The organism is Serratia sp. TMDUHS_CL (assembly GCF_037137105.1).
Taxonomy (GTDB): Bacteria; Pseudomonadota; Gammaproteobacteria; order Enterobacterales; family Enterobacteriaceae; genus Serratia; species Serratia nevei.
Window position 1 is genome coordinate 1 of sequence record NZ_JBBBDV010000004.1, and the last position, 113257, is coordinate 113257.

109 protein-coding genes, 4 tRNA genes and 3 pseudogenes (1 of these 116 cut by a window edge) are annotated in these 113257 nt (G+C 58.7%); 50 read left to right on the forward strand and 66 right to left on the reverse strand.

Annotated features, from left to right (window positions below; all coding sequences use genetic code 11):
- Window positions 1–92 precede the first annotated feature (92 nt).
- Window positions 93–470: pseudogene (locus WCL58_RS09860) on the reverse strand (aldo/keto reductase); the annotation flags it as partial.
- Between the two features lie 118 nt (window positions 471–588).
- Here WCL58_RS09860 and WCL58_RS09865 point away from each other — a divergent pair.
- The 4 genes from WCL58_RS09865 to WCL58_RS09880 all read left to right on the forward strand — a co-directional run bounded on the left by WCL58_RS09865 (window position 589) and on the right by WCL58_RS09880 (window position 1944).
- Complete coding sequence (locus WCL58_RS09865; RefSeq protein ID WP_060422294.1) at window positions 589–1533, forward strand: LysR family transcriptional regulator; 945 nt, start codon at window positions 589–591, stop codon at window positions 1531–1533.
- 72 nt (window positions 1534–1605) lie between these two features.
- Window positions 1606–1692, forward strand: a tRNA-Leu gene (locus WCL58_RS09870).
- A 36-nt stretch (window positions 1693–1728) separates the two neighbouring features.
- A tRNA-Leu gene (locus WCL58_RS09875) sits at window positions 1729–1815 on the forward strand.
- Window positions 1816–1857: 42 nt separating this feature from the next.
- Window positions 1858–1944: transfer RNA gene (locus tag WCL58_RS09880), tRNA-Leu, on the forward strand.
- Between the two features lie 88 nt (window positions 1945–2032).
- Here the strand turns inward: WCL58_RS09880 and WCL58_RS09885 are convergent.
- On the reverse strand, window positions 2033–2317 hold the full coding sequence (locus tag WCL58_RS09885; protein ID WP_048233751.1) for a DUF1435 domain-containing protein: 285 nt from the start codon (window positions 2315–2317) through the stop codon (window positions 2033–2035).
- A 260-nt stretch (window positions 2318–2577) separates the two neighbouring features.
- On the opposite strand from WCL58_RS09885, the gene WCL58_RS09890 reads away from it, so the two are divergent.
- A complete protein-coding gene (locus WCL58_RS09890; protein ID WP_060440803.1) occupies window positions 2578–3663 on the forward strand; it encodes a GGDEF domain-containing protein in 1086 nt (361 codons plus the stop codon).
- 8 nt (window positions 3664–3671) lie between these two features.
- Here the strand turns inward: WCL58_RS09890 and WCL58_RS09895 are convergent, their stop codons facing one another.
- On the reverse strand, window positions 3672–4583 hold the full coding sequence (locus WCL58_RS09895) for a LysR substrate-binding domain-containing protein (protein WP_201965390.1): 912 nt from the start codon (window positions 4581–4583) through the stop codon (window positions 3672–3674).
- Between the two features lie 108 nt (window positions 4584–4691).
- Here WCL58_RS09895 and WCL58_RS09900 point away from each other — a divergent pair, with 108 nt between their 5' ends.
- A complete protein-coding gene (locus tag WCL58_RS09900) occupies window positions 4692–5894 on the forward strand; it encodes an MFS transporter (protein WP_060422274.1) in 1203 nt (400 codons plus the stop codon).
- A gap of 1 nt (window position 5895) precedes the next feature.
- Here the strand turns inward: WCL58_RS09900 and fucP are convergent, their stop codons facing one another.
- From fucP to WCL58_RS09935, 7 genes are read right to left on the reverse strand one after another with little or no spacing between them, the layout of a single operon-like run.
- Complete coding sequence (gene fucP, locus WCL58_RS09905) at window positions 5896–7125, reverse strand: L-fucose:H+ symporter permease (protein ID WP_033641777.1); 1230 nt, start codon at window positions 7123–7125, stop codon at window positions 5896–5898.
- Window positions 7126–7165: 40 nt separating this feature from the next.
- Window positions 7166–7525, reverse strand: a complete 360-nt coding sequence (locus tag WCL58_RS09910; RefSeq protein ID WP_015376547.1) for an L-rhamnose mutarotase — start codon at window positions 7523–7525, stop codon at window positions 7166–7168.
- Window positions 7522–8298, reverse strand: coding sequence for an SDR family oxidoreductase (locus tag WCL58_RS09915; protein WP_033636997.1), 777 nt, complete (start codon window positions 8296–8298; stop codon window positions 7522–7524). The genes WCL58_RS09910 and WCL58_RS09915 overlap by 4 nt, the downstream gene beginning before the upstream one ends.
- Window positions 8276–9139 (reverse strand): amidohydrolase family protein, encoded by an 864-nt coding sequence (locus WCL58_RS09920; RefSeq protein WP_060422262.1) that lies wholly within the window; start codon window positions 9137–9139, stop codon window positions 8276–8278. Before WCL58_RS09920 ends, WCL58_RS09915 begins: the two co-directional genes overlap by 23 nt.
- Before the next feature lie 14 nt (window positions 9140–9153).
- Window positions 9154–10431: an L-fuconate dehydratase gene (locus WCL58_RS09925; protein ID WP_102985481.1), complete on the reverse strand. Its 1278-nt coding sequence runs from the start codon at window positions 10429–10431 to the stop codon at window positions 9154–9156.
- 14 nt (window positions 10432–10445) lie between these two features.
- Window positions 10446–11291 (reverse strand): fumarylacetoacetate hydrolase family protein, encoded by an 846-nt coding sequence (locus WCL58_RS09930; protein WP_336851052.1) that lies wholly within the window; start codon window positions 11289–11291, stop codon window positions 10446–10448.
- 25 nt (window positions 11292–11316) lie between these two features.
- Window positions 11317–12057 carry an SDR family oxidoreductase gene (locus WCL58_RS09935; protein WP_336851054.1) on the reverse strand — a complete coding sequence of 247 codons (741 nt, stop codon included), beginning with the start codon at window positions 12055–12057 and terminating at the stop codon, window positions 11317–11319.
- A gap of 235 nt (window positions 12058–12292) precedes the next feature.
- Between WCL58_RS09935 and WCL58_RS09940 the strand changes: the two genes are divergently transcribed.
- Together WCL58_RS09940 and ampH are read left to right on the forward strand one after the other, a co-directional pair.
- A complete protein-coding gene (locus tag WCL58_RS09940; RefSeq protein ID WP_025305190.1) occupies window positions 12293–13051 on the forward strand; it encodes a FadR/GntR family transcriptional regulator in 759 nt (252 codons plus the stop codon).
- A 126-nt stretch (window positions 13052–13177) separates the two neighbouring features.
- The gene (gene ampH / locus WCL58_RS09945) at window positions 13178–14320 is read left to right on the forward strand and encodes a D-alanyl-D-alanine-carboxypeptidase/endopeptidase AmpH (protein ID WP_060422247.1); all 1143 of its coding nucleotides are present in this window, start codon (window positions 13178–13180) and stop codon (window positions 14318–14320) included.
- Window positions 14321–14353: 33 nt separating this feature from the next.
- Here the strand turns inward: ampH and hpaC are convergent, their stop codons facing one another.
- The 11 genes from hpaC to WCL58_RS10000 all read right to left on the reverse strand — a co-directional run bounded on the left by hpaC (window position 14354) and on the right by WCL58_RS10000 (window position 25013).
- Window positions 14354–14869 (reverse strand): 4-hydroxyphenylacetate 3-monooxygenase, reductase component, encoded by a 516-nt coding sequence (gene hpaC / locus WCL58_RS09950; RefSeq protein ID WP_033636989.1) that lies wholly within the window; start codon window positions 14867–14869, stop codon window positions 14354–14356.
- A gap of 16 nt (window positions 14870–14885) precedes the next feature.
- Window positions 14886–16448 carry a 4-hydroxyphenylacetate 3-monooxygenase, oxygenase component gene (gene hpaB / locus WCL58_RS09955; RefSeq protein WP_102985483.1) on the reverse strand — a complete coding sequence of 521 codons (1563 nt, stop codon included), beginning with the start codon at window positions 16446–16448 and terminating at the stop codon, window positions 14886–14888.
- Between the two features lie 178 nt (window positions 16449–16626).
- Window positions 16627–17523 carry a 4-hydroxyphenylacetate catabolism regulatory protein HpaA gene (hpaA, locus tag WCL58_RS09960; RefSeq protein ID WP_060422240.1) on the reverse strand — a complete coding sequence of 299 codons (897 nt, stop codon included), beginning with the start codon at window positions 17521–17523 and terminating at the stop codon, window positions 16627–16629.
- 34 nt (window positions 17524–17557) lie between these two features.
- Window positions 17558–18928, reverse strand: a complete 1371-nt coding sequence (gene hpaX / locus WCL58_RS09965) for a 4-hydroxyphenylacetate permease (protein WP_087762954.1) — start codon at window positions 18926–18928, stop codon at window positions 17558–17560.
- Window positions 18929–18931: 3 nt separating this feature from the next.
- The gene (hpaI, locus tag WCL58_RS09970) at window positions 18932–19726 is read right to left on the reverse strand and encodes a 4-hydroxy-2-oxoheptanedioate aldolase (RefSeq protein WP_049235379.1); all 795 of its coding nucleotides are present in this window, start codon (window positions 19724–19726) and stop codon (window positions 18932–18934) included.
- Between the two features lie 76 nt (window positions 19727–19802).
- Entirely contained in the window at window positions 19803–20606 is an 804-nt protein-coding gene (gene hpaH, locus WCL58_RS09975) for a 2-oxo-hept-4-ene-1,7-dioate hydratase (protein ID WP_336851057.1), read from the reverse strand.
- 14 nt (window positions 20607–20620) lie between these two features.
- The gene (locus WCL58_RS09980; protein ID WP_004933172.1) at window positions 20621–21007 is read right to left on the reverse strand and encodes a 5-carboxymethyl-2-hydroxymuconate Delta-isomerase; all 387 of its coding nucleotides are present in this window, start codon (window positions 21005–21007) and stop codon (window positions 20621–20623) included.
- Window positions 21008–21057: 50 nt separating this feature from the next.
- On the reverse strand, window positions 21058–22131 hold the full coding sequence (hpaD, locus tag WCL58_RS09985) for a 3,4-dihydroxyphenylacetate 2,3-dioxygenase (RefSeq protein ID WP_087762955.1): 1074 nt from the start codon (window positions 22129–22131) through the stop codon (window positions 21058–21060).
- A 37-nt stretch (window positions 22132–22168) separates the two neighbouring features.
- The gene (gene hpaE, locus WCL58_RS09990; RefSeq protein WP_033636981.1) at window positions 22169–23623 is read right to left on the reverse strand and encodes a 5-carboxymethyl-2-hydroxymuconate semialdehyde dehydrogenase; all 1455 of its coding nucleotides are present in this window, start codon (window positions 23621–23623) and stop codon (window positions 22169–22171) included.
- Complete coding sequence (locus tag WCL58_RS09995) at window positions 23620–24384, reverse strand: fumarylacetoacetate hydrolase family protein (RefSeq protein WP_049272369.1); 765 nt, start codon at window positions 24382–24384, stop codon at window positions 23620–23622. The genes hpaE and WCL58_RS09995 overlap by 4 nt, the downstream gene beginning before the upstream one ends.
- Window positions 24381–25013 carry a fumarylacetoacetate hydrolase family protein gene (locus WCL58_RS10000; RefSeq protein ID WP_087762957.1) on the reverse strand — a complete coding sequence of 211 codons (633 nt, stop codon included), beginning with the start codon at window positions 25011–25013 and terminating at the stop codon, window positions 24381–24383. The genes WCL58_RS09995 and WCL58_RS10000 overlap by 4 nt, the downstream gene beginning before the upstream one ends.
- Before the next feature lie 327 nt (window positions 25014–25340).
- On the opposite strand from WCL58_RS10000, the gene hpaR reads away from it, so the two are divergent.
- Complete coding sequence (gene hpaR / locus WCL58_RS10005) at window positions 25341–25793, forward strand: homoprotocatechuate degradation operon regulator HpaR (RefSeq protein ID WP_033636978.1); 453 nt, start codon at window positions 25341–25343, stop codon at window positions 25791–25793.
- A 126-nt stretch (window positions 25794–25919) separates the two neighbouring features.
- On the opposite strand, the gene WCL58_RS10010 is transcribed toward hpaR, so the two are convergent.
- The 5 genes from WCL58_RS10010 to WCL58_RS10030 all read right to left on the reverse strand — a co-directional run bounded on the left by WCL58_RS10010 (window position 25920) and on the right by WCL58_RS10030 (window position 31790).
- The gene (locus WCL58_RS10010; protein ID WP_141957903.1) at window positions 25920–26483 is read right to left on the reverse strand and encodes a LuxR C-terminal-related transcriptional regulator; all 564 of its coding nucleotides are present in this window, start codon (window positions 26481–26483) and stop codon (window positions 25920–25922) included.
- A 14-nt stretch (window positions 26484–26497) separates the two neighbouring features.
- Window positions 26498–27661 carry a CfaE/CblD family pilus tip adhesin gene (locus tag WCL58_RS10015; RefSeq protein WP_180548096.1) on the reverse strand — a complete coding sequence of 388 codons (1164 nt, stop codon included), beginning with the start codon at window positions 27659–27661 and terminating at the stop codon, window positions 26498–26500.
- Window positions 27645–30383 (reverse strand): TcfC E-set like domain-containing protein, encoded by a 2739-nt coding sequence (locus WCL58_RS10020; RefSeq protein ID WP_336851061.1) that lies wholly within the window; start codon window positions 30381–30383, stop codon window positions 27645–27647. The genes WCL58_RS10015 and WCL58_RS10020 overlap by 17 nt, the downstream gene beginning before the upstream one ends.
- An 80-nt stretch (window positions 30384–30463) precedes the next feature.
- Window positions 30464–30970 (reverse strand): CS1 type fimbrial major subunit, encoded by a 507-nt coding sequence (locus WCL58_RS10025; protein WP_015376530.1) that lies wholly within the window; start codon window positions 30968–30970, stop codon window positions 30464–30466.
- 76 nt (window positions 30971–31046) lie between these two features.
- The gene (locus WCL58_RS10030) at window positions 31047–31790 is read right to left on the reverse strand and encodes a fimbrial protein (protein ID WP_228011766.1); all 744 of its coding nucleotides are present in this window, start codon (window positions 31788–31790) and stop codon (window positions 31047–31049) included.
- Between the two features lie 323 nt (window positions 31791–32113).
- Here WCL58_RS10030 and WCL58_RS10035 point away from each other — a divergent pair, with 323 nt between their 5' ends.
- Window positions 32114–32878 (forward strand): winged helix-turn-helix domain-containing protein, encoded by a 765-nt coding sequence (locus WCL58_RS10035; protein WP_141957897.1) that lies wholly within the window; start codon window positions 32114–32116, stop codon window positions 32876–32878.
- On the forward strand, window positions 32875–33351 hold the full coding sequence (locus WCL58_RS10040) for a hypothetical protein (protein ID WP_141957895.1): 477 nt from the start codon (window positions 32875–32877) through the stop codon (window positions 33349–33351). Before WCL58_RS10035 ends, WCL58_RS10040 begins: the two co-directional genes overlap by 4 nt.
- A gap of 171 nt (window positions 33352–33522) precedes the next feature.
- Here WCL58_RS10040 and WCL58_RS10045 read toward each other — a convergent pair whose 3' ends face one another.
- From WCL58_RS10045 to WCL58_RS10075, 7 genes are all read right to left on the reverse strand, one after another.
- The gene (locus WCL58_RS10045) at window positions 33523–34311 is read right to left on the reverse strand and encodes an SDR family oxidoreductase (RefSeq protein ID WP_336851063.1); all 789 of its coding nucleotides are present in this window, start codon (window positions 34309–34311) and stop codon (window positions 33523–33525) included.
- Between the two features lie 4 nt (window positions 34312–34315).
- Window positions 34316–35113, reverse strand: coding sequence for a molybdenum cofactor biosynthesis F family protein (locus WCL58_RS10050; protein WP_004933186.1), 798 nt, complete (start codon window positions 35111–35113; stop codon window positions 34316–34318).
- Window positions 35114–35124: 11 nt separating this feature from the next.
- Entirely contained in the window at window positions 35125–35907 is a 783-nt protein-coding gene (locus WCL58_RS10055) for an SDR family NAD(P)-dependent oxidoreductase (RefSeq protein WP_070915046.1), read from the reverse strand.
- On the reverse strand, window positions 35900–36490 hold the full coding sequence (locus WCL58_RS10060) for a DUF3156 family protein (protein WP_194571115.1): 591 nt from the start codon (window positions 36488–36490) through the stop codon (window positions 35900–35902). The genes WCL58_RS10055 and WCL58_RS10060 overlap by 8 nt, the downstream gene beginning before the upstream one ends.
- The gene (locus WCL58_RS10065) at window positions 36465–37958 is read right to left on the reverse strand and encodes an APC family permease (protein ID WP_033648536.1); all 1494 of its coding nucleotides are present in this window, start codon (window positions 37956–37958) and stop codon (window positions 36465–36467) included. Before WCL58_RS10065 ends, WCL58_RS10060 begins: the two co-directional genes overlap by 26 nt.
- A gap of 129 nt (window positions 37959–38087) precedes the next feature.
- Window positions 38088–39272 carry an anaerobic sulfatase maturase gene (locus WCL58_RS10070; RefSeq protein ID WP_049194547.1) on the reverse strand — a complete coding sequence of 395 codons (1185 nt, stop codon included), beginning with the start codon at window positions 39270–39272 and terminating at the stop codon, window positions 38088–38090.
- Entirely contained in the window at window positions 39269–40981 is a 1713-nt protein-coding gene (locus tag WCL58_RS10075; protein ID WP_180548092.1) for an arylsulfatase, read from the reverse strand. Before WCL58_RS10075 ends, WCL58_RS10070 begins: the two co-directional genes overlap by 4 nt.
- 482 nt (window positions 40982–41463) lie before the next feature.
- On the opposite strand from WCL58_RS10075, the gene WCL58_RS10080 reads away from it, so the two are divergent.
- The 4 genes from WCL58_RS10080 to WCL58_RS10095 all read left to right on the forward strand — a co-directional run bounded on the left by WCL58_RS10080 (window position 41464) and on the right by WCL58_RS10095 (window position 45449).
- A complete protein-coding gene (locus WCL58_RS10080) occupies window positions 41464–42111 on the forward strand; it encodes a helix-turn-helix transcriptional regulator (protein WP_038878402.1) in 648 nt (215 codons plus the stop codon).
- A 139-nt stretch (window positions 42112–42250) separates the two neighbouring features.
- A complete protein-coding gene (locus WCL58_RS10085; protein WP_049235384.1) occupies window positions 42251–43438 on the forward strand; it encodes an MFS transporter in 1188 nt (395 codons plus the stop codon).
- Entirely contained in the window at window positions 43435–44547 is a 1113-nt protein-coding gene (locus WCL58_RS10090; RefSeq protein ID WP_100396022.1) for a class II histone deacetylase, read from the forward strand. Before WCL58_RS10085 ends, WCL58_RS10090 begins: the two co-directional genes overlap by 4 nt.
- A 95-nt stretch (window positions 44548–44642) precedes the next feature.
- Window positions 44643–45449, forward strand: coding sequence for an alpha/beta hydrolase (locus tag WCL58_RS10095; RefSeq protein WP_149570987.1), 807 nt, complete (start codon window positions 44643–44645; stop codon window positions 45447–45449).
- A gap of 39 nt (window positions 45450–45488) precedes the next feature.
- On the opposite strand, the gene WCL58_RS10100 is transcribed toward WCL58_RS10095, so the two are convergent.
- The 3 genes from WCL58_RS10100 to WCL58_RS10110 all read right to left on the reverse strand — a co-directional run bounded on the left by WCL58_RS10100 (window position 45489) and on the right by WCL58_RS10110 (window position 48034).
- Window positions 45489–45854, reverse strand: a complete 366-nt coding sequence (locus tag WCL58_RS10100) for a cupin domain-containing protein (protein ID WP_019454941.1) — start codon at window positions 45852–45854, stop codon at window positions 45489–45491.
- Window positions 45855–45872: 18 nt separating this feature from the next.
- A complete protein-coding gene (locus tag WCL58_RS10105) occupies window positions 45873–47174 on the reverse strand; it encodes an NAD(P)/FAD-dependent oxidoreductase (protein ID WP_033636959.1) in 1302 nt (433 codons plus the stop codon).
- 101 nt (window positions 47175–47275) lie between these two features.
- Window positions 47276–48034 carry a helix-turn-helix transcriptional regulator gene (locus WCL58_RS10110; RefSeq protein WP_197813719.1) on the reverse strand — a complete coding sequence of 253 codons (759 nt, stop codon included), beginning with the start codon at window positions 48032–48034 and terminating at the stop codon, window positions 47276–47278.
- 229 nt (window positions 48035–48263) lie between these two features.
- Here WCL58_RS10110 and WCL58_RS10115 point away from each other — a divergent pair, with 229 nt between their 5' ends.
- Entirely contained in the window at window positions 48264–49391 is a 1128-nt protein-coding gene (locus WCL58_RS10115; protein WP_142109222.1) for an iron-containing alcohol dehydrogenase, read from the forward strand.
- Between the two features lie 266 nt (window positions 49392–49657).
- Here the strand turns inward: WCL58_RS10115 and WCL58_RS10120 are convergent, their stop codons facing one another.
- Window positions 49658–50401, reverse strand: coding sequence for a metallophosphoesterase (locus WCL58_RS10120; RefSeq protein WP_087762965.1), 744 nt, complete (start codon window positions 50399–50401; stop codon window positions 49658–49660).
- Between the two features lie 96 nt (window positions 50402–50497).
- Between WCL58_RS10120 and WCL58_RS10125 the strand changes: the two genes are divergently transcribed.
- Both WCL58_RS10125 and WCL58_RS10130 read left to right on the forward strand, forming a co-directional pair.
- Window positions 50498–51520, forward strand: coding sequence for a type IV toxin-antitoxin system AbiEi family antitoxin (locus WCL58_RS10125; RefSeq protein ID WP_060440823.1), 1023 nt, complete (start codon window positions 50498–50500; stop codon window positions 51518–51520).
- Window positions 51474–52298 (forward strand): nucleotidyl transferase AbiEii/AbiGii toxin family protein, encoded by an 825-nt coding sequence (locus tag WCL58_RS10130; RefSeq protein ID WP_060440824.1) that lies wholly within the window; start codon window positions 51474–51476, stop codon window positions 52296–52298. Before WCL58_RS10125 ends, WCL58_RS10130 begins: the two co-directional genes overlap by 47 nt.
- 3 nt (window positions 52299–52301) lie before the next feature.
- Here WCL58_RS10130 and WCL58_RS10135 read toward each other — a convergent pair whose 3' ends face one another.
- The gene (locus WCL58_RS10135) at window positions 52302–53231 is read right to left on the reverse strand and encodes a LysR family transcriptional regulator (RefSeq protein WP_060440825.1); all 930 of its coding nucleotides are present in this window, start codon (window positions 53229–53231) and stop codon (window positions 52302–52304) included.
- A gap of 135 nt (window positions 53232–53366) precedes the next feature.
- Between WCL58_RS10135 and WCL58_RS10140 the strand changes: the two genes are divergently transcribed.
- The 4 genes from WCL58_RS10140 to WCL58_RS10155 all read left to right on the forward strand — a co-directional run bounded on the left by WCL58_RS10140 (window position 53367) and on the right by WCL58_RS10155 (window position 58842).
- The gene (locus tag WCL58_RS10140) at window positions 53367–54707 is read left to right on the forward strand and encodes an aspartate aminotransferase family protein (protein ID WP_047729079.1); all 1341 of its coding nucleotides are present in this window, start codon (window positions 53367–53369) and stop codon (window positions 54705–54707) included.
- Window positions 54708–54717: 10 nt separating this feature from the next.
- Entirely contained in the window at window positions 54718–56226 is a 1509-nt protein-coding gene (locus WCL58_RS10145) for a CoA-acylating methylmalonate-semialdehyde dehydrogenase (RefSeq protein ID WP_336851066.1), read from the forward strand.
- Between the two features lie 127 nt (window positions 56227–56353).
- A complete protein-coding gene (locus WCL58_RS10150; protein ID WP_159318913.1) occupies window positions 56354–57730 on the forward strand; it encodes an APC family permease in 1377 nt (458 codons plus the stop codon).
- Between the two features lie 2 nt (window positions 57731–57732).
- Window positions 57733–58842: a DmpA family aminopeptidase gene (locus WCL58_RS10155; protein WP_102985498.1), complete on the forward strand. Its 1110-nt coding sequence runs from the start codon at window positions 57733–57735 to the stop codon at window positions 58840–58842.
- A 37-nt stretch (window positions 58843–58879) separates the two neighbouring features.
- On the opposite strand, the gene WCL58_RS10160 is transcribed toward WCL58_RS10155, so the two are convergent.
- Genes WCL58_RS10160 through WCL58_RS10180 form a run of 5 tightly spaced genes read right to left on the reverse strand, consistent with a single transcriptional unit; the run spans window position 58880 to window position 64258 of the window.
- The gene (locus WCL58_RS10160; RefSeq protein ID WP_197802278.1) at window positions 58880–60130 is read right to left on the reverse strand and encodes a phospholipase D-like domain-containing protein; all 1251 of its coding nucleotides are present in this window, start codon (window positions 60128–60130) and stop codon (window positions 58880–58882) included.
- Entirely contained in the window at window positions 60123–60773 is a 651-nt protein-coding gene (locus WCL58_RS10165) for a MotA/TolQ/ExbB proton channel family protein (protein WP_019454931.1), read from the reverse strand. The genes WCL58_RS10160 and WCL58_RS10165 overlap by 8 nt, the downstream gene beginning before the upstream one ends.
- Before the next feature lie 46 nt (window positions 60774–60819).
- On the reverse strand, window positions 60820–63063 hold the full coding sequence (locus tag WCL58_RS10170; RefSeq protein WP_308344925.1) for a TonB-dependent receptor family protein: 2244 nt from the start codon (window positions 63061–63063) through the stop codon (window positions 60820–60822).
- A 39-nt stretch (window positions 63064–63102) separates the two neighbouring features.
- The gene (locus tag WCL58_RS10175; protein WP_070915062.1) at window positions 63103–63849 is read right to left on the reverse strand and encodes an energy transducer TonB family protein; all 747 of its coding nucleotides are present in this window, start codon (window positions 63847–63849) and stop codon (window positions 63103–63105) included.
- Window position 63850: 1 nt separating this feature from the next.
- The gene (locus WCL58_RS10180; RefSeq protein ID WP_038878355.1) at window positions 63851–64258 is read right to left on the reverse strand and encodes an ExbD/TolR family protein; all 408 of its coding nucleotides are present in this window, start codon (window positions 64256–64258) and stop codon (window positions 63851–63853) included.
- Between the two features lie 529 nt (window positions 64259–64787).
- Here WCL58_RS10180 and WCL58_RS10185 point away from each other — a divergent pair.
- Window positions 64788–65090, forward strand: a complete 303-nt coding sequence (locus WCL58_RS10185) for a DUF5862 family protein (protein WP_004933246.1) — start codon at window positions 64788–64790, stop codon at window positions 65088–65090.
- 38 nt (window positions 65091–65128) lie between these two features.
- Here the strand turns inward: WCL58_RS10185 and idi are convergent, their stop codons facing one another.
- From idi to WCL58_RS10205, 4 genes are read right to left on the reverse strand one after another with little or no spacing between them, the layout of a single operon-like run.
- Window positions 65129–65722, reverse strand: a complete 594-nt coding sequence (gene idi / locus WCL58_RS10190) for an isopentenyl-diphosphate Delta-isomerase (RefSeq protein ID WP_084827889.1) — start codon at window positions 65720–65722, stop codon at window positions 65129–65131.
- A 42-nt stretch (window positions 65723–65764) separates the two neighbouring features.
- Window positions 65765–65992 (reverse strand): non-oxidative hydroxyarylic acid decarboxylases subunit D, encoded by a 228-nt coding sequence (locus WCL58_RS10195; protein WP_072265380.1) that lies wholly within the window; start codon window positions 65990–65992, stop codon window positions 65765–65767.
- Window positions 65993–66001: 9 nt separating this feature from the next.
- Window positions 66002–67429: a non-oxidative hydroxyarylic acid decarboxylases subunit C gene (locus tag WCL58_RS10200; RefSeq protein WP_084826895.1), complete on the reverse strand. Its 1428-nt coding sequence runs from the start codon at window positions 67427–67429 to the stop codon at window positions 66002–66004.
- Window positions 67430–67431: 2 nt separating this feature from the next.
- Complete coding sequence (locus WCL58_RS10205) at window positions 67432–68019, reverse strand: non-oxidative hydroxyarylic acid decarboxylases subunit B (protein ID WP_197809046.1); 588 nt, start codon at window positions 68017–68019, stop codon at window positions 67432–67434.
- Between the two features lie 183 nt (window positions 68020–68202).
- Here WCL58_RS10205 and WCL58_RS10210 point away from each other — a divergent pair, with 183 nt between their 5' ends.
- Entirely contained in the window at window positions 68203–68619 is a 417-nt protein-coding gene (locus WCL58_RS10210) for a MarR family winged helix-turn-helix transcriptional regulator (protein ID WP_060422158.1), read from the forward strand.
- A 92-nt stretch (window positions 68620–68711) separates the two neighbouring features.
- On the opposite strand, the gene WCL58_RS10215 is transcribed toward WCL58_RS10210, so the two are convergent.
- The 3 genes from WCL58_RS10215 to WCL58_RS10225 form a co-directional block, all read right to left on the reverse strand.
- On the reverse strand, window positions 68712–69632 hold the full coding sequence (locus WCL58_RS10215; RefSeq protein ID WP_038878352.1) for a L,D-transpeptidase family protein: 921 nt from the start codon (window positions 69630–69632) through the stop codon (window positions 68712–68714).
- A 233-nt stretch (window positions 69633–69865) separates the two neighbouring features.
- Window positions 69866–70741 (reverse strand): helix-turn-helix domain-containing protein, encoded by an 876-nt coding sequence (locus tag WCL58_RS10220; protein ID WP_336851071.1) that lies wholly within the window; start codon window positions 70739–70741, stop codon window positions 69866–69868.
- Window positions 70742–70751: 10 nt separating this feature from the next.
- Window positions 70752–71129 (reverse strand): hypothetical protein, encoded by a 378-nt coding sequence (locus WCL58_RS10225; RefSeq protein WP_049202336.1) that lies wholly within the window; start codon window positions 71127–71129, stop codon window positions 70752–70754.
- A gap of 120 nt (window positions 71130–71249) precedes the next feature.
- Between WCL58_RS10225 and WCL58_RS10230 the strand changes: the two genes are divergently transcribed.
- Window positions 71250–72071, forward strand: a complete 822-nt coding sequence (locus tag WCL58_RS10230) for an AraC family transcriptional regulator (RefSeq protein WP_019453262.1) — start codon at window positions 71250–71252, stop codon at window positions 72069–72071.
- Window positions 72072–72097: 26 nt separating this feature from the next.
- Here the strand turns inward: WCL58_RS10230 and WCL58_RS10235 are convergent, their stop codons facing one another.
- The 8 genes from WCL58_RS10235 to WCL58_RS10270 all read right to left on the reverse strand — a co-directional run bounded on the left by WCL58_RS10235 (window position 72098) and on the right by WCL58_RS10270 (window position 79327).
- A complete protein-coding gene (locus WCL58_RS10235; protein ID WP_038878347.1) occupies window positions 72098–73234 on the reverse strand; it encodes a porin in 1137 nt (378 codons plus the stop codon).
- A gap of 118 nt (window positions 73235–73352) precedes the next feature.
- Window positions 73353–73619, reverse strand: a complete 267-nt coding sequence (locus WCL58_RS10240) for a hypothetical protein (RefSeq protein WP_159318907.1) — start codon at window positions 73617–73619, stop codon at window positions 73353–73355.
- Window positions 73604–74374 (reverse strand): 3-hydroxybutyrate dehydrogenase, encoded by a 771-nt coding sequence (locus tag WCL58_RS10245; RefSeq protein ID WP_049202335.1) that lies wholly within the window; start codon window positions 74372–74374, stop codon window positions 73604–73606. Before WCL58_RS10245 ends, WCL58_RS10240 begins: the two co-directional genes overlap by 16 nt.
- Before the next feature lie 12 nt (window positions 74375–74386).
- Window positions 74387–75778 (reverse strand): GntP family permease, encoded by a 1392-nt coding sequence (locus WCL58_RS10250; protein ID WP_033651392.1) that lies wholly within the window; start codon window positions 75776–75778, stop codon window positions 74387–74389.
- 45 nt (window positions 75779–75823) lie between these two features.
- On the reverse strand, window positions 75824–76747 hold the full coding sequence (locus WCL58_RS10255) for a 3-hydroxyacyl-CoA dehydrogenase family protein (protein WP_060422138.1): 924 nt from the start codon (window positions 76745–76747) through the stop codon (window positions 75824–75826).
- 18 nt (window positions 76748–76765) lie between these two features.
- Window positions 76766–77950: an acetyl-CoA C-acetyltransferase gene (locus tag WCL58_RS10260; RefSeq protein ID WP_336851074.1), complete on the reverse strand. Its 1185-nt coding sequence runs from the start codon at window positions 77948–77950 to the stop codon at window positions 76766–76768.
- A gap of 13 nt (window positions 77951–77963) precedes the next feature.
- Window positions 77964–78617, reverse strand: a complete 654-nt coding sequence (locus WCL58_RS10265; protein ID WP_025305151.1) for a CoA transferase subunit B — start codon at window positions 78615–78617, stop codon at window positions 77964–77966.
- Window positions 78618–78628: 11 nt separating this feature from the next.
- Entirely contained in the window at window positions 78629–79327 is a 699-nt protein-coding gene (locus WCL58_RS10270; RefSeq protein ID WP_049212496.1) for a CoA transferase subunit A, read from the reverse strand.
- A gap of 168 nt (window positions 79328–79495) precedes the next feature.
- Between WCL58_RS10270 and WCL58_RS10275 the strand changes: the two genes are divergently transcribed.
- The 5 genes from WCL58_RS10275 to WCL58_RS10295 all read left to right on the forward strand — a co-directional run bounded on the left by WCL58_RS10275 (window position 79496) and on the right by WCL58_RS10295 (window position 82666).
- On the forward strand, window positions 79496–80395 hold the full coding sequence (locus WCL58_RS10275; protein ID WP_197786105.1) for a LysR substrate-binding domain-containing protein: 900 nt from the start codon (window positions 79496–79498) through the stop codon (window positions 80393–80395).
- Window positions 80396–80503: 108 nt separating this feature from the next.
- On the forward strand, window positions 80504–81508 hold the full coding sequence (locus tag WCL58_RS10280) for a hypothetical protein (RefSeq protein ID WP_102985507.1): 1005 nt from the start codon (window positions 80504–80506) through the stop codon (window positions 81506–81508).
- Entirely contained in the window at window positions 81508–81897 is a 390-nt protein-coding gene (locus WCL58_RS10285; protein ID WP_084826902.1) for a hypothetical protein, read from the forward strand. Before WCL58_RS10280 ends, WCL58_RS10285 begins: the two co-directional genes overlap by 1 nt.
- Window positions 81898–81924: 27 nt before the next feature.
- Window positions 81925–82317 carry a hypothetical protein gene (locus WCL58_RS10290; RefSeq protein WP_336851078.1) on the forward strand — a complete coding sequence of 131 codons (393 nt, stop codon included), beginning with the start codon at window positions 81925–81927 and terminating at the stop codon, window positions 82315–82317.
- Window positions 82318–82330: 13 nt separating this feature from the next.
- On the forward strand, window positions 82331–82666 hold the full coding sequence (locus WCL58_RS10295) for a hypothetical protein (RefSeq protein ID WP_236553286.1): 336 nt from the start codon (window positions 82331–82333) through the stop codon (window positions 82664–82666).
- A 49-nt stretch (window positions 82667–82715) separates the two neighbouring features.
- Here WCL58_RS10295 and WCL58_RS10300 read toward each other — a convergent pair whose 3' ends face one another.
- The gene (locus WCL58_RS10300; protein WP_213873199.1) at window positions 82716–83033 is read right to left on the reverse strand and encodes a hypothetical protein; all 318 of its coding nucleotides are present in this window, start codon (window positions 83031–83033) and stop codon (window positions 82716–82718) included.
- A 245-nt stretch (window positions 83034–83278) separates the two neighbouring features.
- Between WCL58_RS10300 and WCL58_RS10305 the strand changes: the two genes are divergently transcribed.
- The 12 genes from WCL58_RS10305 (at window position 83279) to yjiA (ending at window position 96848) form a co-directional block, all read left to right on the forward strand.
- On the forward strand, window positions 83279–84649 hold the full coding sequence (locus WCL58_RS10305) for a glutamine synthetase family protein (protein WP_336851081.1): 1371 nt from the start codon (window positions 83279–83281) through the stop codon (window positions 84647–84649).
- Window positions 84650–84678: 29 nt separating this feature from the next.
- The gene (locus WCL58_RS10310) at window positions 84679–85089 is read left to right on the forward strand and encodes a GNAT family N-acetyltransferase (RefSeq protein WP_336851082.1); all 411 of its coding nucleotides are present in this window, start codon (window positions 84679–84681) and stop codon (window positions 85087–85089) included.
- Window positions 85090–85102: 13 nt separating this feature from the next.
- The gene (locus WCL58_RS10315) at window positions 85103–85792 is read left to right on the forward strand and encodes a trehalose-6-phosphate synthase (RefSeq protein ID WP_087762978.1); all 690 of its coding nucleotides are present in this window, start codon (window positions 85103–85105) and stop codon (window positions 85790–85792) included.
- A gap of 594 nt (window positions 85793–86386) precedes the next feature.
- Window positions 86387–87997 carry an ABC transporter permease gene (locus WCL58_RS10320; RefSeq protein WP_336851083.1) on the forward strand — a complete coding sequence of 537 codons (1611 nt, stop codon included), beginning with the start codon at window positions 86387–86389 and terminating at the stop codon, window positions 87995–87997.
- Between the two features lie 15 nt (window positions 87998–88012).
- Window positions 88013–88804 (forward strand): ABC transporter ATP-binding protein, encoded by a 792-nt coding sequence (locus WCL58_RS10325; RefSeq protein WP_336851084.1) that lies wholly within the window; start codon window positions 88013–88015, stop codon window positions 88802–88804.
- A gap of 32 nt (window positions 88805–88836) precedes the next feature.
- On the forward strand, window positions 88837–89919 hold the full coding sequence (locus tag WCL58_RS10330) for a porin (RefSeq protein WP_089186799.1): 1083 nt from the start codon (window positions 88837–88839) through the stop codon (window positions 89917–89919).
- A gap of 585 nt (window positions 89920–90504) precedes the next feature.
- Complete coding sequence (locus WCL58_RS10335; protein WP_084826908.1) at window positions 90505–91284, forward strand: ABC transporter ATP-binding protein; 780 nt, start codon at window positions 90505–90507, stop codon at window positions 91282–91284.
- Window positions 91285–91396: 112 nt separating this feature from the next.
- Complete coding sequence (locus WCL58_RS10340; RefSeq protein WP_019453282.1) at window positions 91397–92089, forward strand: MgtC/SapB family protein; 693 nt, start codon at window positions 91397–91399, stop codon at window positions 92087–92089.
- A 27-nt stretch (window positions 92090–92116) separates the two neighbouring features.
- The gene (locus WCL58_RS10345; RefSeq protein ID WP_049194504.1) at window positions 92117–93001 is read left to right on the forward strand and encodes a LysR family transcriptional regulator; all 885 of its coding nucleotides are present in this window, start codon (window positions 92117–92119) and stop codon (window positions 92999–93001) included.
- A 261-nt stretch (window positions 93002–93262) separates the two neighbouring features.
- A complete protein-coding gene (locus WCL58_RS10350; RefSeq protein ID WP_060443706.1) occupies window positions 93263–95443 on the forward strand; it encodes a carbon starvation CstA family protein in 2181 nt (726 codons plus the stop codon).
- 217 nt (window positions 95444–95660) lie between these two features.
- Entirely contained in the window at window positions 95661–95864 is a 204-nt protein-coding gene (locus tag WCL58_RS10355) for a YbdD/YjiX family protein (protein ID WP_004953088.1), read from the forward strand.
- Window positions 95865–95885: 21 nt separating this feature from the next.
- Window positions 95886–96848, forward strand: coding sequence for a GTPase (gene yjiA, locus WCL58_RS10360; protein WP_336851086.1), 963 nt, complete (start codon window positions 95886–95888; stop codon window positions 96846–96848).
- 52 nt (window positions 96849–96900) lie between these two features.
- Here yjiA and WCL58_RS10365 read toward each other — a convergent pair whose 3' ends face one another.
- Window positions 96901–97320: a putative T6SS immunity periplasmic lipoprotein gene (locus WCL58_RS10365; protein WP_180548070.1), complete on the reverse strand. Its 420-nt coding sequence runs from the start codon at window positions 97318–97320 to the stop codon at window positions 96901–96903.
- Between the two features lie 2 nt (window positions 97321–97322).
- On the reverse strand, window positions 97323–97880 hold the full coding sequence (locus WCL58_RS10370; protein ID WP_089186796.1) for a type IV secretion protein Rhs: 558 nt from the start codon (window positions 97878–97880) through the stop codon (window positions 97323–97325).
- A 555-nt stretch (window positions 97881–98435) separates the two neighbouring features.
- On the opposite strand from WCL58_RS10370, the gene WCL58_RS10375 reads away from it, so the two are divergent.
- From WCL58_RS10375 to WCL58_RS10405, 7 genes and pseudogenes are all read left to right on the forward strand, one after another.
- Window positions 98436–98744 carry a hypothetical protein gene (locus WCL58_RS10375; protein ID WP_060422066.1) on the forward strand — a complete coding sequence of 103 codons (309 nt, stop codon included), beginning with the start codon at window positions 98436–98438 and terminating at the stop codon, window positions 98742–98744.
- A 223-nt stretch (window positions 98745–98967) separates the two neighbouring features.
- Window positions 98968–100092: an HNH endonuclease gene (locus tag WCL58_RS10380; RefSeq protein WP_336851089.1), complete on the forward strand. Its 1125-nt coding sequence runs from the start codon at window positions 98968–98970 to the stop codon at window positions 100090–100092.
- Window positions 100093–100129: 37 nt separating this feature from the next.
- Window positions 100130–100491, forward strand: a pseudogene (locus WCL58_RS10385) (integrase core domain-containing protein); the annotation flags it as partial.
- A gap of 958 nt (window positions 100492–101449) precedes the next feature.
- Complete coding sequence (locus WCL58_RS10390; RefSeq protein WP_336851090.1) at window positions 101450–104044, forward strand: sensor histidine kinase; 2595 nt, start codon at window positions 101450–101452, stop codon at window positions 104042–104044.
- A 20-nt stretch (window positions 104045–104064) separates the two neighbouring features.
- Window positions 104065–104718, forward strand: coding sequence for a response regulator (locus WCL58_RS10395; RefSeq protein WP_099783224.1), 654 nt, complete (start codon window positions 104065–104067; stop codon window positions 104716–104718).
- Window positions 104696–105295, forward strand: a complete 600-nt coding sequence (locus tag WCL58_RS10400; RefSeq protein WP_336851092.1) for an HNH endonuclease — start codon at window positions 104696–104698, stop codon at window positions 105293–105295. The genes WCL58_RS10395 and WCL58_RS10400 overlap by 23 nt, the downstream gene beginning before the upstream one ends.
- A 5-nt stretch (window positions 105296–105300) precedes the next feature.
- On the forward strand, window positions 105301–106887 hold the full coding sequence (locus WCL58_RS10405; RefSeq protein WP_336851093.1) for an Eco57I restriction-modification methylase domain-containing protein: 1587 nt from the start codon (window positions 105301–105303) through the stop codon (window positions 106885–106887).
- Between the two features lie 196 nt (window positions 106888–107083).
- Here WCL58_RS10405 and WCL58_RS10410 read toward each other — a convergent pair.
- The 5 genes and pseudogenes from WCL58_RS10410 to lptF form a co-directional block, all read right to left on the reverse strand.
- Window positions 107084–108312: pseudogene (locus WCL58_RS10410) on the reverse strand (tyrosine-type recombinase/integrase).
- Window positions 108313–108511: 199 nt separating this feature from the next.
- Window positions 108512–108596, reverse strand: a tRNA-Leu gene (locus WCL58_RS10415).
- 1060 nt (window positions 108597–109656) lie between these two features.
- Window positions 109657–110373, reverse strand: coding sequence for a LuxR family transcriptional regulator (locus WCL58_RS10420; RefSeq protein ID WP_336851094.1), 717 nt, complete (start codon window positions 110371–110373; stop codon window positions 109657–109659).
- A 135-nt stretch (window positions 110374–110508) separates the two neighbouring features.
- Entirely contained in the window at window positions 110509–111579 is a 1071-nt protein-coding gene (gene lptG / locus WCL58_RS10425) for an LPS export ABC transporter permease LptG (RefSeq protein WP_019453290.1), read from the reverse strand.
- Window positions 111579–112673 carry an LPS export ABC transporter permease LptF gene (lptF, locus tag WCL58_RS10430; protein ID WP_019453291.1) on the reverse strand — a complete coding sequence of 365 codons (1095 nt, stop codon included), beginning with the start codon at window positions 112671–112673 and terminating at the stop codon, window positions 111579–111581. Before lptF ends, lptG begins: the two co-directional genes overlap by 1 nt.
- A 282-nt stretch (window positions 112674–112955) precedes the next feature.
- Between lptF and pepA the strand changes: the two genes are divergently transcribed.
- Window positions 112956–113257, forward strand: partial view of a leucyl aminopeptidase gene (gene pepA / locus WCL58_RS10435; RefSeq protein WP_033636874.1) — the beginning only. It continues 1210 nt past the right edge of the window; 302 of the gene's 1512 nt are visible here — the first part of the coding sequence; it begins with the start codon at window positions 112956–112958; the stop codon falls past the right edge of the window.

Genomic DNA, 113257 nt, shown 5'->3' on the forward strand with positions numbered 1-113257 from the left:
AGCGCCGGACAGCCACGGACATAAAACCCTATCAATGCATTGTTATTTAATATTTTTTTGGATTATTGCGGACGTTACAGGAAGAGGGGGTGGTGCCGATAATAAAGATCGATCTCCTCTACGCCCAAGCGCCGCAGGCTGCCTTCCACCGAGCGCCGGATATACTCGGGCCGGCTGCTGACGCCGCGCGCCGAAGGATCCGCCGGATCGCGCAGGATGCCGAACTTGGTAGCCAGGAACACCTGTTGCCGTTTGCCCTTGATCGCTTCCCCCACCAACTCTTCGTTGGTGTGCGGACCATACATGTCGGCGGTGTCGAGCAGCGTGACGCCCAGCTCCAGCGCCCGGTGCAGCGTGGCGATGGCCTCCTGCCGATCGGCGCCGGTAGAGTAGAAGTCGCTCATGCCCATGCATCCCAGCCCCAGGGCGGAGACGACGGGACCGTGGGAACCCAGTTTACGTTGTTGCATTGTGCAGCCCTCATGCGATGAACGGATAACGCAGCAAAGTCTGGTTGTTTACGCTACAAAGATAAATAATGCAGATCGCACATCACTGTTCAAAAATCACCAACAATCCGGAGTGGACATGGATCAGGTTCAAGCCATGCGCATTTTTACCCGCATCGTCGAACTGGGCAGCTTCAGTCGGGCGGCCGAGCGCCTGCAGCTGCCGCGCGCCACGGTCAGCAACGCGCTGAAACGGCTGGAGCAGCGGCTGGGCGTGCGCCTGCTGATCCGCACCACCCGCCAGGTACAGGTGACCAGCGAAGGCAGCCTTTACTATCAACGCTGCGTACAGCTGCTGGGGGCGCTTGAGGAAGCGGACACGCTGTTCAGCCACCATAAGCTGCAGCCGTCCGGCAAAGTGCGCATCGATATGCCCCATTCGCTGGCGCGCCAGATCGTCATTCCGGCGCTGGGCGACTTTTACCGGCGCTATCCCGACATCACGCTGGCGCTGGGTGCCAACGACACCCACGTCGATCTGTTGCGCGAAGGCGTAGACTGCGTGCTGCGCGCCTGGGAAACCGAAGACGACAGCCTGGTGGCGCGGCGCATCGCCCAGCTGCCGCAGATCACCTGCGCTTCCCCCGCTTACCTGCAGGCCAGCGGCACGCCGCTCGACATCGATAGCCTGGCGCCGCACCGCGCGGTAGGGTATTTTTCCCTGGCCAGCAACCGCGATTATCCGCTGGAATTCTGCCGAGGCGGCAAGGTGGAACTGCGCGAACTCCCTGCCCGGCTGAGCGTCAGCGGCGCCGACGCTTACATCGCCGGCGCGCGTGCCGGCATGGGGTTGATTCAGGCGGCGCGCTATTCACTTGCTCCCTGGCTGGAACGGGGCGAACTGGTGGAAGTGTTGGCGGACACGCCGCCTCCGCCGATGCCGATTTACATCATGTATCCGCCCGGCCGTTTCCTGGCGCCACGGGTCAGGGTGTTGATTGATTGGCTGATTTGGCTGTTTGACCAGCAGAAAAGCGGCGATATGGCTGTTTTTCCAGCAAACGCCCGCAAAGCGGGGAAATAACTGTTGACGTGCCCGCCAAAATCTCTAGAATTCGCCTCCGTGGTAACGTTACTCCGGTAATGTTTCTGGTACGCGAAGGTGGCGGAATTGGTAGACGCGCTAGCTTCAGGTGTTAGTGTCCTTACGGACGTGAGGGTTCAAGTCCCTCTCTTCGCACCAAATAACCACATGATTTATATTGCACTCAGCATCGATGCGAAGGTGGCGGAATTGGTAGACGCGCTAGCTTCAGGTGTTAGTGTTCTTACGGACGTGAGGGTTCAAGTCCCTCTCTTCGCACCAAGCTGGCGACGTAATATAAATCAAAGCAACAACATCGACTGTGCGAAGGTGGCGGAATTGGTAGACGCGCTAGCTTCAGGTGTTAGTGTCCTTACGGACGTGAGGGTTCAAGTCCCTCTCTTCGCACCAATTGATGATCTCTCCGGTAGTTCCTTCGAAAAAATCCCAACGCATTGATGATAAACACGCCTAAGCGTGGTTTTGCCGTTTCCGGCGTTTACGCGAAGCTGAAGTTGAGGCTGATTGCCGCCAGGCCGCCCGCCAGCGCCATGCAGGAAGGCAGCAGCAGATAGTGACGCAGCCGGCTGTTGAACAGCATCACCAGCGTCGCCAGCATCGCTATCACAATCAGGGTGCGCAGCTGCATCATATTCAGATCGATCAAGGCCAGCAGCGGCATCAGCGCGCACGGCAGCAAAACGCCCCAGGCGCTGGCCAGGCGATCGCCGAGGCACCAGCTGACGCCCCACAGTCCACACGCGGCAATCATGGCGGTGAGCATGATAACCCCCTTTAAGTGATAATGATAACCAATATCATATAACACTTTTTTGGCCGCCGCATCATTTTCACTGCGGTGACCAAACCCAGATGACACCAGCATGAAAAAATGATAATTTGACATAAGAAAATTCCTAGTCCTGTTTGCATGATAATAATCACAATCATCAACCATGCAACTTCCGTGGATATTTCGCGCCGAGGGAATGCTTCTCAACCTTAATTATTCGACAGAACGACTTTGCAAAGAGTGACCTCCGTATGAACGCCCGTTCTTATCAGGAATTACTGAACAGCAAGCAGCGCCTGGCATTATTTCTTTTTCTGGTGATGAATGCCGCCTCTTCCGTATTTACGTTATTGTTCCCTTTTAGGGATACGCCCTCATTTACCCTACCTTTATTATGTATACCGCTATTTTGTCTGGCGGCGGCGCTATTCTCCCTGCAAACGCCGCGGAAATACCTGTGCAAACTCAACCTGTTCGCCAGCGTGCTCGGCCTGCTGTGGGCCGCCCATATTTACGTTAAAAGTCAATATTGCCTACCGAATAACCAAGATTTTTTATTAATTAGTTTGTTCAGCATCTTTTTTATCAGCGCTATTTCTCTGACGGATAACTTTACCGCCTTTTGTTTACACGCCGTGCCTTCCGCAATGGTGATCCTGGCTTTAGACGGTATGCATAATACCCTGCGGATATTATTCACCACGCTATTACCTATTATCGCTTTCTCCATCCACCACCTGATGTTGAAACGCAGTGAAATCTTTACCCACGCGCTGGTGGCCAACCTGTATAACGAACGGGACAAATTCAATAATTTAAGCATGCTCGATCCCCTGACCGGTCTTTATAACCGCCGCGGGCTGGAGAATAAGATCAACATGCTGCTGGAACCGCAAACCGGCCGCCACTACGTGCTGCTGCTGGATATCGACCACTTCAAGGTCTACAACGACAGCTACGGCCACGCGATGGGCGACCGGGCGCTGGTGCAGGTGGCGATCGCCATCCGCGATGCGGTACGTTCACGCGACATCGTGGTGCGCTACGGCGGGGAAGAGTTTTTGGTGCTGCTGACCAACGTGCACGAAGGCTACGCGGCGCAGCTGGCCGAACGGGTGCGCCAACGGGTGGCGGAACTGAACATCCCACACGGCGCCAGCCCGCAGCACAGCGGCACGCTGACGCTCAGCGCCGGCATCTCCGCGCTGGAAAAGCTGGACGTCGAGTCGGCGATCGGCGCGGCCGACGCCGCGCTCTATCTGGCGAAGCACAGCGGCCGCAACAATATCCAGCTGGCGCAAAACGTCCAGCCCGCCCTGCTGCAGCCGCAGGAGTAACAGGTTCGCTAATCGACTTCCCAAATCGCCCTGCCCTGCCAGCGCCGTTCGATCGCCGCCAGAAACAGTTTCACCTTGGGGGAGAGATGGCGTCGGCTGGGATAGACGGCGCAGATCGGCGGCCCCGGGCGACAATAGCGCTCCAGCACCGGCACCAGCGTGCCGGCCGCAATCTGCTCGCCGACCAGAAACGCCCCCACCTGGCACAGGCCGGCTCCGGCGACGGCCGTATCCCGCAAGGCTTCGACGTTGTTGAAACGCATCCGGCCACGCACCGGCTGTTCGTGCAGTTGGCCGTTGACCAAATAGCGCCAGGGCGCCGGCAGTCCCTGATGGCTGAAGACCAGCGTCTCGTGATCGCCCAACGCCTCCGGTTTTGCAGGCGTACCGTGCCGCGCCAGATAATCCGGCGCCGCGCAGGTGATCAGGCGATGCGGCGCGAGCACCCGCCGCACCAGCCGGCTGTCGTCGCTGCCGCCAACGCGGACAGCCACGTCGATGCCGTCGCGCACCAGATCGCTGTAATCGTCGGAGAAGCTGACGTCGGCGTCCACCTCCGGCCACTGCGCCAAAAACTCCCGCAGAATCGGCAGGATATGCAATCGCCCCAACGAGACCGGCAGATCCAGCCGCAGCCGCCCGCGCGGCGTTTGCCGCCGCGTATTCAGCGCCGTTTCCGCCTCTTCGGCCTGCGACAGGATGCGCTGCGCATACTCGTAAAACACCGCGCCGTCTTCGGTCAGGCTGACGCTGCGCGTGGTGCGCTGCAGCAGCCGAGTGGCCAATCGCTCCTCCAATCGGTTCACGCATTTGCCCGCCGCCGATCGGGAAATGCCCAGTCTCTCGGCCGCCAGCGTGAAGCTGCGGGCGTCGGCGACGCGAATGAACACCAGCAGGTCGGTCAGGTTATCCAACGGCATAGACGGTAAATTAGCCACGATTTATCCCCAATGTTGCGCATTCAGGCCAGTTTATCAGCCATTTTGGCGCGGATACACTGAGGCTCTTCATCTGTTGGGAGAGTCATTATGAGTGCCTTACACGCCGGCGGCGGCGCAAAACCCTGGCTGGCGACTTTCGCTATCGCCCTGTCCACCTTTACCGTCGTCACGGCAGAAATGCTGCCCGTCGGGCTGCTGACTCCGATCGTCAGCACCTTGAACGCATCGATAGGCCGCGCCGGGCTGCTGATTTCCCTGCCCGCCCTGTTTGCCGCGCTGTTCGCCCCGCTGGTGGTGCTGGGTGCCCGGCGCACGGATCGCCGCAGCCTGCTGATCGCCTTTCTACTGCTGCTGCTCGCCGCCAACCTGCTGGCCGCCGCCGCCACCTCCATGGCGCTGCTGTTTGCTGCGCGCATCCTGCTGGGCTTTTGCATCGGCGGCATCTGGGCCATCGCGGGTGGGTTGGCGGAACGTCTGGTGCCGCCGACTTCCGTCGGATTGGCGCTGTCCGTCATCTTCGGCGGCGTAGCGGCGGCCTCGGTGTTCGGCGTGCCGCTCGGCGTATTCCTCGGCGAAGCGCTGGGCTGGCGCATGGCGTTTCTGGCCGTCGCCGTCCTGGCGGCGCTGACCCTGCTCCTGCTGCTGTGCGTGCTGCCGCCGCTACCGGTCACGCAGGCGATAAGCTGGCGGTCGTTCACCGTGCAGCGCGCGAATCGTCGGCTGATGACCGGGCTGCTGCTGACGTTTCTGCTGGTCGCCGGCCACTTTATGGCTTACACCTTTGTCCGCCCGCTGCTGCAGACGGTCGCCGGCATCGAGGGCCGCTGGGTGGGTCCGCTACTGTTCGCCTACGGCGCCGCCGGTATCATCGGGAATTTCATCGCCGGCCAGGCCGCCGCCAAACGGCTGCGCCGCACCCTGGCGCTGATCGCCCTCGGGCTGGCGCTCGCCGTCCTGCTGCTGCCGCTGCTGGGCCACGCGCCGCTGAGCGGCAGCGCCTTCCTCCTGCTGTGGGGCATCGCCTACGGCGGCGTTTCCGTTTCGCTGATGGCATGGATGCTCAAGGCGGCCCCCGACGCGGTCGAGGTCGCCTCTTCACTGTATATCGCGCTGTTTAATCTGGCGATTTCCTGCGGTTCACTGGCGGGCGGGCTGGTGGTGGATGCAGGGGGATTGACGCTAAACGGCGTGCTGTCCGGCATCGTGCTGCTGCTGGCGTTGGCGATCCTGATGCGAACCCGCCCACAGGCGCTGACAACGGCGGCGAATGCCGATTCGCCGCCGGGTTAAATCAGGCGCGGCGCTGCCGCAGGCCGTAAACCAGCACCACCGCGAAGCACAGCAGCGGCAGCAGATAAGAGAGCGCGGTGCTGTAACGATCGGCCAGCGCCCCCATAAAGTACGGCATGATGGCGCCGCCGACGATCGCCATGATCATAAAGGAGCTGGCGCGCTTGGTGTGTTTACCCAGGTTTTTCACCCCCAGGGCGAAAATGGTCGGGAACATGATCGACATAAAGAAGAATACCGCGATCAGCGCCACTACCGACACGCCGTCAACGCTCAGCATCACTACGCCGCACAGCGCGATGTTGATCAGCGCATAGGCCGCCAACAGCGTCGCCGGCTTGACTCGCCCCATCAACCAGGTGCTGAAGAAACGCCCGACCATAAAGCAGATCATGGCGATCGACAGCAGGTAAGAGGCGCTCTGGTTAGACACTTCGCGCCAGTGTTCGGTGGCATAGTTGATGAAGAACGCCCCTACGCCCACCTGCGCCGCCACGTAAAAGAACTGCGTGATAACCCCGCCGACGAAATGCGGATGCTGCCACAATCCCTGCGCTATCACGCCGTGTACCGGTTTTTCCTCTTCGCGGATCGCCGGCAGCCGGGTGCGGCTGAACAACAGCGCGATCAGCAGCACCAGCACGGCGATCGCCACATAGGTCATCTTCACCGCGCTCTGATCGCCGCCGCCGGCGGACTGGCTGGCGGAGAAGAACAGCGTGCCGCCGATCAACGGGCCGATAAATTGCCCGAGGCCGTTGAACGACTGGGCCAGGTTGAGCCGCCGTTCGGCGCCCTGCGCGTCGCCCAGCACCGTGGCGTACGGGTTGGCGGCCGTTTCCAGGCAGCCCAAACCGCTGGCGATAACGAACAGCGCGAACAGGAACACGCCGAAGCTGTTGGCCGACGCCGCCGGCACGAACAGCAGCGCCCCCAGCGCATACAGACACAGCCCGACCAGAATGCCCGCCTTATAGCCCTTGCGGTCCATAAAGTATCCGGCGGGCAGCGCCACCAGGAAATAGGCGCCGAAATAGGCCGCCTGCAACAAACCCGACTGCGCCTTGGTAACGTGCAACGTCTCCTGAAAATGTTTGTTTAATACGTCCAGCAGGCCATAGGACAGCCCCCACATGAAGAACAGGCTGGTGACCAGGATAAAGGCCCAGCGCAGATTGGCGGTCACGGCGACGCCCGGCTGCGCGGAGGCCGCACTTTTTTCAGCAAGCATGGTGATACCCTCGTATCGTCTGGCGATGATGATGTTGGCGTTATTGCTGTTGCAGAGAAAATATCCGCGCCATTTCCACCCATTTTTCGCCCTGCGGCGTCCAGGGGGTGGCGGCCTGGTAGTGCCACATCAGCGCTTCCCATCGCTGTACTTCGGGGTTGTTCAGGCTGGCGGCGTCAAAACGCGCGGCGTCGAAATCGGCGCTGACCTCCACGATCATGAACAGCCGGGTGCCCAACCGGTAAATCTCCATGTCCAGAATGCCGTGCTCGCGCAAATGCGCGGCGATGCCCGGCCAGATGCGCTGATGATGCTGCTGGTACTCCGCAATCAGCGCCGGTGAGTCAATCAGATCGAGCGCCTGGCAGAAACGGCGCCGCCCTGCCGCCGCGCCGCTCACGTCAGCGCCCGATCGAGATGCAGGTAGCCGCCGTCCACCGACAGCCATTGCCCGGTGGTATGCGACGACCGCGACGACAATAGGAACGCCACGGTGTCGGCGATCTCCTGCGGCGTGGTCATGCGCTGCCCGAGCGGAATGCGCGCGGTGATTTTCGCCATCTGCCGCTGCGGCTCGGCGAAGGTGTTGAGCCAGCGCTGGTACTGCGGGGTGATCACCTCCGCCGGCACCACCGCGTTCACCCGCACGCCGTCATGGCGCAGCGACACCGCCCATTCGCGCGTCAGCGCCAGCACCGCGCCCTTGGCGGCGGTATAGCCGCTGGTGCCACCCTGGCCGCTGAGCGCGGTCTTGGAGGCGATGTTGACGATGGCGCCCCGGCTCTCCTGCAGCGCCGCCTGGCACAGGTGCGCCATCAGGTAGTAATGCACCAGGTTCTTTTCCAGCGAGCCGACGAACGCTTCGCGCCCCGCCTCCAGCCCGACGCCGTCGTTGACCCCGGCGTTATTCACCAGCCCGTCGATGCGGCCGAAGGCCGCCAGCGTCTGGCTGACCGCGCGGCGGCAGGCCGCCTCGTCGCACAGTTCGGTGAGGATCACCTCGGTGCGCGGCTGCAGCCGCTGCAAATCGGCCAGCAGCGCCGCCTCCGGCGCGGCGTTGGTGACCAGCACCGGGATCGCGCCTTCTTCGGCCAGCACATGAGCAATCGCCGCGCCGATGCCGGCACCGCCGCCGGTGACCAGCACCACCTTATCTTGCAGATACAGATCCATAACCAGACTCCGTTAAACCGTAAATTCGCCAGGCGGTGTCGCCCCAAATCGCCGCCTGCTCGGCGGCCCCCAGCGTCGACAGCGCCCGTTCGCACAGTTGCACCACCTGGCGGTAGTCGCCGGCCAGCAGGCACACCGGCCAGTCGGAGCCGAACATCAGCCGCTGCGGGCCGAACGCCTCCAGCGCAGCGTCGAAGAACGGCAGCAGTTCTTCCGCCCGCCACCGGCCACCCGGCGCCTCGGTGATCAGCCCCGACAGCTTGCAGACCACGTGCGGCAGCGCCGCCAGCGGCCGGATTTGCTGCGCCCAGTGCCGCGCGCCGCGCGCGATGTCCGGCTTGCCGAGATGATCCAACACCAGCCAGTGTTCATCGTGGCAGGCGGCGAACGCCGCCGCGGCCGCCAGATGCCGGTGCGTCACCAGGATCTCGTACACATACCCGGCGCGCTGCAGCGTTTGCATGCCGCGTTCCACCTCCGGCCGCGCCAGCCAGGCCGCCGGATCCGCTTCGTCCTGCACCTGATGACGCACCCCGCGCAGCGCGCTGTAAGGCCGCAAGGCCTCCAGACGCTGCGCCAGCTGCGGCGCGGCGATGTCCAGCCAGCCCACCACGCCGCATATGCCCTCGCCCTGCTCAGCCAGCGCCAGCAGGGCCAGCGTCTCTTCCTCGCTGGGGCGCGCCTGCACCGCCAGCGCGCCGTCGAAACCCTGTTCCTGCAACAGCGGCCGCAGCCGGGGCGGATCGAAATCCTGCCGCAGCACGCTCATTCGCTCGTCGATCCACGGGTAGTGCTGGGGGTGATAGCGCCAGTAGTGCTGGTGAGCGTCGATGCGCGGCATGCGATCCTCCCGCCTCACCCGCGGAACCGATACTGCGCGATCGACGACGGATGCATCTCGATCGAATAGCCGGGACGGCTCGGCGGCATGTAGGCCGCGCCTTTGATCACGCAGGGATCGATAAAGTGTTCATGCAAATGATCGACATACTCGATCACCCGGCCTTCGTGGGTGCCGGCAATGCACAGGTAGTCGATCATCGACAGGTGCTGCACGTACTCGCACAGCCCGACGCCGCCGGCGTGCGGGCAGACCGGCAGCTGGTATTTGGCCGCCATCAGCATCACCGCCAGCACTTCGTTGACGCCGCCGAGGCGGCAGGCGTCGATCTGTACCACGTCTACCGCGCCGCGCATGATGAATTGCTTGAACATGATGCGGTTCTGGCACATCTCACCGGTGGCCACCTTGACCGGCGCCACCCCTTCGCGGATGCGGCGGTGGCCTTCCACGTCGTCCGGGCTGGTCGGCTCTTCGATAAACCAGGGTTTGGCGAACGCCAGATGCTTCACCCACGGAATGGCTTCGTCCACCTCCCACACCTGGTTGGCGTCGATCATCAGCCGGCGATCCGGGCCGATCACCTCGCGGGCGATGCGCACCCGGCGGATGTCGTCTTCCAGATCGCGCCCGACCTTCAGCTTCAGGTAGGAGAAACCGGCGTCGACCGCTTCCTGGCACAGGCGGCGCAGCTTGTCGTCCGGATACCCCAGCCAGCCGGCGGAGGTGGTGTAGCAGGGATAGCCTTCCTGCAGCAGCCGCGCCAGGCGCTGCTCTTTGCCCTCGGCCCGCTGCTTGAGCAACGCCAGCGCCTCCTGCGGCGTGATGCAGTCGGTGATGTAACGGAAGTCGATGCAGCGCACCAGCTCCTCCGGCGTCATCTCCGCCACCAGCCGCCACACCGGCTTGCCGACCGATTTGGCCCACAGATCCCACACTGCGTTGACCACCGCGCCGGTCGCCAGGTGGATAGCGCCTTTGTCCGGCCCGATCCAGCGCAGCTGGCTGTCGCTGGTGAAGCGCCGCCAGAAGGCGCCCATGTCGGCGGCGATATCCTCCAGCCGCTCGCCGACGATCTGATGCTCCAGCGCGCGGATCGCCGCGCAGCAGATCTCGTTGCCGCGGCCGATGGTGAACGTCAGCCCGTGGCCGCTGAGATCCGCGCGATCGGTCTCCAGGATCACGTAGGCGGCGGAATAGTCGGGATCCGGATTCATGGCGTCGGATCCGTCCAGCCCCAGCGACGTGGGGAAACGAATGTCTTCAACCCGCAGTGCGGTAATGGTGGTCATGGCGGCGCTCCCGGTTAGGCCTGTACGGTTTGCTGGCGCTGTTCGCCCAGCCCTTCGATGCCCAGACGCATCGTCTGGCCCGCCCGCAGATAGATAGGCTGCGGTTTCTGCCCCATCCCGACGCCCGGCGGCGTGCCGGTGGAGATCACATCGCCCGGCTGCAGGCTCATGAAGCGGCTGAGGTAGCTGACGATCTGCGGAATGCGGAAGATCATGGTGCTGGTGTTGCCGTCCTGATAGCGCTTGCCGTCCACCTCCAGCCACAGGTTCAGGCTGTGCGGATCGGCGATCTCGTCGGCGGTCACCAGCCAGGGGCCGATCGGCCCGAAGGTGTCGCAGCCTTTGCCCTTGTCCCAGGTGCCGCCGCGCTCAATTTGATATTCGCGTTCTGAGACGTCGTTGATCACGCAGTAGCCGGCGACGTGGCGCATCGCGTCTGCTTCGCTGATGTAGCGTCCGCCCTGGCCGATCACCACGCCCAGCTCCACTTCCCAGTCGGTTTTCTGCGAGCCGCGCGGGATCTCCACCCGATCGTGGGGGCCGATCACCGCGCTGGTCCATTTGTTGAACACCACCGGTTCCTCAGGAATGGCGGCACCGGTCTCTGCCGCGTGATCGGCGTAGTTCAGGCCGATGCAGATAAACTTGCCGATGCCGCCGACGCAGGCGCCGAGGCGCGGCTGCCCTTCGACCAGCGGCAGCGTGGCACTGTCCAGCGCGCGCAGTTTGGCGAGCGACGCCGGCAATAACGCGTCGCCCCCCACGTCGGCGATATGCTGCGACAAATCGCGCAGGCGGCCTTGCGCATCCAACATGCCGGGGCGCTCTTGCCCAGGTTGCCCGTAACGTAAAAGTTTCATGCCTTCCTCTCTCAAAAATGGCGGCTCAGTTGCTCCAGCCGCCGTCGATGATCTGCACCGTGCCGGTGGTGTATGAACTGGCGTCAGAAGCCAGATACAGCGCCAATTGGGCGATTTCCTCGGTGGTGCCGATGCGCCCGATCGGCTGACGGGCGACGAACGCCTGATACACCTCTTGCTCGCTGCGCCCCTGCTCGCGCGCCTGCTCGGCAATACGCTGGCGCAGCGACGGCGACTCCACCGTGCCGGGGCAGATGGCGTTGCAGCGGATGCCCTGCGTGACGTAGTCCGCCGCCACCGAGCGCGTCAGGCCGATCACCGCCGCCTTGCTGGCGCTGTAAGCGAAGCGGTTCGGCACCCCTTTCACGCTCGAGGCCACCGAGGACATGTTGATGATCGAGCCTTTGCCGCGCGCCAACATGCCCGGCAGGAAGGCACGGATCATGCGGAACATCGCGGTGACGTTGAGATCGAGCGCGAACGCCCACTGATCTTCGCTGCAATCGAGGATCGATCCGCTGTGCACCACGCCGGCGCAGTTGAACAGCACGTCGATCGGGCCGATCGCTTCCGCCGCCGCCGCGATGGCGGCCGGATCGGTGACGTTTAGCGTCAGCGCGCGGATCCCGGCAGAGCCCTGCAGGCGCTCGAGGTTGATGTCGCTGGCGATCACTTCGGCGCTGGCGGCGGCGAACAGCCTGGCGGTGGTAAAACCGATCCCTTGCCCGGCGGCGGTGATCAGTACGCGTTTCCCGGTTAAATCCATCTTGACTCCTCGGCCTAAAGGTCTAATGGTCAGGCCACTAAGGGCGGTTAAAGGTCAGGCCTCTAACATGACAAAAGACGCTTTACGCGTTATCGTTGGGGGAAGAAGTTAATAAAACAGCCTTGAAACCGCATTTCAATTAACCATTTTTTTACACTTGAATAACGATTACTCAAGCGCCTTGTCGCATAATTGTGCGCCAAATCACTGAACGCCGAATCGTCAAAGGTCAAAAATGCCGATTACCCGACTGGAAAACCCAAGAATTTACAGACAGATAGCTGACCAGCTCAAACGTCTTATCGAAAATAACGAATTTCCGCCGGGCAGCCGCCTGCCCTCGGAGCGGGATCTCGCCCAGCAGTTGCAGGTCAGCCGCGCGTCGGTGCGCGAGGCGCTTATCGCGCTGGAAGTGATCGGCCTGGTGGACGTCAAGGTCGGTAACGGGGTGATCGTGCGCTCGCCAACGCCGCTGGCGCCGTCGCAGGAGCCGGTGATGGCCCAGGCCGGCCGCAACCAGTGGGCGGAGATCGACGACGAACTGAACATCGAGCTGGATTTCAACGCCGAGCTGCCGCCGTTTTCTCTGCTGCAAACCCGTCTGCTGATCGAACCGGAGACCGCCGCGCTGGCCGCGCGCCACGCCACCGACGAAGAGCTGGCGGGCATCCGCGCCGCCTACGAGCAGAACTGCCGCGATAACCGCGCCGGTTCCGCCACCCACCCCGGCGATCGGCTGTTCCACATCCGCATCGCCCAGGCCAGCGGCAACCCGGCCTATGCGTTCATCATCGGCCACCTGCTCGGCCACCGTTACGGCAGCATGTTCCGCGTGCTGCAACGCCACTATACGCCGGACGACATGCCGCACCGTTCCGAACTGGAACACCGGGCGATCCTGGCGGCGATCGAAGCGCGCGACGTGCGCGGCGCCCGCAAGGCGATGAAGGCGCACCTCGATGAAGTGATCGCCATTTTCGCCCGCGCGCAGTAGGCCGCCGGCGGTGAAAAAATTTTATCGCCACCGCTCTTTTTTCTACATGCAGCCGGGGCCCGGGCGCATTACACTGGGCGACGGATAAGCCCTTTCCCCGCTGCATTGTTAAATGGATAACGACCGTTGAAGAACTCTGTCTCCGCTTTATTGCTGGCGCTGGGCCTGTGCGCCGCGCCGCTGGCCGTGCAGGCCGCGCCTCCGCAGCTGGCTTCGCAAATCGTCGACCAGTATGCCGAACATATTTTCTACAACAGCGGCGCCACCGGCATGGCGCTGGTGGTGATCGACGGCAATCAGGTGGTTAACCGCAGCTTTGGCGATACCAAACCCGGCAACAACCTGCGCCCGCGCCCGGATTCGCTGATCCGCATCGCTTCGATCACCAAGCTGATGACCAGCGAAGTGATGGTGAAAATGGCGGCGGCAGGCCAGGTCAAACTGACCGACCCGCTGCGCAAGTATGCCCCCAAAGGCGCCTATGTGCCGGCTTACAACGCCGGGCAGCCGATCACCCTGCTGAACCTGGCGACGCACACCAGCTCGCTGCCGCGCGAGCAGCCGGGCAAGAAGCCGCCGAAAACGCCGGTGTTCACCTGGCCGACCAAGGCTCAGCGCTGGCAGTGGCTGGCCCATGCCAACGTCACGGTACCGCCGGGCGTACGCGCCGCCTACTCCAACCTGGCGTATGACCTGCTGGCCGATGCGCTGTCGCGCGCCGCGGGCAAGCCTTACAACGCGCTGCTGAAAGAGAAAATCACCGCGCCGCTCGGCATGGTCGACACCACGCTGACGCCGAGCCCCGAGCAGTGCTCGCGCCTGATGGTGGCGGCGGCCGGCCCGAGCGCCTGCCGCGACACCACCGCCGCGGCCGGCAGCGGCGGCGTCTACTCCACCCCGCGCGACATGCAGCGCTGGATGCAACAATTCCTCTCCTCCAGCGCCAGCGGTCCGCGCAAAGCCACCGCCGCCAGCGAGCAAACCATGTACTTCCAGCGTCACGATCTGGTGTCGCTGAAGGGCATGGACGTGCCGGGGCAAGCGGATGCGCTGGGGTTGGGTTGGGTGTATATGGCGCCGAAGGACGGGCTGCCGGGCATCATTCAGAAGACCGGCGGCGGCGGCGGGTTCATTACCTACATGGCGATGATCCCGGCGAAAAACGTCGGGGTGTTCGTGGTGGTGACCCGCTCGGAGCTGAGCAAATTCACCAACATGAGCGATCCGGTCAACCGCCTGGTGAGCGATCTGGCGGCTAACAAGAGTTGAAACGCGGGGCGCAGCAGGCTGCGCCCCAACGCCTCAGGCCGGCACCGCCATCGGGTGGATCACCGAATGGAAATTGCGCTTGAAGTAGATCAGCCCGTTGCCGGCTTCGCTCAGCGCGATCTGCTTGATCTGCACCAGGTACATCTGGTGGGTGCCGATGCTCTGGATCTGCTCGATCTCCCCTTCCAGGCTGGCCAGGGTATTGCGCAGCACCGGCTGCCCCAGCGCACCGAGCTGCCACTCTTCCAGCCGGAAGCGATCTTCCATGCTGACGCCGGTCATGCCGGCGAAGTGGCGCGCCATCAGCTCCTGCTCGTGGTTGAGCACGTTGACGCACAGCCTGCGGTTTTCCTGAAACACCGGGTTCATCGCGCTGTTGCGGTTGATGCACACCAGCAGCGTCGGCGGCGTATCGGTTACCGAGCACACCGCCGTGGCGGTGATGCCGCAGCGCCCCGCCGGGCCGTCGGTGGTGACGATATTCACCGCCGCCGACAGGCTGGCCATGGCGTCGCGAAAGCGCAGGCGCTGTTCATTTTCCTGAGACATACCACCTCCTCCTGAATTACTTCAGCAGATTATCCAACTGATTAATATCGTCATTGTTCCGCAGGTGCGGCACCTTCCAGCCGTGCTGATCGTAATCAGCCAGGCACTTGTCGACCATCTGCATCATGCGATCCATGTTGCCGGATCCCTGCGCGTGACGCAGGCACTGCAGGCGGATTTCATCCTGGCTGCCGGCGTAGTTGATCTCATACAGCTCGTGGCGGCCGCCGAATTCGCTGCCGATCGCATCCCACATCAGCTTGAGGATCTTGATGCGTTCGACGTGATCCATGCCGTCCGATCCACGCACGTAGCGCGCCAGGTACTTGTCGATCTCCGGGTTGTTCATGTCGCGCACGCTGGACGGCAGGTAGATCAGGCCGCTGGTGACGTTCTTCTCGATGATGTGTTTCACCTTGGTGTAGGCCATCGGCGCCATCACGCGGTAGGTCTGCAGCGCGGCGGAATCCGGCAGGTAGGCGCCGTTTTCCCATTTTGTGGCTTCGGCACACATCGCGTCGCTCAGCGACCAGAACAGGTTGCGCCAGGCCACCACTTCGCCCAGATCGGCCTGCACGCCGCGGAACTCCAGCACGCCGGTACACGAGAGGCTCTTTTGCAGCAGCGCGGTGATAAAGTCCATCTTCACCGCCAGGCGCACGCAGGCCTGCAGCGGGAACAGCCGGGCGAAACCGCCCTGGGTGCTCCAGCGGCGGCAGCGATCGAAATCGCGGTAGATCAGCACGTTTTCCCACGGGATCAGCACATGATCCATGATCAAGATCGCGTCGTTCTCATCGAAGCGGCTGGTGAGCGGGTAGTCGAACGGCGATCCGGTGGCGCCGGCCACCAGCTCGTAGGAGGCGCGCGAAATCAGCTTCACCCCTTCGGCGTCCATCGGCGCCACGAACATCAGCGCGAAGTCCGGGTTATCGCCCATCACCTGCGCCGAACCGAAGCCGATGAAGTTGTAGTGGGTCAACGCCGAGTTGGTGGCCACCACTTTGGCACCACTGACCACGATGCCGGCGTCGGTCTCTTTCTCCACCTGAATGTAGACGTCCTTCACCTCGTTGACCGGCTTGTGGCGGTCGATCGGCGGGTTGACGATGGCGTGGTTGAAATAGAGCCCGGTTTCCTGAATGCGTTTGTACCAGTGGCGCGCGTTGTCGGCAAACTGGCCGTAGAACTCCGGATAAGCGCCCAGCGCGCAGCCGAAGGCCGCCTTGTAGTCCGGCGTACGCCCCATCCAGCCGTAGCTTTGGCGCGACCAGTCGGCGATGGCATCGCGCTGCTGGCGCATCTCTTCCGGGCTGCGGGCGTAGCGGAAGAATTTGTGGGTATAGCCACCGTTGCCGGTGTCGGTGTTCCAGCACAGGCGATCCTGGCTGGCCGGATCGTGCAGCGCGTCGTACAGCTGGCCGACTGACGCCGCCGCGTTGCGGAACGCCGGATGGGTGGTGACGTCTTTCACGCGCTCGCCGTAAATGTAGATTTCGCGGTTGTCCTGCAAACTTTTCAGGTATTCGGCGCCGGTGAACGGGCGTTTGCTGTCGGCACGAAAGTCTTCTGGTTTCATCGGGTCTTCCTCGTCATCGGCATTTTTCAGGCCGTGGATCCGGCCATTTGTTAAAATAATGTTTTCTTTTGGTTGCTTAATTGAAGCTGCCAAAGCCGGTTTCGAGAAGAGACTTTTGCGGCAATCGCCGGTACTTTTCAGGTCAGTTTGCCGCTTTCGCGGCAAACTGTGATCGCGGTTACGAAAGGGCGTGTTGTGCCGCGCGGTAGGTCGAGGGGGAACAGCCTTCCAGCCGATTGAAAAAACGGGCGAAATAGGCCGGATCCTTGAAGCCGAGGCTGTAGGCGGTTTCATGCACCGTACAGGCGCTGAACAGCAGCATGCGTTTGGCCTCGCGCAGCAGCCGATCGAAGATCAGCCGCTTGGGCGGCCGGTTGGCGAAGCGCCGGCACAGATCGTTGAGCCGCGATTCGGTCACCCCCAGCGCCTGCGCATACTCCGGCACCGGCAGGTGCTCGCGAAAACGCTCGTCCACCATCTTGTTGAACCGCTGAAACAGCTGCAGTTCGCCACGCACGCCGCTGTTGGCGCTGTCTTCCAGCGCGGTGTTGCGCAGCAGCAGCGTGAACACCGCCTGCGCCAGCAGCGCCAGCGTCTGTTCGCGCCCGGCCAGGTTCTGCCCGAACTCGCGGCGGATCAGCGCCCAGTAGTGGCTGAGCGCCGTCAGCTCCTGCGGCGCGTCGGCCAGCGACAGGCAGATGCCCGGCATGTCCAGCGCCAGGTTGCTGCCGGGATACAGATGCTCCAACAGCGGCCAAATCAGCTCCTGGCGCACCGTCAGCACATGGCCGTCGCTGTCCGGTTCGGTGAAGAACGCATGCGGCACCGACGGCGGCGTGAGGATGAACAGCGGCGCCTGCACCGAATAGTGCTGATCGTCAAGCTGCAGCTCTATCTTGCCGGTCTCCAGGAAATGCACCTGGAAGAAGCAGTCGTGCCAATGCACCTGCATGTCGCGGCCGAAGAACGCCGCCAGCCCGGCGAAGGTTTCGTAGTGCACCTCGTCGGCGGCGTAGCGCGCGTCATACTCTTTGCAAATATCGATGTTGGCGATAAAGCCGGTACTTTTCCGCACCTCATGACCTCCTGCAATCATGCCCACTTGCGCATCAAGGCGTCGCTCTCGGGCGCGAATCCTTCATCGGAATGCGCCACACCAGCACGGCGCCGACGATCAACAGCGCCGAGACGAAATACAGCCCGGAGTTAAAGCTGCCGGTCAGATCCTTGAACCAGCCGATCAACAGCGGGCTGAGCGCCGATCCGATGTTGCCGGTGGCGTTGATCACCGCGATCCCCACCGCGCGCGCTTCCAGACTGATCGACTGATCCGGCGTGGTCCAGAAGATCGCCATGGCGGTAAAGGAGCCGACCGAGGCCATCACGATCCCGAGCAACTGGATCAGGCTGTGATCGGTGGCGGACGCCAGCAGCCAGCCGGCGGCGGCGAACAGGTACGGCAGCGCGGTGTGGTGCTTGCGCTCCTGCAGCCTGTCGGATCGTTTGCTCCACCACACCATGCCGGCGATGGTGCAGATCTGCGGGATCGCCGCCAAAATGCCGATCGTCACGTTGCTGCTGCCCTGGTTGAAGCTTTGCAGGATCTGCGGCGTCCAGATGTTGATCGCGCTCAGGGTGTTGGTCAGGCAGAAATAGGCCAGCGTATACATCAGCACGATCGGCGTGCAGATCTCGCGCCACAGGCTGCGCTGTTGCAGCGCGCGGTGGCTGCTCGGCCCGTTGGGCTGCACCAGTTGCAGCTTATCGGCTTCCATCATCGCCTGCAGGCTGGCTTTCTCCTCGTCGGTCAGCCACTTGGCCTTGGCCGGCGTATCGTCGAGGTAGAACCACACCACCACGCCCAGCAGCACCGACGGAATGCCTTCCAGCAGGAACAGCCACTGCCAGCCCTTCAGGTTCATCACCCCGTCCAGCGCCAGGATATAGCCGGAGACCAGCGAGCCGATCGCCATGGTCACCGGCATGGCGATCATGAACAGCGCGTTGGCGCGGGCGCGGTAGAACGCCGGGAACCAGTAGGTGAGGTACACCAGAATGCCCGGCAGGAAACCGGCCTCGGTGATGCCGACGATCATGCGCAGCACGTACAGGCTGGTCGGCCCGGTGGCGAACATGGTGCAGGTGGAGGCGATGCCCCACAGCACCATGATGGTGGCGATCCAGCGCCGCGCGCCGACCCGGCTCAGCATCATGTTGCTCGGAATACCGAAGATCACGTAGGTGACATAGAACAACGTCGCCGCCAGCCCGAACATGGTCGAGCTGAGGCCGAGATCTTTGCCCATCGTCAGCCCGGCGAAGCCGATGTTGATACGATCGAGGAAAGAGAAAACAAACAACACGAACAGGAAAATGATCAGGCGCCGAAACAACTTTTTAATCACCGATTGCTCGGCGGCGGTTAACGCTTTATGTTGCTGCGCCGGGTTGGCCGGCGGCAGCGAATCGACGTGGTTCATGGTTCAGTAGACTCCCGATGAAGGCGCTTGCGCCCCGCCCCGTTTGAATTCGTCCGCCAGGGCTTCCGCCGCCCGCGCCAGCAGGGTGGTGTCCACCCCCACCGCAACGAACAGCGCGCCGGCCTCCAGATAGCGCTGCGCCAGTGCCTTGTTGGCCATCAAAATGCCCGGCGCCTTGCCGGCGGCGCGGATGCGCGCGATGGCGTCGTCGATGGTGCGCTGCACCTCCGGGTGCTGCGGATTACCGGCAAAGCCCATGTCGGCGCTGAGATCCGCCGGGCCGATAAACACGCCGTCCACCCCATCCACCTGCAAAATGGCGTCGAGGTTTTTCACCGCTTCGCGGGTTTCAATCTGCACCAGCACGCACATCTGCTCATCGGCCTGCTGCAGGTAATCGGGCACCCGGTTCCACCGCGAAGCGCGCGCCAGGGCGCTGCCGACGCCGCGCACGCCGTGCGGCGGATAGCGCGTAGCGCGCACCGCGTCGCGCGCCTGTTCGGCGTTTTGAATCATCGGGATAAGCAAGGTTTGCGCGCCGACGTCCAGCAGCTGCTTGATGATCACCGCGTCGTTCCACGGTGGCCGCACCACCGGCTGGCTCGGGTAAGGCGCGACCGCCTGCAGCTGCCCCAGCACCGTTTGCACGTTGTTGGGCGCATGTTCGCCGTCGATCAGCAGCCAGTCGAAACCGGCGCCGGCCAGCAGCTCGGCGCTGTAGCTGCTGCACAGCCCGAGCCACAGCCCGATCTGCGGGCGTTTTTCCTGCAGCGCACGCTTGAAGTGGTTGGTTAACATCGCATTCTCCCTGACAAGCGGGCGTAGCGCATGGCCCCGCCCGGTTTATTGCGGCCCGGTTCGCCGAGCCTGCTTTTTAGACGAAGCGGCAGCTGATGCAGCCCATCGGGCCGTAGTCGACGTGGAAGGTATCACCGCGCCGCGCCGGCACCGGCCGGGTGAAGGAGCCGCCGAGGATCACCTGCCCCGCTTCCAGCTCCACCTCATACGGCGCCAGCTTGTTGGCCAGCCAGGCCACACCGTTGGCCGGGTGGTTGAGCACCGCCGCCGCCACGCCGGATTCTTCAATCACGCCGTTGCGGTACAGCAGCGCGGAGATCCAGCGCAGATCCAGCGCATCCGGCTTGATCGGCCGCCCGCCCATCACCACCCCGGCGTTGGCGGCGTTGTCGGAGATGGTGTCGAACACCTTGCGCGGCCGCTGACTCTCGGGATCGACGTTGTGGCTGCGCGCGTCGATGATCTCCAGCGCCGGAATGACGTAGTCGGTGGCGTTGTAGACGTCGAACAGCGTGCAGTTCGGCCCGCGCAGCGGCTTGGCCAGCACGAACGCCAGCTCCACCTCCACCCGCGGCACGATAAAGCGATCGATCGGAATGTCGCTGCCGTCGTTGAAGAACATGTCGTCCAGCAGCGCGCCGTAGTCCGGCTCGGTGATCTGCGAGCTCACCTGCATGGCGCGCGAGGTCAAGCCGATCTTGTGGCCTTTGAGCGTGCGCCCCTCGGCGATCTTCAGCTCCACCCACTGCCGCTGAATGGCATAGGCGTCTTCGATGGTGATCTCGGGATGATCGAGCGACAGCGCGCGGATCTGTTCACGACTCTTTTCCGCCTGATGCAGGCGCTGTACGGCGCGGTTAACCTGCTCTTTATCCAGCATTTACGACCCCTTATTCACGCCTTGTTGAACAGCGCGTGGACATTGTTCTGTTTGTAATTCAGTACCGGATCCAGCTCTTCCATAGTGAAAGAGAGCGCCAGGTAACGCTGCGCCATCAGCGCGGCGAAGTGTTCCTTGATCAGCGCAAACAGCATCTCGCCCACCTGCTGCCGGCTTTCCAGACTGCGGCCGTGGCCGATCTTCAGCGTCATGTGCACGAAGGCGTAGTCCTGCTTGCCGTCGGCCATCTGCCAGGTGTCGAGCCAGATGGCGCGGCTGCGCACGCCGGCCAGCGGAAAGATGCCGGTCGCCGCCAGCGCCTCGTTGACCTTGGCGAACAGGGTGGGCAAATCCGCCTCGCGGCGGATGTTGTCGGTACATTCAGCGTAAAAATGGGGCATAGCGTTCTCCAGACGGCAAATATGCGCGGGCGCGGCCCGCGCAGCGGCATTTACAGCGTATTGCCAAGCTTGAAACCTTTTTCCGTATCGCCCTCACGGGTATAGGAAAAACCGTCTGCGCCGATGGTGACGGCCATTTCGCTGGGCGCACTGCGCTCGATGACCGGCTGTGGCTGCCCATCGAGATCCAGCACCAGCGATCCTTCGGTATACCAGCTCGGCACCACCGGATTGCCCCACCAGTCGCGGCGCTGGTTGTCATGCACGTCCCAGGTCACGGTCGGGTTGTCCGGATCGCCGGTGTAGTAATCCTGCGTGTAGATTTCCACGCGGTGGCCATCGGGATCGCGCAGGTAGAGGTAGAACGCGTTAGAGACGCCGTGACGGCCGGGGCCGCGTTCGATCAAATCGGATTTGCGCAGCGCGCCGAGCTTGTCGCAGATGGCCAAAATATTGTGCTTTTCATGGGTGGCGAAGGCGATGTGGTGCATGCGCGGCCCGGCGCCGCCGGTCATCGCGGTATCGTGCACCGTCGCCTTGCGGCGCATCCAGGCAGCGTAAACCACGCCGTCTTCATCGCGGATGTCTTCCGTTACGCGGAAGCCCAGCCCCTGGATGTATTCCACGGCGCGCGGCACGTCAGGGGTGATTTGGTTAAAGTGATCGAGGCGCACCAGCGCGCCCGGCGTATACAGATCGTAGCGCCAGGCCAGACGCTCGACGTGCTGCACGTCGTAGAAAAACTCATACGGGAAACCGAGCGGATCCTCTACCCGCACCGCATCGCCGATGCCTTTGGCGAACCCGTTCACCCGCCGCTCGGTACGGCAGCCAAGCGCCTTGAAATACGCCTCGGCGCGATCGACGTCTTCCGGCGTGCGCACGCGGAAAGCAAACGCCGCCACGGCGGCGACCGGGCCTTCGCGCAGCACCAGGTTATGGTGAATGAACTCTTCCATCGAACGCAGGTAGAGGGTTTTGTCATCTTCGGCGGTCACGACCAGGCCGAGGATATCGACGTAAAATTCGCGTGCGGCTTTAAGGTTCGTGACCTGAATTTCCATGTAGGCACAGCGCACGACGTCGGGAGCAGGGACAGCATCAGTGGTCAGTTTTGTCGTCATTGTTCTCATCTCTTTCGTTATTATTGTGGCCTGAGGCTCAAACGCCCCATTTCGGGATCGGGTGGTCGCCCATGGAAATGCACACGTTCTTCATTTCGGCGAACACTTCGAAGCTGTATTCGCCGCCTTCGCGGCCGGTGCCGGAGGCTTTCACGCCGCCGAACGGTTGGCGCAGATCGCGTACGTTTTGGGTGTTGACGAAAACCATGCCCGCTTCAATGCCGCGGGCCAGGCGCAGAACCTTGCTCACATCCTGCGTCCAGATGTACGACGCCAGGCCGTACTCCACGTCGTTGGCCATGCGCAGGCCATCTTCTTCTGATTTGAACGGCAACAGGCAGGCCACCGGCCCGAAGATCTCCTCCTGCGCCACGCGCATCCGGTTGTCGACATCCGCCAGCACCGTCGGGCGCAGGAAGTTGCCGTGGCTCAGGCCGGCCGGTTTGTCCGGGCCACCGGCCAGCAGGGTCGCCCCTTCTTCCACCCCGAGGCGGATATAGCCGGAGACTTTTTCCCAGTGCTGCGGGCTGATCAGCGCCCCCACCTGGGTGTTGGGATCTTGCGGATCGCCCACGCGCAGGCGGTTGGCGCGCTCGGCGAAACGTTTGACGAATTCCGGGTAGATGCTCTCCTGAATGAAGATGCGCGAACCGGCGGTGCAGCGTTCGCCGTTGATCGAGAAGATGGTGAACAGCGCGGCGTCGAGCGCCCGCTCGATGTCGGCGTCTTCAAAGATCAGCACCGGCGACTTGCCGCCCAGTTCCATGGAGAATTTTTTCAGCCCGGCGCTTTCGATGATGCGGCGGCCGGTGGCGGTGCCGCCGGTGAAGGAGACCGCGCGCACGTCTTTATGGCGCACCAGCGCGTCGCCGGCGGTGGCGCCGTAGCCCTGTACCACGTTCAGCACCCCGGCCGGAATGCCGGCCTCCAGCGCCAGCTCGCCCAGGCGATCGGCGGTCAGCGGCGACAGTTCGGACATCTTCAGCACCGCGGTGTTGCCCAGCGCCAGGCAAGGCGCGGTTTTCCAGGTCGCGGTCATGAACGGCACGTTCCACGGCGACACCAGCGCACACACCCCCACCGGCTGCACCAGCGTGTAGTTGAGCATCTTGTCGTCCACCGGGTAGGTCTTGCCGTTCATCTGCTGGCACACCTCGGCGAAGAATTCGAAGTTGTGCGAAGCGCGCGGGATCAGCACGTTTTTGGTCTGGTGGATCGGCAGGCCGGTGTCGGCAGTTTCCAGTTCGGCGATCTGCGGCACGTTCTGGTCGATCAGCTCGCCCAAGCGGCGCATCAGGCGCGCGCGCTCTTTCATCGGCGTGTTGGCCCACTTGGGGAACGCCTCTTTCGCCGCCGCCACCGCCTGGTCTATCTCCAGCTGGCCGCCGGAGGCCACCTCCGCCAGCACCTCGCCGTTCGCCGGGTTGGTGGTGGTGAAGTACTCTTTGCTGGCGACGTTCTTGCCGTTGATCCAGTGGTTGATGGTTTTCATCGCAGGCTCTCCTCGTAATCTTTTTCACTGATAATGTGGTTAACCAGACGGCCGATGCCCTCGATCTCCACCACCACTTCGTCGCCCGGCTGCACGTCGGCCAGCCCTTTCGGCGTGCCGGTGGCGATCATGTCGCCCGGCTGCAGCGTCATGAATTCGCTCAGGTAGGCGACCAGGAACGGAATGTCGAAAATCATGTCGGCGGTGCTGCCGCGCTGGCGCAGCTCGCCGTTGACGTAAGTGCTGAGCGCCAGCCGGTGCGGATCGGCGACGTCGTCGCGATCGACGATGTAAGGCCCGATCGGCGTCAGGGTGTCGCGGCTCTTCACCCGCAGATTCGGCCGGTAGTAGTTTTCCAGGTAATCGCGGATGGCGTAGTCGTTGCACAGGGTGTAGCCCGCCACATACTCCATGGCGTGCTCGCGGCTGACGTTACGCGCGGTCTTGCCGATCACCGCCACCAGCTCGGCTTCGTAATGCATGTACTCCACGCCGGCCGGGCGCACCGACACCTGGCGGTGACCGGTCAGGGTGTTCGGTGCCTTGAGGAACACCAGCGGCTCTTCCGGCGCCTTGAATTCCAACTCGCTGGCGTGGTCGGCATAGTTCAGCCCCAGGGCGAACACCGTGCCCTGCGCCGGCGGCAGCCATTCCACTTCGCGCTCCTGCAGCACCTCGCCGTTCGGCAGCGTGACGCGCAGCTGCTCGTCCACCTGCACGTTGAAGACCTGGCCATGATGGCGAATACGGGCATGTTTCATGATGCGGCTCCTGCCTGGGTGACGCGGTTGGTCAGCGTGGGCAGGCCGGCGGCGCGCACCGTCACCTCATCCCCCGGTTTGATCTCCACCCGCTGGTGCGGGGTGCCGATCAGCACCGCATCGCCCGGCTGCAGGGTGATAAAGTCGCTGATGGCGGCGATCAGCTCCGGCACCGAGCGCACTAGATCGGCGGTGGACCAACGATCCTGCTCCACGCCGTTGATCTCGGTGACGATCTCCAGCCGATCGGCATTCGCCAGCTGGCCGATTTCCCCCAACGGGCAGAACCCGTCGCGGCATTTAGCCTTGATCGCCGGGCGGTAGAAGCTGCTCTCCGGCAGGCTGACGTCGTTGGCCAACGCGTAGCCGGCCAGATAACGGCCCACCTGCGCCACCGGCACCTTGCGCGCGGTATCGCCGATGATCACCGCCAGCGTGCCGCCGCTGTGCACGGTTTCACCGGCCGGAAACGGGATCGCCCCGCCGTTGGCGAGGTGGGTGTTGCGCGGTTTGATAAACCAGACCGGGGTTTTGGGCGGGGTCTGATACGGCGGCTGGTGAAACGCCTGATCCCAGGCGTCCAGTTGGCTTCGGTGATTCAGCGCAACGGAAAATACGGTGCCTTTCATGCGAACTCCTCCAATGGCAAAACATGACAACCGGCATTCATTAACATATTAATGATTACTTTTATACGCTGTGCAGCTTTTACGCAACGCGCTTGGAGTGATTTGTGATCGTGATAACAAAATATTCACAAACAACGAACATTAGCGTGATTATTCAGCACATTAATCATTTTCTGCGCCATTTTTCGCTGCGCCCTGCATTTTTGCTTTATCCCTACGGGTAACTTTGGCTACTATTAAGTTATTAATAAAATCGGGCTTTGCGGGGCAGGCGCCCCCATAACGAGCGCCGTAACAACGAACACCTTGATAGCTAAGGCCAAACTTATGCATGAATCGTTAACCATCGCCCTGCTGCAGGCGCGTGAAACCGCCATGGGGTTCTTCCGCCCGATCCTGAAAAGCCACAATTTGACCGAACAGCAGTGGCGCATCATCCGCGTGCTGGCCAACAGCCGCTCGATCGAATTCCACGAGCTGGCGGCGGAAACCTGCATTCTGCGCCCCAGCCTGACCGGCATTCTGTCGCGCATGGAGCGTGACAAGCTGATCTTCCGCCTCAAGCCGGTCAACGATCAGCGCAAGCTGTACGTGTCGCTGACCCAGCAGGGCCAGGATCTGTATGAAGTGGCGCGCCACCAAGTGGAACAGGGCTACGCCGAGATTGAAGCCGCTTTCTCGCGACAGAAAATGGACCAGTTGATGGCGCTGCTGGACGAGCTGATCACCCTGGGCGACAGCCTGCCCGCCAACGTTACCGCGCATCCCGCCAAGAAGTGACGCCACAAGTCGGATTGCTGCCGAAACGCATTGCTGCTGGTGGGGTTTGTGAGGGGGCCAAAGACAACAAGGCAATCCTTGCCCCCTCGATGAGTTCACGATTTCCCTGACGTTTTTACCTTGACGTCATGCCGGATTCAAAAGCCTGAGTAAATTTGGGACGTTGAGTTTTTTCAGCGCATTGCATTTATGCTGTGAAACGATTTTTTCCGTCATGCGCGCGGTTCTGGCCACGCGGCGTACTGGAAATCCACGCGTTAATAAATTCAGTACGGTAAATTCAGCATCGGTGAGACTGGGATCCAGACACTTAACGGCGGGGAGCGCCGCCCCTTGAGCCAGTAGCTGGGCCGTTTTCTGCAGGCTTTGACCGTCGTCCAGAAGATGGATCTCTAACGAGAGATATCGCTTGCGCACACGCATAGCCAAGGCCCGGCTCTGTGCATTGCAACAAAGATACACCCTGCCGTTCCATTGACCGGACCCCAGCCTCGATAAAATGTCGAGCAATGTCTGTTGGCTCGCCGTCAGCGAAAAGCGGCACCGAACGATGATGATATCCATCGTCAGCAGCCTCCAATGCCAGCGAATATCATCCGTAGTGATATGACTATTTTCACCGTCGCGCAGAATTAAATAGCGCAGTCCCGCAGTGTAGAAATTATTGTTGTCCAAAATGGCATAGTTCACGATGCGGCTCTCATTCACAGGGTGCTGGGGGTATAAATCACGTGGAGCGTGCCGGTATAGTCACCCGCCGTTTTACTGTCGGCGGCAAACGCTGGCGTCGTGAGCGTTATCGGTGCCGGCACGCACAGCACGCTTTCGCTGCCGCCGGGCAAAACGACCTGGCGCAGAATGCTCCGATCATTTGTGCCCTGCCAGACGATATCCGTACCGTTGCTGGCGATTTCTGTCGCGCCGGTCACCGGATTGGTGACAGAGACCTGATAATCCACCCGGTCGCGTGCACTGCTCTGGCTACCACCGCGCCGCCAGACGGAAAAAGCGCCGGCAGCGCGGTCTGCCGCCGCCACCCCGTCGTCGGTGAAGCGTAATATCACGCGGCTGCTGGCAGAGTTATTGCCGTCATACAGGCACATGTCCAACGAAGATAGCCCCTTGATTTCGCTCCCACCCGGGCGCCCCGGCAGATTGCTCATAGTCAGGTTCAGATTCACCACCGGCGCGGAGTGAGGAAAAGCGGGCAAATAAATCTGATGATTGCTTGAATCAATCACTTCCAGGCGGATATTCGCCTGCCAGTTGGCGATCGTCAGGTAGCCGGGGCAGCCCACGTTGGCGTCGTTAAAATTCCCTCCGCAATCAGCGCTTCCCCACTGACGCAGGTTCTGTTTTAGGGTCGCGCTCCAGATCCCCGGCTGATTCAGTTTTTCCAACTCGCTTCTGACGATATAAAAATCGAAATAGGGCTCGCTATTCCAGGCAGCGATGTCTCCGGTGCCGCCGGTCACATAGCTGGCAAAAGTAAAGACTTTGCTATTTATGAACATGTGTTTTTCACCATAGACTTTTATGTCCACGGTCTTCTTACTCAGTTCATGAGTAAAACGCAGGGTGATCGCATACGGTGCCGCAGGATTGGCGCTAAACCAGACCGGTGCCGTCATGCAGGAACCATTGGTAGCATCGTTACGCGACAAACAGGTCAGGGTATTACGCCCCCACTTCTGCGGATCGGCAGGACTATATCCACTCGGCTCATGCAGCCAAATATCGAAGCGTGCGGGCGGTGTCAGCCGATCGTAGCTGAAGCTGACGCTGGTATTTCTGCCGGCCGGCGCCCCAGCCAACGTATGGCTACTCCACAAGATCAACAACACGAACAGACTAATTAAACGTTTCACGTGAACTCCCTGTGGCAGTAGTTTCCTGATTGTTCATGGCGGTCTGGCCCGCAGGCTGTGCACGGCCGGCCATCATCAATTGCGCCCGGCGCTGAACGCTGTCCGGCAGCGCCGAGAAAGTCAGCTCACGACAGGCCACCGTGCCGACGTAGCGCACGACGTCGCGCGTGCTTTTGACCTGCAGCGCGCACTGATAGAACTGCTGATTGCGTACCAGATACAAGGCCTCGATCGGCGCCTCGCTCTGCGCGCTGAATCCTCCGTCTCCGAGATCGTTCCAACCGATGACGTTCAACGGCACACTGCCTGACAGCGGCAAATGCCGCTCGTCGAGCAGTTGGCCAAGCCAGGTGTAGCTGGCCACCGTGCGAACCTCTCGGCGTAGCATCTTGCCCGGCACCATAAAGACCGTCCGGCTGCCGGAGCCCTGCGTGATTTCGCTGCTGGCGCCGTGGGAGACGTCCAGTGATTCGCTCACCGATAGCGTGGTTTGCTGGTAACCCGGCACGGCAAATAGCGCGCGGCGATTGGCGGCCACCTCTGCGCTCCCTCCGTTGTCCAACGCTACGGCAATCCGGGAACTTTGCTGATCGTCGGGCGCCGAGACATCCACGCCGATAGCCGAAGCCGGACGCCCGTCTCCCCAGCGGCCAAACCAGACTCCGGAACGGGAAAGCGCGAAGGTCGAACTGTAGTTACCGCTGCTGCTGAGGGTGTGATGGCGGGCCTGACGATCCCAGCTGTCGCTCAGCGTCAGGCTGCCGTTACCGTACTGCCCGCCCTGACGGGTATAGGCGGAGGTATTCAGCGAATCGCCGTTGATGCCGGAAGCACTCACGCCATATTCGTTTTCTCCGCGAGCATCGGTATACCAATTATGCGCCACGTTATAGCTGAGGGTTCCCGTCTGCCGTTGCTGTTGTTGCCAGGTAGCGCCAAGCGAGGTATAGCCGGAGCTTTCGCCCAGGCGCGGACGAGCCAGGGACAGGCTAACGCTCAGGTAGCCGCCTTTATCCCTGGCAGCAGAATGATTTTCACTGCGCATAAACAGGTTGATGCTGCTGTTGATGTTCAATCCGTTGGTGCTGAACGAATTACTGAGGCCCCCCTGCCATGAGCGGGCGTGCGAACGGGTCATGTACATCTGCTCCCAAGGCAAGCCGTTGTCACGACGGCTATCGTCGGAGGGCAAGTCGCGTCGAGCGATATAGCGCCCCTCATTACGATTGTCGGAATAGCCCAGCGAGGCATACCAGCTTCCTACCGGAACGGAAAACATCAGCGACAGCGATCGATAACAACCGCTGACGCCGTAAAATCCCGCATTACGGTTGTCGCAGTTTTCCGCCGCCAGAGCGTTGCGGTAGAAACTCAGCGAAAAGCCGTCGTTGTAGCTCACCTGCTGAATGTTGCCGCGCTCCCCCTCGCTGCCATAAAGGTAGCTAAAACGAGTGCTCAGGACGCCGTCGACAGGGCCGGTGTTAAAACCGTGGTACCAGTCGAGGGCGTTTTCCGCAAATCGATGTTGTCGGGTCACTGTCGCGCCGCTGGTTAATGCCAGGGTGGCGGTTATCGGCAGGCGCACGCCGGCCTGCGCTACGGGTGAGCGTGGGTCCTCCTGCGAGTCATTGTCCGTTTCGCCGGCCTGCAGAAACCATTCCACACGGTCAAAGGGGGTCATTCCCGTGCGCGTAAACGGGACGTCTTCGGTGCGCAGCAAACGGTTATTTTCATAAATAGCCAGCGTCACCGTATAACTCCCCTCGGGAAATGCGCGAGTATCCAGCGTCTGGGCACCGGCATTCAGGTAAAAACTGCCCAGCAGTTGATTACCTCTCCGGGCGTCAATGCGCGCGTCGTGCGACAAAAATACAGTGACCGGCGTCCCTTGCGATTGTTGAACCGGGTTTATCCAGGCGCGTGTAGAACCGGCGCGCATGCCGCGGATCTTACCGATAGGCAACTGGCTGAGCGTGATATTGCCCCCGGCGTTGCTGAACAAATCGCGGGTATCCATCTCCCCCAGTTGGACATAGTATTTGCGCCACAAGTCCTGACGAAACCAGGCGTTATTGACCGTCACATCCTGCATGTGCTGCTCACGCGAGCGTTGCCCCAACCAGTTCCAGTCAACGTTCACATAGCCATCCTGCGTCACCGCCAGCGCACCGTTGCCCTGCACGTTGACCGATTGATAATCACGATCGGCGACAAAGTTGATATTTTGCTGATGAACGAGCGCAGTCTCGGTTTCACGCGTAGGCTGGAACCACTGCTTATCTTCCGAAGGCTTCGGCATATAGTGCTTGTCGAGAAACAAGCTGATACGCGCGTTGTTTTCATCGTAAATCACCGCAGCACTGCTGGTCTCGATATAGCCACAGCCACGTGCCTCGCCGTTGCTGCTGCAGGCCAGGTTGCCGTTACGGGGCATCGGAGCAACCAGCACTGCATCGATAGCCGAAAGCAGGCGGGGATCATCATTAAAACGGCTTTTGATAGCGTCAAGCAGACTCTCCGGCTGTATGAAACGCACGGTCTCCAGATTCATGTCCGTTTCGAACAGGCCAAGAGAATCACCGTACAGCGTCACTTCAATCCATAAGCGCTGGTTTTTCGCCAGCTCCTCAAAACCCTCCGGAATAGCCATCTCCGCGCAGGCTTGCTGAATGGATGCAGGTAACAATGCGGCAAAAAGGAGAATATTACGGGGGAGAGACATGAAAAAAACCTCTGATGTCAGGAAGACATCAGAGGGTGGACACCCTCTGATGTTAATGACTTACAAACGCACTACCTTGTTTATGCACCGCCTTCCGCGGTAGTCGCCTGGGTCAACATCAAGCTGACTACACCGCTGTATTGGCCAGTTTTCAAAATACCTTTGGTGGTCTGAGAAATGATGAGCGGCAGTACCGCAGAACCATTTTCCACTGTCCCAGGGAACAGCTCGGCACCGGTGAATTCGGCGTCGGTGGTCGTGAGCGCCTTTTCACCCAGTTGTACCGTCAGCGGTATATTCTGATCGCCATCCGCATTGGTTAACTGTGCGGCGCTGACCAGACGGACTTTGACGTTACTGGTGGCGGAGTTAGACCAGACTTTGGTGTTTAAGCGATAGCTCTCCAGCCCTCGGCCCGGCAGGTACTGCATATCGATGCTGGCCGGCAGCGGGGTATTGTCCGCCTGGGTCATATCCAGCTGGGAATCGACGCTCGCATTGACGGTGATGTCTTTTTGAATGGCAAGCGAGCTGAAAGAAGTGGCCAGCGCGGTAGCAATCAGCAGAGGTTTAATATAATGACGCATTGTTATCTCCATATTGGCATGCGGGCTTCATTCGCCCTATAAATAAACCACAGGCGTGGTTATTACGGTTGTCGCGTTATTTCGCGACGGGTAATTCAGCTTCTTCACTGGTTTTATTCAGCCAGTTAAAGTAGCGAAATTTGTAGGTTGCACCACTATTTGCACTCAAGGACTTTAATTTTCTTTGCGTCCCCGGATACACAGTAGCGTCTTCTTTAATCCATTTACACGATGCATTGGCACGGCAAAACCCAATTTCTTTCAGAGAAACTCGCATGCTGCCATTATTAATAATTTCGTCACGAGCAGAATTAATTTCCAGAGAAACCGCCGGACTCTCTGGCGCAATATGCACCAGAGCCCCCCAGATAACATTCACCCCCAGCTTCGCTTCTGCTGAACGCGCTTTATCCTCTCCGGATAAAAAACCGTCAGGTTGTTTCACTCCTTCAAAATAAACCCGCCAGGTACTTTCCGTTGTCGGAGGTAACAATGATACCAAGCGCACAACACGCATCGAGCCGGCAGCAAGCGCAAATTTAGCAGGCGTCACAACCAGGCCCTCCTTTTTCCATGAGGCTACATCGATTTCTTTTTCCTGCGGCGTGCCTGGGTTAATAATTCTCTTTTGCGTTACCCGAACGAACTGAATATCATCACTTTTGGATGCCACTTTAATGATCGCAGTTCCTGAAGCATCGATACCCAGTTCCATCGGATAAACACTCATATTTGCCATTGCGGCGCCGCCGAATAAAGACAATAACAGAATGAGGGTTCTCGCCATGCTCATGGCAGGGGATACGTTATTGTTTTTCACATTGCACCTTCTTGTGTTCATCATCATGATGCGTAATATTCATTTTCTCATTCAGACACATTTTTCATGCCCTCACATCTTGAGAAAAATCTTATACCAAACAGAGCGATACTCACCACTTGTATCGAAAAAGCACAAAAACACAGTGTTTTATCCCTTTTCATCATTGAAAATAAGATATAGTTAAATTAAAACACTGGTTATGATGTTTTAGTCAAACCATTAACCTGAGCAAAAAACAACCCATCAAGAGTAATGGGAGCATCGCTTGTGTCGGATAAGATATAAATAAAAATCACAAGTTAAAAAAGAGAGGCTTTTATATGTTCTTTATGTTAAGCAATGCGTTAATATTTGACCCTGACACACAAAAAATCAGTCTAGCAGGCCACCCCGACTCAGCCGTAACGCTGTCAGCACCTGCTGTTCGTTTATTATTGGAATTCATTAGAAATAGAGGGGAAGAACTCAGCAGAGAAACATTAATTACCCGAGTGTGGCAGGATTTTGGCTATACGCCGTCCGGAAACAACCTCAACAAAGCGGTTAGCGAGATTCGAAAAGCATTTCAGTCACTGGGGGTACACGTATCTCCTATCGTTACCGTGCCAGGCAAAGGATTTTATTTTGATGCTGACGTAGTAGGGCAGAAACACCCAGCTAAAACTGCCGCTATCGAGCCAGTTCCTCCACCGCAAAAGACAAGGCCATCGAAAAGAAAACTTAGCCTCTCAACACCGCGGCCCTACTGTATTGCCGCATTAGTAGTATCAACTTTAATAGGAGGAGGTTATTTATTTTCAGAGTATGCGATCAAGTCACCGAAATCCATAAAGCTGCCAAATGAAAAATTTGAGCAGTGTACAGTCTGGCGGATAAATGCCCCTGAAAGACCGATTGCTTTATCTAAGCTGCCTATCCTGCTCAGTGAAAACAACCTGGATTGCCAGCGTGATAAGTATGACATCTATTATTTTAGCACCCGTTTCCCCCTCACTAATGCGGATGAGATTTTTATTGGTCTCTGCCCGGAAAACCAAAAGAATTTATGTAAAACAATTCGTTATAAGAGTGGGGTCGAAAAATGAGGATCAGAATTCTGTTAATCGCCGGTGGCATAGTGGCAGTGGGATTACTGGCAACCTGCCTTTCTCGCACCAAAGCTGAGAATCGGGACATGCTTGCATGTACCACAGAGTTTATTTTTACCCGAAATGCAGGCAAAGCCAGCGAGGTAAGGGTGAATGTCATCACCCAGTTTTATTTTCATCGCGACGGAACTGGAATCACTACCTACAAAGGGGCGGCCTCCAGCCAAGGACAGGCCATGATGGTGGATCGCGATGTGAATTTTACCTGGAAGCCACGCAGTGATGCAGGAATCATTGAGCTGACATATACGAAGACAGTACGGCGACATAACGATAATACACCGGGCAACGTGTGGGGTGACTTTGCCCGAAGCGGAGCTCGTTACTATCTGAGCATTGCAGAGGTCGCCCCGTCGCTCTGGTTGATTCAGGACAGGAAGTATCCAACCTACCTGTGTCGGGAAGAGTAAAGTTACATCTGCGTAAGGGGTAACCGGTTATCAACATCAGTAACCGGTTGCGCCTTTATAGGGGGACTCGGTTAAAGGGAACGCCCCCGCTCTTCCCCCGCCTCCAGCTCGGCCGAATATCTCTCTATAAATGGTACATGCCGGATAATTCCCGCTGATAAGATAAAAAAATCAGGATGGAGCATTCGTTTCCGGCAGCAGCGCGCCACCGTCCACCACCAGCGTCTGGCCGGTGATGTAGGCCGCCGCCGGCGAGGCGAGAAACACCATCGCCGCGGCGATGTCTTCCGGTTCCCCCAGCCGCCCGAGCGGTACCGCGGCGGCGATCGCCTGATTCACCTGCGCGTCGCCCAGGTTGGCCATCGCCGGCGTGCGGATCATCCCCGGCTCCACGCCGTTGACGCGAATTTTCTCCGCCGCCAGCTCCAGCGCCGCCGCGCGAATAAACCCGTTCACCCCAGCCTTGGAGGCGGCGTAGTGCGCCAGCCCCGGGTAGGCCACCCGCGGGCCGGTCACCGACGAGGTCACCAGAAGGCAGCCGCCGCCCCGGCGGCGCATCCACGGCAGCGCCGCCTGCGCCAGAAAGAACGGCGCCATCAGATTGACGCTCAGCGTGCGTTGCAGCAGCGCCGCGTCGATGGCGGCGAACGGTGTCAGCGGAAAGTAAGCGGCATTGTGGATCACCACGTCCAGCCGTTGATGCCGCTCACCTACCGCCGTCACCAGCTCAGCGATCTGCCCCGGTTCGGCCAGATCGCAAGCCAGCGCCCGCACGCTCAGCCCTTCGTCCCGCAGCGCCTGCGCCGCCGCCTGCGCCTGCGGCAGCTGCACGTCCGCGATCGTCACCTCGGCGCCCAGGCGGGCAAAGGCGCTGACGATCGCCAGACCAATGCCCTGAGCGCCGCCGGTCACCAGCACCGCCTGCCCCGCGAAGGCGTCGGCCGCATAGGTTGCGCTCATCGCCCTATCCTCGTGGGTGACGCGTGGTGTTCAGCACCTGCGCATGGGCGCCGACCGCAAAGTTGCTCAGCGCGCTGAAATCGCTGCCCTGATAACCGAGGATCTTGCCGTCGGTGCGCATGCCCTGCAGATCGATCATCACCACGCCCAACGTCGGGATGATCTTCTCGCGCCAGACGAACAGATAAAGCTGCTCCGCCACCTTCACGTAGTGGCAGCGATCGACGTCCGCCAGCCCTTTTTCCACCCCGTCCAGACACTGCCAGGCGTAGAAGTTATCGTTCAGGTAGATGTGCTCGTACCGTTCGGTCGGGCTGTAGGTGTACATGTTGCGCATGCCGATCAGCTCATCGGTAAAGCCCGGTGGCGCCACGTCGGCGTCATCCAGCGTGCCGAAGCGGAATTCGGCCTCGACCGCGGTCAGCGGCAGCCCCTGCTCCACCCGGCTGAAGGCATCGAGCCGCGCCTGCGCTTCGTCCGGCAGCTGGCCGTATACCGCAGTGAAATTGCCCTGATTGCGGTCGCATACCAGCGTAATGCTGGCGTTGGCGCGGGCAGGATCGAGAAAATCGATGAACAGCACGCCGGGGCGAATGCTGGTGGCGCGATAGGCGACGCCGCGCCGTTCGCCCCACTCCAGCGTCTGCTCGTCGGTAAACCGGCAGCGCTGCGTCGCGCCGTCGCTAAAGCGCAGCGTCAGCGTGGTGCCCGCCAGCCCGTGCTGCCGTTCCAGCGTATTGCTGTGCGGCGCAAAGCCTTCCGCCAGCGCGCCAACCTGAATGAATACCGCTTCTGAACTCATGGAAATGCTCCTTACAGGGAAGTGAAAGCCAGGGTCGGCACATCGACGATGGTGGAGCCGCCGTCGGCCACCAGCGCCGCGCCGGTAATGATTGAAGCCTCGCTGGAACACAGGAAACGGCACGCGCGGGCGATCTCCTCGGCGCTGGCCGGGCGGCGCAGCGGCACGTCGCGGCAGACCATCTGGTAAGCCTGCTCCAGCGAAATCTGATGGGCGTCCATCAGCAGTTGCATCTCTTCGTCCGCCATCGGCGTGGTCACCCAGCCCGGGCACACTGCGTTGGCACGCACGCCCAGCGGGCCATAGTCGCGAGCGATGGAGCGCATCAGCCCGATCAGCGCGTGCTTGGCGGTGACGTAGCCGCAGACCTCCGGCCCGGCGGCCAGCGAGGCGATCGAGGCCACGAACAGCAGGTTGCCGCCGCTTTTAATCAGCTCCGGCAGGCAGGCACGCGCGCTGGCGAAAGCGCTGTTGAGGTTGCTGTCCATCGCCCCTTGCCACTGCGCGTCGGTCATCTCGGTGATGCGCTTGAAGCCCATGCCGCCGGCGCTGCCGATCAGGCAGTCGATGCGCCCGGCTTCGCGCAGAATGGCCGGCAGCAGCGCGTGGTTCCAGCTCTCGCCGCTGGCGGCATCGCCCACCAGCGCCTGTGCGCCGATCTCTTGCGCCAGCGCCGCCAGCGGTTCCGGGCGGCGGCCGATGATGAACACCCGATCGCCCTGCGCCGCCAGCAGACGGGCGCAGGCGGCGCCGACGCCGGTGCCGCCGCCGGTAATCACAACCACTCTATTCATGATTCAGCTTCTCCATCAGTTGGCCGATCATCAGCAGGCTGCTCAACAGCAGCCGCCGCTGTTCGGCATCCAGCCGCAGATAGCGGCGGCCGGCCGGCAAACGGCTGACCACCTCCGATGCGGCGAAATGCTCAATCTCCACCTGCCAGCGCCCGTCGTTCACCGTCAGCCGCACGCGGCGAAAATCCAGCTGCGCCAGCGTCTCGCCGATCTGCGGGTAACGCTGCAGGCCGTCCAGCACCCGCTGCGCGGCCGCATGGCGCTGGCGCAGCAGATAACGCACCCCGCGCCGCCGCAGCCAGCCGCCGGTCACCACGTCCAGCGTCAGCGGAAGCTGCATCGCGCACGGGCCCTGCAACCGAAAGCGGTGGCTGACGATATGCGCCATAAACAGCCCCTGGACCTGTTCGCCGATCTCGATCTGCGGCCCCTGCGGCAGCGTCAGCCGCAGCAGACCCGGCGCCAGGCGTTCGCACGCGTAGGGTTCCAGGTTGCGCGCCAGACGATCCAGCGCGGCGCCCGGCCGATAGCCCGACGGCGCTCGCCGCCAGGCGCGATTAAGTGAGGGAAGTAAGCCGATCAAACTGCGCCTCCTCGTTTTCACCCTTGGCGAACGCGTTCTCCAGCACCTGCTCGACCGGCACCGGCTTGAACGGATTCACTTTCTGCACGCACAGCGTCCAGAACAGCGCATAGGCGGCGGTCAGGCCGATCATCCAGCCGAAGGGAATGTAGATATCGCTCGGGTTCATTCCCGGCGGCGTGATGTAGACGATGGCCAGCACGATGCCGACGCTGGAAACGATCTGCGGCAGCGGGAACCACGGCGATTTATAGGCGCGCGGCAGATCGGGGCGGCGTACGCGCAGGATCACCACCGAGCAGGTCACCAGCAGGTAGGCCACGCCCCAGGCGCACACCGCCGCCAGCACCAGCGGAATGATCCTGTCGAGGTTGCCCTGAATGGCGAAGGCGTGTACGCAGGGGATTAACACCGCCACCAGAATGCCGACCACCGGCGTTTTAAAGCGCGGGTGCAGATAAGCGAACATGCGCGGCAGCGCGCCGTCCAGCGCCATACCGTACAGAATGCGCGGCACCGCCGCCATCAGCGTGTTGATGGTCGCCGCGCCCGCCAGCAGCAAGCCGACGCCCAGCCAATATTTGCCGAACTGGCCCATCACCTGGCCGGCGAACGCCGGGATGGCCATCGGCGTTTCCAGCAGGCGCGTGCCGCTGGCGGCGTCGATCACCACGTTTTCCACCTGGTGGCTGAGCGCCGCGCCATACAGCGCCATGCACACCGCCACGCCGCACAGCCCCAGCGCCATCGCGCGCGGGATCACCCGATCGCAGCGTTTGATCTCCGGCGCCATCGGCGTCACCAGCTCACAGCCGACGAACATGAACATCGCCATGCCGATCAGGCTGAACACCGCGAAGGGATCGTTCAGGCTCAGCGTGCTGCCGAACCAGCCCTCGAGCGGCACGGCATGCGGCGACAGCAGCCCGACGATGCCGAAAATCACCAGCGTGCTCCACATGGCGAAGGTCAGCACGATCTCCGCCTTGCCGAAGGCCTCGATGCCGAACGCGTTGAGCAGGCCGAACACGATTACCAGCCCGACGCCGACCATCCAGGAGGCGTTGTGGCTTTCCATCAGGGTGTTCAGGTGCTCGAAGTTCACCAGCGCCATGATGCCGGAGAGAATGGTCTCGGCGGTGCCGGCGAAGATGTGCACGATCAGGTAGGCCGACAGCGCGCCGGTGATGGCGAAAAAGCGCCCCATGCCGCAGGAGATGTAGTCGTAAACCGAACCGGAGGTCGGCAGCAGCGCCGCCGCTTCGGAGAAGGTGGTGAGCTGCGCCTGCATCATGATGAAGGCGATCAGCATCGCCAGCGCGAAGGTGTCGCCGCCGATGCCGAAGCCGCTGGTGACCGTCAGGATCACCGGGCTGGCCATGATCACCCCGACCGAACTGGCCAGGGTGGTGGGAAAGCCGACCTTGCCTCGAGCCAGGTGGGCGTGCAACCGCGACGACAGGTTCATGGTTATTTCCTCTTATAGTTTTGGCCTGATGCATGCAGGTGCTTGCAGGTTTTTCACCGCCAGCGGCGGTAATCTCACTATAGAGAGGAAAGGAAAATGCTGACTATCGTCCTTAAGGACGAGACGCTTTCAACCTGCGGCCGCGCTCACGGCGGCGCGCCACTGCATCGCCCCCTGCGGGCTGCGCGGGTAGGCACGCAGCGGCGCCAGCAGCGCGGAAAAGAAGGCGTAATAGCCGGCGCACAACCGGTTGTAGCGATCTTCGCCCACATGCGCCGGGCAGCCGCCCTGGCAGACGCTTTTCACGCTGCAGCGTTGGCACTCGCGGCGCAGGCTCTTGTTTTTACCGAACGGCATCTCCGCCGCCCTTGCCGCCAGGGTGGCGAGCGGCGTGTGGCGATCGGCATGGCCGAGCAGGTGCTGCGCGTTGATCAGATGATCGCAGGCGTAAAGCCGCCCGTCCGGCTCCATCACCAGATTGCCGCCGCAGCGTTCGGCATGTACGCAGCTGGGGCTAACGTGGGTGAAATACTGCGCGTAGACCTGCTCGATGTTCATCACGAAGACCTGGCCGACGTGCCCGCGGCTGCGCCAGCGGCGGTATACCGCCAGCATGAAGCGCCCCCAGTTGGCGGCGCTCAGCCCATAGCCGGCGGTGGGCGCGTCCCCTTCCAGCATCAGCGGCTGGAACTGCAGATAGCGCGCCCCGATCGCCACCGCATGATCGTAGATCGCCTCGGCGCGATCCGCGACGCCGTCGTGCACCACCATCAGCAGGTTGAAGTCGATCTGATGGCGCTGCAACAGCGCAATGCCGCGCAGCGCCGCGTCATAGCTGGCGCCGCCGCGCTTGTCCGGCCGGTGGGCGTCCTGCACCTCGCGGTCGCCGTCCAGGCTGACGCCGAGGATAAAGTGATGCTGCCGGAACAGCCGGCACCAGGCGTCGTTCAGCAGGGTACCGTTGGTCTGCAGGCTGTTGCTGATCCGCACGCCCGGCGGCGCGTAGCGGCGTTGCAACGCCAGCGCCCGCTTGTAAAAACCGATCCCCGCCAGCAGCGGCTCACCGCCCTGCCAGACGAAGTTGATCTCGCGGCTGTAACGCGGCTGGGCGGCGATGTAGCCGCGGATAAATTCCGCCAGCAGGTCGTCGTCCATCTTGCGCGTCCGCTCCTGCTGGCGCTGCGGGTAGTAGCAGTAGCGGCAACCCAGGTTGCAGCCGGCGCCGATCGGCTTCACCAGCAAATGAAAAGGCGCCGCCGCGCGCGGTTCGCTCTCTACCGGGATCTGCTGCGCGCGCAGCTGGGCCAGGTTCATGGCGCCGCCTGCGGCAACGGTTTGTGGGTCAGCGGATCCAGGCCGATGTAGTCGCCGGTGCTGGCGTCTACACCGAGGTAGTCGATCGCTGCGCCTTTGGCTTCAATGACCATGCCCTGCTGCGCAAAGCGACGATACGCCTCGCTCAGCCGTTTGACTCGATCCGGGTTGGCGGCGGCCAGATCGCGCGTTTCCAGCGGATCGTCATGCAGGTTGAACAGCCCCCACGGCGCCATCTGCGCCGTCGGCCCGGCCTTCACCAACCGCCGCAGCTTCCAGACGCCGTCCACATAAGCGGCCTGGTTATGCAGCTCCACGCCGTAGGTCGCGCGCGGCACGCCGTCGGCCTCGCCGCTGAAATAGCGCTTGAAGCTGACGCCGACCATCGGCAGCGTCGGTTTGGCCTTCAGCGGTTTGTTGGCATCGATGCCGGCATAGTCATACAGCGTCGGCGCGATGTCATACACCGCCATCGGCGTGCGGTCGATGCCGCCGCGCCCCTTCAGCCGCGGCGCGGAGATGATGAAATCGGTATTGATGCCGCCCTGCGCGCTGGTGGTTTTATGGTAGTTGGCGTATGGCGCGTTGCTGACGTTGGCCCAGTGCGGCCCGTAGGAAATGAAAGATCCCTTGCGGCCGAGGTTGGCGTAGCTGTTGTCGAACTGCCGCCAATACTCCGGCTTCGAGCCGTAGTAGAAGCCGCTGGCCGGGTTGGCGCCGTTGTCGGTAGCGAACACGATCACCGTATTTTGGTCACGGCCGGTCTGCTTGAGGGTATTCAGCACCGCGCCGACCTGATCGTCCATATAAGCGATCATCGCCGCGTACACCTGCATGGTCTTGGCTTCATATTTTTGCTGCTCGGGCGTCAGCGCGTTCCAGGCCTTATCCAGCGCCAGCGTCGGCATCGGCGTGCGATCGGAAATCAACCCCAGCGCCTTCAGGCGCTGAATGCGCTGCTGATAGGCCTGCTGGTAACCGGCGTCGTATTTGCCGTCGAATTTGGCGATCCAGTCATCCGGCGCCTGCAGCGGATCGTGCGGCGCGGTAAACGCCAGATAGGCGAAGACGGGTTTGCTCTGCGGCGTATCGCGGATCCATTGTTCCAGCTGATCGGCATAGGCCTTGCTGGAATAGAAATCTTTGGGCAACGACACGCGTTTGCCGTTCAGGGTGTAGAAGGTATGGAACGCCTCCACGGTGCCCAGCGGTTTCGCATCGTCGAAATGGCTGGTGCCGCCCCCCATAAAGGCGAAGGCGCGCTCGAAGCCGCGATCAGTCGGTTTGGCGCCGTCGACGTAGCCCAGGTGCCATTTGCCCGCCATCATGGTGGCGTAACCCGCGTCGCGAAAACGCTCCGGCAATGTGGTCACGCGGTCGGTCAGCCGCATTTCATAGCCCGGCTGCGCGGCGGTGCTCTCATACCACCACATGCCGCCCATGCCGGCCTGCTGATTGGTGTTGCCGGTCATCAGCATCGACCGCGCCGGCGCCGACATCGGCGAGGTGTAGTACTGGCTCATGCGCACGCCACGTTCGGCCAGCGCCTGCAGGTTGGGCGTCGGTATCTCGCCGCCGAACGGGCTGATGTCGGAGTAGCCCATGTCGTCCACCAGAATGATCAGCACATTGGGGCGATCGGCATCCGCCCCCTGCGCCAGGCCCGATAAGGCGCCGCTCAACGCCACCGCCAACGTTTTTTTCTGCATCGTTCGTTCCCCGTATGGTCATGCGGACTGAACAACCCGACGCCTCAGCCCGAGAAAGGTCATCATTTTTTCGTCTTATACGTTTGGCGCCGCCTGGCGCTATCTTCAATTCGCAGTGTAGGAAGCGGCGGAAAAGCCTGGCTATCGTTCTTAAGAACGAGGAACGGCTCCAGTCGTGCCGGTTGTAGCACGCGCAGGGCGGCGAGGGCTTCACCTGGGCAAACATTGAAAAGCGCTGTAAATTCAGCGGGAAAAGCGGTGAATTATTTCATTAACCTATTAATGAAAATCGCGATAAATCCGAACTGAAAAGCCCTGATTAACGCAGTGTCATCTTGTTATTTATGTGTTTTATTGCAATCGGCCTCACGTTGTTAATATGTTTTTATTGTGTTGCCAAATTGCTACAACTATGCTTGTATCGTTCATATATTGACCGCCAACCTTCTCCAGATTGAATGATAAAGGGAGGAACACGAATCATGCACAGCACCGCATCCGATGCCTTTATCAACAGTTGTTTGGCGACCATCACGCACCTGATCCCGGTGTCCGCCGGGGTGTTTTATCTGGTCGATCGCGACCTGCGGCCGGATCACTACATCCTGCACGGCATGCCCGATAAAACGCATCAGCAGTATCTGAACCACTTCCAGCAGATAGATCCGCTGCAGCCGGCCAATTTCCATCGCCAGGACATCACCATGGTCGGCATGAGCCCGGCGGCGATCGCCGGCAACCGCCGCTATTACCACGACTTTATGCTGCCGAACGACATGCGCGACATGACGGAGATCTTCATCCGCCAGCGCAAGCGCATCGTCGCCGGGGTATCGCTGATCCGCGATACGCCGTTCACTGAAGTGGAGCGCGGCCGCCTGCGCGCGGTGCTGCCGCTGATCGAGCTGGCGACGCGCGATCTGTTGCCCGACGGCGAGGCGCAGCTGCTGACCGCCAAAGAGCAAGAGATCGTCAACATGGTGCGCGAAGGCGCCAGCAATAAGCGCATCGCCCTGAAGCTGGGCATTTCGCTGTCCACGGTGAAAACCCATATGCGCAATATTTTCGCCAAAACCGACGTGGTTAACCGCACCGAACTGGTCGCCGGCGGCTTTCTCGCCCACGGTTAACGCCCGATAACGGCCGCCGCTGCCGACGGCCGGAAAATAACGCCAAAACGTATTCGCCATTTATGGCGCGGCCTCCCCCTGCCCGCAATCGGGCCGGGCGGGATATTTCATCGTCACTCAACGCTTGGGGAAAAGGTTTATGTCCAGTGATTCAGTTTCCGCGCCCGCCGTCGGCGCGGCGCTCCCCTGCCCGCCGCGGCTGCTGACCGCCATTATCGTCTTCGCCGCCATCGCGCCGGGCATTCTGATGACCGCCCCCGCCGTGGCCGCCCAGCTCGCCGCACAATGGCAGCTCGGCCCGGCGCAGATCGGCCACCTGTTCTCCACCGAACTCGGCGCCATGAGCCTGGCCACGCTGCCAGCGTGGTGGTGGATCGGGCGCATCAACTGGCGACGGGTCGCTACGCTGTCGGCGCTGGTGTTTATCGTCGGCAACCTGGCTTCGGCGCTGGTGCAGGACTTTACCCTGCTGCTGCCGCTGCGCTTTATCGCCTCGCTGGCGGGCGGCACCCTGATGATCCTGTGCATCACCTGCGCCGCCGGCACCGCCAATCCCAGCCGGGTCTATGCCTTCTGGGTGCTCGGCCAACTGGTGCTGGGCGCGGTCGGGCTGCTGGTGCTGCCGCCGCTGTTCGCGCACTTCGGCCTGATGGCGGTCTACCTGATTCTGGCGGCCATCATGCTGTGCTGCCTGCCGCTCATCCCGGCATTCCCCAACGGTTTCACCGCCGCCCGCGCCGCCCGCAGCGGCCCCGCCGCCTCGCTGGCGCGCAAGCTGTGTGCCGTGCTGGCGGTGCTGACCTTTTACATCAGCCTGAGCGCGGTCTGGACCTTTATCGGCGGCATCGCCGCCGGCGCCGGGCTGTCGCCGGCCCACAGCGGCCAGGTGCTGGCCGTCGCCACCTTGCTCGGCATCGTCGGCGCGGGGGCAGCAGCGCTGATCGGCGCGCGCTTCGGCGGTGGACGCCTGATCGTGCTGGGGTACGCCCTGCTGCTGGCCAGCGTGGCGCTGCTGACGGGCCAGCCCCTGCTGCTGCGCTTCGCCCTGGCCGCTCTACTGTTCAAATTCACCTGGACCTTCGTGCTGCCGTTCATTCTGGCGCGGGTCGCCGGGTTGGATAACGACGGCAAGCTGATGAACGGCATCAACCTGGTGATCGGCGGCGGCATGGCCATCGGCCCGACGCTGGCCGGCTCTCTGATCGAATCTTTCGGCGGTTTCAACGCTTTGCTGTTCGGCGCGCTGGGCTGCGCGCTGCTGTCGCTGCTGTTGATTTCGCTGGCTTCACCGCGCGCACCGCGCCGTATAACAGGAGGAGAAAGGTGAAAAGAACAACCGGTTTCTTGTTTGATGAACGCTGTTTCTGGCACAGCACCGGCCTGCACGCCACTACCCTGCCGGTCGGCGGCTGGGTGCAACCGCCTTCGGGCGCCGGCCACGCCGAGTCGCCGGAAACCAAACGGCGCATGAAGAATCTGATGGACGTGTCCGGCCTGTCGCGCCAGCTCACCCTGCTGAGCGCCGAACCGGCGACGGAAGAAGACCTGCTGCGCATTCACCCCGCCCACTACCTGCAGCGTTTCAAACAGGTGAGCGACAGCGGCGGCGGCCTGCTGGGAGAGGAAGCGCCGCTGGGGCCGGGCAGCTATGAAATCGCCAAGCTCTCCGCCGGGCTGGCCTGCGCGGCGGTGGAAGCGGTGCTGCAGGGCGAGCTGGATAACGCCTATGCGCTGTCGCGCCCGCCGGGCCACCACTGCCTGCCGGATCAATCGATGGGTTTCTGCTTCCTGGCCAATATTCCCATCGCCATCGAGCGCGCCAAGGCTCGCCATGGCCTCGGCAAGGTGGCGGTAATCGACTGGGACGTGCACCACGGCAACGGCACCCAGCACATCTATTGGCAGCGCGGCGACGTGCTGACGCTGTCGCTGCATCAGGACGGCTGCTTCCCGGCGGGCTACTCCGGCGAACGGGATCGCGGCGAAGGCGACGGGGCGGGCTGCAACGTTAACGTGCCGATGCTGGCCGGCGCCGGCGACGACGGCTACCTGCACGCCATGCGGCGCATCATCATCCCGGCGCTGGAAAAATTCGAGCCGGAGCTGATCATCGTCGCCTGCGGCTACGATGCCAACGCCCTCGATCCGCTGGCGCGCATGCAGCTGCACAGCGACAGCTTCCGCGCCATGACCGCGCTGGTGCAGGACGCCGCCGACCGGCTGTGCGGCGGCAAGCTGGTGATGGTGCACGAAGGCGGCTATGCCGAATCCTACGTGCCGTTCTGCGGGCTGGCGGTGATGGAACAGCTGAGCGGCGTGCGCACTGAAGTGCAGGATCCGCTGCTGGCGTTTATCCAGCAACAGCAGCCGCGCGACGCCTTCAACCGCTTCCAGCGCGAAGCGCTCGACGAGCTGGCGCGCCAGTTCGGCCTGTAATCCCCTCTTTGCGGGCGCCGCACCCGGCGCCCCTGACAACCTCGCCGCCAGCCGCTACGCTGAAGGGCAACCCTACCCACCATGAGAACAATAACATGCCCGAACAAACCGTCAGCTTTATCAAAGGCCGTCACGGCGACATCGCCGTGCACGACTGGGGAAACGACCAGCCGCGCTATCTGGCGCTGCTGATACACGGCTACGGCGAGCACCTCGGCCGTTACCAATACGTGGCGCGCACGCTGCAGGCACAGGGCGCGCGGGTGTTTGGCCCCGACCACCTCGGCCACGGCCTGTCGCAGGGCGAACGCGTGCTGATCGAAGATTATGACGCCGTGGTCGACGACGTGCAGCGCGTGGTCAGCCATTTCCGGCAGCGATACCCCACCTTGCCGCTGGTGGTGATCGGCCACTCGATGGGCGGCATGATCGCCACCCGCTACGTGCAGCGCTACGGCGAGGAGGTGCGTGCGCTGGTGCTGTCCGGCCCGCTGCTTGGCGACAGAACGGCGATCTCCGATCTGGCCGAACTGCCGACGATCCCCGACGCGCCGCTGGATACCGCCACCCTGGCGCGCGATCCGGCGGTCGGCGCGGCCTATCAGGAAGATCCGCTGGTGTGGCACGGGCCGTTCAAGCGCCCCACCCTGCGCGCCATGCAGCGGATCCTCGCCGCCATCAACGCCGGGCCGGGCTTCGGCGCGCTGCCCACGCTGTGGATCCACGGCGACGACGATCGGCTGGTGCTGATGAGCGAAACGCAAACCGCGCTCGATCGTCTGCGCGGCGACGATTTCGAACGGATGATCAATGCGGGCGGGCGGCACGAGAGCTTTAACGAAACCAATAAGGATCAGATCCTCAAGCGGATGACCGATTTTATTGCGCGGGCGTTAGGCTAAGGCGCTCCCCCTCAGCGGGCCGAGGGGGGCATGACGGCGTCAGCCTTCGACGATGGCGAGGTAGTGTTTGACGAAGCGATCCGAGGTGATGTCCCAGCGCACCGGGGTACCCTTCTCGACGAACCAGGAATCGCCGGCCTGATACTGCACCGATTCGCCGGTGCGTTCGTTGGTCAGGGTCGCGCTGCCTTCCCACACCGTGGCGTGCTCGGCGAACGGATACTCCATCACGAAGCTGCCGCGGGTGCAGCTGAACACGCCGCAGTTCAGGTTGTCGGTCGGTTCGCCGAAGATGCTGGCCACGCCGACGGTCGGCGTGCCGGCGATCACCGTGGCGCCCAGGTTGCTGACGCTGCCGATCTCCAGCAGTTCCGGCAGCGGCTGTTTAAGCAGTAACGGTTTCATGAGATTCTCCTCTGAGGGTTAACGGCGGCCTTTCCAGTAGCCGGATGTCTGGTGCCAAACCTTACCGGCGGTGGTCATCACCCGCCGCAGCTTGTCCTTGCCGAAGATGTTGACGTGCGGGATCGAGCTCATCAGATCGTAACGATCGGATCCTTCGCTCATGCCCTCCGCCAGCACCTTGCACACGATGTGGCTCGGCGTCACGCCGAAGCCGGAGTAGCCCTGCACGTAAAACACGTTGTCGCGATCCGGCAGCGTGCCGATCTGCGGGAACAGGTTGGCGCTGCAGCACAGCGGGCCACCCCAGGCCAGATCGATCTTCACGTCTTTCAGGTACGGGAACACCTTCAGCATCAGGTTGCGGTTCCAGGCCTTGAGATCCGACGGGAAATATTCGATCAAGCGGGTGGCGCTGCCGAACAGCAGCCGGTTTTCGTTGGTCACCCGGTAATAGTCGATCACCGGGCGGATGTCGCTGTAGGCGCCGCGGATCGGGCTGATCTGGCGGATCAGATCGTCAGACAGCGGCTCGGTGGCCAGCTGGAAGGCGTAGGTATTGATGGTCTTGCGGTAGATCTGCGGCTCCATGCCGTTGAGGAAGCCGTTGCAGGCCCACAGCATCTTGTTGGCGCGCACCGAGCCCATGGCGGTGCGCACCGTGATGCGCGGGCCATACTCCACGTTGAGCACGCTGCTGTTCTCGAAGATTTTCACCCCGTAGCCGCTCAGCGCCTTGGCCTCGCCCAGCAGCAGGTTGAGCGAATGCACGTGGCCGCCGCCCATGTGTTTCAGCGCGCAGGTGTAGGCGTCTGAGCCCACCACCTGCTTCACCTCCGCCCCGGTGTAGAGCTCAATCTCCTCCTGCGGCGCTACCGCCTTGAACTCCTTCAGCCAGCCGCGCAGGGTCTTCTCCTGGCGCGCGTTGCTGCCGAGATAGCCGTAGCCGAAGCAGAAGTCGGCGTCGATGTCATATTTCTTGATGCGCTCGCGGATAATGCCGGCGCCGAGATTGCTGATTTTGAAGATGGTTTCCAGCCCGGCCGGGCCAACGTGGCGCTTGATCTTCTCCAGATCGTGGCCGATGCCGGCCATCACCTGGCCGCCGTTGCGCCCGGTGCCGCCGTAGCCTAGATAGCGGCCTTCGAGAATGGCGATGTTGGTGATGCCCTTCTCCGCCAGCTCCAGCGCGGTGTTGATGCCGGAGAAGCCGCCGCCGATGATCACCACGTCGACGTCCAGATCCTCTTCCAGCGTCGGGAAGCGCAGATCGTATTTTTTGGTCGCCGCGTAGTAGGTTAAGGACTCGATTTCGTTGTTCACTGCCGCACTCCCGATTGCCTATGCCATGACATCGGATTATCGGGAGGCGGCAGCCGTGCCGCTATGTCCCCTTAGGGACATTCGCTACAAAAAATTAACATTCACGCGCTGCGGCGCTGAGGGGCGGTCAGCAACAGGCTGAACAGTTCGGCCTGCGAGCCGATGTTCAGCTTGCCGTAGATGTTCTTGCGGTGATTTTTTACCGTGCCGAGGCTGATGAACAGCCGGTCGGCAATCTGCTGCGAACCGCAGCCGGCGAGGATCAGATCGACGATCTCGCGCTCGCGCGGCGTCAGCAGATAACGCACCTGCGCGCCATCGTCGTTCCCCGTGTCGCCCTCGGCCGGTGCCGCCACCACTTCGCCGTGCAGCCGCGCCACGCTTTTCACCAGCGTCAGCGCGCTGCGCAGATCCGCCCGCTGCGGGTAGCGCACCGCCACCGTGCGGCGCGCCGAGCCGAAGAACACCCCCAGCCCGCGCTCCGGCGTCAGCTGCAGCAGCACGCCGGCCTCATCGTGCCAGCCGGTCTTGCGATAAAAATTACGGTAATAGTCGCTGTGATAAAACCCGCAGGGCGCCAGCTGGCGCAGCGTGAGCACCTCGCCTTCGCCGCCGTCGTTCAGCGCGCGGTAAAACGGATCCTGCAGATAGGCGCCCTGTTGGTAGATCTGGTTAACCGCATCGCTGTTTTCCCGCTCGGTTTTGATCAGGCAGCGCGGCGGCCGGCCGCGTTCGAAGGCATAGACGATGGCGTTGTCGAAGGCGAAAAACCCTTCCAGCCAATTCAACAGGCTGGGATAAAAGCGCGGGCTGGCCACCGCATCGATCACCGCAGACAAGCGTTCAACCTGAATATCCATACCCGCCTCGCCATTATTAATACATTAACAATCTACCGATTTCGGATGGGGTTAGCCGCATGGCGGCCAGTACTGTTAAAAAAAGCATCCGGCGCGCCGAAATGCAAGAACGCGATCGTTTACATGTTAAACAACTCACAAGTTGCCGCAGCGGGGAAAGCGGTGGCCGCTCCGCGCCCGCTGGCTTATGCTGTGGCATCGCGCCCTGCAACGCCGTCAAGGAGACCTCATGTCCGTCAGCCACATCATCGCCAACCGCCAGACCTGGTTCGGCCACGGCAGCATCCAGCAACTGCCGCCGCTGCTGCTTGCCGATCCGCAGCCGACGCTGCTGTTCAGCTGCCGATCTTTTCTCAACGGCCCGGTGTACGCCGGCCTGCGCGCATCGCTGACGCCGCTGCTCATCGGCACCGAGATCGTCAGCCACGAGGCGTCGCCGCAGGAAATAGACGCCTGGGTGGCGCGCTGGCGCGGCCAGGCGCGGCGCGTGGTGGCCATCGGCGGCGGCAGCGTGCTGGATGCCGCCAAGGCGTTCTCCGCGCTGGTGGAACATCCGCTGCCGACGCTGCGCTATATGGAAAAAGTGGGCGACAGCAAAATCAGCGGCGCCACCCTGCCGCTGATCGCCATTCCTACCACCGCCGGCACCGGCAGCGAGGTGACGCAGAACGCGGTGATCACCGACACCCAGGTCAGCAAAGTGAAGGCCTCGCTGCGCCACAATAACTTCGTGCCGCACACCGCCATTCTCGATCCGCAGCTGCTGGCCGGCGCGCCGGACAAGGTGCTGGCCTACTGCGCCATCGACGCCTTCACCCACCTGTTCGAGGCCTATCTGTCGAAAACCGCCGGCGCCATGACGCGCGACATGTCGCTGAGCGGCATCCGCCACTTCCTTGCGGCATGGCCGGCGCTCAACCGCAGCGACGCGGCGCGCGAAGCGATTATGCAAGCTTCGTACCTTGGGGGGCTGACGCTGAGCGCCGCCGGGCTGGGGGTGATCCACGGCATCGCCGGCGAGATCGGCGCGCTGCGCGACTACCACCACGGCCAGGTCTGCGGCCGCCTGCTGCTGCCGTTCCTTGCCCTGTTGGAAAGCAGCGAACAGCCGCAGCAACGCGCGCTGATGGCCGAGCTGGCCGCGCGCCTGTACCCGCACTGGCAGGGCAGCCCGGAGAGCTACCTGACCGATTTCATCACCCGCCACGCCATCGCGCCATTCTGGCAGGACGATTTGCCGATTTCCGGCCAGGAACTGGCGGTGGCGCTGGAGAAATCCAACAGCAAGAATTCCTGGATCGACTATGCGCCGGCACAGCGGCAACGGATGATCGAAGAGGCGTTTCGCGTCGAATGATGATATCTACCCTAACTAAATAGTTGGAGCGGCATCCCGGCGGCAAGAGGTGGCTCGCCAGGAGCTTACTCAAGTCAGTGACTGGCGTACGCACTCGCAGCCAACACAGATGCAGTTTCAAGTATGACGGGTATAATCAGATCAACGCACTAGCAGGAGTTAAGGAAATGGGCATCATCGGCTGGATCTTCGCCGGCATCGCGGTCGGCATCCTGGTCGGCGCGCTGATCAAAATCTTCGGCAAGAAGAAAGAGCAGTAAGCGACTTTAAGCAGCATCAAATGCCTGCTCGACAATACCGTCTTTTCTCAACAAATAGCGGCGGTGTGTTCCCAGTTCGAGCAGGCAAAGCGCCCCACGGTTGGCGATATCAAACGCGCCATAATCCAGGTTGCACATATTGCCCAATTGGCGCGCACCTTCACCTGGCGTATGCCCGCACAGTACATAACCGACATTCATTATTGGCCCATCGTACTTGGCACGGTTACGCCGGCGCCCAAAAAGACAGCTATGCGTACTCACCGGGTCTCCAGATTGCAACCCTGTAAGGAACGTTTCGAGGCAATCTATTTCAGGAGGCACCTCAGCATGAATCACGCAATAATCGACTTGAGCGACGGTGAGTTTAATCACCCAAGGGAGCATCATGGCTAGCTGCTGGCAGCGGTACCGCATCGCATCGTCCAGTTCAAAAAACCAATCCCCGCCCATCATCTTCCATCTCTGAGCGATCTCACTTTGCCGCTGGCTCTCGGTCGCTTGCCTATAATCAAGCAGCACTTTCTCATGATTGCCCAACACAGAAAAAAACCAGGGCTGCTCAAGTAATGTCAGACACCCCAAACTGTTCGTGCCACGATCGATTAAGTCACCCACGGCGACCAGACGATCACGGCGTGTGTCGAACCCGACATGCTCAAGCAGCACACGTAACTCATCCAGGCAGCCGTGCAGATCGCCAACGGCAAAATCTCGTCCCTGTTCATTCTTGGCCAATTCGGTAATCATCCTTCCTCACCTGTCGAGTAATCACTTGCAGCACACCACTTTTGTTCATAGTATTAATTTGTTCACGACTCATGAACAAAAGGAGAGTATGAACAAATGTCTAAACCAGAAACCGAAGATGCGCTTTTGACCGCAGTAAGCGAAAATTTGCCGACCAACCTGCACCTGACGGTGAAACGCTCTTCGAACAATGAGGACTACGACGGTCTGGCAATCCTGACTGTCGGACGCGATCAAACCTTTGACTTCAAGATAGAGATAAAATCGATCCACCGGAAAGAAAATCTCTTTTTGCTGAAAAAAGCATGGCACGACGATGCAACAGACCAACGTCTGCTTATCTGCCCTCACCTGACCGCCGCTCAAGCCGAGATTTGTGAAGAACTGCGTCTCAATTTCATTGATGCCGCCGGTAATGCCAGCATCGTTACTAAAGGGCTGTTTCTGCGTATTTCCGGCAAAAAGCCGGTTAAATCCCTCACTAATAGTGATAATAGTGCAGCCAGGATCAGTGAAGGAACACTAAAACTACTGCTGGTGTTGTTAAACGACGAACAGGCGATCAATGCAACCTATCGCGAGCTCTCCGCCGCTGCGGGCATCTCACTGGGGATGGTCAGTAAGGCGTTCGAGTATCTGGAAAGTCAGCGCTATTACCGCAAATCGAAAAGCGGACGCAGATTATTGTCACCTGAATCGCTGACAGCACTTTGGCTGCGTGAATATGCAGTCATGATCCGACCAAAGTTAAAAAGGCTCAATCTGGTCGCGCCAACAAACTGGCAAGACCTGACGTTGAAGCCAAACGAGATTTGGGGAGGAGAAGCGGCCGCGGCGCTGCTAACCGAAGGTTATCTTTACCCCGAGACCTTGATGCTGTTTACCCACACCCCATTGCAGCAACGTAGAAAAGAGCTGGGTATGCTTCCTCAGCAACATGGCGGGCTGCAAATGACCGGTGCATTCTGGGGTGAGACGCTGAAACTCACCCTACGTTCTCAGGCCATGCTCAGCATCGCTGAATTACTCGCCAGCCGAGATAGCCGTAATCTCGAAGTCGCCAGGATGATAAATGACAAATACCTTGGTCTTACAGATAGCGCTCTCTTCAGAGACTGAAAAGCTGCTCACGCAAATTGTCACCGTTTGCGCGCAGCAAAATGTGGCTTTCTTCGTTGCGGGCGCAACGGCACGCGAAGTGCTAATACACCATATCCATGGCCGAAGGCCCGGGCGCAGAACCAGCGACATTGATATCGCCATCTTTGTCGATGATTGGTCGTCGTTTACGGAACTGCAGGCGGCTTTCATCGCCGAAGGCGCAACAACCACAAAAGGCAACCCGCACCATTTGATCTGGGCGGAAAACCACTTGGATATCATTCCGTTCGGCGGCGTAGCGGAAGAGAATAAAATCGCCTGGCCTCCCGACCGAGCGATAGTCATGAATGTCGACGGCTTCCGGGAAGCCTTTGAGCATACGGTCGTCGTGCGCTTGTTTAACGGTGCTGAACTGCCGTTTTGCTCTTTACCGGGATTAGCCATGCTAAAAATTTTCGCCTGGCAAGCCCGCGGACATGGGAACGGGAAGGACGCCATCGACCTTTTCACCATCATTAGCGAATATGGCAACATTGAAGAAGAACGCATTTGGGACGCCCCGCTTGAAGAGGATGACCTGGACGCGGATCTGGAGAGAATGGGTGCATTTCTGCTTGGTCTCGATATTGCCGCACTTCTGCAACAAAGTTCACACGGCATTACTGCCGCTCAATTATTGTCGCTGCAAAGCCATAAAATTGTCGATGCGATTGTCTCCTCAAATACCCGGGAAACCCCAGATCGCATTGAACAACTGGTCGAGGATTTTTGGCGCGGCATCGCGTTCAGAGAATAATCCTCATTCCATTCCGTGGGCCGCCAGCAGGCACTCATGGAACAGCTTCACCACCCGCTGCGGCACCGGCGAGCGGCGCAGCACGCTGGAGTATTCGCAGTGATAGCGGAACAGCGCCGGTTTGATCGCCCGCATCATATTCTGCGCCACGAAAAACGCCGCGTAGTGATCCGGCAAAAAGCCGACGTATTTGCCGGACAGGATCAGCGTGGCGATCGACTCCTGCGCGAACCCCGTCGCCTTGCGATGCAAATGTTGCTGCAGGCTCAGTTCCATATTCGGCGAATGGTAGCCTAATCCGGCGAAGGCATAATTGTGCAGCAGATCCCAATTTAATGTTTCATGGGGGGCGGAAAATAATTCATGCTGCGCGCCGCAATATAAGAACATCCTCTCACTGAATAACGAATGATAAGATAAACTTTCCGCGCTGCGGTGCATGGGAATAACGCCAACCTGAAATTGTCCGTCAATGACGCCGCGTTCAATGGTATTAATCGGCTCCACGTACATTTGCAAAGAAACCTCCGGCGCACGCTCGCTGAATAATGCGATGGCCCGGCCGATCTGCGCCTGCGGATTGCTGACCGTATGATCGAATATCGCCACGTGCAGCTGCCCGCCCATGCGCTGGTGCACCTCGTCTACCCCGCGCCGGAACGCCTCGGTGGCCGCCAGCAGGTTGACCGTTTCCTGGTAGATAAGCAGCCCCTCGTCGGTGACCGCAAAGCCCTCGCGCCCGCGCTGGCACAGCGTCAGGCCCAGCCGCTGCTCCAGATCCTTGATGTGCTTGCTGATGGTCGACAGGCTGATATTCAGCTCCAGTTCGGCGGCGCTCATGCCGCCGCAGTCGACCACGGCCTTGAATACCCGCAGCAAACGCAGATCCATATCCGACAATTGCCCTAACAGCGCGCGCTTTTTTACTTGCATAAAACCTTAAGTAAGTTTCGACATATGATTATTCACAGTAGAGAACAAGCGGTACATAGTCAATTTCGCACAACAATTCGTTAACAACTCGGTTTATTTCATTAATCGCTCTTATTTTCCTGTTCGGAGGAAAACATGGCCGCTGAAAATCACCCGCTAAATAGTCTCGATGCCGAAGGGTTAGAGGCCCATTGGATGCCTTTTACCGGTAACCGTAATTTTAAAGCGCAGCCGCGCATCATTACTCAAGCCGCGGGGGCGTATTACACCAGCCATGACGGCAGAAAGATTTTCGACGGCCTGTCCGGGTTATGGTGTTGCGGATTGGGGCACGGCCGGCAGGAAATCACCGACGCCGCCCAGCGCCAGCTGGCGACGCTGGATTACTCGCCGGCGTTTCAGTTCGGCCACCCGCTGTCGTTCGAACTGGCCAACAAGATCAAGGCACTGACGCCGGCGGGGCTGGATTACGTGTTCTTCACCGGCTCCGGATCGGAAGCGGCGGACACCTCGCTGAAAATGGCGCGCGCTTACTGGCGCGCCAAAGGCCAGGCGGGCAAAACCTGCTTTATCGGCCGGGAAAAGGGCTATCACGGCGTTAACTTCGGCGGTATCTCGGTCGGCGGCATCGCCGGCAACCGCAAGACGTTCGGCGCCGGCGCCGAAGCGGACCACCTGCCGCACACCCTGCTGGCCGGCAACGCCTTTTCGCGCGGCATGCCGCAACAGGGGGCAGAGCTGGCGGAAGAGCTCAACCGCATCATCGCGCTGCGCGACGCCTCAACGATCGCCGCGGTGATCGTCGAACCCTTCTCCGGCTCCGCCGGGGTGATCGTGCCGCCGGTCGGCTACCTGCAGCGCCTGCGCGAAATCTGTACCCAGCATGACATCCTGCTGATCTTCGACGAAGTGATCACCGCCTTCGGCCGCTGCGGCGCGATGACCGGCGCCGAGGCGTTCGGCGTCACGCCGGACATCATGAACATCGCCAAACAGGTGACCAACGGCGCGCAGCCGATGGGCGCGGTGGTGGTGCGGCCGGAGATCTACCACACCTTCATGAACGGTGGCGAGCCGGACTACCAGCTCGAATTCCCGCACGGCTACACCTACTCCGCCCACCCGGTCAGCTGCGCGGTCGCGCTGGCGACGCTGGACATTCTGCAGCGCGAACAGATGGTGGAGCGCGTACAGGCGCTGGCGCCCTACTTCGAGCGCGCGGTGCACAGCCTGCAGGGAGCCAAACACGTCGCCGACATTCGCAACATCGGCCTGGCGGCCGGCATTACGCTGGCGGCACGGCCGGGCGAACCGGCGCGGCGCCCCTTCGAGGCGGCGATGCGCTGCTGGGAAAGCGGATTTTACGTGCGCTACGGCGGCGACACCCTGCAGCTGGCGCCGCCGTTCATCAGCAGCGAAGCGCAGATCGATGCGCTGATCAACGCCGTGGGCGACGCCCTCAACGCCACCGAATAAGGAGAGAACCATGACCATTACCCATTGGATCAACGGCGAGCCCGCCGCCGGCGGCGAACGCAGCCAGCCGGTTTACGACCCGGCCACCGGCCAATCGGCGCAGGAGGTGCAGCTGGCCGACCGTGCCACGGTGGAGCGCGCCATCGCCGCCGCCGAACAGGCCTATCCCGCCTGGCGCGACACCCCGCCGCTGAAGCGCGCGCGCATCATGATGAAGCTCAAGGACCTGCTGGAGCAGCACGCCGACGCCATCTGCCAACTGATCACCGCCGAGCACGGCAAGGTGCTCAGCGACGCCCTGGGCGAACTGCAGCGCGGCATCGAGAATATCGAATACGCCGGCTATGTGCCGGAACTGCTGAAGGGCGAACACAGCAAAGAGGCCGGCCCGGGCATCGACAGCTGGAGCGAGTTTCAATCGTTGGGGGTGGTGGCGGGCATCACGCCGTTCAACTTCCCGGCGATGGTGCCGCTGTGGATGTGGCCGATGGCGGTGGCGTGCGGCAACACTTTCGTGCTGAAGCCTTCCGAGCGCGTGCCTTCCGCCGCGCTGTATATCGCACGGCTGGCGGCGGAAGCCGGGCTGCCGCCGGGGGTGCTCAACGTGGTCAACGGCGATCGCGAAGCGGTGGAGACGCTGCTGCATGACGGGCGCGTCAAAGCGATCAGCTTCGTCGGTTCGACGCCGGTGGCAGAACACATCTATCACACCGGCTGTGGGCAGAACAAACGGGTGCAGGCGTTGGGCGGCGCCAAGAACCACGCGGTGGTGCTGCCTGACGCCGATATCCCCGGCGCGGTCGGCGCGCTGATGGGCGCCGCCTTCGGCTCCTGCGGCCAGCGTTGCATGGCCATCCCGCTGGTGGTGGCGGTGGGCGACGGCACCGCCGAAGCGCTGATCGCCGGGCTGCGGCAACAGATGGCCGCCATGCGCGTCGGCCCCGGCAGCGACAACCACAACGACATGGGGCCGCTGGTGACCCAACAGCATTATCAGAAGGTAAAAGGCTATATCGATCAGGGCGTGGCCGAAGGCGCCGAGCTGCTGGTGGACGGCCGCGAATTGAGCGTGATCGGCGCAGACGGCCGCCCCAGCCAGGGGTATTTCCTCGGCCCGACGCTGTTCGATCGCGTGACGCCCGGCATGCGCATCTATCAGGAGGAGATCTTCGGCCCGGTGCTCGGCGTGGTGCGCGCGGCGTCGCTACCGGAGGCGATGGCCTTGATCGACGCCCACGAATACGGCAACGGCACCTGTCTGTTCACCCGCGACGGCGAAGCGGCGCGCTACTTCTCCAGTCGCATTCAGGTCGGCATGGTGGGGATCAACGTGGCGCTGCCGGTGCCGGTGGCCTACCACTCGTTCGGCGGCTGGAAGCGCTCGCTGTTCGGCGATCTGCACGCCTACGGCCCGGACGCCGTCAGGTTCTACACCAAACGCAAGACCGTGACCCAGCGCTGGCCGGCCTCCGGCGATGCCCGGCGCGCCAGCTTCAGCTTCCCGTCGGGACAGGGGTAACACATAAGAACAATAAACTTCCGGGGAGCAACGCTCCCCGGCATTTCCGCGCGCTCCATTTGATTCCTGCGTACAGCCTGTGCAGCAAAACAATAATTCACTCACACGTTAATGGAGTCGTTATCCCATGAAAGAGTCCGCCCCTGAACACACCTTCAAAGGCAATCTCAGCGTCCTCGACGTGGTGATGATCACCGCGTCCGGCGTGACGCCGGCCAGTTCGATTTTCGTCATCGCCCCGCTGGCGATCGCCAGCGCCGGCAGCGGCGCCTTTCTGTCGTTTCTGATCGCCGCCTGCGTCGCCGCCGCCATCGCGCTGTGCTATGCCGAGCTCGGCGCCGCACACCCCAGCGCCGGCGGTGAGTACAGCATCATCAAGCGCCTGTTCGGTACCCTGTGCGGGTTGCAGACCTACCTGTTTATCCTCAGCGCCTCACTGTTCGTGCCGGCGGTGCTGGCCACCGGCGCGGTGCCCTACCTGAACACCGCGCTGGGCACCCAGTTCGACGCCTCGACCGCCGGCATGCTCACCGTGCTGGTCGGCGGCATCTGCGCCATTTTCAACATCAAGGCCAACGCCCTGCTGACCGGCGCCTTTCTGGTGGTGGAAGTGGCGGTGCTGGCGCTGATCGCCTGGCTCGGCTTCAGCCACCCGCATCAGAGCACGGAGATCCTCACCGCGCCGGTGATGCTGGACGCGCAGGGCAGCCTGGCGCCGGTGTCGCTGCCGCTGATCGTCGCCATGGTCGGGGTCGCGCTGTTCTCCTACAACGGCTACGGTGCGGCGGTGTACATGGCGGAAGACATGCGCGAACAGGGCAGACCGATGGCGATCGCGATCATGCTGACGCTGGTCATCGTGGTGCTGGTGGAGCTGGTGCCGTTCACCGCCCTGCTGATCGGTTCGCCGTCGCTGACCGAGATGGCCAAACAGGCCGATCCGGTCGGCTATGTGGTCACCCAGCTCGGCGGCCCGACGCTGGCGCGGGTGGTAAGCGGCGCGATTTATCTGTCGGTGTTCAACGCCATCATCGCCATCGTGGCGCAGTTCAGCCGCATGATGTTCGCCAGCGGGCGCGACGGCTTCTGGCTGCCGACGTTTAACCGGGCGCTGAAAATCGTCCACCCGCGCTTCGGCACCCCCTGGATCGCCACCCTGCTGTTCGGCGTGCCGTCGGCGCTGCTGGCGTTTTGCTCCGATCTCGAATCGCTGACCTCGTTCACCGTGATCCTGCTGCTGCTGGTGTACATCATCATGGCGGTGGCGGCGCTGATCAGCCGCCGTCGCCGCCACTTCCACCACCCGTACCTGATGCCGCTGTGGCCGCTGCCGGTGGTGGTGGCGCTGCTGTGCTGCCTGTACGTGCTGTGGACGATTTTGATCGCCAGCAGCCTGAAAGACTTTATTATCATTGCCGGCATTATCGGCTTCGGGCTGGCGCTGAACCATCTGCGCGGCCGCCAGACGGCGCCCCTCGCCGCCCCCTCAATAGAAGGAGAATAACCATGACGCAGCGCGCTCAGGATCTGGGCATTATCATCGGACAGGGCACGCCCGGCCCGCTGAACGCCATCACCGACGTGCCCGGCGTGCGCGTTGGCCATGCCAGCATTCATGCCGATTTGGCGGACGGGCGCAGCGTGCGCACCGGCGTGACGGTGATCGAACCGCGCCCCGGCTCCGCCCGCCACGCCCCCTGCTTTGCCGGCGTGCACGTGCTGAACGGCAACGGCGACGCCACTGGCCTGGAATGGGTGCGCGAAGCGGGCCTGCTGACCAGCCCGATCGCCTTCACCAACACCCACAGCGTGGGCGTGGTGCGCGATGCGCTGATCGCGCTGGAGCGTGAAGCGCTGCCCGCGAGCGACAATGCGGTGTACTGGAATATGCCGGTGGTGATGGAAACCTTCGACGGCCTGCTCAACGACATCAACGGCTTTCACGTCAAGGCCGAGCACGTGCGCCAGGCGCAGCAGGCGGCCCGGGGCGGCTTGCCGCAGGAAGGCGCGGTCGGCGGCGGCAGCGGCATGATCTGCCATGAATTCAAAGGCGGCAGCGGCACCGCGTCGCGCCGCTTGCCCGCCGATCAGGGCGGCTGGACGGTGGGCGCCATCGTGCAGGCCAACCACGGCAAGCGCGAATCATTGCTGGTCGGCGGTTACCCGGTAGGCCGGCATCTGGGGCATCTCCCCTCGCCGTTCACGCCGCAGTTGCCGCATCCCGGCATGGGCTCCATCGTGGTGGCGCTGGCGACCGACGCGCCGCTGCTGCCGCACCAGTGTGCGCGGCTGGCGCAGCGCGCCAGCATCGGCATCGCCCGCACCGGCGGCGGCACCGAGGACTCGAGCGGCGACATTTTCATCGCCTTCGCCACCGGCAACGACGGCCTGCCGCCCGCCGACTACGCCAACAAAGGCGCCTTCACCACGCCGCTGCGCATGGTGAACAACGACTACATTTCGGCGCTGTTCGCCGCAGCGGCGGAAGCGGTGGAGGAAGCGATCGTGAATGCGTTGCTGGCGGCCAATACCGTCAGCGGCAACGGCCACCGGGCGGAAGGGTTGAGCGCCGAGCAGCTGGTGACGGCGCTGGAGCAGGCCGGCTGGCGTCGGTAAAAAAACACAGGGCGCGGGGTTAACCGCGCCCTGCTTATCAGGATTCGCCGCCCGGCTTGGGCGTCGGGTAGTCGTAATCCAGCCGCAGCGGTTCGGCGTAGACGCTGTTCCACAGCTGTTGGTACAGCTTGTCCAACCGCCCGCTCATCGCCGCACTGTGCATCACCAGCTCCAGATTGCGCGAGTTGTCCAGATAGCCGCCGGTCCAGTTGCTGGTGCCCACCCAGGCAATCTCATCGTCGATGGTCATCAGCTTGCTGTGGATCACGCGGGCAAACGGAATGAAGCCGCTGCTAGCCGGTGGTATGGTCACCACTTTGATCTGCACGTTCGGCACCAGCGCCAGGCTCTTCAGCCAGGCGATATCCGGCTTTTTGGTGTTCCAGTTGGCCACCATCAGCTCGATCTGCACCCCGCGCGCCGCCGCGCTGCGCAGCGCGTTGTCGATCTCCGCGTAGAAGGGGCGGCTGCGTTCGGGGCCGAACGACAGCGGCGCGTAATCCATCACCTGCACCCGCACCCGCCGCTTGGCGCCGGCCAGCAAGCGCGGCAGCTCGGCCTGCGAGTCAATCACCCCCGCCGGGTTGTAGGCGCGCGGGCTGGCCACCAGATAGTTGCCCTGCGTCGGCGCCGTCGTCGGCGAATCGGGCAGCGGCGGCACCGGCTTATCCTGCGCCAGCAGCGCCTGCGCCTGCCAATCCTGCTCGAAGATCGCCTGGATCTGCCCCACCACCTTGGCGTCGCTGATGCGCAGCCCGGTTTCGTGAATATGCTCCAGCGCGCGCCAGTCGAAGTTCTGGCTGCCGACGAATGCCTGTTCGCCGTCCACCAGCAGATACTTGGCGTGCAGAATGCCGCCGCTCAGCTTCTGGTAAGGAATGATGCGCAGCTCCAGATTGGGGATCGCCTTCAGCTGTTCCAGCGTCTCGGCGGTAGAAATGCGAATGCCCTTATCTTCCACCAAAAAGCGGATTTTCACCCCGCGTTCGCCGGCCGCCTTCAGGTGCTGCAGCACGCCATCCAGCAGCGAACCGTCCTGATTCGCCACATAAAACTGCCCCAGATCGATGCGGGTTTTCGCCGCGTCGAACATCTCGCGCCACACCTCGGCGGTGTTGCGCAGGTCGTCGGCCTGCAGCGCGGTTTCCACCGGCGCGGTGTACACCAGCTCGTAGCCGGGAATCGCAAAACGCGCCGCAGCGCTCTGGCTCAACATCAACAAACAACCGCCCCACAATGCCGTATAAAGGCGGCCGAGCGGCCGCCGTACTGGATGGCCATTAGGCATAGCGCGGCGCTCCGCTGTCAACCCATTGTTCGCCGCTGCCGCTCTCCGGGCGGCTGGCCGGTTGGCCGGCGCGGATCAACAGCACCTTCAGCAGTTCGTTGATGCGCTCCATGCGGCTCTGCAGGAAGTTATTGGCCACCAGGCACAACAGCGCGATGGCGATGCCGAGGCCGGTGGCGTACAGCGCGGTGCCCATCCCGGCCGACACCAGGCTCGGCTCGGACACCCCCGAGGCGGCCAGCGCCTTGAAGGTTTCGATGATCCCCATCACGGTGCCGAGCAGCCCCAGCAGCGGCGCGGCGGTGACCACGGTTTCCAGCAGCCACAGGCCGCGCGCCATCGGCGGCTTGCTCAGCAGGTACTGGGCGTCGATCAGATCGCCGATCGCCTCGCGGTCGCCGGCGCGGTGCTTCTGCGCCAATACCGGCGCGATCACCGCCATCGGCAGACTGTTACGCTGGGTCAGCTCGTCCGGCAGATCGGCGGCGCGGCGTACGTCCGGCGTCAGCGCCTGCTCCAGCCGGCGCGCCTGGCGCTGGGTATAGGCGAAGTACAGCGTGCGTTCGATGATGATCACCAGCGCGATTGCCAGCGCGGCGTACATCACGTAGAAAATAATGTCGTGCAACAGATTGGCGTCCATACAGGGCTCCTCTTCCCCGCCGCCCGGCAGGCGGCAGGGTATTCAGTTAAAAGGTGGCTTCCAGCGAAACGCTGAAGGTGCGTTCTTCGCCGACGTTGTAATACGGCGTGCTGGCCTTCACGCCGCCGTAAGGTGCCGCGTTGAAGGTGGTGGTGCGCACCGAGGTCAGGTATTCCTTGTCAAACAGGTTGCTGATGCCAAAGCGCAGCGCGGCGCTTTTGACGATTTTCTTGTCCACCGGCAGATGCACCCCCGCCGCCAGATCGAACACCGTGCGGCCGCCGATCTTCTCGTCGTTGGTCAGATCCCCGTAGAACGCGCTGACGTACTTGCCGCTGACGCTGCCGTAATACAGCCCGTCGTCATAACCCAACGTCATGTTCAGCAGGTTTTTCGGCACGTTCGGCACCTCTTTGCCGGAGGTCGGCAGCGGCAGCCCGCCGTTGCTGACGATGTCGCTCTTCTGCTTCGATTGGGTATAGGTATAAGAGGTGTAATAGTTGAAGTTATGCGGCAGTTGGCCGCTCCACTCCAGCTCCAGCCCTTTGTTCTCCACGTTGCCGATGTTCATCATCTCGTAGTCGCCGGCCGAGTTGGTGGTGGAGATTTGGCGATCGCTGTAACGCATGTAAAACAGCGTGGCGCTCAGCAGCATGTCTTCCTGCTGGAAACGCCAGCCCAGTTCGTGGTTCCAGCTCAGTTCCGGCTTGGTGCTGAGCGAGTCGCCGACGTTGTACAGCACGTAGTTTGGCGGCGTGCGCATGTTGCGCGTCAGGTTGTAGAACACCTGATTTTCCTGGTTCACCTTGTAGCTGGCGCTGAAGTTCGGCAGGAATTCATGATAGGTGGCTTTGCGTTTCTCCGGCACGTTGTACAGGCTGCCGCGGTTGTCCCCTTTGCGCTCCACGTACTGATAGGCCAGGCCGCCGACGAAGGTCCAGTCCGGCGTGGCAAACCAGGTGTCCTGCAGCCACACCTTCTGCGCCGGAGTGATGGTGTACTGGTTGCGCCCCTGAACGGTGTTGCCGTTGGCGTCCTTCACCTGATCGGATCCGCCCGGCTGGCCCCAAATCTGCGACGGGTTGCCGTCGCCCTTGATGCTGATGAACGGCTGAGTCTGCAGCTGACGTGCGCGCTCATACCAGTAGCCGACGTCCAGGCTGTGCTGCTCGTTGATGTCCCACTTCAGCTTGGTGGTGATGCCCGGCCGCCAGGTTTGGGTCCACGATGGGCGGTAGTAGGTGTTGGATTTCAGGTTGCTGAGATCGTACTGCCCGGCCTTGCTGGAGGTGTTGGACAACACCGAGGCCGTCTGGCCGTTGAAGCTGCCGCCGTTGCCCCAGTAGTAATACGGCTGCAGGGTCAGCGACAGGTTATCGCGCAGCTGCAGCTTCTGGGTGAACGACAGCGTGAAGTTTTCGAACGGGTTGCGTTCAATCTTGTAATACTTGTTCAACTGCCCTTTGTTGTTGTACTCCGGCGTGGTGACGTAGTCGGTGTCACGGCCGTCGTTTTGGAACTGCGCCTTGCTCAGAGTGTTGTAGTTGGTGTTGTTCTGGCGGTTGTACTTCATCACCAGATTGCTGCTGTTGCCGTTGCCGTCTTCATACAGCGAGTTCATCTCGAACTTGTCGGAGTACAGTCGCCCTTCGCCGCGCCACTTCTTCGCTTCGGTGTGCGAATAGGAGAGCCAGTTACTGAAGCCGTTGTACTCGCCGGTGTCCAGGCGGGCGAAGGTTTTGCTCAGGCTGTTGCTGCCCAGCGTCTGCTTGACGAAACCGCCGAAGTCTTTCGCCGGGCGGCGCGTCACCAGGCCGATGTTGCCGCCGCTGGAGCCGATGTGCGGGCCGTCCGCTTCGGAAGACCCCTGGGTGACGAACACCTCCTCCAGGTTTTCCGCATCGCCCAGCAGGTTCGGGTATACCGCGTAGTTGCCGGAGTCGTTGATCGGAATGCCGTCCATCGACAGGCCGATCTGATCCGAGTTCATGCCGCGCATGGTGTAGTCCACGCCGCTCAGGCCGCTGGCGTCGTTGCTGTTGACGTTCAGGCCCGGCGTGTATTTCAGCTTGTCGATGGCGTTGGCCGCCGACGGCATTTTGTCCATCGCCTCTTTGGTGACGGTAGAACGCGCCTTGGCGCTGTCATCCTGCACCATCATGCCGCCGCCGAGCGACTGCCCCTTGACGCTGATGGTGCCGACATCGGTGGCGTCGGCCGCCAGCGCGGCGCCCGGCAGCATCGCCGACATCACCGCCAGATAGATCCCAGAACGATTAAACGATTTCATTGTGTGCATCCCATAAAAATCAAACGATTAACCCTTGCGCTAAGGCGCCTGATAATTGAACGTTGCGGTAAATCTTTTGGTTGTTTGCCCGGCGAACGCCTCGCTCGGGAACGGCTTCACTGAACTGATGCTTTGCAGGCTGCTCATCGCCGCGCGGTTCAGCAGCATGCTGGCAGCTTTGTTGGCGATGCCGGAAGAGAGCACCCGCCCGCTGCGATCGACCTCCAGCCACACTTCGACGTTGCCCTGCGGACGCTCGAGCGAGGCCTGGCGCCCGCTCGGGTAGCGCTTGCGCTGTTCCAGCTCGCGGCGCAAGGCCAGCAGATAGCCGTTTTCAATCGCCTGTGCGTTCACCTTCGGCGCCGCCGGGGCGGCCGGTGCGGGCTGCGCCGCCGGTTTGCTCACCAGCGCGCGCGGGGCGGCAGGCGCCGGCGTCGCTTTAGGCTTCTCTACCGGTTTGGCTTTCTCCTTCACCGGTTTGGGTTTGGGCTTCGGCTGCGGTTTCGGCACCGGCTTGGCTTCCACGATCGGTTCCGGCGCCGGCACGACCGGTTCGGGGATCGGCTCCGGCTCGGGCGGCGGCGGTTCGGGCTGGGGTTCCGGCGGCGTTTCCGGTTGGGGTTCCGGCGCCGGTTCAGGCTCCACCAGCGCCAGTTCGATGGCGGTTTCGTCGTAGCGCGGCTGGATCTTCAGCGCCGCCTGCTGGCTGGCGAACAGCAGGCAACCGGCGACAATCAGCGCCGGCAGCCAGCTGAAAAGATGACGTGAGCGATAGAGCAGATACATGTCACAGCTTCCGTGTCGCGATGGAGACGGAGAGGAAACCGCCCTGGCGCAGGTTGTCCATGACCGCCACCAGCCGCTCGACCGCCACGCCCTTGTCGCTGTTGACGATGATGGTGGTGGTCTGGTTGGCCTGCTGCTGTTGCTTCAGCGTGTTGACCAACGCGTCGAGCGCAATCGGCTGGCCATCCAGCTGCAGCTGCTCGTCGGCCCCCAGCGTGACGATCGCTTTTTTCTGCGGTTTCAGCTGCTGCGCGCTGCCGGCAGACGGCAGCTGCGTTTTCAGCCCGAGCGCCGGAATGACGTTCAGGCTGATCAAGACGAAAAACACCAATAAAAACATCATCACGTCGATCATCGGGATCAGCTCGATGTGCGCTTTATTCTTTTTCGGTTCGTTCCAGTTACGCATGACACTCCCTCCCAAAAGCGAAGCAGCCAATATAGGAGGGGTTTGTTTACCTTTTGTTACGCTTGTGTGATCTTATTTTCACAGTGTGGATTTTTTGCGAGAATTCTTTCAATGACGGGAGGCGGGCGCGGAGATATAACCCATTAATTAGCTATAGTTTTTAATGGAATAATCACAGGGCGGGCGCACTCACCTAACGGGTAGCAGGGCCTGAAATGTGAAAATAGTGACAGCCACAGCGGGCCCACGGCAACGACAAGAAGAAATCGCCGCAGCCCGTCCGCAATAAGGGCATGATGAGGTTTCCAGTGATATCGCCTTTTTTAACCAAGAATATTCTCAACCCCTGTCATAAAAATATCGACAGAAAATAAATATTCGCATATATAACCAAACAACATTCCTCATTGGATATATTATTGCCAACAGATTACCAGCTGTTATATTTTTAAAGTGGAATAGCGCCACAGCGTTATTCTCGGTATTAATTAACCCCACTAAGTCACCCTTTTATTTATAAGGATTGTATATGAAAGTACTTAGTCAATATGAAGAGCAGTACGTTAGCGGTGGCGATCTGAACGCGGCCTGGGATGGGTTGCTGGACGGCGCCATGACCGGCGCGCTGATTGCAGGCAAATCCGCAGGGGCCGGCGGCTTTATTGCCGGCGCCGTCGGCCAACTGGTCGGTACCATCATCGGCGGCGTCGCAGGCGGTGTGGGGCTGGGGCTGTATGGCCTAACCCATACGCAGCAGGAAGTGGCGGACTACGCAAAACATTTCCGCGAAACTATCGGCTCCACCTCGACCTCGGTCGGCGGCAGCCTGTAAGCACGAATAGATAGTCACCCCCGCGGTGGCTATTTATTTTATTGCCGCCCTCCCCCTACGCCGCCCGCTGAACGCTTGACCATTATCGCATCCCGGTATTCTTTCAAACCTGCGGCTATCGCGTCGGTATTTAATTGCGAAACCATCCACGGGCTGAAACCAAAAGGCGTTAATTTTACCGCCGCCATTAAATGATTGAGCTCGACCCAGGCATAATCCGCGACCTCATCCGGATTGCGATGGAGCGCGCCTTTTATTTGCGCGGCAAATACCGGGCAAACTTCATTTTCCATCACGCCGGACGCATCGGTAGCCTGATAGCTGAAAGCTTCGCTCAGCAGCGTTATCTGCTCCACCTCCGTGCCCAGTTCAACCTGGGCGCGGCGCATCACCGCCTGTGCCAGCGCCTCTTGCGGCAAGGGATGGCCGCAAAAGGAATTGGTCCAAACCCCCGGCCAGGCGGTTTTACTCAACGCACGTCTTGTGGCCAGCACGTTGCCCTCTGGGGTAAAGAGGTAGCATGAAAAGGCCAAATGCAGCGGCGTATGATGCGTGTGCACCTGATTTTTCGGCATCGTTCCGCAAGGCTGCCAGGCGGCATCGAGCAAAACGACGTCTTCGTTATTCATCATCGCGATTTCCATCAAAAGACGGGCTCTTGCACGTCTTTGGGTTCATTTCGTCAAAAGAGGAGGAATGGCCGGCACTTCCGGCGCATTATCGATATCCTGCTGAGTCATGCGAAACTCAGGCGGATAATGCTCCCGTTCCGTTCTGCGGGCGGGTTCGGTATTCCGCCAGGTATAAAGACAGTGCTGGCACTGGTATACCGTCCATACGCCCTTGACCGGTGAATGCGCCATGACGTCTATCTGTTTATCGGCACAACGAGGACAAATCATAGGAGCTCCTTAAGGACGGTTAGCCAACATGGCGGTTAATTTATCCACCCACAGGGCGGTCTCAGGTAAATCCTTGACCGGCTGACTGTAGTGGCCACGCGCATCCGGAGCCACCGGCGTTGTCGCGTCGATGATCAACTTGTCGGTAATCCCCGCGGGGCTGGAGCCGGGATCCAGTTCCAGCACAGACATGTTCGGCAATTGCACCAGATCGCCGGCCGGATTGACCTTGGCGGACAGCGCCCACATGACCTGCGGCAGATTGAAGGGATCGACATCCTCATCGACCATGATCACCATTTTCACATAGCCCAATCCGTGCGGCGTGGTCATTGCCCGCATCCCCACCGCGCGCGCGAAGCCGCCGTAACGCTTTTTGGTGGAAATGATGACGAGCAGCCCGTGGGTATACATCGCATTGACCGCCTGCACTTCCGGAAACTCGGCTTTCAGCTGCTGATACAACGGCACGCAGGTGGCCGGCCCCATCAGATAGTCGATTTCTGTCCAGGGCATGCCCAGATACAGGGATTCAAAAATCGGCCGTGTTCGGTAAGAAACCTTATCGATACGCACCACCGTCATGTTGCGGCCACCGGAATAATGGCCCGTAAATTCGCCGAACGGGCCTTCAATCTCGCGCTTGCGGCCTTCAATCACCCCTTCGATGATCACTTCAGACCCCCACGGCACATCGAAGCCGGTCAAAGGGGCCGTCGCTATCGGATAGGGGCTTTCGCGCAGGGCGCCGGCCATCTCATACTCCGACTGATCGTATTTCAACGGCGTCGCCCCCATCAGCGTAATGATGGGATCGTTGCCCAGCGTAATGGCAATCGGCAGATCCTCTCCGCGCTCTTCGGCTTTATGCAGATGCAGCGCAATGTCGTGCATCGGCACCGGTTGCAAACCCAGCTTGCGTTTGCCCTTCACCTCCATACGGTAAATGCCGACGTTTTGCTTGCCGAAATGAGCGGGATCTTCAGGATCACGGGAAACGACGCAGGCCTTATCCAGGTAAAAACCGCCGTCGCCGTCGTTTAGGCGAAACAACGGCAGGATTTCAAACAGATTAATCTCCTCGCCGTTGACCTCATTCTGCGCCCAGGGCGGATTATCGCGGCGCTCTGCAGAGACAGGGAAATGATCCCAGCGGCGAATATACTCATCGATTTGCTGTTTCACCGGCGTGGTCGGCGGCAGGCCCAGCGCGATGGCGTGATTCTGCCATGAGCCGAGGGTGTTCATCACCACATGCGCATGTTCAAAGCCTTTAATGTTCCTGAATGCAATGGCGGGGGCGCCCTCACCGATTCTTCCGGTGGCGTTGGCCGCCGCGGCGATATCCGGCTCCGCCTGCACCTCCTCGGCAATGTCGAGTAATTGCCCGGCCTTATCCAATGCCGCCAAATAACTTCGAAGATCGTCATAAGCCATATTTAACCCTCCTGACTGTAAACCTCTTTTTTTAATCCAGCCCAGCGTTTTGCCCGGCTGTAATCAAGGCCAAACTGGTCCAGAACCCGTGCGACAATATGATCGGTGACGTCATCAATATGAGTGGGATGGTTATAATAAGCGGGCATCGGGGGGACCAATGAAACGCCCAGCTTCGAGAGCGCCAGCATATTTTCCAGATGGATGGCGCTCAGCGGCGTTTCCCTTGGAACCAACACCAGCTTCCGCCCTTCTTTAATCATGACATCCGCCGCTCGGCCAATAAGCCCCTCAGCATAACCCGCGCGAATTCCCGCCAACGTTTTCATGCTGCAGGGAATAATGATCATGCCATCCATGCGAAATGAACCCGAGGAGATCGTGGCGGCCTGGTCGGCCACACTGTGTGTGACATCAGCCATCGCCATCACGTCACGTAGGCTGTGCTTTGTTTCAAGCTCAATGGTCTTTTTGGCCCACCGGCTCAAGATCAAATGCGTCTCTATACCTTCGATATCTTTCAGGGCCTGGAGAAGCGCCGTACCGAGCGGTGCCCCGGTAGCACCCGTCATCGCGATCGTTAATCTCATGCCTACCTCGACAAAGTTCGTATACGAACAATATGTCAAATCTAGCCCTGGGATCGGGATAAAACAAGCGGGCAAGATGTAACCGTTCGTAAACGAACGACCTGCCAGGGCAAGTATCTCTCAGCGGTCAGTTTTGTTATATTGATATTATTGCTCGCTTTTTTCCTCTTAAGGAATAAACGTATGAACAGAACGCTGGCCAATACTTTTTTCCATCTCATCCGCGAGTTGCTTCAGGATCATAGTTCTCAATGGCAGAAATCGCTCCCTGAACTCAGTAAACAGCAATATTCCATTCTGGCCACCGTTTCAGAAACTCCGGGTATTGAGCAAGTCGAGTTAATGGAGGCGGCAATCAGCAGTAAAGCCGCGCTGGCTGAATTACTCAGCCGAATGGAAGGGAAAGGTCTGTTAAAGCGTGAAGCAGGCGAGCAGGACAAGCGCCGCCGATTTATTTACCTGACGCCTGCGGGACAGGCGCTGTTCGAAGCCAGCCGCCCAATCGCCGACGCGATTGATAACAGGTACCTTGAACGGGTCAATAAAGAGCAATATGAGTCGGCGCTTTTCGCTTTACAGACGATGGTGGGAAAAAAATAAATTAACCCTCTCGGCAGAGATAAAGATTCAACAGCCATAAAAAAAGACGCCCGCAGGCGTCTTTTTATCGCGTTCACTGAAGCCCGAGGCAATCAGTTCACTTTCACCGGCATACCGGAACGGGCCTTGATCGCCGCGTCCACTTCGCTCTGGTTGACGCCGGCGTCCATCAGCACTTTGCCGACCGGCGCGGAAATGGTCAGCGGCACCGGATCTTTCGATTGCAGCTGCTCTTCGTTGGCCGACAGCGGGTTGTGCACTTCCACGTAGCGCGAGCCGTCCGGCTCGACGGTGGCTTTCATCGGTTCGTTGATGAACTGCACGCGGGTGCCGACCGGCACTTTCTCGAACAGGTACTTGATGTCGTCGGCGCGCAGACGCACGCAGCCGTGGCTCACGCGCAGGCCGATGCCGAAGTTGGCGTTGGTGCCGTGAATGGCATACAGGCGGCCAACATACAGCGCATACAGCCCCATCGGGTTATCCGGGCCGGCCGGGAACACCGCAGGCAGGATTTCACCGTCGGCCGCATATTCGGCGCGCATCTTGGCGGTCGGCGTCCAGGTCGGGCCGTCTTTCTTGCGCTGTACGGTAGTGGTCCAGTTCAGCGGGGTGTCTTTACCCAGCTGGCCGATACCGATCGGCAGCACCACCACGGTGTTAGATCCTTTCGGGTAGTAGTACAGACGCATCTCGGCGCTGTTGATGATGATGCCTTCACGCGGCGCGTCCGGCAGGATCAGCTGCTGCGGGATGGTCAGGGTGCTGCCGGCCTTCGGCAGGAACGGATCCACGCCCGGGTTGGCCTCCAGCATGTTGCTCAGCCCCATCTGATACTGGGCGGCGAAGCTTTCCAGCGGCAGTTTGCTGTCTTCCGGTACGGTGATTTGGATATTCTCGCCCACCAAACGGCTGTCTTTTGGCGGCAGCGGGTAGACGACGGCGAAGGCAGCCTGGCTGAATGCAACCAGTGCCGTAAACAGGGTTAATAACGCGCGAATGCTCATTTTCATCTTCGTGTTGGTCAAGGCCACTGGCGATTATGGGTATCGGTTTCTACGGCCACTTTACCCCGTTGCATTTCAGCCGGCAGCCAACGGCGCTGCGGCCTGAAAAACCAGGGGGGATTTGACCGGATGCGCATTATATGTGCACATCAATCAAAGTGTGAACCATTACCGATGTAATATCGCAATTTTTTGTAACCTGACGCGCCACGAAGGCGACTTTTTGCGAGAACCGCCGCCTAACCGGCGGCGGCCAACGCTTCCTCCCGTCGAATAGGGATCAGATATTCGCAGCGGATCGCCGCGCCGCCGAGCGGGCAGCTGCCCTCCTGCGCCGGGTAGAAACGCTCAATATCCTGCCCCGGCCGGCGGACGGCGTTCATCTGCGGCATCGCGGTGTCGTACAGCCGCACGATAAAGTTTTGTAACCCTTCCGCCTGCCCTTGATAGGTGAAACGGGCATACTCCCCCTGTTCGATAGTCACCCGCTCCCCCATCGCCCCTTCGTCCGGCAGAGCGGCGGTATAGGCCATGCGCGGATTACCCCGGCGTTGCCTGTCGACCTCCAGACTGGTGAGGCCGTATACCACCTCCGGCAGCGCCTGCGGCTGCAGCAGCTGCCGCCAGGCGTGGCGGCGCAGCTCGCACTTGGAGGCCGCCAGCTGCCCCAGCGTAAAGCTGCGGCGCTGGGTGTTGCCCACCAGCTGCATGGCGGGCAGCGTCACGATGTCGGCCTGCGGCAACGGCGTTTCGGTCAGCCGCAGCGGCGGCTGCAGGCCGTAGCTCGACCAATCCTGGCTGCGGCGATAGCTGGCCGGCGGCAGACCGAACTGTTTGCGGAAGCAACGGGTGAAGGTCTGCTGCGAATCGAACTGGTAAGTATCGGCGATGCAGGCCACGCTGGTGCCGGTCAGGCGCAGTTCGCGCGCGGCGGCAGTCAGCCTTCTGCGGCGGGCGTAAGTGCCGAGAATATGGCCGGTATGTTGCTTGAACATCCGCTGCAAATGCCACTTGGAGTAGCCGGACTTGGCGGCAATGTCGTCCAGCGTCAGCGGCTGATCCAGGCTCTGCTCGATCCAGGCCAGCAGCTGTTCAATCACCTGTTGCTGGTGCATGGTATTCCCCTTATTTTAACAATAACGTCTGCGCCAATACCCGCCCTGCGGCTTCATCGGCGGCCACCAGTACCGGATAGCCCCAGAACTTGGCGCCGTATTCGGCGAATTCTTCCGCCGCCGCGCGTTTGGCGTCGTCCGGTTCCAGCATGATCATGCCTTTCACCCACAGCTTCAGCGCCTCACGGTTATCGCGCTTCCACAGCGCGACCTGGGTGCGGGCATCGCGGTCATGTTCTTGTTCTTCATCGCCGACGCTGCGGTCGGTCATCAGGACAAAGGGTTCGGCGCGCGCCAGCAGCGCGCTGAATTCGGCCAGTTCGGCCTGGGTATCGCGCCCGTTTTGGCGCATCCATACCAGCGGAAAATCGGCGGTATCCAATGACATAATCAGTTTCCTCAGGAAATGGTTTAGGACTGGCGCTTACTTTATCGGCACCGGCGCTAGACCACATTGCGCAATCAGGACATAATACTTTTCAATTCCGCCAAATTGAGAATTATTCTCATGAAAGTACAGATCCCCCGCCACTGCCTGGATATCGATCAGGTGCCGCGCCCGCTGTTTGCCCTGCAAGGTTCGACCCTCGAGCAGGACTGGGAAGTCGAGCCGCACCGCCATCAGAAGGCGCAGCTGATCTACACGGTACGCGGCATGATCCGCTGCGAAGTGGAAAACGGGCTGTGGCTGGTGCCACCGCAGTGCGCGCTGTGGATGCCGGGCAACGTGTTGCATAACGCCCAGGGCGCCGGCTCCACCGAGGCCTACTGCCTGTTCGTCGATCAACATGCCGCCGCCGGTCTGCCGCAAAACTGCTGCACGCTGTCGGTCTCGCCGCTGCTGCGCGAGCTGCTGCTGCAGGCCAGCACCTTCGAGCCGCTCTACGACGAACAGGGCGCCGAAGGGCGCCTGACGGCGGTATTGCTGGACCAGCTGGCGGCCGCGCCGATCGAGAACCTGCATCTGCCGGTGTCCGACGACGCGCGCATTCGGCAGTTGACCGAAGGCATGCTGAGCAGCCCGGCGGACAAATCCACCCTCGGGCAGTGGGCGCAGCGCATCGGCATGAGCGAGCGCTCCCTCAGCCGCACCTTGCAACAGCAGATGGGCATGAGCTTCGGCCACTGGCGGCGCCAGCTGCACGTGATGCTGGCGCTGCAGCGCCTGACGCAGGGCGAGAGCGTACAGACGGTGGCGCTGGATCTGGGCTACGAGAGCGCCAGCGGCTTCGTCACCATGTTCAGAAAGGCGGTAGGCAAACCGCCGGCGCGCTACCTGGCGGAGCGCAACGCCTCTGGAGAGACCCTGGGCGGCGCAATTACCATGTGAAAAAGCCGGCTTGAAGCAGGTGAGAATCAGAAGTCGTAGAACACCGTAATCCAGGTGGAGTCCGGCTCGTTGTCGCTGCTGTTGGCCAGCGTGCGCTCCACATACACCGACAGTCCGTAACCGATGGTGGTGCCCGCGCCGAGGTAAACGTGGTTGGCGTGATACGCCTCGTCACCCTTCAGCCGCAGCGAGTCCGCCGCCACGTAAGGCTGGATCGATTTGAGGAATGGCTTGTCGATATTGAAGGTGTAACCGACGAAGCCTTCCAGCCCGTAGCCGTCACCGGCGAAGAAGTGCGACAGCGTGCGCTGGCGGGTGCTTGGCACATAGTCTTTGTAGTAGCTGGCGGTGCCGACGATGTACCAGTTGTTCGGCTGCCAGGTTAACGCGGTGCCGGACAGCTGCTGGTGATAATCCTTTTCGCTGTACAGATTGTCTTTGATCTTCGCGTCGGTATAACTGTAGGCCGCGCTGAAGGTGAAATCTTTCGTCACCTTGTAATCGAAGCCCAACCCGCCCCCGCCCTTGCGGCGATAAATCAGGTTATCCGCGGTGTGCAGATCGTCTTCCGGCAATAAATAGTTGGCATACAGCGTTACCGGCCCGAAATCATTGGTGTACTTGATGCTGTTTTTCGGTTTATTGCCGCCGTCATAATCGCCGGAAATACCGATGCCGGTGCCGCCCGCATGGCCATCGTTATCCCAGACGTCGCTTTTGATGCCGACCACTGAATAATAGATGCCGTATTGATGGCCGTAGGTCAGGGTGCCGTAACGATCGTCTTTGAAACCGGCGTACAGCTGGCGCTGATAGTCGCGCTTGCCGTCTTCGTTATAGTGCCCGTCCCAGCTGAGCGCGTGCGCCAGATCGACACCCCACTCGTAATAGCCGATGATCGAAGTGTCCTGCGTCAGCGCATAGTCGCCGCTGAAGCGAAAACGCGTGCCGCCGTCGTGGCCGTTTTTGTCATAGCCCGGCTCAGGGCCGTTATTGAAGATCCACTCGGGGCGAATGCTGCCGCCCACTTTTATACTGAGCGGCGCCAGCAACACATTGCTCTGCGGGTTTTTATCCAGAATGGTGATCTCGGCCTGTGCGCCGGCGGATAACGCCGACAGCAAGACGCCGCCAATGAATATTGGCGTTGTATTTTTTCTCATTATTACCCCTGCCCGAAAAAATTATTGTTATAAACACGGTGGTCTTAAGCCACGCAGAAATAATTAACCGATGTGAACAGCGCACGCAAGATATAAAAATTCACGCCATAACCTGTCATTATTTCAGGTTGGATTTAATTTCAGCAAAAACGTGTTCATCTGTAACGCGAAGAAAAATAATGTAATAACCGCAGCACAAAATAAACCAATCCGCACGTTTCACCCAAAATAAACCGGCGTGATTATCCGGGAATAAAAATAGCAAATAACAAATAAATATTATTGCCGCAGGTAAACCGTCACGCAGGGGAATTAACTCATGGCGGGAAATAACGACGGAGCGCGTTGCGCGCTCCGAGAGAGAATTCACTACTGTGCCAGCCAACCGCCGTCCATGTTCCAGGCGGCGCCGCGCACCTGCGCCGCCGCATCGCTGCACAGGAACAGCGCCAGCTCGCCGAGCTGCTCTGGCGTGACGAACGCTTGCGAAGGCTGCTTCTCCGCCAACAGCTCATCGCGCGCCCGCTGCGGGTCGGTCCCGGCGGCAATGCGTTTGTCGATCTGCTGCTGCACCAGCGGCGTCAGCACCCAGCCGGGGCAAATGGCGTTGCAGGTGACGGGCGTGCGCGCGGTCTCCAGCGCCAGCGTCTTGGTCAGCCCCACCACGCCGTGCTTGGCCGCCACATAGGCCGACTTGTCTTTCGACGCCACCAGCCCGTGCACCGACGCCACGTTGATGATGCGCCCCCAGTTGCGCTCACGCATCCCCGGCAGCGCCAATCGGCAGGTGTGGAACACCGCCGACAGGTTGATGGCGAGGATGGCGTTCCATTTCTCCACCGGGAACTGATCCAGCGGCGCCACGTGCTGAATGCCGGCGTTGTTCACCAAAATGTCCACGCCGCCGAACTCGCGTTCGGCATACTGCATCATGTCCGCTATCTGGCCCGCATCGCCGAGATCGGCGCCGTGATACCCCGGCGCGGCGCCCAGCCGCGCGACCTGCGCTTGTGCCTGTTCCACGTCGCCGAAGCCGTTGAGGATCACGCGCGCGCCGGCTGCGGCCAACACGGACGCTATCCCGAGGCCGATGCCGCTGGTCGAGCCGGTCACCAGCGCGGTTTTGCCTTGTACACTCATGGTATCGCTCCTTTAAACAATGCCGGTCAGGTAGAACACGCCGATCACGAACAGCACCGCGGCGCTCTTGATCAGGGTGATGGCGAAGATGCCGCCATAGGCCTGCCGGTGGCTGAGGCCGGTGATCGCCAGCAGGGTGATCACCGCGCCGTTGTGCGGCAAGGTGTCCATGCCGCCGCTGGCCATCGAGGCCACCCGGTGCAGCACCTCCAGCGGAATCTGTGCCGCATGGGCGGCGGCGATAAAGCTGTCGGACATCGCCGCCAGCGCGATGCTCATACCGCCGGAGGCCGATCCGGTGATGCCGGCCAACAGAGTGACGCTGATCGCTTCGTTCAGCAGCGGGTTGGGGATCGCCGACAGCGCCTGCGACAGCACCAAAAAGCCCGGCAGCGCGGCGATCACCGCACCGAAGCCGTATTCGGAGGCGGTGTTCATCGCCGCCAGGATCGCGCCGCCGACCGCCGTCTTGCTGCCTTCCGCCAGCCGGCCGCGAATATTGCGAAAGCCGAACACCACCACCAGCAGAATACCCGACACCAGCGCCGCTTCCACCGCCCAGATGGCGGTGATCTTCGCCACGTCGGTGGTGATCGGCTTGGCCAGCCCCGGCAGCGTCAGCTCGTGGCTGGCGCCGTACCACTGCGGGATCCAATGGGTGAAGCCAAGGTTGAATACCCCGACCAAAATCAGCGGCAGGATGGCGATCAGCGGGTTCGGCAGGTTGATGTCGTCCGGGGTTTCCGGCTCGTTCAGCAGATCGGAGCCGTACCCTTCTCCCTTCAGCTGCGCCTTGCGCCGCTGGCGTTCAAGATACAGCAGACCGACCGCGATGATGAACAGCGAGCCGATCAGCCCCAGCCACGGCGCGGCCCAGGCATTGGTGCCGAAGAAGCTGGTCGGGATGATGTTTTGGATCTGCGGCGTGCCCGGCAAGGCGTCCATGGTGAAGGAGAAGGCGCCGAGCGCCACGGTGGCCGGGATCAGCCGCTTGGGGATACCGCTCTGGCGGAACAGCTCGGCGGCGAACGGATAGACCGCGAACGCCACCACGAACAGCGACACCCCGCCGTAGGTCAGCAGCGCGCACACCAGCACGATCACCGGAATGGCGTGACGCCGGCCGAGAATGCGGATCGCCGCCGCGACGATCGAACGGGAGAAGCCGGACAGCTCGATCAGCTTGCCGAACACCGCCCCCAGCAGGAACACCGGGAAGTAGAGCTTCACAAAGCCGACCATCTTCTCCATAAACAGCCCGGTGAAAGTCGGCGCCACCGCGCCGGGATCGGTCAACAGCACCGCGCCCAGCGCGGCGATCGGGGCGAACAAAATCACGCTGTAGCCGCGGTAGGCGGCCAGCATCAGTAATCCCAGTGCTGCCAGGGCAATCAAAACGCTCATCGGTCACCTCAGTATCGTTGTTATTGTCAGGTACGGAGTGCGAAATTACGGTTTCAGCGCAAAGCGCAGCTGATGCGCCCGTCGCCGTTGAATGCGTTCCCTGCGTGCGTCATCCCAAAGATAAAATCCCCGGCCGCTGCGCTGGCCGGTATCGCCGCGCTGCAGCCGCTGTTCCACCAACGCCATCATCTCGTCGCCGGTCGCCAGTTCAGGGAACAGGTGGCGAGCGATGTCCGCCACCGTCGGCAGCCCGGTCATGTCAGCGGCCTCCAGCGGGCCGACCATGGCGTAGCGCCGCCCCAGCGAGGCGCGCATCACCTGATCCACCACCTCGGCGCTGGCGATGCCGCTGTGGACGATGTGCAGCGCCTCGCGCAGCACCGCAAACTGCAGCCGGTTGCCGACAAACCCCGGCGCGGCGCGCTCCAGCAGCACCGCCTCCAGCGCCATCCCGCCGAGCAGCGCCTGCACCGCCGCCAGATGGCGCGGATCGGTGGCGCGGCCGGGCACGATCTCCACCAGCGGGATCAGGTGCGGCGGGTGCCAGAAGTGGGCGATCAGCAGGCGCTGCGGGTGGGTCATGCGCGCCGCCAGCTCGTCCGGCGGCAGGCCGCTGGTGTTGCTGGCAATCACCGCATCGTCGGCGATCAGCCCTTCCAACTGCTCATACAGCGCGTGCTTCAGCTCGAGCCGTTCCGGGATCGCCTCAATAAGCAGCCGGGCGCGCGCCACGTCGTTCAGCTCGCCGGTCACGCGCAGGCGCGCCAGCGCCGCGTCGCGCTCAGCGTTATCAAACTGCCCGACGTCGCTCAGCTCGGCCAGAATGCCGCTCGCCACCGCCGGCGCCTCCACCCGCCGCTGCGGATCCGGGTCATACAGCAGCACCTCATGGCCGTGGCGAATAAAGTGGGTGGCGATGCCCACCCCCATCAATCCGGCGCCCAGTACCGCATAATCAGATGACTGCATCGTGCCCTCCTCGGTTGTTTACGGGCGCTCTACCGCCAGCGCCACGCCCTGCCCGCCGCCGATGCACAACATCGCCAGCCCCTTGTTCACCCCGCGGCGCTGCATTTCGTACAGCAGCGACACCAAAATGCGACAGCCGGACGCGCCGATCGGATGCCCCAGCGCGATCGCCCCGCCGTTGACGTTGACCCGCTCCGCCTCCCAGCCCAGTTCTTTGCCCACCGCCAGCGCCTGCGCGGCAAAGGCTTCGTTAGCTTCGATCAGATCGACCTCCTCCAGCCGCCAGCCGGCTTTCTCCAGGCAGCGCCGAGTGGCCGGCGCCGGGCCGATGCCCATGATCGCCGGATCGACGCCCGACGAGGCGTAACCCGCGATGCGCGCCAGCACCGGCAAGCGCAGCGCGGCGGCTTTTTCCGCGCTCATCAGCAACACCACGGCGGCGCCGTCGTTGAGCGACGAGGCGTTGCCAGCGGTCACCGTGCCTTCCTTGCGAAACGCCGGGCGCAGCCGCGCCAGCGCCTCCAGGCTGGTGTCGCGCGGCTGTTCGTCGTGCCCCACACTCAGCGCCTCACCCTTCGGCTTCGGCACCGTCACCGACGTGATCTCCTGCGCGAAACGCCCGGCCTGCTGCGCCGCCTGCGCCTTCTGCTGCGAGCGCAGCGCGAACCTGTCTTGTTCTTCTCTACTGATGGCGTATTTCTCCGCCAGGTTCTCGGCGGTGATGCCCATGTGATAGTCGTTGAAGGCGTCCCACAGGCCATCGTGGATCACGCTGTCCACCATCTGCGCGTGACCGAGGCGCAGACCGGCGCGCGCGCCGGCCATCAGGTAAGGCGACTGGCTCATGCTCTCCTGGCCGCCGGCAATCACCGCCTCGGCGTCGCCGCTGCGGATCGCCTGCACCGCCAGATGCACCGCCTTCAAACCAGAGCCGCACACCTTGTTGATGGTCAGCGCCGGCGTCGTCACGGGCAGCCCGGCATTCAGCGCGGTCTGGCGCGCCGGGTTCTGCCCGCAGCCGGCGGTCAGCACCTGGCCGAGGATCACTTCATCGATCTGCTGCGGCGCCACCCCGCTTTGCGCCAGCAGCCCCTGCACCGCCGCCGTGCCCAGTTCCACCGCCGTCAACGGCGCCAGCGCGCCGTGAAAACTGCCGACCGGCGTGCGCGTTGCCGCCACGATCACCACTTCACGTTGTTGCACATTCACCTCCGTCTCAGAAACGCATTTCCGGCACTTGCTCCGGCACGATCAGCCGGCCGGCGGTTTTGGCGACAATCTCCGCCACGCTGACGCCCGGCGCGCGCTCGCGCAGCACGAAGGCGCCGTCTTCAATTTCCAGATAGGCCAGATCGGTCAATACCTTGCGGATGCAGTTGGCGCCGGTCAGCGGCAGCGTGCAGCGCGGCAGCAGCTTGGACTCGCCGCCTTTCGCGGCGTGGGTCATCACCACGATGATGTTCTCCGCCCCCGCCACCAGATCCATCGCACCGCCCATGCCCTTGACCATCTTGCCGGGGATCATCCACGAGGCGATGTTGCCCTCGACGTCCACTTCAAACGCCCCCAGCACGGTCAGATCGACGTGGCCGCCGCGGATCATGGCGAACGACTGCGCCGAATCGAAGATCGACGCGCCGAGGCGTGCGGTGACCGTCTGCTTGCCGGCGTTGATCATGTCGGCGTCCAGCTGCTGCTCGGTCGGGAACTCGCCCATCCCCAGCAGGCCGTTTTCCGACTGCAGCATCACGTCCATGCCCGCCGGCACGTAGTTGGCCACCAGCGTCGGGATGCCGATGCCCAGGTTGACGTAGTAACCGTCCCGCAGCTCTTGCGCCACGCGCTGCGCCATTTGTTCACGGGTAAGCATGCGAATTCTCCTTATGCCCGCAGGGTGCGTTGTTCGATACGCTTCTCGAAGGTGCCCTGGATCAGCCGATCGACGTAGATGCCGGGGGTGTGGATCGCCGCCGGATCCAGCTCGCCCGGCGCGACGATCTCTTCCACTTCCACCACCGTGATGCGCCCGGCGGTCGCCATCAGCGGATTGAAGTTCTGTGCGGTGTGGCGGTAGATGACGTTGCCGAAGTGATCGGCCTTCCAGCCTTTAACGATGGCGAAATCGCCGGTGATGGCGGTTTCCATGATGTAAGGGCGGCCGTTGAACTCGCGCACCTCTTTGCCTTCGGCGATCGGCGTGCCGTAACCGGTGGCGGTGAAGAATGCCGGGATACCGGCGCCGCCGGCGCGGATCTTCTCCGCCAGCGTGCCCTGCGGCGTGAGATCCACCTCCAGCTCGCCGCTGAGCGCCTGCTGCTCGAACAGCGCGTTTTCGCCGACGTAAGATCCCACCACCTTGCGGATCTGCTGGGTTTCCAGCAGCCGCCCGAGGCCGAACCCGTCGACGCCGCAGTTGTTGGAGACCACCGTCAACCCGCGCACGCCGCGCCGGCGGATCTCTTCGATCAGGTTTTCCGGGATGCCGCACAGGCCAAAGCCGCCCGCCAGCACCGTCATGTTGTCCGTCAGGCCTGCCAGCGCTTCCTGGTAGCTGCCGACGCGTTTGTCGAGCCCTGCCATATCGTTGCCCCTGCATGTTGCGGCGCAGGGCGAAATGCCCTGGCTTGCGTGAGGGCATCTTCAGGTCACAAAAATGATTTGTTAATTTTGTTTTTATGCCGCATTCATTTAGAATTTTTATTAATCAGTCGTTAACCGACAATTAACAAAGAGTTAACGCCAGCCAAAATGAAAATGAGCATCAAACAGTTACGCGCGTTTTTAGCGGTAGCTCACACTCTGAACTTCGCCCAGGCCAGCGAGCGGCTGAATATTTCTCAGCCGGCGCTCAGCCTGGCGATCCGTGGGCTGGAAGACGCGCTGGGCGGGCCGCTGCTGCTGCGCACCACCCGCCGGGTGACGCTGACGCCGGAGGGGGAAAGCTTCTTCCCGATGGCGCGCCAGCTGTTGGCGGATTGGGACAACGCGGAAGAGGCGATGCGCCAGCGCTTCACCCTGCAGATGGGCAAGGTGGCGATCGCCGCCATGCCGTCGTTCGCCGGCAACCCGCTGCCGCCGATCCTCAAGGCGTTTCGCGATCGCTACGCCGGCATCAACGTGGCGGTGCACGACGTCATCAACGAGCAGGTGTTTGAAATGATCCGCGAAGGGCGGGTGGAGATGGGCATCGCCTTCGAACCGGAGCCGAGCGACACCCTGCACTTCACCCCGCTGTGCCGCGATCGCTTTCTGGCGGTGGTGCCGAAGGATTCGGCGCTGGCGCGCAAGGCGCAGGTGAGCTGGAAGGAGCTGCTGACGCTGGATTTCATCACCCTGCAGCGGCCATCGGCGGTGCGGCTGCTGCTGGAGCAGGAGCTGGCCCGCAGCGGGCGAACGCTGGAGGTGGCGTTTGAAAGCCACCAGCTGGTGACGGTCGGGCGCATGGTGGCCAACGGCCTCGGCGCCAGCGCGGTGCCGGCGCTGTGCGAGAAACAGATGGATGAGCTGGGGGCGGTCTGCGTGCCGCTGATCGGCCCGATCATCGAACGGCGCGTGGGCCTGATCCGCCTGGCGCAGCACCAACTCTCTTCCGCCGCGCAGGCGCTGGCGACGGTGATCGAACGGGAAATGGCGGGGAGTGGTGGGTAAAGCGGCACCAGCATTTTCAGATGATTCTCCGATCGAGAGCGTGAGCCAGAACCTGTTACCACCCTGTAGAAAATGTTAAGTTTCCTAAAAATAAGGAGGCTTTTCGACATGGAACAGAAGTCCAGCAACATCGCACCGGGCTATTGCATCGCCCAACAAGCAGGCCCGCTTGCCTTCCACGCCAACTACCTGTTCGGTGGCAAGCCATCCGAAGCGGCACGCTTTTTTATGCAGCTCAATGCCGATACGCCTCTGGTTCAACCGGGGCAAATGCTGATCGTCGCCGATCCGCGCAATCATAATCAATCTACGCCGATCGACGCCCTGATGCAGGCCAAGAGCCGCACCAGCAAAGCGGTGAAAGCCGGTGACAGCGATTTCTCTACCTTCTTGCATCGCAATTACGCCGCTATCGCCGCCTTCACTAGCTATGGGGAAACGGTCGTCGGGCTGGCTTCGGATGCCGGAGAACGCTACTTCAGTCAGATCAAAAATATCCTGGTCGAAATTGAAAAAACCTACCAAAATCAGTTCCGCACGAGTGGCGCTTTGATTGGAACCCAGTTTCAGGTGGAACGAGCGCGGCTGTTCGGTACATTAAAACCGTTACTGAATCGCCTTACTCGTGCTCAGCTCAATATGAAAGAGTATGCGCAAATCAAACACGCGCTGGGGCTCTCCAGTAAATCGCTGGTGCATGAATGGAGTACCGCTGGCGTCGGTGCCATCAAGGGCTATTCGAACTACGTCGAAAGCGCCAGCCGTGCGGCCAAGTTTATGAAAGCCGGCGGCTGGATCGGCATCGGATTGAGCGGGCTGAATACCACCAACGACGTCTACAATGCTTGCACCACCGGCCGCGAACAGGAGTGCGCCAAGATCGCGGTGAAGGGGTACAGTCATTTTGCGGCAAGTACTGCGGCGGGGATTTTGGGGGGTGAAGGTGGTGCGATGTTAGCAATGACAGCTTGTAGTATCGTCTTAGGCGCCTCCACATTTGGTACCGGTATTTTAGCTTGTGGTATAGCAGGCGCTGCTCTGGGTGGCGCAGCTGGCAGTTGGGGTGGCGGTGCAGCCGCCGACAGCATTACTGGTTTCATTTTTGGTGAATAATGAAAATCGCTATCGTTCTGTTCTTCACTCTGACATTGATTAGTGCCCTGGTTCAGTACTTTTACTATCGGCGCTATAAAGACGAATTTTCTAAATTCTATCAACGCTATGTGCAAAGCACCCACCCCCTGCCTCCATTTGTCATCTTCGCGGATAACCTTGGTTTGCTCGGTGTATCTATCAAAGCGCAATGGTTCCGTTGGATATTGAATGGCAGAAAAATAAAGATAGGGAAAAACGCTTTTCTGAGCCCAAAAACCTACGAATTCGTGAATGAAAACACATCTCAACGCCTCAAAAACTGGCTTCGAAAAGACTTCATCTTAAGCGTGCTGAAAATGGGGTGTTTGGCGTTGATGTGTATCTTTGCTTTTTTAAGCAAGGCATAACGCCCCTTGAACCTTAGCCGGTGGCTTATGAAAACAGCATCACTTATTGCAGCCGCGCTGCTCTTAGTTTGTTGGCTTGTTCAATATATTTACTCTCGTCGCTATAAACGTGAGTTCGATGTTTTTTATCAACGCTATACCCAACAGGGCCACTTTGTCCCTGCTCACGTCGCGATTGCCGATGGCCTTGGCTCTTTAGGTACTTCCATTAAAGCCCAATGGTTCAGATGGATCCTTTGCGGCAAGAAAATCAAGGTGAAGAAAAACCAATATCTTCCCGCCAAGACCTATGAATTTGTTCGTCTTTCATCATCTGAACGCTTGCAGACCTGGATGAAAAACAACGGCACGTTTTTGGCGCTGGAAGGCGTGCTCTTCATCATGGCATTGATCTTTATGATAATAGCGAGAATGTCATGATTCAGGCTACTCAATGAAAACCCTTGTCATATTATGCTTAACGCTGCTGGTTTTAAGCGCCTTCATCCAATTCATTGGCTACCGTCGCCATAAAAAAGAGTTTGACGCTTTCTATCAACGTTCCGCCGACAGCGGACATTTTATTCCGCCCTACTTCGCCTTTGCCGATAGCCTCGGCATGCTTGGAACCTCATTGAAAGCACAGTGGTTTCTTTGGATTCTGAAAAGGAAAAAAATAAAAATAAAGGATCAAGTTTGGCTCGATGCGAAAACCTACGATTTCGTGCAAAAACCGCCTCTCCTGAGCTACAGAAGTGGCTGGCGATGGATTTTATACTTTTGCTCGTAGAGGCCGTTATTATCGCCGTGGGCTGTATTTTTATTTACCTCATCAAGCATCAAGGTTGAGCAGACGCGTTGCTCCCCTCCACCGCCTGCACCGCCGCCTTCTGCGTGGCGCGCTGATATAAGCACAGCTCCCTGCCCGGCTTGTTTTTCATAAACGGCTGCGGGTAGCGCCCGCCGATAAACAGCGCCGAATAGCCGACGTCATCGCCGAAGTGAACGATCGCCCCTTCCACCCTGGCGTTTTTTAGCCCGCTGGCTTTCAGGCAGGCGGCGCGCATCGCCCTTTCGCTCTCGGCCCACGCCTGTGGGGAAGACGCGGTGGCGTTGAACGCGGCCAGCGCGGCGATAAGCAGCCCTATTTTCTTCATCGTTATCTCTCCTTCAACGGCCCGTCTCGCCAGTATAGACCGTGCCGGCGCGGCCACCCCGCTAACGCCGCCGCGCTCTTTACGGCATTTTTATTCCGCGCCCCGTTAACGTTACGGCGTTTTTACAGACAGTTTTTGCCGCCGCAGATACCCTTTTCACATCGCCGCTATGGCCTCACAAGAGAGTTGTCCCATGCGTTTATCCCTGCCTCTGGCCGTGACCGGTCGCCGTTCTGGAGCGCGCCATGCATGCTAATATCATCGGCTTCAATCCGCTGTTGGCGGAGCTGCCCGCTTCGCCAACGCGCGCCTTCCACAAAGAGCTGGAACACTACCTGCAGCGCTATCCGCAGACCGAACAGCTGGATATTTATCTGCACGATCTGAACGGCCAGCTGCGCGGCAAACGGCTGCCAATCGCCGAAGCCTTTGGGCTGGAGAAAGGCTGCTACTTCCCGCTATCGATCTACGCCCTGGATCTGCACGGCCGGGTGATTGAAGAAAGCGGGCTGGGGCAACGGGCGGGCGAGCCGGACCGCTTGTGCCTGCCGGTGCCCGGCACGCTGCGCCCCTGCGCGCGCGATCCCGAACGCCACGCCCAGCTGCTGCTGACGATGCAAAACGCCGACGGCGGCGCCTGCGAGCTGGAGCCGCGCGTGGTGCTGCAACGGGTGCTGAAGCGCCTGCACGAGCGCAACTGCTTCCCGGTGGTGGCGGCCGAACTGGAGTTCTACCTGCAGGATCCGCAGCACCCCGCCGAGGCGAAAACCTGCCCAACGCAGAGCTTCGCGGTGGATGCGCCCGAGCGCCACCATGCGCTGCTGAGCGACATCGAACGGCACGCCCGCCTGCAAAACCTGCCGTTGACCGGCGTGGTGGCCGAAGCCGCCTCCGGCCAATACGAGCTGAATCTGCATCACAGTCGGCGCGTGCTGGAAGCCTGCGACCAGATCATGGCACTGAAACGCCTGACGCGGCAGATTGCCGAGCAACATCACCAGCACGCCTGCTTTATGGCCAAGCCCTGCGCCCACGCCGCCGGCAGCGGGCTGCATTTCCACATCAGTTTGCAGGACGAGCACGGCGAGAACCTGCTGACCGGCGCGCCGGGCGAACTGAGCGACAACATGCAGCAGGCGATGGCAGGCATGCTGGCGCTGATGCCGGCGTCGATGGCGATCCTGGCACCCAACATCAACGCGTTTCGCCGCTTCCGCCCTGGCATGCACGTGCCGCTGCGCGCCTCCTGGGGCCACAACAACCGCACGGTGGCGCTGCGCCTGCCCTGCGCCGACAGCGCCAACCAGCGCATCGAATACCGCCTGGCCGGCGCCGACGCTAACCCCTATCTGGCGCTGGCGGTGATGCTCGGCGGCCTGCTGCACGGGCTGGAAAATCCGCTGCCGCTGCCGCCCGCCGCCAACGGCTGCGAGAGCGACAACGCCGCGCCCTTGCCGCTCGGCCAGCAGGAGGCGCTGGCGCTGTTCCGCCACAGCGATCCCCTGCGTGAGCTGCTCGGCCCGGCGTTCTGCACCCTGTGGCACACCTGTAAAAGCGCCGAACTGCGCCGCTTCGAGGAACAGGTCACCGCCGCCGAACTCGGCTGGATGCTCTAACCACCCGGTTCATTAACCTAAGGATAATCATGAATATGCAACCGCAACGGGCGCCCGTGCAGCCGCTGCTCTGCTGGCGCAAAGGCGTTTTTCATATCAGCACCGATCGGCAGCTGTTGGATATCGAGGCGATCCAGCGTTTCCTCAGCCTGCCGGATCGGGCGGCGGCCGAGCGTCTCGTGCACCACGGCCTGTGCTTCGGGCTGTACCGCAAGCGCCACCTGCTCGGTTTCGCCCGCATGGTGACCGATTACGCCACCTTCGCGTCGGTGAGCGAACTGTTCGTCAGCGCCGAATACCGCGGCGTCGGGCTGGGAAGCTGGCTGACGCGCTGCTGCCTGGCGCATCCGGCCTTGCGCAGCCTGCGCGTCACGCTGCCCGCGCTGCAGGCGCCCTGGCGCGCCAATGGTTCGGCGCACGCCCTGCGCGCCCTTCACTGATAAGGAGGCCCCCATGTCTCGTTTGGTGCTGATTTCCAACAAGCAGTGCGACGGTAAGGATCTGGCCTGCGCCGGCCAGACGCTGGCGGCCGACGCCGAACCGGGACTGTGGCTCGGCTGGAACGGCGACGTGCAGAATTTCGCACAGCGCCCGATCAGTTGCCGTCAAGGCACCGGTTACGATCAGGTGACCTTTCCGCTGTCGATCGAGGAGTTTCGCCGTCACTATCAGGGCTATTACCACGACGGCCTGTGGCCGGTGTTCCACAACCAGCCGGAGAAGGCGCACTTCACGCCGGAAAACTACCGCGCCTACCGGCAGCTGAACCGCCGTTTTGCCGATATCGCCTGCGAGCACCTGTGCCCCGGCGACATCGTCTGCATCGACGACTACCAGCTGCTGCCCTGCGCCCAGGCGCTGAAGGAGCAAGGGCTGCTGAACGCCTGCGCGTTCTTCTTCCACCTGCCGTTCCCGTCGGCGGCGCTGCTGCGGCGCATCCCGGAACATCGCCAACTGATCGCTTCGCTGCTGTTCTACGATCTGATCGGCTTTACCACCACCGACGATCGCAACGCCTTTCTCAGCTGCCTGGCGGCCGAGTTCCCGCTGGAGATGCTGCCCGACGATCAGATCCAGGCCAACGGGCATCTGTTCGCCACCGGCATTTTCCCCGCCGGCATCAACGGCAGGCAGGTTTATTGATTTACGGCGGCGCGCCCCCTTCAGGCGCGCCGTTTTATTTCGCCGCGATTTATTTTTACCGCTTTATTGCCATCACCATGCGTTATTTCATTTTCCGGATATAGCGATTAAAAAATGAATATTCATCCTGTTACATATCAACCGTAAAAACCCTATTCCGCCAATTGCTTTTTATTAGTGAAACACATTACCCTCTCCCTGCCATATTTAAACCGAGGAGGGCCCCATGGGCGATGAAAGTTTTAGTTTTACGCTAATGCTATTGGGCGTCTTTCAGTAATGCCATCCAGGTTGCATTCTGAAAGACACGGAATGCGGCAACTGCTCCCCTTCTGACGGCCTTTCCCGCTCTGCCGGCCCACCCATCGCCCCGCTGCGAAAACAACGTCTGTCTCAACCGCTACGGCGGTATTTATCTGGTGTCGCCGGGCATATTCCCCGAGCGCCGACGGATTTCTTATGGGAAAAATAAGGTATTGCGTTATGCAAAATAACCGGGGTACATCTATTTTCAGAAAGTCTTATTTAAACGACTTTATCGTTATCGCCATCGGTGTTTTTTTCATTGCCTTTTTTATTCGTGCCTGGGGTGACATGCACGGTGACTTCAATGAACAAAACGTCTCTGCCATCAGTCTTGATGCCTGGAACCTGCTTTATTATTCGCTCAGAACCAGCATGCGCTTTCTCCTCGGCATGGCCTGGTCGCTGCTGTTTTCTGTGGTATTCGCCGTGCTGGCCGCGCACTATACGCCGCTGCGCCGGGTGATCCTGCCCTTCGTCAACTTTATGGAGTCGGTGCCGCTGGTGGGGTTCCTGACCTTCACGACCGTGTATTTTCTCAACCTCTACCCGCACAGCGTGATGGGGCTGGAGTGCACCGCCATCTTCGCGGTGTTTACCGGCCAAGCCTGGAACATGATGCTGACGCTGTATCAGACGCTGCGCATCGTGCCCAAGGAGCTGGATGAAGCCGCCCGCAGCTTCAATTACAACCCGTGGCAACGCTTCTGGCGGCTGGAGTTCATCTATTCGGTGCCGGGCCTGCTGTGGAACGCCATGGTGTCGCAATCCGCCGCCTGGTTCGCCCTGGTGGCCTCCGAAGCCATTCCGGTCGGCGATCGCTCGGTCGAACTGCCCGGCGTCGGCTCCTATATCGCCGAAGCGCTGGCGCAGCAGAACGTGCCGGCGATCCTGTATGCGATCGTCGCGCTGGCCGCCAACATCGTGCTGCTCGATCAGCTGGTTTTCCGCCCGCTGGTGCGCTATACCGCACGCTTCAAATACGAAGACGTCACCGCCAGCCGGCCGCTCGGCAATCCGTGGTTTTACAACAGCCTGGCCTTCTCGCACGTCGGTGCGGCACTGGGCCGCACGCTGCGCGCGCTGGCCGACCTGTGGCTGTTCAAGCTGCCGCGGCTGTGGTACGCCCTCGGCCTGCACCGTCTGTTCAGGCTCGCCGCCAAGGGGAACTGGCTGTGGCGCAGCCTGTGGTATCTCGGCGTGGTGCTGGCCTGCGTCTGGTTCGGTTACCGGCTGTGGGAATACTTCCCCAAACAGTACTTCGCGATGCTGCCGGAATGGATGCTGCTCACCACCGCGCGCGTGGCCGCGGCCATGCTGCTCAGCGTGGCGATCTTCACGCCTCTGGGGGTATGGATCGGCATGAATCCGCGGCTGGTGAAGATCTTCCAGCCGATCATCCAGATCCTGGCGGCCATTCCGCCCAACATTTTCTACCCGCTGATCGCCGCCTTCATCGCCATTTATCATCAGGATCTCGGCTGGTGGGCCATCCCGATGATCATGCTGGGCACCCAGTGGTACGTGTTGTTCAACGTGATCGCCGGCGTTTCCGCCATTCCGACGCAGATCACCGAGGTCAGCGAAACCTTCGGGCTGCGCCGCTTCCGCTGGTGGCGCTACTACATGCTGCCGGCAATTTTCCCCTACATCGTGACGGGCATCATCTCCGCCGCCGGCGGCGCCTGGAACAGCGCCATCGCCGCCGAGGTGATCCAGTGGGGCAGCACCACCCTCAGCGCCACCGGGCTGGGCGCGTTCATTTCCGTCGTCACCGACGCCGGCAAGAACCCGGAGTCCGCGCTGGGCTGCGCCGCCATGTGCGCGCTGGTGGCGCTGTGCATCATCTTCGTCTGGCAACCGCTGTATCGCATCGCGGAAACCAAATTCAAATATGACTGATCAAGGGGGAACCACATGGTGACTCAAGACGTGATTATCAGCGCCCGCCGGCTGAACAAGACGTTTATCGGCGAAAACAAGCGCCCCAAACCCGTGCTGCGCGACGTGACGCTGACCGTGCACGCCGGCGAGTTCGTCACCATTCTGGGGCAATCCGGCTCGGGCAAGTCCACGCTGCTGCGCATGCTGGGCGGGCTGATCCCAGCGGACAGCGGCACGCTCACGCTGGCGGGCAAACCGGTCGACGGCCCGAGCACCAACGTCGGCATGGTGTTTCAGTCCTACGCGCTCTATCCCTGGCTAACGGTGTACGACAACATCGCCTTCGGGCTGCTGGCGCAACGGCTGCCGCCGCAGACGATCGCCGAGCGGCTGGGAGCGCTGCTGCGCCTGGTGGGCCTGACCGGCTATGAGCACGCCTGGCCGCGCGAGCTCTCGGGCGGCATGCGTCAACGGGTGGGCTTCGCCCGGGCGCTGGCGGTAGAGCCCGACCTCTTGCTGCTGGACGAACCCTTCTCCGCCCTCGATATCTTTACCGCGCAAAAACTGCGGGGCGACCTGCTGGCGCTGTGGGGAGACAACCAGCTGCGCACGCGCGCCATGGTGATGGTGACGCACGACGTCGAAGAAGCGGTGCTGATGTCCGATCGGGTGCTGATCCTGGACGCGGCCAGCAAACGGATCGACGACGAATTCAGCGTCAATATCCCGCGTGCGGCGCGCAACCGGGACAGCCTGCGGCACCTCACCGATCGGATCCGCAGCTGCCTGTACAAAAAAATCGCGCAAGCGCAATCGGCCGGTTAACGGCCCTGTTTTCATCCACTTGGGGAACTGAAATGAACCATAAAAGCGTGCTGATGACGCTGCTCATCCTGCTGCCGGCCGCCGCCAGCGGCGCGGAAATCATCAATAAAGACGGCAATAAACTGGATCTGTACGGCCAGCTGAACGGCGTGCATTACTTCAGCAGCGACGCCGACAATAACGGCGACCGCTCCTATACCCGCTTCGGTTTCAAAGGCGAAACGCAGATCGGCGACGCGCTGACGGGGTATGGGCAGTGGGAATATCAGGCAGGGCTCGATCAGCCGGAAAGCGCCGGGCCAGGCGACAGCTATACCCGCCTGGGCTTTGCCGGATTGACGTTCGGCCACTGGGGCAGCCTGGATTACGGCCGCAACTACGGCCTGCTGTATGACGTGGCCGGCTGGACGGACGTGCTGCCTGAATTCGGCAACGACAGCTACGAAGCGGCCGACAACTTTATGACCGGCCGCGCCAACGGCCTGCTGACCTACCACAACCGCAGCCTGGGCGGTCTGGTCGACGGCCTGGATCTCGGCCTGCAATATCAGGGGAAGAATCGGGGGGACGACGCTCAACGGGCGAAGGATATCCAGACGCAAAACGGCGATGGCTACGCCTTTTCCGCCACCTACGACACCGGCGTGGGGCTCAACGTTGGCGCCGCCTACGCCAACTCTGCGCGCACGCTGGCGCAACAGCGCTTCGGCCTGGCTGACGGCGATCGCGCCCGGGCCTGGACGCTGGGGCTGAAATACGACCAGGACAACCTCTACCTGGCGGCAAGCTACGCGCGCACCGAGAACATGACCTACGTCGACGGCGATCGCTACGCCGGCTTCGCCCCCCGCGCGGACGCTATTGAGGCGGTCGCGCAGTACCACTTCGATTCCGGCGTCACGCCCTCGCTGGCCTACCTGCAAACGCGCGGTCGCAACCTGCCCGGCATTGGCGACGCCGATCTGGTCAAATACCTGGATCTGGCGCTGAATTACAGCTTCAACGCCAACATGTCGACCTACGTAGAGTACAAACTCAACCTGCTGCAACGGCAGAACGCCGTCGGCGCCGGCGCCGATGACATCGTCGAAACCGGCATCATGTATCAGTTCTGATCCCCATCCCGGCCGGAGGGCGCTCTCCGGCCGGTTCATGATTTAACTTTCGCCCGCCCCCTTATTATCTCGTTTAACTCAGGTTTATATTTCCATAAAATGATGCCTATATTCATTCTGGCACTTTCTGTTTACGCCCCGTTTAATGAATAAAGAAAATTTTTCCCGCATTCATATTAAATTACATTTTGCCGCCATAATTCGGCGTAACCACATTGAATAACAGGCTATGGCACGCGTATTATGGCCACACGAAAAATAACGGGAGAATGATATGGACGGCGACAGTTGGTTGTTTATTTTATTGTTGGAATCGCTGAGGTCACAGGAGCAATAGTCATCCCATTGCATCCTGAAAGTGTCAGGATATGAGTCAGTTATAGCATCCCTTCGCTTTACCCTTCAGCCTCTGGCCTGCGCGCATGCCGCACCGGCACGCCCGATGGGCTAACCCCTCCAGCATAAGCGTATTAACAGTCCGATAACGGTCAGGCTTATTTGCACCCGCATTTATTTTACGCCTGCCCGACGATAAATATCGGCCCTTTTTCCATGCTCATATTTTTAATTGGGTGGAGACGGATCATGATGGTAAAAAAAACCACGCTGCTGACGGTCAATAACGTCAGCAAAAGCGTTCAGCCTACCGGTAAAGAAAAACGTCTGGTGCTGAATGAAATCAATTTGCGCCTTTACGACAACGAGGTCGTCAGCATTTTGGGGCAGTCCGGCTCGGGTAAATCCACCCTGCTGCGCATGCTTTCCGGCCTGATCGCGCCGGATCTGGGCAGCGTGATGCTGGGGGATAAAAAAGTCTCGGGGCCGAATCCGCAGATCAACATGGTGTTCCAGACCTTCGCCATTTTCCCGTGGCTGAACGTCTACCAAAATATCGCCTTTGGGCTGCAGGCGCAGGATCTGCCGCCGCAGGTGGTCGAAGCCCAGACGCTGAAAATGCTCGATCTGGTCGGGCTCACGCCCTACCGCGACGCCTACCCGCGCGAGCTTTCCGGCGGCATGCGCCAGCGGGTCGGCTTCGCGCGCGCGCTGGCGGTAGAACCGATGCTGCTGTTGCTGGACGAACCCTTTTCCGCGCTGGACGTCTATACCGGCGAACACCTGCGCAGCGATCTGCTGCGTATCTGGAGCACGCGCCAGATCAAAACCCGCTCCATCGTGCTGGTCACCCACAGCGTAGAGGAGGCGGTGATGATGTCTGACCGCATCCTCCTGCTGGGCGCCGGCACCCTCGACGGCTGCTATCACATCACGCAGCGCCGCGAGGCGCGCACCCGCGAGGGGATGCAGCCGCTGACGGACAAAATCAGCGAGACGCTCAGCCGGCAGATCGCCGCCGCGCACTGAGCGCCGCCCTGGACTGGCGGGGCGGAACCCCGCCAACTTAACTACCTGTTTATCAAGAGTTACCCCACTACGGGTGGCTCATGATAAGCGGATAATACATCGAGTTATTATCATGCATTTCATTCATACACTGCTAACGCTGCTGACCGCATCCGTCCTGGGCGCGGCCATCGGCTACGAAAGACAGTTCCGCCAGCGCACCGCCGGGCTGCGCACCAACACGCTGGTGGCCACCAGCGCGGCGATCTTCGTCCATCTGGCCATGACCATCGACGGCAGCGGCGGCGCGGTGCGCGTCATTTCCTACGTGGTCTCCGGCGTCGGCTTTCTCGGTGCCGGGGCCATCATGAAGGAAGGGATGAACATCCGCGGCCTGAACACCGCCGCCACGCTCTGGGGCTCCGCGGCGGTCGGCGCCTGCGCCGGCTGCGGCCTGTACGGTGACGCGCTGGCCGCCACGCTGTTCGTGCTCGCCGCCAACACCCTGTTGCGCCCGCTGGTCAATATGGTCAACAAACAGCCCTTCAATGACGTTAACGGCGAGTCTACCTACCAGATTTGCGTCATTGCCTTCGAGCATGAGCAGCGTGAGGCGCTGGCCAAATTCAAACAGGTGCTGCAAGGGGAAAACTGCTTTATCTCGCATCTGGATATCGAACCCTTTGGCGACGACGACGTGGAGATCACCGCCACGCTGATGCCGGCCTCCGTCACCACGCCGGTACTCGACCAGACCATCAATAAATTGCTGAACGACAGCATGATGAAACAGGCCTATTACAGCCGCATCGCCGGCTCCGGCTGATACCTTTCACTTCCAGGGAGATCAACCATGAAAACCATGCCAAAGCTGGCGCATCTGACGATGTTCAAAGACATTGTCCACTGTGGAAGTTTGCACGAGGCCGCGAAAAAGCTGGCCATCTCGCAGCCGACGCTCAGCCGGGTGCTGAAAGAGCTGGAAATGACCATCGGTGCGCGGCTGCTGGAACGCAGCAACCGCGGCGTGCGTCTGACGGCGGTCGGTGAGCTGTTTTACCGGCGGATAGACGCCGCCACCAATCAGTTGCTCAACGCGTTTGACGAGCTGCGCGGCCTGAGCGCTGACGGCGAGAAGCGCCTGCGGGTGGGGATGAGCGTCGATCCGCTGCTGTGCTACCTGCCTCAGGTGCTCGAAGGCTTCAACCGCCGCTACCCGCATACCCGGGTGACGGTGGTGGAAGACGGCCCGGAAGGCCTGCTGGCCCGGCTGCGAAACTGCGAGCTGGATTTGGCGGTCAGCAGCCTGAACGGCGCGGCGGGCGGCGCCGATCTGGCCATGCAGGCGCTGAAGAGCGAGCGCTTCTCGCTCTATCAGGGAGGCGATCTTACCGCAGCCGGGCAGCCGCCGGCCGAGGCCAAATGGGTGGTGCCGCGCTCCTGCTCGGTGGGGCATGCCGCCATCCGCGAGATCGCCGAACGCTATACGCCGCACGGCCAGATCGTCGAGACCGACTCCTTTCTGGCGACCTGGTGCCTGGTCAGGCAGCAGGGCTATATCGCGCTGCTGAGCGATCGGGTGGTCGCACACTACGCCCCGCAGCTGCACCTGCAGAAAATCCCGACGCACGAGATCGACATCAGCGCGCGCTTTTACGTCTTTACCCGCCATGAGCCGGCCACGCCGCCGCTCAGCGCCGCGTTTATCCACCTGCTGCAGGCCATGCAGACGGCCTGAGGAGACAGGCTGCCGCCCGCCGGCGGCCGAATCTCTTCTCCTGGCCGCCAACCGCTCACCCCGTCAATCCAACCGTTCACCCGGCAGATCTGACCGCTGACCGAAATACGCCTGTCTTCCCCCCTTACCCCCGGCGATGATGAGCTGTTCCTAAACCCGCCTTACCTCGGGAAAGACGCTACGGCTCACCGCGCCACTCTGACATCTCTTACAAGCGGATGAGTTCATTCATATTTTGCAGACTGGAATTAAGGATACCTCATGAAACGAGAGGGGATTTTAAAGCACATTCCGTGGATGCTGCTGGGGATACTCGGCGCAGCCTGCCTCGGCGTGGTGGCGCTGCGCCGCGGCGAACACATCAGCGCGCTGTGGATCGTCGTCGCTTCGGTGGCGGTGTATCTGGTGGCCTACCGCTACTACAGCCTGTACATCGCCACCAAGGTGATGAAGCTGGACGCCGGCCGCGCCACCCCGGCGGTGGTCAACAACGACGGCCTGAACTACGTGCCGACCAACAAGAACGTGCTGTTCGGCCACCACTTCGCCGCCATCGCCGGCGCCGGGCCGCTGGTGGGGCCGGTGCTGGCCGCGCAGGTCGGCTACCTGCCCGGCACGCTGTGGCTGCTGGGCGGCGTGGTGCTGGCGGGGGCGGTGCAGGACTTTATGGTGCTGTTCATCTCCTCGCGCCGCAACGGCGCCTCGCTCGGTGAGATCATCAAAAAAGAGATGGGGCCGATACCGGGCACCATCGCGCTGTTCGGCTGCTTCCTGATCATGATCATCATCCTGGCGGTACTGGCGCTGATCGTGGTGAAAGCGCTGGCGGAAAGCCCGTGGGGCGTGTTCACCGTCTGCTCCACCGTGCCAATCGCACTGTTTATGGGCATCTACATGCGCTATCTGCGCCCCGGCCGCGTGGGTGAAGTGTCAGTCATCGGCATCGTGCTGCTGGTGGCCGCCATCTGGTTCGGCGGCGTGGTGGCGCACGACCCGTACTGGGGCCCGGCGCTGACCTTTAAAGACACCACCATCACCTTCACGCTGATCGGCTACGCGTTCGTCTCCGCCCTGCTGCCGGTGTGGCTGATCCTGGCGCCGCGCGACTACCTGGCCACCTTCCTGAAAATCGGCGTGATCGTCGGGCTGGCGATCGGCATCGTGATCCTCAACCCTGAGCTGAAAATGCCGGCGGTGACCCAGTTCGTCGACGGCACCGGCCCGGTGTGGAAAGGCACCCTGTTCCCGTTCCTGTTCATTACCATCGCCTGCGGCGCGGTCTCCGGCTTCCATGCGCTGATCGCCTCCGGCACCACGCCGAAGCTGTTGGCCAATGAGACCGACGCGCGCTTTATCGGCTACGGCGCGATGCTGATGGAGTCCTTCGTCGCCATCATGGCGCTGGTGGCGGCTTCCATCATCGAGCCGGGCCTGTACTTCGCCATGAACACCCCGCCGGCGGCGCTGGGCATCACCATGCCGGATCTGCACCGCTTAGGCACCGAAGACGCGCCGATGATCATGGCTTCGCTGAAGGACGTGACCGTGCATGCGGCGGCGGCGGTCAGCTCCTGGGGCTTCGTCATCAGCCCGGAACAGATCCTGCAAACCGCCACCGACATCGGCGAACCTTCGGTGCTGAACCGCGCCGGCGGCGCGCCAACGCTGGCGGTGGGCATCGCCCACGTGTTCCATCAGATCATTCCGGGCGCCAACATGGGCTTCTGGTACCACTTCGGCATTCTGTTCGAGGCGCTGTTCATCCTGACCGCGCTGGACGCCGGCACCCGATCCGGCCGCTTTATGCTGCAGGATTTGCTGGGCAACTTCGTGCCGTTCCTGAAGAAAACCGACTCGCTGGTGGCCGGCATCGTCGGCACCGCCGGCTGCGTCGGGCTGTGGGGCTACCTGCTGTATCAGGGCGTGGTGGATCCGCTCGGCGGCGTGAAGAGCCTGTGGCCGCTGTTCGGCATCTCCAACCAGATGCTGGCTGCCGTGGCGCTGGTGCTCGGCACCGTGGTGCTGATTAAGATGAAGCGCACCCAATACATCTGGGTGACCGTGCTGCCGGCGGTGTGGCTGCTGATCTGCACCACCTACGCGCTGGGGCTGAAGCTGTTCAGCGACAACCCGCAGCTGGAAGGCTTCTTCTTCCTGGCCGGCGAGTACAAGCGCAAGATCGCCGAAGGCGGCGCCGAGCTGAGCGCCCAGCAGATCGCCAACATGAACCACATCGTGGTGAACAACTACACCAACGCCGGGCTGAGTATTCTGTTCCTGCTGGTGGTGTACAGCATCATCTTCTATGGGGTGAAAACTGCGCTGGCGGCACACAAGAACCCGAAACGCACCGACCAGGAAACGCCTTACGTGCCGGTGCCGCAGGCCGCGCCCGCCGACGGCGTAACTGAGGGGGAGGTCAAAGTTTCGACCCAGCATTGATGTGATTTAACGGATACCCTGCATAATAACGTTAAGTAGTACCCAAAGCCGCACGGCCTGCGTATCGCAAGATGCCAGGCGTGCGGCGCGATGCAATCGAGATACCCGGGGCGCCCCGGAGGTGGGGCATCCCTGCGGGAACCCCATCCCCCGGCTTCCCCTAATATCAGGCTTAAGCAAGCGCTGTAGTGATGCAGGGTAAAGTTGGAGAAGGCTTATGTTCGGAAATCTCGGCCAGGCGGGGAAGTACCTCGGGCAGGCGGCGCGCATGTTAGTGGGCGTGCCTGACTACGATACCTACGTCCAGCACATGAAAGACAACCACCCGGACAAGCCGGTGATGACCTATAAAGAATTTTTCCGCGAGCGCCAGCAAGCGCGCTACGGCGGCGACGGCAAAGGCGGCATGCGCTGCTGTTAACCCGCAGTCACAAGGACCCGTATGAAACCCATTGCAGTCACCATCCTGACCGGCTTTTTGGGCGCCGGCAAAACCACCCTGCTGCGTCACATCCTGAACGCCGAACACGGCTATAAAATCGCGGTCATCGAGAACGAGTTCGGCGAAGTGCCGATCGACGACGCGCTGATCGGCGATCGCGCCAGCCGCATCACTACCCTGAGCAACGGTTGCATCTGCTGCAGCAAGTCCAACGAACTGGCGGACGCGCTGCTGGATCTGCTGGACGGCGTCGACAGCGGCCAGCTGGCGTTCGACCGGCTGATCATCGAATGCACCGGCATGGCCGATCCCGGCCCGATTACCCAGACCTTTTTCTCGCACGAGATCCTGTGCGAGCGCTTCCTGCTGGACGGCATCATCACCCTGGTGGACGCGGCGCACGCCGAGCAGCAGCTGAGCCAATTCAGCATCGCCCAGGCGCAGGTGGGCTACGCCGACCGCCTCCTGCTGACCAAAACCGACGTGGCGCCGGATTGCGAGGCGCTGATCCAGCGGCTGCAACGGATGAACGCCCGCGCGCCAGTGTACAAGGTGACGCACGGCGATATCGATCTGAGCGTGCTGTTCGACATCGAAGGCTTTACGCTGAACGACAAACTCAACCTGACACCGCCCACCCCGCTGTTCCGCCGCATCCCGCAGCCGCAGAGCGACATCCGCTCAATTGTCGTGACGCTGGAACGCCCGCTGCCGCTGATGCAAATCTCCGATGTGATGGAAGGCCTGCTGCTGGAATACGCCGACAACCTGCTGCGCTACAAAGGCATACTGTCTATCGAAGACAAGCCGCGCCGCCTGCTGTTCCAGGGCGTGCAGCGGCTGTATAACGCCGACTGGGATCGGGAGTGGCTGCCTGGTGAGGAACGTCGGAGCACTTTGGTATTTATTGGTGTGGATCTGCCCGAGGAGGAGATTCGGGGCAGGATTGGAGGGTTGGGGTAAGCGGGGTTTGGATATTGGAGCCTGTGGGTGGCTCCTTTATGGGCATATGGTGCTAACGGGGTGGAGGGAGGGACACTAGACGCAGCTCTGTTGCTGCTTGCTGTAGGGCAAATTCAGCGACGAACTCACGTGCAGAGGGAAACTCACCTGCCTGTTGTTTCTTCTGCGAGACCAGCTTCACGGAGAAATGGTACTGCTGCCCCGGCGTAAATACGTAGCCTTCATCAGGGACGCACTGATTGGGGGCAACATCCCGCAGCGGATCGAAGAATTTGAATGTGCGGTTCTGCGCCTCATCCAATCGGTATATCGAAATACCCGCGAGCTTTTCGTCTCCCTGCGGCTGAACGGTGATGCATACTTTGCCCTCACGCAGGTTGGCGGTAGCGGGGTAGTCTACGGGGATACGATCGCCTATCGACGGGCAGCCGGCGAGCAGGAAGGGGAATGCGAGGGGGAAGATCCGTTTCATGACTACCTCTGACGTAAAAACTCGGCTAAAACCTGCTCGTACTGTAGACGAATTTTATTGTTTTGGGGACCCGTGTAATTCACAAAACGCCCAATACCATATGCCCAAGCATCATAGCCATATTGTATTAACAACCAATAATCGGCAACGATACAAGCTTGTTGTTCCAAAGAGTACTTTGTGAGCGTCTTATTAGCTTCCAACTTATAAGTGTAATTAGCTGCCCAACTAAAGGCACCTCTGAGGCGGACCCACTGCCCATGCTGATGCTGCCAAACATGGGCAAGCTCATGAATAAAGAAATGTTGTTTTGCGTAATTATTTACCTTAGAGAAATCAGCCAGATATTCCTCCTCTCGGAAATATATCTCGCCGTTGGGGGACATACCAACATGCTTGCCTTGTAAACCAAAGGGTAAGTAACTATCGCAATGAATCCATACACGGTTGTAGACGATCGACTTACCGAAAACACGTCGGGCCATGACTATTTCACCCAACGTCATGAGTCGTAATGCTCCCTCTTTCACTTGTTGGATTTTCTGTTCTTTCGTAAGCATAAGTCAAATTCCCTATGACCATTTGAAAGTGAAATCTTAGCGACTACTTCTCAGCCGGTCTAGATTATATTTACTCATTTATAAAATAACGAAAAAACCTCATGACAAATTCACCTTGTGAATTTATTGATTTAACCTCCTTAAAACAACAATTCAAATAAAGACATTCAGAACAAGAGCATATAAAGAAGATGAGCATTCATAGAATCAATAGTTAAATTATACAACTCATTAACTGCGATACCCATTCCATATTAGATATGAAATAGCCTGTAATTCCATACAGCTTATTTTTTCCTTTTACTGATAACGCTATAGTTTTCCCGCTGCGGCAAAATCCGCAGCCGGAGTTAGCGTTCCGAATCTGACATACTACCGCTGTATTATGTAATAATGCAGCAGCTTTAGTTCACGCCAAATAATGGTGGCTCAGGCGGGGGCTTCGCAAGAAGCGCCGGTTCGTATGTCCCGGTGACGCTAACCCCGTCTGGGCTACCACCCGAGTTTAGCGTCTCTGGTGATAGTCATTAGCTAATGACATACGGAGATGCACCCATGACAAAGACTCCCACTACAGAATCCGTTGCAAGCACCCTTACCCTCTACCGCCAACTGTTTAACCACCTCGATCTCAGCGCTTACAATCCCTCAGAACTCTTAGACCTGGCCGCACTCTCTGCCGAGCAGGCTGAAGGGCTGTGTCACGGCCTGATGTTGTTCGGCCATTTACTGCAAAAGCACCCACAACTGGACACTGAAGGCAGGGAACAGTTGAATCGCTACCTCAATGCCACGGCGCATCTGGTTCCTGCGCTGTGTAACCTGTATGGGCGGGCACTGTGGGAGATGGAAGCCTGCGGCTAACGTAAATGACAATCAGGGCGATGCTCATCGCCCTTCCCACCCACGATTTCCAATAGATCTGACTGACATATCACAACAAAAACATTCATCAAGGTAGGCATTTCCTCCCCTACCTGGCATAGTTAACGCATTCGGTAAATCGATGAGTTAACTGCTGGGTATTGATGCATACTGCTCTCGTCAGCAAGCACATTGCCCAGAGCCTACTCGGCAATGTGAGGGAGTGGTTTTGGCAACTGCAATAGAGGCGTTATCTTCAAAAGAATTCGTTTTAAAAGCCATCGAAGAATATAAAAAAATTGGCCGAGATGAATTCTTAAAAAAACATAAAATAAAGAGATTTAAAAAACAAACCCTTCTTTATAATGGCGAGAAGTACGATATCCGCGGCATTGCCGCTAGAGCATACAGTGAGCAGCATGGCTATCCGTTAAAGGGAATAAATTCCGATAGCGGCACGGAAAAAGCCATCCAATATCTCAAAGATCTCGGTTTTGAGCTCGCCGAAACACCGCATCCTTTTGACTACTTAACCGAAGGCAAGCTGTACACACGCAAAGCGCTTATCGAGCTCTACGGTGGGCAGCTGCAAGGCGGTATCTGGACCCCACGGGAATTCCCGGTGATCTTTATCTTCACCGGAGAAAGCGGTGAAACCTACGGCTACAAAGATGGATGGACAGCCGAAGGCAGCTTCTCTTATACGGGAGAAGGCCAAAAAGGCCCTATGGAATTTATTCGGGGTAATAAATCCATCCGCGACCATAAAAAAGACGGCAAAGACATCTTCCTGTTCGAAGACAACAAGAAAGAAAAAGGCGTTCGCTATCTTGGCATGTTTGAGTGCGACTCTTGGGATCACATTCAGTGCTTAGACTTCGAAAATAACATGCGGCAAGGCATTACCTTTAACCTGTTCAAAGTCTCGTCACTGCACGCGGTTGAAGAAGAAGCAGAAACCGATGAAGCTGATACACAGACAGAGACGCTCGAGCAGTTGCGCAAGAAGGCACTTCAGTCCTCAAAGCAATCAGGCCAGCGCCAACAGAGTGACAGCAAAAAATCCTGGTTCAAACGTAGCGAAGACGTAAAAAAATACGTGCTGAAGCGCGCCAATGGCATCTGCGAAGCCTGCGAGCAGCCGGCACCGTTCAAGAAAAAGAACGGCGATCCCTACCTCGAACCCCACCACACAAAGCGCCTAGCCGACGAAGGCCCCGATCACCCGCAGTGGGTGGGCGCCATCTGCCCAACTTGTCATCGCCGGATTCATAGTGGGGTGGATGGGAAAGAGGTGAACAAGAAGTTGATGGTGAAGTTGGAGATGAAAGAGGCCGCTATAGGTTAAAAGTTGCCTGCAACAGCGTGCTACCTGTCAACTGTAGTGCCCGAGGTTAATCGCTGCCTTCGGGATTTCAGGCGTGCAGGTTACGCGTATTCTGGACAGCATTGCGCTATTTCGCAGCTACCCGGTTACGATAAGAACAGATCAGGGGCCGGAATTTACCTGCCGTGCGCTGGCTCAATGAGCCTTTGAGCATGGAGTGGAGCTGAGACTTATCCAGTTCGGTAAGCCGACACAGAACGGATTTATTGAGAGTTTTAACGGACGCTTTCGCGATGAATGCCTGAATGGACACTGGTTCAGAGACGTCAGTCATGTGCCTGGAAGATCATCCGTGAATGGCGTCAGGATTATAACGAGTGTCGCCCGCACTCCACGCTAAATTATCAGACGTCGTCTTAATTTGCGGCGGCTTGGAGAAAGGGATATTCTGGGAGTAAAGGATCCGACATTACTAACTGAACGTTGTATCTAAGCCTGGGGGGCAGGTCAGCTATACATTATCAACACTTGATAGTACTGAGCCACTTAGTCAACTAAGAACTAAATATAGTCATTCTCCCCTTGAGAATTACACTTTTAAGTGATTCAGGGTATGCGCTTACTGGTCACGAATATTGAGCGAAAATCATGTGATGAGCGCCACTTTTCTTTCAAGCCAGTAGGTGATCTACGTTCGCTATCGAACACTCAGGGCATGCAGACTAACTGCTGGCTATATTTTTTTCGAAGAACGTGGAATGAATACCGGTTGATTGCTGAAAAATCGGAAATCTCAAAAAGTGGGTAGAACTAAAATGGGTGTGCTTACACCATCAAATGCTGGTAACATGGCGCGGGGCAGGTTCTAAAAACCAAGGTCGGGCGGTAGCGTGTTTTCAATGACACAAGATTAAGCAATTGGCACCCTGCATAGTAAATGAACTAGCTTACGCTCCTGTTAGCGTTCCAGACCTTCCTATAGTTAAAGCATAGCCTCCCGTGTTATTTATACTCGAATTTAATCAGTGGCAACCCGGAAAAATAACTCAACGTGATGATTTTTTTTCGAAGTATATGAGCGAATGAGTTTTTACACACGACCTTGACACGTGACTAAGGGCTATCTAACTAGATAACAGAGTATAAATACCCATGTTGTAGAAATAAACATTGAGTATTAAATTCATGCATAAAATTAGCATTAAACATATAATTTAAAATCATGAGAAAAGCTCAATAACTAACAACCCAAAACACACAAAGACTATATTAATGACTGTTCTCTAACAATGAGAGACATTTATCACAATACCCTATAAAAAAGTTCATCCAACTTACAGCATTAATATCTAATTCAAAGAAAAGGTTCGTAACGCTTATGGATAACGCTAAAGAGTTTGTTAATTTTAATGTTTCGGCACGAACAGCTCGTCTTATTGGAAGAGAAAACGTTGCGACATCTGACGGCGCTGTTATAGAATTAGTAAAAAACACATACGATGCCGATTCAGAATATTGCATTGTTTATTTTGATATACCTTACCCTACAACACCTGAAATAATAAAAGAGGAGAACTTCAGTCAATTATCATCACATGCACTAAATATGCAATTAAACCTACAAGATTTTTATGAGCAAAATAAAATCACGTTTGAATGGGAAAGAAATGAATTCAATCCTACCAAAGGAACTCTTTCTGAAGAGATAGAAAGATTAAAAAAAGAAAGAGCCACTGAAAATGAAAAGTTAAGAGCTTTCTTTGGCTCATTCACAAATATTTATATCATTGACAATGGCGAAGGGATGGATTCTGAAACGATAAAGAAAAATTGGATGACAATAGGCACAGATAATAAAACCTATGATATTAAATCTAAGGGAGGTAGAACAAAATCTGGAGCAAAAGGAATTGGTCGATTTGCTCTGGACCGTCTTGGTCGGCTTTGTACATTAAAAACAAAAACTGAAAAATCCAATGGGATAATTTGGAAAGTTGATTGGGATAGTTTTGAGCAAAATGGAAAGAACATAAATGAAATCTATGCCACAATTGAAGTTCCTGACATAAACAACAACATAAATACATTGTCTATTTTCCCCTCTGAAGTCATAGAGCAAATAAAGAAAGGGTTAAGTAAAAGAAAAAATCCATTAGATTTAGAAAAAACTTTATCGACTGGTACAATTATTAAAATATCGTCCGTTAGAGATCATTGGAATGAACTCGCAATAAGAAACTTAAAGGACAGGTTAGAATCTTTAGTTCCACCATCCGAAGATACATCATTTCAATTATTTTTGTTCTGCAATCATACATCCAAATATAATGGGCTATTGCAGCCAGAGGTTTGCGAGGATTATGACTACAAATTAGAAGTTAGCTTAGATAAAAAACTTAATTTAACCGGGCGAATAATTAGAAATGAGTATCGAATAGAAGATATCCCTCCGGAATTTTTCCAAAGTGATGAAACACAAAATTTAAAAGATAAAGTAAAACATTTAAACTTCCCATTATCAAATTTAATGCCGGGAATCAATGATATGGAGTTAAGTAAAACAGGCCCATTTTCCTTCACTCTCTATTTCATGAAACGAACTGTACCTAATAAATCAGACACTGAAAAATATTATCAAAAGAAAATTGATACAACTAAACGCAGTCTATGGCTTGACAGCTATGGTGGTATAAAATTATTTAGAGATAACTTTAGAGTCAGGCCATACGGAGAAAGAGGCAGTTCTTCATGGGATTGGTTAGAACTTGGTAACAGAGTAGCTCTTAACCCTGCTCAGGTTAGTCGACATCGACACTGGAAAGTAAGCCCCAATAACATCACTGGTGTAATCAACATTTCGAGAATTGACAATCCATATCTTGAGGATAAATCCAGTCGAGAAGGCGTTCAAGAGAATGAATCTTTTTTATTCTTTAAGAATATTATTGAAAAGTTAATAAAAATATTTGAAGATGATCGTAGCTTTTTCTTTAGTGAACTACTTAAATTTAATCAGAAGAACTCCACATCACCAAGCGATGGAGAAATATCCAAGAGAGATATAGAAAAAGCGACACAAATTGCTAACGATATTTATCAAAAATATAAAAATAAAAATGATGGTTCAAAGCGAAAGTCGAAAAAAACAGATAACGAAACCATTGCCACTGTTTATTTAAAAGAAAAAGAGGAAAAAGAAGAGTTAGAACAAGAACTAACCGAAATGCGTGAGGAGAACTCCCTGTTAAGAGTATTCGCATCCAGTGGAGTGACAATCGCCTCTTTTACTCATGAATTAGAGAATCTTCAGATTAAGTTAGGAAGTAGGTTTGATGAGATAAGGCAATTAATCTCGCCCTTAATTGATGAGGCATCACTTTCTAACACCTATAAATATGACAATCCTTATTATCGATTGGAATTATTTGAAAAAGAAGATAAAAAATTAAAGCAGTGGTTACAATATACACTTAGGACCATACGCAAAGATAAACGAAACCAGCAATACATTAACATTTCAGATTATCTTGAAAATTTCAAAACTGAATGGAGTGATACATTAGAGGAGCGTTGTGTCAATCTTACACTACAGAATAAAAGTACTGATTATAGCCTAAAATCATATGAAATTGACTTGGATTGTATTTTTAACAACCTTCTAATAAACTCCTTAGATGTCTTCATTCGCAATGAGGTATCGAGTGAGTTTCGAAATATAGAAATTTCCACTGAAAAACTACCTGATGGGTTCCATATTAAATATAAGGATAGCGGGCCCGGATTAAGCAAGGATATCACAAATGCACAAGATATCTTTCAAGCAACCTATACCACAAAACGGGATAATTCGGGTAAAGAAATCGGTACTGGTATGGGTATGTGGTTAGTAAAAAAGTCACTTGAACAATACAATGCCACTTGTGAAGTCTTATCAAGTACTTCAGGTTTTTCACTTGAAATAATATTCCCATAAGTAAAGAGAAGGAAAAACTTATGAATAAATTTAGGATGGGATACCTTGATGAAGATGAGTCAGATATAGCACGTTTCTACGATTTCATAAAAAAATATGATATATATGAGTTTATTGACTTCAAACCTAAGTCATCTATTGAAGAATTAATAGATGAAATCAATTCAAGCAACTTAGATATATTAGTTATTGATTTTCAAATCAATGAATATGTTAACATTAATTATAATGGAGTAAAAGTATTTGACTCCATTAGAAATAAGAGAAGAAATTTCCCTTGTATTATATTAACGTCATTTGCAGATGATGCCATTTCTGAGTCTTTCGACACACATATAGTATACAGCAAAAGTATTCCATTTGGCAGCGACACAGAAAGTAAAAAGCTATTTGAATTTAAAATCCGTAAAAGCATCGAACATTACATTAATGAATTACAAAGAGCATCTAGTGAATTTGCAGAACTAACGTCATTAAATAACTTGACATTAGAACAAGAGAACAGACTCATCGAATTAGATGATTTTTTAGAGTCTAGCTTAAACAACGATGTGAAATTACCAAAACACTTAAAAAACCTACAGCATGTCGAGAACATTAAAGAATTAGTCGTTCGTGCTGAAGATATTTTAGAGAAACTGGATGCTTTATATGTTCCCACTGAGAAAAAATGATCCAAAACGAACAGCACAAAAAAAATTAAATAAATACAACTCATATAAAGAAGCCTTATCAAAGGACTTTTTTTGCTGTTGTGGCTACTGCGGAGCTCATCATGTATATTACGGTTCAGGAAAATGTTTTCACATCGATCACTTTGCTCCAAAAAGCAAGTTTAAACATCTAGAGAATGAATATAGCAATTTGGTTTACTCTTGTCCAACTTGCAACATTGCCAAAAGTAATGACTGGTGTGGTAATAATGAGAACGAGTCTATTAGCAACGGCATTGGATATATTGAACCTTGTGACACCCAATACTCTGAGGCGTTTTATAGAGACTCATCAGGAAAAATAAGATATAAAGAGGGCAATTCAGCAGCAAAGTACATGTATGACAAACTTAAATTTGGTTTAAGACGTCATGAAATATTTTGGTTAGCTGATTATTTTTATGAACTGGTGCCAAGAATAAGCCGAAAACTTAAAGAAACCCCAGAGAACAATCCATTGCATGTCGAGTTAAAGTCATTATTGCTAGACGTCATCGATCAAATGGATAAATATCGACAACTACAACGAGAATTGTAAAAACAATGAGTAAAGAATTCGGGGTTTTTTATACACCACAATTTCTTATTGATTTTATTATAGATAAAATTTCACCTAATATTTTGAAAACGAAGAGCGTTAACGTTCTCGAACCAAGTGCTGGTGATGGGCGTTTCATAGATAGCCTTATGAAAAAAAAACCTCAGTCATCTATAAATGCTTCTCTAGTTGAAATAAATAAGAAATCCGCGAAATCTCTTAATAAGAAATTCACTAACAAAAAAAATATTAAAGTTATAAACCATGACTTTTTATATTATGAGAACGAGAAAAATTTTGATATCATCATAGGCAACCCACCATACATATCCAAAAAGCATTTAACAAAAGAACAAATAGAGAAATGCCGTGATATACTCCTAGCAGCATCAATACCAACCTTAGCAGACAGGAATATATGGACTTCATTTATTATTCGCTGCACTAAAATGCTTGATGAAAATGGAGTTATGGCTTTAGTTCTCCCATTCGATTTACTACAAGTTAAGTTCGGTAGTTATATACAGTCATATCTTACATCAAACTTTTCGCGAATAGAAATATACACTTCAAATAAGTTGGCTTTTGATAAAACTGAACAAGACACTATAATTCTATTCGCATATAAGAATGCCAAAGACAAAGGCTTATTTATAAACAACCTCTCATTTCATGAAAATGAAAAGAACAAAGCCAATCTAATATATCACTCAAAAAATGAGTGCAGAGAGTTAATTTCTCAAGACAGTAATATTAAATGGAGCTCATTAAGCTTATCTGATTCCGAATTGATTTTCTTAACAAAAATATCTAGTAAATTGAAAGGAATAGGGGATTATGTAACATCCAGACCAGGGATAGTAACCGCAGCCAATAACTTTTTCATAGTTCCGAAAAAGAAAATAGAAGAATATTCCTTACACAATTACGCTCTCCCAATACTTCAAAAGAGTCAGTTTTTTCAAAAGAAAATAATTTTCAACAAAAATGATTTCGAACATCTTGTTAAATTAGACAAGCCGAGCTTTTTCGTTGACTTAACTAATTATGTTAGGGATTCATGTGAACGAGTTGAAGACTATTTGAAACTTGGTGAATCTTTAGGGATTCATCAGCGGTACAAATGTCAAAGAAGAAAAAACTGGTACATTGTGCCAAAAGTATCACCTGGTGAAGGTTTTTTCTTTAAAAGATGTAGTGAATACCCTAAGATTCATAAAAATGATTATGAAATCCTTACAACAGATGCTGCATATAATCTCACTATTAATGAAGGTTACAACATTGACTCTTTAATTTACTCATTTTATAACCCTTTAACTTTATGCTTTGCTGAATTATATGGAAGATATTATGGTGGTGGCGTATTAGAACTTGTTCCAAACGAGTTTAGAAAGCTTCCGATTCCGTACAGAGAAACGTCACCGGAAGATTTTTTAAATTTTTCTGAAAACTTTAACAACAAAGTTAACATTGATGAAATCTTATTAAGTAGTGGCAAGAATGTATTATCATATTTTGTAGATGAAAATGAATTCAAAAAAATACTTAGTATATATAAAAAACTTATTCACCGTAGATTAAAAACCTAATGTAGTTACCCAACTCTACCGGTAGGGTTGGGTAACTATATGCGACATTTATTAACACTGCCGTATAAATACTTCAATTTACATACCCTTACATAAAATAAAAATTTCAAATTAAAAAGCCGAGCATCTGTATTTCTATAAGATGGTTAGCATGCGTTTATAAACAATTAAGTTATTTCTTTATTATTAACGATATTTATAGACCCCTCTCAAAACCAAACGGACTAATAGCCTTATCACGATTTATTTCCAGAAAATCAACCTACCACTGCACATCAATCGACGATCATCAAGACGGTCCGCTTGTGAATGTAAGCCGTGCGCAAAGAGTTGCGCTCCATATGGCTCATCTGCCGTTCTACAGCATCTCTCGACCGCAACCCCGATTCAATCAACGAGCTATAAGCCATCGTCCTGAAGCCATCCCCACAAACATCGACCTTTGTGTCATAACCCATAACGCACAGCGCCTTGTTAAGCGTGTTTTCACTCATAGGTTTGCGAGGATCATGATCGTCAATGAAAACAAAATCACACTCACCACTGCTCTTGTGAACCTGTTAAGGATTGCTAATGCCTGGCGAGATAACGGTACTAGATGAGGTATCCGCATTTTCGAGCCACGCCTTGAATGCCTCACACCTTCAATAGCTTTTCTTGCAGCCGGTATCGTCCGCATTGCCGCATCGAAATCGATCTCAGACCCGCGGGCAAATCGCAATTCACTGGAACGAATGAAGATTAACAACGTTAGCTCAACAGCCAAGCAGGTCAAAGGGCGTCCCGTGTAACAGTCACAGTTCAGGTAGGCGTTTCAACTCAAGCGCTGGGCGATGGACACGACTACTGGAAGCAACTGCTCCTGCCATTTCCTGAGCGGGATTGTAATCAATCAAACCACTTTGCACCGCATATCGTATGATTACTGTAGTTCGCTGCTGAAGGCGAGAAGCAACTTCAAAGCGACCTGTTGCCTCTACAACTTTCATCGGTGCAAGCAGGTCGCTGGTCTTCAACTCTTCAATACTACGCTTGCCAATAGCAGGAAACAGATTGTCTTCTAAGCTCTTCAGCACCCGTCGACTGCAATCCTCTGACTATTTCTTATTAGCTGCGTGCCTCTCTCTGGCAACTGACTCAAAGGTAATGGCCTCTTTTGCCTGCGCCTCTTTTACAGCACGCTTATGCTCGCGAGGATCGATTCCTGCAGCAACAAGCTTTCTGGCCTCTTCCCTCTTTTGACGAGCATCAGCTAATGACGTTTCAGGATAAACCCCAAACGCTATCAGGTGCTGCTTACCACTAAAGCGAAAACGGAACCGCCAGGTTAGGGTGTATCAGCAAAAACATGCCATCTCCATCGACAAGGGTGTACTCCTTTTCCTACGGTTTCGCAGAACGCACTTTAGTATCTGTCAGAGCCATAAAAGTTCTCCTTTCATGTGCCACTGTGAGTATACAATCATTATCGAACCAGCATATATACTCGGTTCTATACTCACAAGCGACTTGATGTGGGTTGACTCAGATTGACTTCTATTGAAAGGAAAATCGCGGAAAGCCTTGTGTGGCGCAGATTTCAGGCACAAAAAAAGACGTCCGTTGACGTCTATTGATGTTCCGATGGTGCCGAAGGCCGGACTCGAACCGGCACGTATCTCTACGGTTGATTTTGAATCAACTGCGTCTACCGATTTCGCCACTTCGGCACTGAAGTAGTATGCGGAAAACGGGTGAATTATACCTTCCCGCGACCAGCACGCAACACTTATCCGTTGTTCAATGAGTTAAGTGTCGAAAAAACCGCCGCAACGCGCGTTTGCCCGCCCCCTCTTCCTCCTGTGCACCCTTCCCAACCACGTTGATGATGAGCAGACTGTTGCAACGAGCATCCAGGATCAGGCGCCGCACTCACGCGATATCGTCCGATTCCAGATTCCAGCCTCGTTGCACAGAGCAATGATGGCTCCTGTGCCGGACGTCATTCACTCCCGCTGCTCACCGCGCTAGCGAGATTCGTTCAGGAGTCCGGCACGTCGTTGGTCGCAACCCGCCCCCCCATCACCACGGCCTCACCCAGCTCCTATCAAAAATAAAATAATCCCCAGCCGTAATGGCAATGCTGCAAATAATTGCATAACAATGTGTCAGTCAATAAAGAATGAGGTTGCGCAACATTTCGAGAACACTATTTTTTCATTGGTAAATATCAGACGGGAAATAAAAGAGAGGAACAACGGCATCAAGAGAGAGGCATTATTTCCGACTGGAAAGGCTTCGAACTAAAATCACCACAAAATAGCGTACATACGTAACAAAATAGCAACTCAAGGCGTAAAAACCAGCAGAGAACACTTGCCTCTGCAGAGTTAATAGCTTTAAGATGATGTAAGAAAATTTTCCCTGGTGTTGGCCAATATTGGCAACCTGGCCCTACGTGGTCAGGTTTTTTTTTGTATTTTTATCAAAAAATTACCGGGAAAGTGTATCGCCTTACGGGGTGAGAAACTAGTTAGACTAAAGTACAGTCCCTTACTAGACCTTTATCAGTTCAAGCTGGTGATTATTTCAAAGCACAGAGATCGGGGCCCGCACTTTATTACGCCCTTCACTTGAAGCGCCACGCGGCTAAATCAATACCGATTAACGCCCGTCATTTCCCGAATCGAAAGACGCTGTTCGCCAGCCGATATTTTCTCCCTTTAGACGTATCACGCTGATGAGTTCTGCGCAGCCGTTGCCTCAGTATTCCACGGGCTAGCTAGCCCGTCACTCCACCGGTTTAATCAGCCGCAGCTCCATCCCCAGGCGCACGGCATGTCGGGCATTCGTGACCCCCAACTTTTTGACAATGTTGGACATATGAAACTTGATGGTGCCGGTCTTTATGCCCAGGATCATCGCCGTTTCCTGGTAGGTTTTACCCACGCTGGCCCAATAGAGGATCTCGTTCTCCCTGTCGGTAAAACGGGCGTTTCTCTCCAGCGCTGCGGCGTTTTTTGCTGACAGTGGTGACAGCGCCAGATAGGACTCATGCAGCGAGGCCAGCAATACTGAAATGTCGCCTTTACGCTCGGTGAGCGCCTGGATGGCTTCCATTTTCTGTTCCGCGCTAAAGGCAAAGGAAAGCGTGACGAGATTGTCGTTGTAATCGTGCAGCACGAAGGTATAGCCATGCGTCACGCCAAACTCGCGGGCCTGCTCGAACAGTTCGGGAAAGTGCAGCCCTGCGTCAGCCATAATTTGCTCGTCCCAGGCGAACGGGGTCAGGCGGTTGCGGGCGGTAAGTACCACCGGATCAATGTACTGCAACCCCTGCTCCTGATACTTTTTTACCCATTCACTCGGGTAGTTGGTGACGCCAAAGATGCAGGCAATGTCTTTTTTGGATAACACCACATACGCCCACAGGAGATCGCCCAACTCCCCAAGTGCCGCTTCAAGGCGCTTGCCGATAATGTTGCTGAGATTATATTCGTCTTCCATTGGCTGCCTGCTCCCTTTCCCTGCATTGCCGCTGAAGTGACTATAACACGACAAAAACCGCAGGCGGAGGCCTGCCGCACCAACAAAAAAGGCGCGGCCCCGCGGCCACGCCTTTCTTCACTACCGCTCGCCCCGCTACTTGCGTTTGAGCAGCATATACACGCTGATCAGCAGGAACAGCATGCTCGGCAGCAGCGCGCCCAGCACCGGCGGCATGCTGTAGACCATGCTCAGCGGACCGAAGATCTGATCCAGCACGTAGAACAGGAAGCCGAAGCTGATGCCGGTCACCACGCGGATACCCATCGGCACGCTGCGCAGCGGGCCGAAGATGAACGACAGCGCCATCAGCATCATCACCGCCACCGACAGTGGCGAGAAGATTTTGCTCCACATGTTGAGCTGGTAACGATTGGATTCCTGGCCGCTCTGCTTCAGGTACTTCACGTAGTTGTGCAGCCCGCTGATGGAGAGCGAATCCGGATCCAGCGCCACTACGCCCAGCTTGTCCGGGGTCAGGTTGGTTTTCCATTCGCCGGTCAGCGTCTGGGTACCGGTTACCTGTTTCGGGTTGGTCAGATCCGAGGTGTCCACCTGCGAAAGCTGCCACAGGCCGTTCTCGAAGCTGGCGGTGGCGGCATAGCGCACCGTCTCGAGGCGACGCTGGTCGTTGAAGTGGTAGATGTTCACACCGGAGAGTTCTTTATCGCCGGAGACGCGCTCGATGTAGATGAAGTCGTTGCCGTCCTTCGCCCACAGCCCGCTCTTGGTGGAGAGCAGCGAACCGCCGTACATCTGCTGGGCGCGGTAGTTGCGCGCCATCTGCTCACCCTGCGGCGCCACCCACTCGCCGATCGCCATGGTCAGCAGCACCAGCGGAATGGCGGTTTTCATCACCGAGCCGGCGATCTGCAGGCGGGTGAAGCCGGAAGCCTGCATCACCACCAGTTCACTGCGCGTCGCCAATTGGCCCAGGCCGAGCAGCGCGCCGAGCAGCGCCGCCATCGGGAAGAAGATCTCGATGTCTTTCGGCACGCTCAGCAGGGTATACATGCCGGCGCTCAGCGCGGTGTACTCGCCCTGGCCGACCTTGCGCAGCTGATCGACGAACTTGATGATGCCGGACAGCGACACCAGCATGAACAGCGTCATGATGATGGTGTTGAAAATCGTTTTACCGATATACCGGTCTAATACGCCAAACATCAGGCCGCTCCTCTCAGGCGTGCGCGCAGCTTGCGCATCGGCACGGTATCCCACAGGTTCAGCGCCAGCGCGATCGCAAAGTAAACGCCGTTAACCAGCCACAGCCACAGCATCGGATCCAGCTTGCCCTTGCCGGCGTTAGAGCGCAGCGAGGTCTGCAGCAGGAAGAAGATCAGATACAGCAGGATGGCCGGCAGCATGCTCAGCACGCGGCCCTGGCGTGGGTTCACCACGCTGAGCGGCACCACCAGAAGCGCCATCAGCGCCACCGAGACCACCAGCGTCAGGCGCCAGTGCAGCTCGGCGCGCGCGTCCGGATCGTCGGATTCCCACAGCGTCTGCATCGACATCTGTTCGGATTCGGTGTTGTCCGCCGCCACGGTGCGGTGGCCAATCACCGCCTTGTAGTCGGTGAAGTCGGTAATGCGGAAGTCGCGCAGCAGCGCGGTGCCTTCAAAGCGAGTGCCCTTGTCGAGCGTCACCACCTGCGAGCCGTCTTTCTGCTGCACGATGTTGCCGTGCTCGGCCACCACCACCGACGGGCGTTGGTTGCCGTTCGGCCGCAGCTGCGCCAGGAACACGTCGTTGAAGGTGCTGCCCTTCACGTTACCGATAAACAGCACCGCGTTGCCGTCCTGCGAGGGTTTGAACTGCCCTTCCGCCAGCCCGGCGATGCTAGGGTTAGCCTTGGCTTCGTTCACCACCACGTCCTGATAGCGCGAGGCCCAGGGGCCGGCCCAAAACACGTTCACCGCCGCGACCGCAGAGGTGAGCAGCGCCAGGATCATGGCGGCGATAATCAGAGTGCGTTTGCCCAGCCCGCAGGCATGCATAACGGTGATTTCGCTCTCGGTATACAACCGCCCAAGCGTCATCAGCAAGCCGAGAAACAGGCTCAAAGGCAGGATGAGCTGCGCCATTTTCGGCACGCCCAACGCGAGCAGGGAGAGTACTAAGTTTGTCGGGATATTGCCGTCCACCGCGTCGCCCAACACCCTGACCAGGTTCTGACAAAAGAAGATCAGAAGCAGGATGAACAGAATGGCGATTTGGCTCTTGAGCGTTTCCCGTACCAGATATCTTATGATGATCACGCTTATTACGCCTGTGAAAACTTGTCTTTTTGCAGGAAAATCGATAATTTCATCGTTAATCCGCCATTTATTCTCATCATATGGCAACCTTCACAGCTAAAATAGTATTACAACATCAAGCCGTTTGGGTGTCCTATAGGAACTTGCTTATAGTCGCCAAAACAGAGCAATTTATGCCGTTCAGGTTAACATAATCCGTTAACTCAAATGGCAGGAGATCGTTACGGAGTCGGTTATTCTAGCCGTAGCGTCCGCCTTTGTCTTTAAGATTCAGGAGAGTGCATGGAGTTCAGTGTAAAAAGCGGTAGCCCGGAAAAACAGCGCAGTGCCTGTATTGTAGTCGGCGTTTTCGAACCGCGCCGCCTGTCCCCTATCGCAGAACAACTCGACAAAATCAGTGATGGTTATATCAGCGCATTGCTGCGCCGTGGCGAACTGGAAGGCAAGGTCGGGCAGACGCTGCTACTGCACCATGTGCCCAACATTCTCTCCGAGCGCATCCTGCTGATCGGCTGCGGCAAAGAGCGCGAGCTCGATGAGCGCCAATACAAGCAGGTGATCCAGAAAACCATCAATACCCTCAA

Coding starts and splice junctions, on each gene's coding strand:
- WCL58_RS10365 (WP_180548070.1), bottom strand. CDS start 97,320: ATGAAACGGATCTTCCCCCTCGCATTCCCCTTCCTGCTCGCCGGCTGC.
- WCL58_RS10205 (WP_197809046.1), bottom strand. CDS start 68,019: ATGAGATTAACGATCGCGATGACGGGTGCTACCGGGGCACCGCTCGGT.
- WCL58_RS10185 (WP_004933246.1), top strand. CDS start 64,788: ATGAAAGTACTTAGTCAATATGAAGAGCAGTACGTTAGCGGTGGCGAT.
- hpaI (WP_049235379.1), bottom strand. CDS start 19,726: ATGTTAACCAACCACTTCAAGCGTGCGCTGCAGGAAAAACGCCCGCAG.
- hpaB (WP_102985483.1), bottom strand. CDS start 16,448: ATGAAACCAGAAGACTTTCGTGCCGACAGCAAACGCCCGTTCACCGGC.
- WCL58_RS10300 (WP_213873199.1), bottom strand. CDS start 83,033: ATGAAGAAAATAGGGCTGCTTATCGCCGCGCTGGCCGCGTTCAACGCC.
- WCL58_RS10195 (WP_072265380.1), bottom strand. CDS start 65,992: ATGATTTGTCCTCGTTGTGCCGATAAACAGATAGACGTCATGGCGCAT.
- WCL58_RS10270 (WP_049212496.1), bottom strand. CDS start 79,327: ATGGCAGGGCTCGACAAACGCGTCGGCAGCTACCAGGAAGCGCTGGCA.
- WCL58_RS10140 (WP_047729079.1), top strand. CDS start 53,367: ATGGCCGCTGAAAATCACCCGCTAAATAGTCTCGATGCCGAAGGGTTA.
- WCL58_RS10350 (WP_060443706.1), top strand. CDS start 93,263: ATGAAACGAGAGGGGATTTTAAAGCACATTCCGTGGATGCTGCTGGGG.
- WCL58_RS09930 (WP_336851052.1), bottom strand. CDS start 11,291: ATGAAACTTTTACGTTACGGGCAACCTGGGCAAGAGCGCCCCGGCATG.
- WCL58_RS10150 (WP_159318913.1), top strand. CDS start 56,354: ATGAAAGAGTCCGCCCCTGAACACACCTTCAAAGGCAATCTCAGCGTC.
- WCL58_RS10255 (WP_060422138.1), bottom strand. CDS start 76,747: ATGCAGTCATCTGATTATGCGGTACTGGGCGCCGGATTGATGGGGGTG.
- WCL58_RS10180 (WP_038878355.1), bottom strand. CDS start 64,258: ATGCGTAACTGGAACGAACCGAAAAAGAATAAAGCGCACATCGAGCTG.
- WCL58_RS10220 (WP_336851071.1), bottom strand. CDS start 70,741: ATGCACCAGCAACAGGTGATTGAACAGCTGCTGGCCTGGATCGAGCAG.
- WCL58_RS10320 (WP_336851083.1), top strand. CDS start 86,387: ATGCACGGTGACTTCAATGAACAAAACGTCTCTGCCATCAGTCTTGAT.
- WCL58_RS10050 (WP_004933186.1), bottom strand. CDS start 35,113: ATGAGTTCAGAAGCGGTATTCATTCAGGTTGGCGCGCTGGCGGAAGGC.
- WCL58_RS09865 (WP_060422294.1), top strand. CDS start 589: ATGGATCAGGTTCAAGCCATGCGCATTTTTACCCGCATCGTCGAACTG.
- WCL58_RS10295 (WP_236553286.1), top strand. CDS start 82,331: ATGAAAACCCTTGTCATATTATGCTTAACGCTGCTGGTTTTAAGCGCC.
- WCL58_RS10135 (WP_060440825.1), bottom strand. CDS start 53,231: ATGCAAGTAAAAAAGCGCGCGCTGTTAGGGCAATTGTCGGATATGGAT.
- WCL58_RS10305 (WP_336851081.1), top strand. CDS start 83,279: ATGCATGCTAATATCATCGGCTTCAATCCGCTGTTGGCGGAGCTGCCC.
- WCL58_RS10210 (WP_060422158.1), top strand. CDS start 68,203: ATGAACAGAACGCTGGCCAATACTTTTTTCCATCTCATCCGCGAGTTG.
- WCL58_RS10025 (WP_015376530.1), bottom strand. CDS start 30,970: ATGCGTCATTATATTAAACCTCTGCTGATTGCTACCGCGCTGGCCACT.
- WCL58_RS10125 (WP_060440823.1), top strand. CDS start 50,498: ATGTCTAAACCAGAAACCGAAGATGCGCTTTTGACCGCAGTAAGCGAA.
- WCL58_RS09935 (WP_336851054.1), bottom strand. CDS start 12,057: ATGGATTTAACCGGGAAACGCGTACTGATCACCGCCGCCGGGCAAGGG.
- WCL58_RS10120 (WP_087762965.1), bottom strand. CDS start 50,401: ATGATTACCGAATTGGCCAAGAATGAACAGGGACGAGATTTTGCCGTT.
- WCL58_RS10235 (WP_038878347.1), bottom strand. CDS start 73,234: ATGAGAAAAAATACAACGCCAATATTCATTGGCGGCGTCTTGCTGTCG.
- hpaE (WP_033636981.1), bottom strand. CDS start 23,623: ATGAAAACCATCAACCACTGGATCAACGGCAAGAACGTCGCCAGCAAA.
- lptG (WP_019453290.1), bottom strand. CDS start 111,579: ATGTTTGGCGTATTAGACCGGTATATCGGTAAAACGATTTTCAACACC.
- WCL58_RS10335 (WP_084826908.1), top strand. CDS start 90,505: ATGATGGTAAAAAAAACCACGCTGCTGACGGTCAATAACGTCAGCAAA.
- WCL58_RS10280 (WP_102985507.1), top strand. CDS start 80,504: ATGGAACAGAAGTCCAGCAACATCGCACCGGGCTATTGCATCGCCCAA.
- WCL58_RS10085 (WP_049235384.1), top strand. CDS start 42,251: ATGTCCAGTGATTCAGTTTCCGCGCCCGCCGTCGGCGCGGCGCTCCCC.
- WCL58_RS10115 (WP_142109222.1), top strand. CDS start 48,264: ATGTCCGTCAGCCACATCATCGCCAACCGCCAGACCTGGTTCGGCCAC.
- WCL58_RS10345 (WP_049194504.1), top strand. CDS start 92,117: ATGAAAACCATGCCAAAGCTGGCGCATCTGACGATGTTCAAAGACATT.
- WCL58_RS09940 (WP_025305190.1), top strand. CDS start 12,293: ATGCCGATTACCCGACTGGAAAACCCAAGAATTTACAGACAGATAGCT.
- hpaH (WP_336851057.1), bottom strand. CDS start 20,606: ATGCTGGATAAAGAGCAGGTTAACCGCGCCGTACAGCGCCTGCATCAG.
- WCL58_RS10165 (WP_019454931.1), bottom strand. CDS start 60,773: ATGGACGCCAATCTGTTGCACGACATTATTTTCTACGTGATGTACGCC.
- WCL58_RS10265 (WP_025305151.1), bottom strand. CDS start 78,617: ATGCTTACCCGTGAACAAATGGCGCAGCGCGTGGCGCAAGAGCTGCGG.
- WCL58_RS10225 (WP_049202336.1), bottom strand. CDS start 71,129: ATGTCATTGGATACCGCCGATTTTCCGCTGGTATGGATGCGCCAAAAC.
- WCL58_RS10290 (WP_336851078.1), top strand. CDS start 81,925: ATGAAAACAGCATCACTTATTGCAGCCGCGCTGCTCTTAGTTTGTTGG.
- WCL58_RS10340 (WP_019453282.1), top strand. CDS start 91,397: ATGCATTTCATTCATACACTGCTAACGCTGCTGACCGCATCCGTCCTG.
- WCL58_RS10395 (WP_099783224.1), top strand. CDS start 104,065: ATGAATAAATTTAGGATGGGATACCTTGATGAAGATGAGTCAGATATA.
- WCL58_RS10065 (WP_033648536.1), bottom strand. CDS start 37,958: ATGAACCTGTCGTCGCGGTTGCACGCCCACCTGGCTCGAGGCAAGGTC.
- WCL58_RS10145 (WP_336851066.1), top strand. CDS start 54,718: ATGACCATTACCCATTGGATCAACGGCGAGCCCGCCGCCGGCGGCGAA.
- WCL58_RS10040 (WP_141957895.1), top strand. CDS start 32,875: ATGAGGATCAGAATTCTGTTAATCGCCGGTGGCATAGTGGCAGTGGGA.
- yjiA (WP_336851086.1), top strand. CDS start 95,886: ATGAAACCCATTGCAGTCACCATCCTGACCGGCTTTTTGGGCGCCGGC.
- WCL58_RS10310 (WP_336851082.1), top strand. CDS start 84,679: ATGAATATGCAACCGCAACGGGCGCCCGTGCAGCCGCTGCTCTGCTGG.
- WCL58_RS10315 (WP_087762978.1), top strand. CDS start 85,103: ATGTCTCGTTTGGTGCTGATTTCCAACAAGCAGTGCGACGGTAAGGAT.
- WCL58_RS10045 (WP_336851063.1), bottom strand. CDS start 34,311: ATGAGCGCAACCTATGCGGCCGACGCCTTCGCGGGGCAGGCGGTGCTG.
- WCL58_RS10055 (WP_070915046.1), bottom strand. CDS start 35,907: ATGAATAGAGTGGTTGTGATTACCGGCGGCGGCACCGGCGTCGGCGCC.
- WCL58_RS10200 (WP_084826895.1), bottom strand. CDS start 67,429: ATGGCTTATGACGATCTTCGAAGTTATTTGGCGGCATTGGATAAGGCC.
- WCL58_RS10110 (WP_197813719.1), bottom strand. CDS start 48,034: ATGGATATTCAGGTTGAACGCTTGTCTGCGGTGATCGATGCGGTGGCC.
- WCL58_RS10400 (WP_336851092.1), top strand. CDS start 104,696: ATGTTCCCACTGAGAAAAAATGATCCAAAACGAACAGCACAAAAAAAA.
- idi (WP_084827889.1), bottom strand. CDS start 65,722: ATGATGAATAACGAAGACGTCGTTTTGCTCGATGCCGCCTGGCAGCCT.
- WCL58_RS10000 (WP_087762957.1), bottom strand. CDS start 25,013: ATGAAAGGCACCGTATTTTCCGTTGCGCTGAATCACCGAAGCCAACTG.
- WCL58_RS10175 (WP_070915062.1), bottom strand. CDS start 63,849: ATGTATCTGCTCTATCGCTCACGTCATCTTTTCAGCTGGCTGCCGGCG.
- WCL58_RS09890 (WP_060440803.1), top strand. CDS start 2,578: ATGAACGCCCGTTCTTATCAGGAATTACTGAACAGCAAGCAGCGCCTG.
- hpaX (WP_087762954.1), bottom strand. CDS start 18,928: ATGAACCACGTCGATTCGCTGCCGCCGGCCAACCCGGCGCAGCAACAT.
- WCL58_RS09995 (WP_049272369.1), bottom strand. CDS start 24,384: ATGAAACATGCCCGTATTCGCCATCATGGCCAGGTCTTCAACGTGCAG.
- WCL58_RS09885 (WP_048233751.1), bottom strand. CDS start 2,317: ATGCTCACCGCCATGATTGCCGCGTGTGGACTGTGGGGCGTCAGCTGG.
- WCL58_RS10170 (WP_308344925.1), bottom strand. CDS start 63,063: ATGAAATCGTTTAATCGTTCTGGGATCTATCTGGCGGTGATGTCGGCG.
- WCL58_RS10370 (WP_089186796.1), bottom strand. CDS start 97,880: ATGCTTACGAAAGAACAGAAAATCCAACAAGTGAAAGAGGGAGCATTA.
- WCL58_RS10330 (WP_089186799.1), top strand. CDS start 88,837: ATGAACCATAAAAGCGTGCTGATGACGCTGCTCATCCTGCTGCCGGCC.
- WCL58_RS10375 (WP_060422066.1), top strand. CDS start 98,436: ATGACAAAGACTCCCACTACAGAATCCGTTGCAAGCACCCTTACCCTC.
- WCL58_RS10075 (WP_180548092.1), bottom strand. CDS start 40,981: ATGCAGAAAAAAACGTTGGCGGTGGCGTTGAGCGGCGCCTTATCGGGC.
- WCL58_RS10405 (WP_336851093.1), top strand. CDS start 105,301: ATGAGTAAAGAATTCGGGGTTTTTTATACACCACAATTTCTTATTGAT.
- WCL58_RS09895 (WP_201965390.1), bottom strand. CDS start 4,583: ATGCCGTTGGATAACCTGACCGACCTGCTGGTGTTCATTCGCGTCGCC.
- WCL58_RS09920 (WP_060422262.1), bottom strand. CDS start 9,139: ATGCCGCGCATCGACGCTCACCAGCACTACTGGCGCTATCACCCCCAG.
- WCL58_RS10325 (WP_336851084.1), top strand. CDS start 88,013: ATGGTGACTCAAGACGTGATTATCAGCGCCCGCCGGCTGAACAAGACG.
- hpaC (WP_033636989.1), bottom strand. CDS start 14,869: ATGTCTCAGGAAAATGAACAGCGCCTGCGCTTTCGCGACGCCATGGCC.
- WCL58_RS10275 (WP_197786105.1), top strand. CDS start 79,496: ATGAAAATGAGCATCAAACAGTTACGCGCGTTTTTAGCGGTAGCTCAC.
- WCL58_RS09925 (WP_102985481.1), bottom strand. CDS start 10,431: ATGACCACCATTACCGCACTGCGGGTTGAAGACATTCGTTTCCCCACG.
- WCL58_RS10160 (WP_197802278.1), bottom strand. CDS start 60,130: ATGCCTAATGGCCATCCAGTACGGCGGCCGCTCGGCCGCCTTTATACG.
- WCL58_RS10080 (WP_038878402.1), top strand. CDS start 41,464: ATGCACAGCACCGCATCCGATGCCTTTATCAACAGTTGTTTGGCGACC.
- WCL58_RS10100 (WP_019454941.1), bottom strand. CDS start 45,854: ATGAAACCGTTACTGCTTAAACAGCCGCTGCCGGAACTGCTGGAGATC.
- WCL58_RS10355 (WP_004953088.1), top strand. CDS start 95,661: ATGTTCGGAAATCTCGGCCAGGCGGGGAAGTACCTCGGGCAGGCGGCG.
- WCL58_RS10155 (WP_102985498.1), top strand. CDS start 57,733: ATGACGCAGCGCGCTCAGGATCTGGGCATTATCATCGGACAGGGCACG.
- WCL58_RS09980 (WP_004933172.1), bottom strand. CDS start 21,007: ATGCCCCATTTTTACGCTGAATGTACCGACAACATCCGCCGCGAGGCG.
- WCL58_RS10250 (WP_033651392.1), bottom strand. CDS start 75,778: ATGAGCGTTTTGATTGCCCTGGCAGCACTGGGATTACTGATGCTGGCC.
- WCL58_RS10020 (WP_336851061.1), bottom strand. CDS start 30,383: ATGTCTCTCCCCCGTAATATTCTCCTTTTTGCCGCATTGTTACCTGCA.
- WCL58_RS10285 (WP_084826902.1), top strand. CDS start 81,508: ATGAAAATCGCTATCGTTCTGTTCTTCACTCTGACATTGATTAGTGCC.
- hpaR (WP_033636978.1), top strand. CDS start 25,341: ATGCATGAATCGTTAACCATCGCCCTGCTGCAGGCGCGTGAAACCGCC.
- WCL58_RS10070 (WP_049194547.1), bottom strand. CDS start 39,272: ATGAACCTGGCCCAGCTGCGCGCGCAGCAGATCCCGGTAGAGAGCGAA.
- WCL58_RS10420 (WP_336851094.1), bottom strand. CDS start 110,373: ATGGAAGACGAATATAATCTCAGCAACATTATCGGCAAGCGCCTTGAA.
- hpaD (WP_087762955.1), bottom strand. CDS start 22,131: ATGACGACAAAACTGACCACTGATGCTGTCCCTGCTCCCGACGTCGTG.
- WCL58_RS09915 (WP_033636997.1), bottom strand. CDS start 8,298: ATGGATCTGTATCTGCAAGATAAGGTGGTGCTGGTCACCGGCGGCGGT.
- WCL58_RS09900 (WP_060422274.1), top strand. CDS start 4,692: ATGAGTGCCTTACACGCCGGCGGCGGCGCAAAACCCTGGCTGGCGACT.
- WCL58_RS10095 (WP_149570987.1), top strand. CDS start 44,643: ATGCCCGAACAAACCGTCAGCTTTATCAAAGGCCGTCACGGCGACATC.
- WCL58_RS10035 (WP_141957897.1), top strand. CDS start 32,114: ATGTTCTTTATGTTAAGCAATGCGTTAATATTTGACCCTGACACACAA.
- fucP (WP_033641777.1), bottom strand. CDS start 7,125: ATGCTTGCTGAAAAAAGTGCGGCCTCCGCGCAGCCGGGCGTCGCCGTG.
- WCL58_RS10215 (WP_038878352.1), bottom strand. CDS start 69,632: ATGAAAATGAGCATTCGCGCGTTATTAACCCTGTTTACGGCACTGGTT.
- WCL58_RS10230 (WP_019453262.1), top strand. CDS start 71,250: ATGAAAGTACAGATCCCCCGCCACTGCCTGGATATCGATCAGGTGCCG.
- WCL58_RS10130 (WP_060440824.1), top strand. CDS start 51,474: ATGACAAATACCTTGGTCTTACAGATAGCGCTCTCTTCAGAGACTGAA.
- WCL58_RS10245 (WP_049202335.1), bottom strand. CDS start 74,374: ATGAGTGTACAAGGCAAAACCGCGCTGGTGACCGGCTCGACCAGCGGC.
- WCL58_RS10390 (WP_336851090.1), top strand. CDS start 101,450: ATGGATAACGCTAAAGAGTTTGTTAATTTTAATGTTTCGGCACGAACA.